At 59.9% G+C, this 104171-nt stretch carries 101 protein-coding genes; 22 read left to right on the forward strand and 79 right to left on the reverse strand.

Going from position 1 to position 104171, the window contains the following annotated elements; genetic code table 11:
- Nucleotides 1-114: 114 nt before the first annotated feature.
- From DV520_RS06205 to DV520_RS06240, 8 genes are all read right to left on the reverse strand, one after another.
- Nucleotides 115-414, reverse strand: coding sequence for a TIGR04076 family protein (locus tag DV520_RS06205; protein ID WP_117142163.1), 300 nt, complete (start codon nt 412-414; stop codon nt 115-117).
- A gap of 119 nt (nt 415-533) precedes the next feature.
- Complete coding sequence (locus tag DV520_RS06210) at nt 534-1148, reverse strand: TatD family nuclease-associated radical SAM protein (RefSeq protein ID WP_021919252.1); 615 nt, start codon at nt 1146-1148, stop codon at nt 534-536.
- A 45-nt stretch (nt 1149-1193) separates the two neighbouring features.
- Nucleotides 1194-1955: a TatD family hydrolase gene (locus DV520_RS06215; protein WP_021919253.1), complete on the reverse strand. Its 762-nt coding sequence runs from the start codon at nt 1953-1955 to the stop codon at nt 1194-1196.
- 3 nt (nt 1956-1958) lie between these two features.
- Nucleotides 1959-2603, reverse strand: a complete 645-nt coding sequence (locus DV520_RS06220) for a DUF1836 domain-containing protein (RefSeq protein WP_117142164.1) — start codon at nt 2601-2603, stop codon at nt 1959-1961.
- 195 nt (nt 2604-2798) lie between these two features.
- Nucleotides 2799-3068, reverse strand: coding sequence for a hypothetical protein (locus DV520_RS06225; RefSeq protein ID WP_117142165.1), 270 nt, complete (start codon nt 3066-3068; stop codon nt 2799-2801).
- 273 nt (nt 3069-3341) lie between these two features.
- Nucleotides 3342-3623: a hypothetical protein gene (locus tag DV520_RS06230; protein WP_117142166.1), complete on the reverse strand. Its 282-nt coding sequence runs from the start codon at nt 3621-3623 to the stop codon at nt 3342-3344.
- Between the two features lie 105 nt (nt 3624-3728).
- Nucleotides 3729-5399 (reverse strand): recombinase family protein, encoded by a 1671-nt coding sequence (locus DV520_RS06235; protein ID WP_117142167.1) that lies wholly within the window; start codon nt 5397-5399, stop codon nt 3729-3731.
- A complete protein-coding gene (locus DV520_RS06240; RefSeq protein ID WP_004612761.1) occupies nt 5400-5597 on the reverse strand; it encodes a hypothetical protein in 198 nt (65 codons plus the stop codon). It abuts the gene before it with no gap.
- Here DV520_RS06240 and DV520_RS12730 point away from each other — a divergent pair.
- Nucleotides 5571-5810, forward strand: coding sequence for a tweety protein (locus DV520_RS12730; protein WP_113993283.1), 240 nt, complete (start codon nt 5571-5573; stop codon nt 5808-5810). The genes DV520_RS06240 and DV520_RS12730 overlap by 27 nt on opposite strands.
- A 28-nt stretch (nt 5811-5838) precedes the next feature.
- Here DV520_RS12730 and DV520_RS06250 read toward each other — a convergent pair whose 3' ends face one another.
- The 6 genes from DV520_RS06250 to DV520_RS06280 all read right to left on the reverse strand — a co-directional run bounded on the left by DV520_RS06250 (nt 5839) and on the right by DV520_RS06280 (nt 10931).
- A complete protein-coding gene (locus DV520_RS06250; RefSeq protein WP_117142168.1) occupies nt 5839-7176 on the reverse strand; it encodes a virulence-associated E family protein in 1338 nt (445 codons plus the stop codon).
- A complete protein-coding gene (locus DV520_RS06255; RefSeq protein WP_117142169.1) occupies nt 7145-7789 on the reverse strand; it encodes a CHC2 zinc finger domain-containing protein in 645 nt (214 codons plus the stop codon). The genes DV520_RS06250 and DV520_RS06255 overlap by 32 nt, the downstream gene beginning before the upstream one ends.
- A 64-nt stretch (nt 7790-7853) precedes the next feature.
- A complete protein-coding gene (mobQ, locus tag DV520_RS06260; RefSeq protein WP_117142170.1) occupies nt 7854-9434 on the reverse strand; it encodes a MobQ family relaxase in 1581 nt (526 codons plus the stop codon).
- Nucleotides 9435-10115: 681 nt separating this feature from the next.
- A complete protein-coding gene (locus DV520_RS06270) occupies nt 10116-10412 on the reverse strand; it encodes a DUF3847 domain-containing protein (RefSeq protein WP_117142171.1) in 297 nt (98 codons plus the stop codon).
- On the reverse strand, nt 10405-10746 hold the full coding sequence (locus DV520_RS06275) for a DeoR family transcriptional regulator (RefSeq protein ID WP_003020305.1): 342 nt from the start codon (nt 10744-10746) through the stop codon (nt 10405-10407). The genes DV520_RS06270 and DV520_RS06275 overlap by 8 nt, the downstream gene beginning before the upstream one ends.
- On the reverse strand, nt 10743-10931 hold the full coding sequence (locus tag DV520_RS06280; protein WP_002596485.1) for a hypothetical protein: 189 nt from the start codon (nt 10929-10931) through the stop codon (nt 10743-10745). Before DV520_RS06280 ends, DV520_RS06275 begins: the two co-directional genes overlap by 4 nt.
- A gap of 484 nt (nt 10932-11415) precedes the next feature.
- On the opposite strand from DV520_RS06280, the gene DV520_RS06285 reads away from it, so the two are divergent.
- Nucleotides 11416-12222, forward strand: coding sequence for a helix-turn-helix domain-containing protein (locus DV520_RS06285; protein ID WP_117142172.1), 807 nt, complete (start codon nt 11416-11418; stop codon nt 12220-12222).
- Between the two features lie 108 nt (nt 12223-12330).
- Here DV520_RS06285 and DV520_RS12545 read toward each other — a convergent pair whose 3' ends face one another.
- The 10 genes from DV520_RS12545 to DV520_RS06335 all read right to left on the reverse strand — a co-directional run bounded on the left by DV520_RS12545 (nt 12331) and on the right by DV520_RS06335 (nt 19728).
- Nucleotides 12331-12948, reverse strand: coding sequence for a hypothetical protein (locus DV520_RS12545; protein ID WP_227116248.1), 618 nt, complete (start codon nt 12946-12948; stop codon nt 12331-12333).
- A gap of 52 nt (nt 12949-13000) precedes the next feature.
- Nucleotides 13001-13378, reverse strand: a complete 378-nt coding sequence (locus DV520_RS06295) for a TnpV protein (RefSeq protein ID WP_024739843.1) — start codon at nt 13376-13378, stop codon at nt 13001-13003.
- Nucleotides 13338-13700, reverse strand: coding sequence for a helix-turn-helix domain-containing protein (locus tag DV520_RS06300; protein ID WP_003533405.1), 363 nt, complete (start codon nt 13698-13700; stop codon nt 13338-13340). The genes DV520_RS06295 and DV520_RS06300 overlap by 41 nt, the downstream gene beginning before the upstream one ends.
- 185 nt (nt 13701-13885) lie before the next feature.
- Nucleotides 13886-15019 carry a PepSY domain-containing protein gene (locus DV520_RS06305; protein ID WP_117142173.1) on the reverse strand — a complete coding sequence of 378 codons (1134 nt, stop codon included), beginning with the start codon at nt 15017-15019 and terminating at the stop codon, nt 13886-13888.
- 73 nt (nt 15020-15092) lie between these two features.
- Nucleotides 15093-15872, reverse strand: coding sequence for a PepSY domain-containing protein (locus DV520_RS06310; RefSeq protein WP_117142174.1), 780 nt, complete (start codon nt 15870-15872; stop codon nt 15093-15095).
- A 92-nt stretch (nt 15873-15964) separates the two neighbouring features.
- A complete protein-coding gene (locus DV520_RS06315; RefSeq protein WP_117142175.1) occupies nt 15965-17308 on the reverse strand; it encodes a sensor histidine kinase in 1344 nt (447 codons plus the stop codon).
- Complete coding sequence (locus DV520_RS06320) at nt 17305-18000, reverse strand: response regulator transcription factor (RefSeq protein WP_117142176.1); 696 nt, start codon at nt 17998-18000, stop codon at nt 17305-17307. Before DV520_RS06320 ends, DV520_RS06315 begins: the two co-directional genes overlap by 4 nt.
- A 125-nt stretch (nt 18001-18125) precedes the next feature.
- Entirely contained in the window at nt 18126-18566 is a 441-nt protein-coding gene (locus DV520_RS06325) for a hypothetical protein (protein WP_021919262.1), read from the reverse strand.
- 40 nt (nt 18567-18606) lie between these two features.
- Nucleotides 18607-18867, reverse strand: a complete 261-nt coding sequence (locus tag DV520_RS06330; RefSeq protein ID WP_117142177.1) for a hypothetical protein — start codon at nt 18865-18867, stop codon at nt 18607-18609.
- 210 nt (nt 18868-19077) lie between these two features.
- Nucleotides 19078-19728, reverse strand: a complete 651-nt coding sequence (locus tag DV520_RS06335; protein ID WP_117142178.1) for a hypothetical protein — start codon at nt 19726-19728, stop codon at nt 19078-19080.
- A gap of 297 nt (nt 19729-20025) precedes the next feature.
- Between DV520_RS06335 and DV520_RS06340 the strand changes: the two genes are divergently transcribed.
- The 5 genes from DV520_RS06340 to DV520_RS06360 all read left to right on the forward strand — a co-directional run bounded on the left by DV520_RS06340 (nt 20026) and on the right by DV520_RS06360 (nt 25846).
- Complete coding sequence (locus DV520_RS06340; protein WP_117142179.1) at nt 20026-20928, forward strand: hypothetical protein; 903 nt, start codon at nt 20026-20028, stop codon at nt 20926-20928.
- A gap of 50 nt (nt 20929-20978) precedes the next feature.
- Nucleotides 20979-22964 carry a methionine--tRNA ligase gene (metG, locus tag DV520_RS06345; protein WP_117142180.1) on the forward strand — a complete coding sequence of 662 codons (1986 nt, stop codon included), beginning with the start codon at nt 20979-20981 and terminating at the stop codon, nt 22962-22964.
- Between the two features lie 414 nt (nt 22965-23378).
- Entirely contained in the window at nt 23379-23894 is a 516-nt protein-coding gene (locus tag DV520_RS06350) for an RNA polymerase sigma factor (protein WP_117142181.1), read from the forward strand.
- Entirely contained in the window at nt 23881-24960 is a 1080-nt protein-coding gene (locus DV520_RS06355; RefSeq protein ID WP_117142182.1) for a DUF4179 domain-containing protein, read from the forward strand. Before DV520_RS06350 ends, DV520_RS06355 begins: the two co-directional genes overlap by 14 nt.
- 130 nt (nt 24961-25090) lie before the next feature.
- Nucleotides 25091-25846 (forward strand): hypothetical protein, encoded by a 756-nt coding sequence (locus tag DV520_RS06360; protein WP_117142183.1) that lies wholly within the window; start codon nt 25091-25093, stop codon nt 25844-25846.
- Nucleotides 25847-25932: 86 nt separating this feature from the next.
- Here the strand turns inward: DV520_RS06360 and DV520_RS06365 are convergent, their stop codons facing one another.
- The 6 genes from DV520_RS06365 to DV520_RS06390 all read right to left on the reverse strand — a co-directional run bounded on the left by DV520_RS06365 (nt 25933) and on the right by DV520_RS06390 (nt 33462).
- Nucleotides 25933-26628: a YjjG family noncanonical pyrimidine nucleotidase gene (locus tag DV520_RS06365; protein ID WP_165850052.1), complete on the reverse strand. Its 696-nt coding sequence runs from the start codon at nt 26626-26628 to the stop codon at nt 25933-25935.
- Between the two features lie 153 nt (nt 26629-26781).
- Entirely contained in the window at nt 26782-27768 is a 987-nt protein-coding gene (spoIID, locus tag DV520_RS06370; RefSeq protein WP_117142185.1) for a stage II sporulation protein D, read from the reverse strand.
- Between the two features lie 37 nt (nt 27769-27805).
- Entirely contained in the window at nt 27806-28552 is a 747-nt protein-coding gene (locus tag DV520_RS06375) for a polysaccharide deacetylase family protein (protein ID WP_117142186.1), read from the reverse strand.
- A gap of 288 nt (nt 28553-28840) precedes the next feature.
- On the reverse strand, nt 28841-30871 hold the full coding sequence (locus DV520_RS06380) for a sensor histidine kinase (RefSeq protein WP_117142187.1): 2031 nt from the start codon (nt 30869-30871) through the stop codon (nt 28841-28843).
- Nucleotides 30868-31563: a response regulator transcription factor gene (locus tag DV520_RS06385; protein ID WP_021919133.1), complete on the reverse strand. Its 696-nt coding sequence runs from the start codon at nt 31561-31563 to the stop codon at nt 30868-30870. The genes DV520_RS06380 and DV520_RS06385 overlap by 4 nt, the downstream gene beginning before the upstream one ends.
- A 699-nt stretch (nt 31564-32262) precedes the next feature.
- Nucleotides 32263-33462, reverse strand: coding sequence for a pyridoxal phosphate-dependent aminotransferase (locus DV520_RS06390; RefSeq protein WP_117142188.1), 1200 nt, complete (start codon nt 33460-33462; stop codon nt 32263-32265).
- A 391-nt stretch (nt 33463-33853) separates the two neighbouring features.
- Between DV520_RS06390 and DV520_RS06395 the strand changes: the two genes are divergently transcribed.
- Complete coding sequence (locus tag DV520_RS06395) at nt 33854-34285, forward strand: Hsp20/alpha crystallin family protein (protein ID WP_333819386.1); 432 nt, start codon at nt 33854-33856, stop codon at nt 34283-34285.
- Nucleotides 34286-34421: 136 nt separating this feature from the next.
- The gene (gene clpB / locus DV520_RS06400) at nt 34422-37016 is read left to right on the forward strand and encodes an ATP-dependent chaperone ClpB (RefSeq protein WP_117142190.1); all 2595 of its coding nucleotides are present in this window, start codon (nt 34422-34424) and stop codon (nt 37014-37016) included.
- Between the two features lie 71 nt (nt 37017-37087).
- On the opposite strand, the gene DV520_RS06405 is transcribed toward clpB, so the two are convergent.
- On the reverse strand, nt 37088-37972 hold the full coding sequence (locus DV520_RS06405) for a LysR family transcriptional regulator (RefSeq protein ID WP_117142191.1): 885 nt from the start codon (nt 37970-37972) through the stop codon (nt 37088-37090).
- Nucleotides 37973-38239: 267 nt separating this feature from the next.
- Here DV520_RS06405 and DV520_RS06410 point away from each other — a divergent pair, with 267 nt between their 5' ends.
- The gene (locus DV520_RS06410; RefSeq protein WP_021918881.1) at nt 38240-38899 is read left to right on the forward strand and encodes a B3/B4 domain-containing protein; all 660 of its coding nucleotides are present in this window, start codon (nt 38240-38242) and stop codon (nt 38897-38899) included.
- Nucleotides 38900-38961: 62 nt separating this feature from the next.
- On the opposite strand, the gene DV520_RS06415 is transcribed toward DV520_RS06410, so the two are convergent.
- The 17 genes from DV520_RS06415 to DV520_RS06495 form a co-directional block, all read right to left on the reverse strand.
- The gene (locus tag DV520_RS06415) at nt 38962-39786 is read right to left on the reverse strand and encodes a Cof-type HAD-IIB family hydrolase (protein WP_117142192.1); all 825 of its coding nucleotides are present in this window, start codon (nt 39784-39786) and stop codon (nt 38962-38964) included.
- Nucleotides 39787-39829: 43 nt separating this feature from the next.
- Nucleotides 39830-40744, reverse strand: coding sequence for an RluA family pseudouridine synthase (locus tag DV520_RS06420; protein ID WP_021918879.1), 915 nt, complete (start codon nt 40742-40744; stop codon nt 39830-39832).
- The gene (gene lspA, locus DV520_RS06425; protein ID WP_021918878.1) at nt 40741-41220 is read right to left on the reverse strand and encodes a signal peptidase II; all 480 of its coding nucleotides are present in this window, start codon (nt 41218-41220) and stop codon (nt 40741-40743) included. Before lspA ends, DV520_RS06420 begins: the two co-directional genes overlap by 4 nt.
- Nucleotides 41221-41335: 115 nt before the next feature.
- A complete protein-coding gene (gene ileS, locus DV520_RS06430; RefSeq protein WP_117142193.1) occupies nt 41336-44092 on the reverse strand; it encodes an isoleucine--tRNA ligase in 2757 nt (918 codons plus the stop codon).
- 218 nt (nt 44093-44310) lie between these two features.
- Complete coding sequence (locus DV520_RS12665) at nt 44311-45042, reverse strand: DivIVA domain-containing protein (RefSeq protein WP_021918876.1); 732 nt, start codon at nt 45040-45042, stop codon at nt 44311-44313.
- A gap of 46 nt (nt 45043-45088) precedes the next feature.
- Entirely contained in the window at nt 45089-45586 is a 498-nt protein-coding gene (locus tag DV520_RS06440; protein ID WP_021918875.1) for a cell division protein SepF, read from the reverse strand.
- A 50-nt stretch (nt 45587-45636) separates the two neighbouring features.
- The gene (locus DV520_RS06445) at nt 45637-46368 is read right to left on the reverse strand and encodes a YggS family pyridoxal phosphate-dependent enzyme (RefSeq protein WP_117142194.1); all 732 of its coding nucleotides are present in this window, start codon (nt 46366-46368) and stop codon (nt 45637-45639) included.
- 3 nt (nt 46369-46371) lie between these two features.
- Nucleotides 46372-47598, reverse strand: coding sequence for a biotin/lipoyl attachment domain-containing protein (locus tag DV520_RS06450; protein WP_021918873.1), 1227 nt, complete (start codon nt 47596-47598; stop codon nt 46372-46374).
- 74 nt (nt 47599-47672) lie between these two features.
- Nucleotides 47673-47930, reverse strand: coding sequence for an RNA chaperone Hfq (gene hfq, locus DV520_RS06455; RefSeq protein ID WP_021918872.1), 258 nt, complete (start codon nt 47928-47930; stop codon nt 47673-47675).
- A gap of 30 nt (nt 47931-47960) precedes the next feature.
- Nucleotides 47961-48905 (reverse strand): tRNA (adenosine(37)-N6)-dimethylallyltransferase MiaA, encoded by a 945-nt coding sequence (gene miaA / locus DV520_RS06460; RefSeq protein WP_117142195.1) that lies wholly within the window; start codon nt 48903-48905, stop codon nt 47961-47963.
- A gap of 86 nt (nt 48906-48991) precedes the next feature.
- Nucleotides 48992-50971, reverse strand: a complete 1980-nt coding sequence (mutL, locus tag DV520_RS06465; protein ID WP_117142196.1) for a DNA mismatch repair endonuclease MutL — start codon at nt 50969-50971, stop codon at nt 48992-48994.
- A gap of 119 nt (nt 50972-51090) precedes the next feature.
- On the reverse strand, nt 51091-53679 hold the full coding sequence (gene mutS, locus DV520_RS06470) for a DNA mismatch repair protein MutS (protein WP_021920322.1): 2589 nt from the start codon (nt 53677-53679) through the stop codon (nt 51091-51093).
- Between the two features lie 666 nt (nt 53680-54345).
- Nucleotides 54346-55755 (reverse strand): tRNA (N6-isopentenyl adenosine(37)-C2)-methylthiotransferase MiaB, encoded by a 1410-nt coding sequence (gene miaB, locus DV520_RS06475; RefSeq protein ID WP_338083303.1) that lies wholly within the window; start codon nt 55753-55755, stop codon nt 54346-54348.
- 229 nt (nt 55756-55984) lie between these two features.
- Entirely contained in the window at nt 55985-57070 is a 1086-nt protein-coding gene (locus tag DV520_RS06480) for a DUF4179 domain-containing protein (RefSeq protein WP_165850053.1), read from the reverse strand.
- Nucleotides 57057-57554 carry an RNA polymerase sigma factor gene (locus tag DV520_RS06485; protein WP_021918794.1) on the reverse strand — a complete coding sequence of 166 codons (498 nt, stop codon included), beginning with the start codon at nt 57552-57554 and terminating at the stop codon, nt 57057-57059. The genes DV520_RS06480 and DV520_RS06485 overlap by 14 nt, the downstream gene beginning before the upstream one ends.
- A gap of 262 nt (nt 57555-57816) precedes the next feature.
- Complete coding sequence (locus DV520_RS06490; protein WP_021918959.1) at nt 57817-58584, reverse strand: hypothetical protein; 768 nt, start codon at nt 58582-58584, stop codon at nt 57817-57819.
- Nucleotides 58581-59045: a GNAT family N-acetyltransferase gene (locus DV520_RS06495; protein WP_117142224.1), complete on the reverse strand. Its 465-nt coding sequence runs from the start codon at nt 59043-59045 to the stop codon at nt 58581-58583. Before DV520_RS06495 ends, DV520_RS06490 begins: the two co-directional genes overlap by 4 nt.
- Nucleotides 59046-59395: 350 nt before the next feature.
- Between DV520_RS06495 and dtd the strand changes: the two genes are divergently transcribed.
- From dtd to DV520_RS06525, 6 genes are all read left to right on the forward strand, one after another.
- Nucleotides 59396-59839 carry a D-aminoacyl-tRNA deacylase gene (dtd, locus tag DV520_RS06500; RefSeq protein ID WP_021918957.1) on the forward strand — a complete coding sequence of 148 codons (444 nt, stop codon included), beginning with the start codon at nt 59396-59398 and terminating at the stop codon, nt 59837-59839.
- 67 nt (nt 59840-59906) lie between these two features.
- Nucleotides 59907-60524, forward strand: coding sequence for an MBL fold metallo-hydrolase (locus tag DV520_RS06505; protein WP_021918956.1), 618 nt, complete (start codon nt 59907-59909; stop codon nt 60522-60524).
- A complete protein-coding gene (gene hemZ / locus DV520_RS06510; protein ID WP_117142199.1) occupies nt 60521-61978 on the forward strand; it encodes a coproporphyrinogen dehydrogenase HemZ in 1458 nt (485 codons plus the stop codon). The genes DV520_RS06505 and hemZ overlap by 4 nt, the downstream gene beginning before the upstream one ends.
- An 84-nt stretch (nt 61979-62062) precedes the next feature.
- Nucleotides 62063-63001, forward strand: a complete 939-nt coding sequence (locus DV520_RS06515) for a uridine kinase family protein (protein WP_117142200.1) — start codon at nt 62063-62065, stop codon at nt 62999-63001.
- A gap of 63 nt (nt 63002-63064) precedes the next feature.
- The gene (locus DV520_RS06520) at nt 63065-63898 is read left to right on the forward strand and encodes an Mrp/NBP35 family ATP-binding protein (RefSeq protein ID WP_117142201.1); all 834 of its coding nucleotides are present in this window, start codon (nt 63065-63067) and stop codon (nt 63896-63898) included.
- A gap of 70 nt (nt 63899-63968) precedes the next feature.
- Nucleotides 63969-64730 (forward strand): exodeoxyribonuclease III, encoded by a 762-nt coding sequence (locus DV520_RS06525; protein ID WP_021919278.1) that lies wholly within the window; start codon nt 63969-63971, stop codon nt 64728-64730.
- Nucleotides 64731-64790: 60 nt separating this feature from the next.
- On the opposite strand, the gene DV520_RS06530 is transcribed toward DV520_RS06525, so the two are convergent.
- The 18 genes from DV520_RS06530 to DV520_RS06615 all read right to left on the reverse strand — a co-directional run bounded on the left by DV520_RS06530 (nt 64791) and on the right by DV520_RS06615 (nt 81438).
- Nucleotides 64791-65141, reverse strand: a complete 351-nt coding sequence (locus DV520_RS06530) for a hypothetical protein (RefSeq protein WP_117142202.1) — start codon at nt 65139-65141, stop codon at nt 64791-64793.
- A 377-nt stretch (nt 65142-65518) separates the two neighbouring features.
- Nucleotides 65519-65884: a hypothetical protein gene (locus tag DV520_RS06535; RefSeq protein ID WP_117142203.1), complete on the reverse strand. Its 366-nt coding sequence runs from the start codon at nt 65882-65884 to the stop codon at nt 65519-65521.
- Nucleotides 65885-66139: 255 nt separating this feature from the next.
- Nucleotides 66140-67003, reverse strand: coding sequence for a CorA family divalent cation transporter (locus DV520_RS06540; protein ID WP_117142204.1), 864 nt, complete (start codon nt 67001-67003; stop codon nt 66140-66142).
- 163 nt (nt 67004-67166) lie between these two features.
- A complete protein-coding gene (aspS, locus tag DV520_RS06545) occupies nt 67167-68969 on the reverse strand; it encodes an aspartate--tRNA ligase (protein ID WP_117142205.1) in 1803 nt (600 codons plus the stop codon).
- 159 nt (nt 68970-69128) lie between these two features.
- Nucleotides 69129-69632 (reverse strand): hypothetical protein, encoded by a 504-nt coding sequence (locus tag DV520_RS06550; protein ID WP_117142206.1) that lies wholly within the window; start codon nt 69630-69632, stop codon nt 69129-69131.
- On the reverse strand, nt 69629-70156 hold the full coding sequence (locus tag DV520_RS06555) for a hypothetical protein (RefSeq protein ID WP_117142207.1): 528 nt from the start codon (nt 70154-70156) through the stop codon (nt 69629-69631). Before DV520_RS06555 ends, DV520_RS06550 begins: the two co-directional genes overlap by 4 nt.
- 50 nt (nt 70157-70206) lie before the next feature.
- Complete coding sequence (locus tag DV520_RS06560) at nt 70207-70695, reverse strand: hypothetical protein (protein WP_117142208.1); 489 nt, start codon at nt 70693-70695, stop codon at nt 70207-70209.
- Between the two features lie 140 nt (nt 70696-70835).
- Nucleotides 70836-72194, reverse strand: coding sequence for a histidine--tRNA ligase (hisS, locus tag DV520_RS06565; RefSeq protein WP_117142209.1), 1359 nt, complete (start codon nt 72192-72194; stop codon nt 70836-70838).
- Between the two features lie 706 nt (nt 72195-72900).
- Complete coding sequence (locus DV520_RS06570) at nt 72901-73317, reverse strand: methylglyoxal synthase (protein WP_021919287.1); 417 nt, start codon at nt 73315-73317, stop codon at nt 72901-72903.
- Between the two features lie 97 nt (nt 73318-73414).
- Complete coding sequence (minD, locus tag DV520_RS06575) at nt 73415-74158, reverse strand: septum site-determining protein MinD (RefSeq protein ID WP_333819559.1); 744 nt, start codon at nt 74156-74158, stop codon at nt 73415-73417.
- A 70-nt stretch (nt 74159-74228) separates the two neighbouring features.
- Nucleotides 74229-74948, reverse strand: coding sequence for a 16S rRNA (guanine(527)-N(7))-methyltransferase RsmG (gene rsmG / locus DV520_RS06580; RefSeq protein WP_021919289.1), 720 nt, complete (start codon nt 74946-74948; stop codon nt 74229-74231).
- Nucleotides 74949-74958: 10 nt separating this feature from the next.
- Nucleotides 74959-75189: a hypothetical protein gene (locus tag DV520_RS06585; protein WP_021919290.1), complete on the reverse strand. Its 231-nt coding sequence runs from the start codon at nt 75187-75189 to the stop codon at nt 74959-74961.
- Nucleotides 75190-75245: 56 nt separating this feature from the next.
- A complete protein-coding gene (gene serS / locus DV520_RS06590) occupies nt 75246-76535 on the reverse strand; it encodes a serine--tRNA ligase (RefSeq protein WP_021919291.1) in 1290 nt (429 codons plus the stop codon).
- A gap of 67 nt (nt 76536-76602) precedes the next feature.
- Nucleotides 76603-77124 (reverse strand): hypothetical protein, encoded by a 522-nt coding sequence (locus DV520_RS06595; protein WP_117142210.1) that lies wholly within the window; start codon nt 77122-77124, stop codon nt 76603-76605.
- Nucleotides 77121-77999 carry a ParB/RepB/Spo0J family partition protein gene (locus DV520_RS06600; RefSeq protein ID WP_021919293.1) on the reverse strand — a complete coding sequence of 293 codons (879 nt, stop codon included), beginning with the start codon at nt 77997-77999 and terminating at the stop codon, nt 77121-77123. Before DV520_RS06600 ends, DV520_RS06595 begins: the two co-directional genes overlap by 4 nt.
- Before the next feature lies 1 nt (nt 78000).
- Nucleotides 78001-78777, reverse strand: coding sequence for a ParA family protein (locus DV520_RS06605; protein ID WP_117142211.1), 777 nt, complete (start codon nt 78775-78777; stop codon nt 78001-78003).
- 254 nt (nt 78778-79031) lie between these two features.
- Complete coding sequence (locus DV520_RS06610) at nt 79032-79859, reverse strand: ParB/RepB/Spo0J family partition protein (RefSeq protein WP_021919295.1); 828 nt, start codon at nt 79857-79859, stop codon at nt 79032-79034.
- A gap of 238 nt (nt 79860-80097) precedes the next feature.
- Nucleotides 80098-81438, reverse strand: coding sequence for a butyryl-CoA:acetate CoA-transferase (locus DV520_RS06615; RefSeq protein WP_021919296.1), 1341 nt, complete (start codon nt 81436-81438; stop codon nt 80098-80100).
- 361 nt (nt 81439-81799) lie between these two features.
- Here DV520_RS06615 and DV520_RS06625 point away from each other — a divergent pair, with 361 nt between their 5' ends.
- Nucleotides 81800-82384: a xanthine phosphoribosyltransferase gene (locus DV520_RS06625; protein WP_021919298.1), complete on the forward strand. Its 585-nt coding sequence runs from the start codon at nt 81800-81802 to the stop codon at nt 82382-82384.
- 391 nt (nt 82385-82775) lie between these two features.
- On the opposite strand, the gene DV520_RS06630 is transcribed toward DV520_RS06625, so the two are convergent.
- Nucleotides 82776-83252 carry a nucleoside deaminase gene (locus DV520_RS06630; protein WP_021919299.1) on the reverse strand — a complete coding sequence of 159 codons (477 nt, stop codon included), beginning with the start codon at nt 83250-83252 and terminating at the stop codon, nt 82776-82778.
- Between the two features lie 1415 nt (nt 83253-84667).
- On the reverse strand, nt 84668-86173 hold the full coding sequence (locus tag DV520_RS06640) for an oligosaccharide flippase family protein (RefSeq protein WP_117142213.1): 1506 nt from the start codon (nt 86171-86173) through the stop codon (nt 84668-84670).
- A gap of 880 nt (nt 86174-87053) precedes the next feature.
- Here DV520_RS06640 and DV520_RS06650 point away from each other — a divergent pair.
- The 3 genes from DV520_RS06650 (at nt 87054) to DV520_RS06660 (ending at nt 89613) form a co-directional block, all read left to right on the forward strand.
- Complete coding sequence (locus DV520_RS06650; RefSeq protein ID WP_117142215.1) at nt 87054-87830, forward strand: enoyl-CoA hydratase-related protein; 777 nt, start codon at nt 87054-87056, stop codon at nt 87828-87830.
- 96 nt (nt 87831-87926) lie between these two features.
- Nucleotides 87927-88769, forward strand: coding sequence for a 3-hydroxybutyryl-CoA dehydrogenase (locus DV520_RS06655; RefSeq protein WP_117142227.1), 843 nt, complete (start codon nt 87927-87929; stop codon nt 88767-88769).
- Between the two features lie 271 nt (nt 88770-89040).
- A complete protein-coding gene (locus DV520_RS06660; RefSeq protein WP_021920305.1) occupies nt 89041-89613 on the forward strand; it encodes a hypothetical protein in 573 nt (190 codons plus the stop codon).
- Nucleotides 89614-89693: 80 nt separating this feature from the next.
- Here DV520_RS06660 and ppk1 read toward each other — a convergent pair whose 3' ends face one another.
- The 11 genes from ppk1 to rpmH form a co-directional block, all read right to left on the reverse strand.
- Nucleotides 89694-91841 carry a polyphosphate kinase 1 gene (gene ppk1, locus DV520_RS06665; protein WP_117142216.1) on the reverse strand — a complete coding sequence of 716 codons (2148 nt, stop codon included), beginning with the start codon at nt 91839-91841 and terminating at the stop codon, nt 89694-89696.
- Nucleotides 91814-92719, reverse strand: coding sequence for a Ppx/GppA phosphatase family protein (locus tag DV520_RS06670; protein ID WP_117142217.1), 906 nt, complete (start codon nt 92717-92719; stop codon nt 91814-91816). Before DV520_RS06670 ends, ppk1 begins: the two co-directional genes overlap by 28 nt.
- 117 nt (nt 92720-92836) lie before the next feature.
- Nucleotides 92837-93715 carry a cation diffusion facilitator family transporter gene (locus DV520_RS06675; protein WP_117142228.1) on the reverse strand — a complete coding sequence of 293 codons (879 nt, stop codon included), beginning with the start codon at nt 93713-93715 and terminating at the stop codon, nt 92837-92839.
- 143 nt (nt 93716-93858) lie between these two features.
- Nucleotides 93859-95220, reverse strand: a complete 1362-nt coding sequence (locus tag DV520_RS12670) for a PSP1 domain-containing protein (protein WP_205727604.1) — start codon at nt 95218-95220, stop codon at nt 93859-93861.
- 15 nt (nt 95221-95235) lie between these two features.
- Nucleotides 95236-95973: a DNA polymerase III, delta' subunit gene (locus DV520_RS06685; RefSeq protein ID WP_021920310.1), complete on the reverse strand. Its 738-nt coding sequence runs from the start codon at nt 95971-95973 to the stop codon at nt 95236-95238.
- 58 nt (nt 95974-96031) lie between these two features.
- Nucleotides 96032-96973: an alpha/beta hydrolase gene (locus DV520_RS06690; RefSeq protein ID WP_021920311.1), complete on the reverse strand. Its 942-nt coding sequence runs from the start codon at nt 96971-96973 to the stop codon at nt 96032-96034.
- Nucleotides 96974-97059: 86 nt separating this feature from the next.
- The gene (jag, locus tag DV520_RS06695) at nt 97060-97857 is read right to left on the reverse strand and encodes an RNA-binding cell elongation regulator Jag/EloR (RefSeq protein WP_117142218.1); all 798 of its coding nucleotides are present in this window, start codon (nt 97855-97857) and stop codon (nt 97060-97062) included.
- Nucleotides 97858-97872: 15 nt separating this feature from the next.
- Nucleotides 97873-99234, reverse strand: a complete 1362-nt coding sequence (locus DV520_RS06700; protein WP_117142219.1) for a membrane protein insertase YidC — start codon at nt 99232-99234, stop codon at nt 97873-97875.
- 66 nt (nt 99235-99300) lie between these two features.
- Nucleotides 99301-99519 carry a membrane protein insertion efficiency factor YidD gene (gene yidD, locus DV520_RS06705; protein ID WP_021920314.1) on the reverse strand — a complete coding sequence of 73 codons (219 nt, stop codon included), beginning with the start codon at nt 99517-99519 and terminating at the stop codon, nt 99301-99303.
- Nucleotides 99516-99884, reverse strand: coding sequence for a ribonuclease P protein component (rnpA, locus tag DV520_RS06710; RefSeq protein WP_021920315.1), 369 nt, complete (start codon nt 99882-99884; stop codon nt 99516-99518). The genes yidD and rnpA overlap by 4 nt, the downstream gene beginning before the upstream one ends.
- A gap of 170 nt (nt 99885-100054) precedes the next feature.
- Nucleotides 100055-100189 carry a 50S ribosomal protein L34 gene (gene rpmH, locus DV520_RS06715; RefSeq protein WP_021920316.1) on the reverse strand — a complete coding sequence of 45 codons (135 nt, stop codon included), beginning with the start codon at nt 100187-100189 and terminating at the stop codon, nt 100055-100057.
- 997 nt (nt 100190-101186) lie between these two features.
- On the opposite strand from rpmH, the gene dnaA reads away from it, so the two are divergent.
- Both dnaA and dnaN read left to right on the forward strand, forming a co-directional pair.
- Complete coding sequence (dnaA, locus tag DV520_RS06725; protein ID WP_021920258.1) at nt 101187-102503, forward strand: chromosomal replication initiator protein DnaA; 1317 nt, start codon at nt 101187-101189, stop codon at nt 102501-102503.
- 274 nt (nt 102504-102777) lie between these two features.
- Nucleotides 102778-103890, forward strand: coding sequence for a DNA polymerase III subunit beta (gene dnaN, locus DV520_RS06730; RefSeq protein WP_117142221.1), 1113 nt, complete (start codon nt 102778-102780; stop codon nt 103888-103890).
- The last annotated feature ends 281 nt before the right edge of the window (nt 103891-104171 follow it).

Here is a 104171-nt window from a genome sequence, read left to right on the forward strand (position 1 = left end):
TGCCTGCCTGCCTGCCTGCCTGCCTGCCTGCCTGCCTGCCTGCCTGCCTGCCTGCCGTGAGTATATTGCTCGCGCTCATAGGCTGTCAACCCCTTTTTTCCAATTCATTTTACCCTATTTTTCTTCCCTTGGCAAGTCCTTCGTTTCGGCCTCTTCCTTCTCCACATCAATCCGAAACACGTTGATCACATCCACATCCGGGCAGCAGAACTGAAAAGACCCGTCAGGCCGGGCGGGCAGGGTGCCGCCGTAGCGCAGGATATCCACATAGGGAAAGGCCACGTGCATGGCCATGGGGCAGAGTCTGCCCCGCTCTGTGTCAAAGTCAAAGGTGTCCCCGATCCGGTGCCCTCTGTGGCACCCCATGGTCCCCTTCTGGTCCACCAAGGTCAGTCGAATTTTGGGCTTTTTCATGGCCCATCGCCTCCCATCCTCCCCTTGCGGGGGTGTTCTCTCCCCATAGTATATTGGAATCCCCGGAAAAGAGATGCTGCCGCTGCAACAAAAGAGGAAAAAAGGCGATCTCCTCCCGGTTACCCTGCAAAGGGCCGCACCCGGAACGTCGCGCCCAGCTCCTCCGCCAGGCGCCGGCAGGCTTCCATCTCCTGGGGGGATTTGTCATAGTCCACGATGGAGACCATCACCTTGGGCACGTACTGGACCGCCTGGCGGACAAAATCCAGCATGGCCTGCCAGCCCTTCTCCCCGGCGCCGGGACGGGTGAGGCGGAGATACTCCTCCCGGTTCGACCCGTTGAGGGAGACGGAAACCGCGTCCAGGCGGCCTTTCAGTTCCGGGGTGATGTCCCGGTGGTTGATGAGGCTGCCGTGGCCGTTGGTGTTCAGGCGGATGGGAGGCAGGTCGGCCCGTCCGGCGGCCCGGAGCTGGTCGCAGAGCCAAAACAGATCGTCCGCCCGGCAGGTGGGCTCCCCATAGCCGCAGAAGACGATCTCGGTATATTGGCCCAGGTCCTGGGCCAGAATCTCGGCCAAGACAGCCTCCTTGGCCGGTTCCTCCTGGAGCCACAGGCCCCCCAGGGCGGAGGCCTCCTGGTCCCGGATGCAGAACACGCAGTGACAGTCACAGCGGTTGGTCATGTTAATATAGAGTCCGCCGAAGTAGTCATAGGTCACAATATCCCCTTGCACGAAAAACACCTCCCCAAAAATCCTCCGGACCGCTCGGTCCGCCTGTTATGGAATGGCAAAGAGCGCCTTGCCATTCTCCGTGGTGGCCTGCTCCACTTCCGCCGGGGTGAGCCCCTTGATCTCCGCAATGGTCTCCGCCATTCGGTAGACATAGCGGGAGTCGCACCGCTTGCCCCGAAAGGGAGTGGGGGCCATGTAGGGGGCGTCGGTCTCCACCATGATCCGCTCCAAAGGCACCGCCGCGATGACCTCCGGGGCCTTCCGGGCGTTTTTGAAGGTGATGGTCCCGGTGAAGGACAGGTGCCAGCCCAGCTTCACCAGGGTTTTGGCGTCCTCGGCGCTGCCGGAGTAGCAGTGAAAGACCCCACGGACCCCGGGGAATTCCCGCACTATGGCCAGGCAGTCGGCGTGGGCCTCCCGGTCGTGGACGATGACGGGCAGGTCCAGGACCTTGGCCAGCTGGAGCTGGGCCCGGAAGACCTCCTTTTGCAGGTCCCGGGGGACCTCCTTCCAATAGTAGTCCAGGCCGATCTCCCCAATGGCCTTCACCTTGGGGTGGCGGGTCATCTCCGCCACCTGGTCCAGCCAGTCCACCGGCAGCCCCAGGGCGTCCTCCGGGTGGACCCCGGCGGCGGCGTAGACATGGGGGTAGGCCTCCGCCAGCTGGATGGACTGGCGGGAGGTGTCCAGGTCGCACCCCGGGCACAGGACCAGCCCCACCCCGGCCGCGGGGAGGGCGGAGAGAACCGCGTCCCGGTCCGGGTCAAAGGCCTCGGCGTAGTAATGGGCATGGGTATCAAAGAGCATGGCTCATTCCTCCTTTTCCGGCAGCTGTCCCAGGGGGTGGCGGCCCCGTCCGTCGCTGATTTTCTCCAATTCCAGCACCCGCTCCGGGTCGGCGTCCTGGAGGTGGAGGAGCTTTTCTGCCATGATCCGGGAGAACCCCGACTGGAGAATGCTCTGGATGATGACGTTCTCCACCACCCCCTCGTCGGTCACCTGGGGGTCCAGGATATCCTGCACCGCCGCCCGGGTCTGGGCCGTGTAAAAGTTGCCCACCTCCTGGAGCCGCTCCACATAGCTGGTATAGAAGTTCTTGATCTCCTCCTCGTCGGCGGTGGAGGGGAGCAGCTGCTGCAGCCCGTTGATGCTGATGCCCTGCTTGAGGGTAAAGATCATAATGAGAAAGGCGATGTGTACCCGGTAATACTTCCGTTTTTCCGGTGCGGGCATCACCTTCAGCCGGACATAGTTGTTGATGGTGGTGGGGGTCACCGGCTTGTCCTTGGAGTCCTCCATGGGGATGAAATCCAGGTACTGGCCCAGCAGGGCGATCACCTGGTCCATGTACAGACCAATGTCCGGCAGCTCCTTCCAGGCGGGGAGCTTGTAGTTGTTCAGATAATGCTCCCACCGGATGAGCTTGTGGGCAATCAGCTCTTTGTCATAAGGCATGGTTTCTCTCTTCTTTCCGGACCAAGGGCAGGTCCTTCCGTTGGTGTATATTAAGAATGTACGCGGTCTTGGCTTCTTTTGTAATATTATAACACAAAATTGCAGGAAGAACAACCGCGGTGGAAAGAAGATTGTTTTTGTTCCTTGCGTTGTATATTATCTAAACGTTTTCTCTGCCAGGCACACTGCACCGGGCTATCGCTTCGCTTCCAAGCCGGTCACCGCTTGGGCCAGGGAAAGATTTTCCCGGGAAACATAGATCACGTATTGCCTGTCCAGGCTGGCGTTCTGGAAGAAAACACCGGTCCGCTCCCGTCCGCCCCACAGGCTGAACCACGGGGAGGAGCGATCCTTCACCTTGACTTTATAGGGGATGCCGTGGGCATCCAGACGCCGCCGGAATTCCTCGCACCGCGCCAGGTCAAGCACCGTGGTCAGTTCCGTCTGATGAAACCAGGAAACCATACTTCGCCCTCCTTTTCCATTCGATCGGCATAGGGGATCAAACCAAGAACCACAGCATTGGTGCGCAGTCCAAGGAACCCGTGGGCCATATCATCCCCTCTGTGTTATTCTCGTCCTTCTTTCTTTAATTTATCAAATCGTTCCGTTAAAATCAACAATTTATATCATAATATACACAAATATTTTGACGTTTTCTATGTGCTTCTCCCGAAAGGCGCCGCCTCTGCACCAAACAAAAGCACCTGCCGCCGCAGGTGCTTTTGTCATGTGATGTCATTCCGTTGGTTCCAGTTTGGCTTCCTCATCTTTGTTCTGGGCATACAGAGCCGCCTTACTTTGCAGAACACAGGCAGCGTATCTGCAGACCGCCACGCCGCTCCAGAGGAAGAAAGCAGCAAGGAGCAAATCATCCATCTCATCCATGAGGAAGATCAGCGCCGTCCCCACGGAGCCCACCATGCTTACCCGCGCAACGGCCATCAGCACAGCCACCGTGCAGGGGATCGCAGCGATCAGAAGCAGGATGGACAATAACCTTGCACCGCCGCCGGCCATAGACTGTTTTATCCCCAATTAGGTGTAAAACTCTGCTCGATGGCGGGCGGCGGCGTACAAAAAATCTATATGGTGTTTTTAAGAGAACCGTCCCGGCAGGACAGGTCAGGCAGTGACCTGTTCCACCTCCGGGATGGGTTTAAGATTAAAATGAATTTCGATAGAAATGTGTCTTGTTTTATCTTCGTCAATGCGCTCATGCACGACGATTTCTTTGATTAAGCGGTTAAGGGTGGCTGCGTCCAGCTCTGTGATGTTGGCGTATTCCTGAATGGCTTCCACCCATTGTTTTGCGTCATTGGCAAGCTGGACTTCATCGGACAGCCGCTTTCTGCCCTCTGACACTCTGGTTTTAAGCTCCGTCTGCTCGGTCTGTGTCTTTTCCAGCATGGTGTTGAAATTCTGCTCACTGATACGCCCTGCAATCATATCCTCATAAAGCCGCATGACCATTTTGTCCAGAACCTCAATCCGTTCCTCGTCCCTTGTAAGGGAGCGTTCCATTGCTTCCCGCTGTTCCCGCTGCTCTGCTTCACAGGTATTGGTCAGGCGGTCGGCAACCGCTTCCCCGTCCATCAGGGCAGCTCTGGCACATTCCCGGATTTTCCGCAGCACATGGCTGTAAAGGGTGTCATAGTCAATCCGATGCTGGGTGCAGTGGTTCTTTCCAAAGGCATTGTAGGTCTTGCAGGAGTAAATCTGCTGAGGATGTTTTGCGTTTGTGTAGCGTATCGTCAGCGACTTCCCACACTCGCCGCATTTTATCAGTCCGGCAAACAGGCTGATTTCATTGGTCTGCCCCGGACGCTGGCGGGATTTCAGCTTATTCTGCACAATATCAAAGCTCATGCGATCAATCAGCGGTTCATGCTGTCCCTCCACTACAATCCAGTCCTCCGGCTTCTTTTCCCCAATCGTGCCGATTTTGAAACGGTAGTCTTTTTTCTGGGAAGCAATCGCCCCGGTGTAGACGGGATTCATCAAAAGGTCTTTGATAACGGAGAAGTCCCACATATACCGCCCGTTTTCCGGGTCTTTCTTTTCCCATTTGGTGCGGGTATTGCGAAGCCCCCGTTCCCGGTTCCACCATGTGGGGCAGGGGATTTTTTCTTCCTCCAGCCGTCTGCGGATATAGTTCGGACCATGACCGTTCAGGGCATATCCGAAAATCAGTCGCACAATCGGGGCGGTTTCCTCGTCAATGAGCAGATGGTTTTTGTCCTCCGGGTCTTTCCGATACCCAAACGGGGCAAGACACCCGGTAAACTGTCCTTTCTGCGCTTTCAGAAGATAAGAGGAATGGACTTTCTTGGAAATATCCTTGCTGTACATCTCGTTCAGGATATTCTTGAACGGGGCAATATCGTTGTTATCCCGCAGGGTGTCGATACCGTCATTCATGGCGATATAGCGGACACCGTTTCTTGGGAAAAAGTCCTCAATCAAATGCCCGGTTTGCAGATAGTTACGCCCCAGTCGGCTGAGGTCTTTCGTGATGACAAGGTTGATTTGCCTGCGCTCAATGGCTCTCAACATTCTCTGTAAATCAGGACGCTCCATATTAAGACCTGTGAAACCATCGTCCTGATAGACTGCCACAACCTCCCATCCCTGCTTTTCGCAGTATTTTTCCAGCATATCACGCTGGTTTGCGATACTGGCACTTTCGCCTTGCAGGTCATCGTCCTTTGACAGCCTGCAATAGACCGCTGCACGATAGCCCCCGGCAAGTGCCTTTCCGATTGTTCTGTATTCCATTTCGTTCATCATAGCCATTTACCCACACAATCCAGACGGTATCTGGCTCTTTTGAACCTCATCTTCATTATACTTCAAATCTTTCTTTTTGGCAAGATATTCTTTCGTATTTGTCTTTCCGTATTTCTGGGAAATCAGGCTGACGAACACATCAGTGGCGTCCAGCTCCCCGTCAAATACAGTGGTCACATGAATCTCTGTTTTGTTTTTTGCCATAGGCAGTTATCCTCCATACATGAAAATAGCCAGACAGAGGGTATCGGCAACGAAGTCCGGCAACGGGCTTCAAAAGACCTTGCAAACAATCTCAATCTGGCGATGGTTACTATTTATACTTTTCTTTTATTTTTCTGTTGTTTTGGTTGTTATAAGGGAGAAAAGCCCGGAAATAAGGGTTTTTCCCCGGCAACCGGCTCGGCAACGGGATAGCAACAGGGGGTGCAACGGGCTGTCATTTTCAGAATGGAAGCTCCATCTGTTCTGTGACCTCCACAAAACCGTCCATCGTTTTTTCAGACGGGTTGCCGGAGTCCGTTGCCGGGTTTTCACGCTCCCAGCCCTTTTGTCTGCCATATTCTGAAAACATTCTTGGGTTTGGGAAGTACCGCCAGCGGTCAATGCACTGGTTCATAATCTCGTTGATTTCCCGGATTTCCCATTGCTTCGGCTCGTCAAAAGCATGGTTCAAGGCTTCCTTATAGAGCTGCTTGGAGCAGACCATGTTCCCGGTGTACTTATCAAGATACGCCTGTATCATCCCGGCTTTGGTGTCCTCTGGCATAAAATCCCGCTGGTGTTCTTTGAGATACCGCTGCATGGCAGGGCTGAAAGCCAGCTTGAACCTGCCACTTCGGTAAATCTCCATCGCTTCTGCCCACATCTGCTCGATATAGGCTCTGGAAGCAGCTTCGTCCTCCAAAATGTGAACCTCGGCTTGCTCCGGGTACACCATGACGGGGATAAAGCGGCGGTTGCCGGAACGGTCAAGGGGCAGGAAGTCAAGGGCATTGGAAGTGCCGCCAAACACGCACTGACGGGGGCGGTCTGCCGGGTGTGTTTCATAAGGTATCTTGTAAACCTCTTTCTGCCGGCTTAAAAACGACTTGATTTCCTCAATGCTCTTGGCGTTGGCGGTTGCCATCATTTCCGACATTTCGATAATCCAGTGACCTTGCAGCTTGCGGTACACATTGTCATCGTCCAGCTTCCGCAAATCATCGGAGAACCACTCGTCCCGGACTGCCAGCAGACGGAAGAAGGTGGACTTGCCAGCCCCCTGACCGCCTACCAGACAGAGCATGATTTCAAACTTACACCCCGGCTGAAAGGCTCGTGAGATTGCACCCAGCAGGAACAGCTTCAACGCTTCATAGGTGTAATCGTCTGCGTCAGCCCCCAGAAAGTGCCGCAGACAGAAACGGATTCGTTCTGTCCCGTCCCACACAAGGGCACTTAGGTAGTCCCGGATGGGATGGTACTTGTTTTCATTCGCCACAATCCCGATGGCGTTATCAATCTTTTTCTCATTGGTAAGCCCGTAGGTTTCTTCCAGATAGAGAAGCAGATACTTCATGTCCGTATCGTTCAGGGCGGTGCTTTCTCTGTGGAAGCCGATGGGCTTTATGATGTCCTTGCGGTCGGTCAGGATGTTGTATGCGATAGCCCCGGAAAGCAGCGGGTCACGCTGGAATACGGTCAGGCAGTTCCGTATGCTCTGACGGACACCGCCTTTCTCGGTGGTTTCCAGCCCCGCCTTGATTTCCTCAATGCTCTGGGGCGGTTGCATGGCGTTCATGGTGTTTTTTAGTTCTTGCTGCGTCTGCGGCTGCAAGCTCTGCCATTCGCTGTTCAAGCTGTATCACATCCTTTCCGTAGTCCGTAATCAAAGCCGCTTTTTCCTCTGTTTCCCCGAACAGCAGCACATCCAGCAGATATTCCACTTGATCTTGCTTCTGTAAGGCTTCTATAAACCGGGGATGAAAGGCTTCCTCCGGGGAGTGCGGGGCATAATCCTTTCTCCATGCCCGGAGCAGGTGGCGATAGTCGGCAAGAATACGGAAGCAGCGGTTTTTTGCTTCCTGAAACTGTTCCTCCGGGGATTTCTGCCGGGGCTTGGGCTTTTTTGCCTTTCCCGGCGGTTTCCAGTCCTCATAGGAAAGCCCGAAGTCCTGTGCCAGCTGTACGGCGGCTTCTTTCTTTCCCAGCCCATACAGGGCGGCGGCAAAATCAATCACATCTCCATCTGCACCGCAGCCGAAGCAGTGGTAACGCCGATCCAGCTTCATGCTTGGGGTTTTATCGTTATGGAACGGGCAGCAAGCCATCCCGTTCCGACCTACATGGATTCCATAATGCTCCGCAGCCTGTCTTGTTGTGACGGACTGCTTCACGGCTTCAAATACATTCAAATCTATCCCTCCTTGAAAACAAAAAAGCACCTGACATTCTCTGATTGAAAATGGCAAGTGCCTGTTAAAGTTCCATATCCTGTTGTTTGTGTTTCGTCTGTGCCGGGACAGTTCTTTGTGCTTTTTTCTCGTCAGCCTTATCCTGCAAGACTTCCTTGATAGGCTGCTTCTTGGGCGGCTCTTTGCTTTCTTCTGTGCCGGGTGTAGCTTTCCGTACCCAGTAGCGGATGTCCCGCAACTTCTTCAAATCAGCCTGTACCTCGGTCAAAGGTTCTTTCAGCTCTGCGATTTCGCTGAGAAGTTTTTCCTGCTCCTCTTGCAGCTCATTTTGGGTACTGTCCTTATCGTCCGGGTGCTTGGCAAGGTAGGCGGCGGCTTTCGCATACCGGGCAACCTCCGGGTGTTCCTGTTTGAATTTCTCCTTTGTTTTCTTAAAAAATATCTTCTGGTACTTCTCATAGACAGGCTTACATTCCTTGCAGTCTGTCCGGGCAGAAAGCAGTCCGTCAATCACTTTGCTGCGGGCTTCCTTTGGCTTCATCTGATTGCGGTAATCTGCGGCTGATTTCCCGGAAGATTCCAGAAATGCTTCTAAGTCCTCCACAGTGGAAAGCCCCTTTTGCCGGAGATAGGACAGGGCTTCGCTGACTGCCTTTAAGTCCTGTGAAGTCCCCCGGTTCTGTCCAGCCCTTGTCCAGTCCTTCCGTTCTTCCTTTCGTATCTCCATATACTTCATCAGCAGATTGGGAAGAAGTGTCGCTTCCTCCGCCGCTTTTTGTGCAAGCAGCTCTTTCCGTTTTTCTCCCAGCTCGGTAATCCAGCCTTTGAGGTTTTGGATAAGCTGCCGGATGGACTTCATCAGACTGTTGGCGGCTCTGATTTCCCGGTTCAGGTTTCCGATATTCGTCTGGATACCACGCTTTTCCATCTGCCGGACAGCAGCCCCCTCATGGACAGTGGGGACAATATCAAGCCCCTGTCTGGCATAGGAACGCAAGTCCACACGCTCCGGACGGTCATTGGCTTCCAGATAGCGGTTCTGGATGACCTCCCATTCATGCCGCCAGATTTCGCAATACTTCTGGTCGTTCCAATCCACCGTATCCTCCTTGTGGCTTTTCCATCTGCCGGACGGAAGTTTTATCCGTTCCCCGTTTTCGTCAAGGACATAAACCTTGCGGCTCTTGGGAAGCCATTTTCCATGTTCGTCCATTGCCCTCATAGTGAGCATGACATGGGCGTGGGGATTGTGTCCCGGCGGATGGGGGTCATGGATTGCAAAATCAGCAATCATGCCTTTGGAAACAAACTGCTGCTCACAAAACTCCCGGACAAGGACAGCATACTGGTCGGGTGGTATCTCTCTTGGAATGGTAAGCACCCACCGCCTTGCAAGCTGGGAGTTCCATTGCTTTTCCACCGCTTCGGCGGCGTTCCATAAGGTATTGCGGTCTGCATACGACCGTGGGGCGTTTGCCGGGAGCAGAATTTCATTGTGGACAATACCACGCTTTTCCGGGTAGTGCTTCACTTGCTGGTCGTATTCACAGAACAGCTTTTCGCCGCTTTGGTAAGCAGCGGCGGCAACCGCAGACTGTCGCTGGCTGCGCTGAACAATCGTGATTTCGTTGTGTGGGCAGGGCATTTCGTGTCCCTCCTTTCGGTAATTGGTGGATGGGGTGGCGTTTTACCACCTCATTTTGGCAGAAAAAAAGCAGGAGACCTTTTTCAGATTTCCTGCTCGGTGTGCCGCTGTGAAGGCGGCGGATATTTAGCTGTAAAAGTTCGGGACAAGTTGACCCGATGTGTGGGTGGCAAACTTGAATTTTACGATTTTTTGTTTTTCAAAAAGTCAATAGTTCTTTTCACGATAAATACGATACATATCAAACCTACAATCCCACAAACAATAGAGTCCTTTAAGTCTGCAAATCCTCCTGTGTACTGCATTGCATAATAATAAACCGTCCATATCAGTATCAATACGAACACACTAATACTTAACCAATAAGACTTTTTCTTCATCTAATTTTCCTCACATTGAACTTCCGATTAGTCGTTGACTTCATTATACTTTATTCGACCGTCAAAGTATAGAGAGCTTTTGTAAAACTTGTCGGCTGGGAACAACTTGCAACGCAAGGTGTCCCCAGATGGCAAGTCCACAAAAGGGTAGCTGGCAGCAGCCAGCGCAGGGGAAGCGTAGCGTCCCCTGTATGATTTGGAGCAGACCATGACTGCGGAAAATCACAGCCCTCCGGCGAGGAGCCTTCGGAGAACGCAATGCACCAACCTTTGGGTGGTGTATAATTGCGCCCTTAGTAAACTAAGGGTTTTCCGGCTTCTCCCGTTCCAGCAGTTTTTTCAATAGTTCCTGCGTGTCCTGCCTGTGAAAAATGAGTTTCAACAACAGCATGACATCATCATTTGTCAGGCGTTCCGGCTCTTGCAGAAAACTTTCCAGCATACCGCCACGGGTACAGAGCCGGTGCGTCCGTTCCTTTCGGGTAAGCTGTTTCAACTGGTGCTGCAATGCCTTTTCATCATTGATAGCTTTCCGCAGTTTCTTTTCGCTTTTCTCCAGCTCCCGGTTGAGCTTTTCCAGCTTTGAGGTATCAGGCAAGGGCAGCGTCCTCCTTTCCCGGTATCAGCACATAAATCCTGTTTGGTTCTCCAACGCCCTGACGCACCCGCATGATAAGTCCGGCGGTTTCCAGTTCATTCAGAGAACGCTTGACCGTCATGGGGCTGCGGGACAGGACTGCGGCAATGGCTGTGACAGGAAAGCAGACAAACAGGATTCCGTTCTCGTCCTCCTGCCCTTTGGATAGCATAGCGTCCAACATCCGGCAGTACATGACCTTTGCGGTGCTGCTGACTGGAAATCCTGTCAACGCTCTGGGAAATGGCATACAGGGTGGCAATGGTGTGTCTATCGTCATAAATTCAAAATTCATTCGGTGTGTTCCTCCTTTTTCTTTGCTCGTTTGGATAAATAACGGGGGCAGTCAACCACAACCGCCCGGAAGCTCTGCCTGCACTCATGCTGGCATTTCCGGCATAATTCGTTGTAAGTGACACGCCCCCGGTCGTTGAGGTAAAAAGAAAGCTCATGCTTCCTCTTTTTGCTCATTCTCGGCATATTGCGCTTCCTCCCGTTTTTAGTGTATGGTTTCGGGGCGATTTTCGGCAAAATTACGGTCATAGAGCCGCTTAAAATCTCCCGAAGTATACAGCGATAGGGTAGACTATCCCCTATCAGATTGTCGTGTTTCGGTATCATTTCGGTGTCAGTTCGCCAGTTCTCCCCGGTGTCGTTCCTCCCCTGAATCTCACAGCGGCGTATCGCTCCCTTTGGTACGCTCGTTTTGGTCAGGATTCCTCCACATCCCTGCCAAAAGTCATGGCACTACATCGCCGGGGAAGCATATCCCACACAGGCTGGTCATTCGATTGGAATAATCCATCGATGAACTACCTGTATCATAGAACATTTTTGTACCCTGTGCCGTATGTCCACAAAGTAGGAATTAAGGGTAAAAATCAGAAATTTCCACGATTGCGGAATTGATATGGTATAATCAATTCAACGGTTATAAATGTTGTCAGAAGGGGGAACTGCTTCAATGAACGGAGCTACTACAATACAGGAACGGCTAAAAGATTTACGATTAAACAAAGGATTAAAACTGGAAGAACTGGCAGAGCAAACAGGTATTTCAAAATCAGCTCTTGGAAGTTATGAAAAAGATGACTATAAGGAAATCAATCATGGCAACCTTATCCTGCTGGCAGATTTTTATGGGGTGTCCCTCGATTATCTCTTTTGCCGGACAGAGAACATGGTGGAGATCAACACGCCATTAAGGGAACTGCATTTGAGTGATGAAATGGTGGCACTTCTGAAAAGCGGAAGGATTAACAACCGTCTGCTGTGCGAACTTGCCACCCATAAGGACTTTATCAAGTTTCTTGCGGATATTGAGATTTATGTGGACGGGATTGCTACCATGCAAATCCAAAACCTCAATGCCCTTGTTGATACCGTCCGGCATGAAATCATTGAACGGTATCGCCCTGGCGAAGACGACCCCCATTTGAAAGTGCTGCAAGCCGCCCATATCAGTGATGATGAATATTTCAGCCACATGGTTCTGGATGACCTCAACCTCATTATCCGGGATATTCGGGAAGCTCACAAAAAAGACAGCGAAAGTGCTCCCCAGACCACCGTTGCCGATGAACTGAAAGAAAATCTGGAAGCGGTCGAAAATTTCAAGGGCAGCCGTTTGGAAAAACTGGCAATGCTTTACTGCAAGCAACTCGGTATCAACTACAAAAATTTATCGGAAGAAGAATTTCGCTGGCTGATTCGGATTCTCCAAAAATCAAAGAAAATGGGAACACCTATCAGCCAGAGGAAAAAACGGTAACAAAAAACCGCTGTTGCATGGTTGTGTTGGCTTCCATGTAGCAGCGGTTTGTGCTGTGGTTATTCAGTTGAAATTTTGAAGTGGTAAGTTGTATATTATAATTTCATATTACCATGGAAAAACAAAGTAAAATACCAAAGCACTAATTACCGAAGCGATTAGAAAAAGCTTCTTACTTTTTGCTTTTTTATAGAACATGAAAAGAAAAATTAGCACTCCTATTACATCCATCAATAACTGAAATAGGAATGTATGATGCCCTAAAAAGTAAATAAAAATTACAATTGCTTCTGCGGCTAAAGCACCTACTGGCAGAGAATATAATATAGAATTAAAAATATGTTCTTTATTCCAGTAATATAAGATAAACGCTGCTATTGCACAAGGGATTGAACAAATAGTAAATATCATAAATAGTGAAGTACGAAAACCACCAGAAAATAAAGGTATGAATGTTCCTAATATTGCTTGTAATCCATAGAAACTCAATGTCATTCCAAACATATATAAAAACGAACTAATCCCTGCACAAATGTTTGAAGTACTTGCTAAAACAATGATGGTATTGGTAATAATCCAAAATCCCAATAGTGTTTGAATTGACGAAAAACTCCATAATGTATCAGCTGGGCAATAATCTGTAAGCCTGCAAATACATCCGACTAAAATACCAACCAAAAAAATTGTTATATAGGATTTCATACTATGGGTTAAGGTTTTGTTCATAAATTTCCTCTCCTTCAGCTTTCAGTTTGTAATTGTCATTCTGACATACCGTTTATGAATAAACCATCTCATGCAAAATAATTTCTTCTGCCCGGTTGTGAATGTTATTGCAACGCTGCACCCATTCCATTTGAGAAGTACGCTTCAATTCCTCAGTCACGCCCTCGGCAGCTTTCATCTGCTCCATGATGGTGTCTAACCGTTCCTGTGCCTGTTCGTTCAGGTCTGCAAGGTATGTCCATAACTTCCCGGTCAGTGTCAATGTGTTCAATCTGGCTGGGTGGACTTCTCTTAAATATTCCCGGTGCATCCGTCCGTACTTTCCGATAGGGCGGTGTTCCTCCGGCAGCTTCAAATCTGGGATATAATAATCCCCAACAAGGATATAATCAATTCCGTTTTCCGTTATTCTTGGTTTCAATTCGCTCATGTTCCTTACCTCCTGTGGAAGCAGGCTCGTCTGGTACTAACTCAATCACATCGGTAATCTCACAATTCAGCGTTTCGCAGATACGGGCTAATGTATCCATGCTGATGTGCTTTCCCTCTTTGCTCATGTTGGCAATCATATTCGTTGTCATACCGGCGGCAAGCCTTAAATCCTCTTTCCTCATATCACGCTCTAACAGTGTGTGCCAGAGTGGTTTATAGCTGATGTGCATATTGTTTTCCTGCCTTTCTATCCATACCACCGGGGCGGCTGCCCCGGCAGGAACTTTTCTCTTATTATAGCACCAATCTTGTGTAATCACAATTTATTCTTGTAGACTGCCGCTGATACCGTCTGGATTGTGCTTTTCCTTTCTTTTTGTTCCCTTTAATTAGCCATGAACAGGTTGGTGGCCGTGGGATTCTCTTCATACGTCTGAAACCAGCCTCGCCCTTTCTTTACAATCTTTATCATCATAGAATAGACCTCTTATCGCAGTGGATGAAATCAGTCATAGATGGAATCCACATCCTGGGACAGGATGGCACCATTTACGGCGTTGATTTCAAACTCATACTCCAACATTCCAACCACGATCTTCACCTCATATTCGGCCCGACCGTCATCCCAGTCCAGTTTCACTCTGCGGACATTATTCTCCGTCGCGCCAGGCACCTGAGCCAGGGCAATGCGCTTGGCCTCTGCCTCGCCGATATAGGAGCCGGAATTTTGGTTGCCGTTGCCAGTGCCGGGTCTGTAATGCTCCGCATCATAGTCAAAGCTGAGCACCTTGCCCGTGTAGGCGTCGATCTCATAGTCATACTCTCTGTAATCCTTGGTGTAGAACTCTACATCATAGACCTGGCGGCCATTTTCCCAGTCCAGATGGGCGCGGACGAAAGAGACCTGACTGCTCTGGAGACCCGCATGGGCCAGCGCTTTTTGCTTGGCCTGTTCGGCGGTGATCATCCCAGTGGGGGTGCTGGGCTGGTTGTTGTTACCGTTATTGCTGCCGTTATTACCGCCGTTGTTGTTCCCGTTGTTGTTCCCGTTGTTGTCCTCAAAGCTATCCGCATCGGTCACCAGAGAGCCTCCGCTCAGTGTAACGGTACGGGTTGCGTTGTTCCAGTTCACCTCTTTGTCCATCAGTTCTCCAATGCTCCGCACCGGCAGATAGACCGAGCCGCTGTAAAGCAGGGGGTATACGGTATCGCCGTTGGCGTCAGCGAAGGTCTGACGGACATTGTCCACCAGAATGGTAATGTCCGGCCGGATGGCAGCCTGAACCGTCTGTGCCTTGGCTGCAGAATCCGGGGTTCCCGTCACTGAGCCATTGGGCCGGTCTCCCGCCAGAGAAACCGTCAGCGTGGACTGGCTCCAGTTCACATTTTTACCCATCAGCTCCCCAATGGCCCGGATGGGCAGGTAGGTGGTGCCCCCATAAAGGATGGGGTGGACTTCCTGGCCAACCGCGTTGTAGAAGGTCCGGTAGGACCCATCCACCACGATGGACAGATCGGGGGAGAGATACGCGGTGACATCCTTCCCCTGGGCAGCGGCTGTGGCGGACAGGAGCCCGGTGGAAAGCACCGCACACAGGGCGATGGCTCCCATTCGTTTTGCAAGCATGTGCTTTTTCATAGTTCAATCCTCCTAATGATTCTTTCGGTTTCTACCATAGATTTCTATTCCGGGGTAGGGGGACTCCCCGGCTTTAACGGTGGCTGTCAACCTCCCAGCTGCGGATGGCGCCGCTGTACCCGTCAATGCTGAACTCATATTCCACGCCGTTGTAATAGATGGTCCCTTCATACTCCAGACGTCCGTCGTCCCGGTCCACCTCAAACTCATAGATGTCTTTCGTCGTGGCGCCGGGGACCTCCGCCAAGGCAATTTCCTTGGCCCGGTCCGCAGAGATGGTCTGGGTCCCGGCATCCGCTGAGGGGGCGTAGCCCTCTGCGTCATAGTCGTAAGAGAGCACCTCTCCCGTGGTGGCGTCAATCTCGTAGTCATACTCTTTGTAGTCGCTGGTGTAGAACTCCACGTCGTAGACCTGGCGGCCGTCCTCCCAGTCCAGGCGGCTCCGGACAAAGGTGACCTGATCCTCGGTCAGGCCGGCGTGGTTCAGGGCAATCTCCTTGGCCTTCCCCTCCCCCACCGCTGCGGTTTCGGTGCCGGACGCATCCGCACCACCGCCGGTTCCGCCGTTCTGGGTGCCGCTGATCACCACACCGGTGACCGCGTCAATGTCGTAGGCATAGTTTTTGCCGTCGGCGGTGAATGTTACCTGATAGTAATCTGTACCATTCCGGTTCTCCAGGTCCGCAGACGCAAAGGTGGCTGCGCCCTCCGCGATGCCGGCGGCGTCCAGGGCAATCGCTTTGGCCGCGTCCGCCCCAATATAACTGGCCTGGGTACGCTGCTGGCCGCAGCCTGTCAGCACCAGGCCAAGCACCGCAGCAACCCAAAGCATCCATACCAATTTTCGTTTCATCTTAAAACCTCCTTCTTCATTCTGGCGTTATCTTACCATGGAAACATGAAAGGAACATGAAATTTTGCCCGACAAACCCTCTTTTTTTCGGCCTATCTCTCCGCTGGAAGGTGGAGGGTAAAAGAACTCCCCTGACCGGGCACGCTCTCCAGGCTCATGTGTCCGCCGTGGGCCTGGGCAATCTTCCAGACCATAGACAGGCCCAGACCGGCGCCGCTCTTCTCTCCCCGAACGGGGTCCACCTGGTAAAACCGCTGCCACACCCGTGCCTGCTGGTCCGGGGCAATGCCAATCCCGTCGTCCCGCACGGTGAGCAGTGCCTCCCCGCCCTGGCGGCGAAGGGTCACCCAGACCCCACCCCCCGGCTTTCCATATTTGAACCCATTGTCAATGAGATTTTGCAGCAGCCGGGCAATCAGCGCCCGGTCTACCTGGGCAAAGACAGGCTCCCCTCCCTCCAAGGTCAGGCGATCCTGGGGCCAGGGGCCCTCGGCACACACCTCCCGGGCCAGGGCGGCCAGATCCACCCGTTCCCGCCGAGCCAGTTCCGTCCCCTGGTCCAGGCGGGTGATCCGGAGGAGCTGGTCGATGAGCTGGGACATCTTGTCCGCTTGCCGGTGGATCATGGCCAGGGTCTCCCGCTGCTCCTCCAGGGTCTCCCCATAGGTTTCCCCATACTCACAGGCGCTCTTGATCACGGATACGGGGGTCCGCAGCTCATGGGAGGCGTCGGCGGTGAACTGGGTCTCGGCCTCGAAGGACTGCTCCAGCCGGGCAAACATCTGGTTGAAGGTGGCAGCCAGCCGGCTGAACTCGTTGCCGCCTGGAGGCACCGCCACCCGGGCGGACAGATCGGAGGCCTGGCTGATGGCGTCGGCGGTGGCGGTGATGTGTTCCAGGGGCCGGAAGGCCCGTCGGGCGATCCAGTACCCCCCCACTGCGGCCAGCAGAAGGAACAGGGGGAGGGACACCGCGGCCACCCACAGCAGGGCGGGCATGCTCTGGGCCCCTGCCGGCACCTCCAGCAGGCCCCGGACCCACAGGCCCTCCTCCCAGCCAGCGGGCACCCAGAAGTCCAGGACATAGTATTGCCCGGTGTCGGTGTCTACCAGTCGGGTCAAGCCGTTGTGAAAGGGCTCCGCCGCGGTAAAGGCCACCGGCACCTGCCCGGCCAGCAGGGTTTTGTCCTGGCTGTACACCAGGGTATAGACTCCATTCTCATAGAACTGGAACCCCTCCCCCATCTGGGGCCGCCCGTCCACAAGGGTCACCTGCCCCAGGTTCTCCCGCACCGTCTGGTCCAGCTGCTCCATGGCGCTTTGGGTGTACACAGAACCGCTGATCAGCCGGAGAAAGACCAGCATCAGGCCGGCCATCAGACCCATCAGCAGCAGATACCAGAGGGTAATCTTGACCTTGACGCTGCGCTTTCTCACCGGGTCCCTCCTTTCGGGGCCGCAGGCTCCCGGATGGCCCAGCCCATCCCCCGCACGGTGTGGATCAGTTTTTCCTCCCGCCCCCCGTCGATCTTTTTCCGCAGGCGGCTGAGGTAGACATCCACGTTGTTGGAGCTGCCAGCGTAGTCATAGTTCCAAATCTGGTCCTCAATCTGCTCCCGGGAGAGGACTTTTTCCTTGTTCCGGACCAGATACTCCAGAATGGAAAACTCCTTGGGCAGCAGGGGAATCTCCTCTCCGCCCCGGACAGCCTGCCGCCGCTCGGTGTCCAGGGTCAGGTCCCCCACGGTAAACCGGTTGGTGCGCTGGCCCACCCGCTTGCGGGTCATGGCCCGGATACGGGCCAGCAGCTCGGCAAAGTCAAAGGGTTTGACCAGATAGTCGTCCCCGCCCAGGTCCAGCCCCTTGACCCGGTCGGCCACACTGTCCCGGGCGGTGAGAAAGAGTACCGGGGTGTCGTTCCCCTGGTCCCGCAGTTCCCGCACCAGGGTGTATCCGTCCTTTTTGGGCAGCATCACATCCAGCAGAATCCCATCGTATGCCGCGCCCAGCAGGTGAGCCTGGGCGTCCTCGCCGTCCAGGCACCCGTCCACGGTGTAGCCCGCCTTGGTGAGCACCTTGCAGAGCAGCAGATTCAGGTCGGCCTCGTCCTCCACCACCAAGATCCGCATGGGCCGTCGCCTCCTTCTTGTTGAAAATCAGGCTTATCATACCATATCTCTCCCCTCCGCGCCACTCCCAGGCTGCCGCCAAACACAAAAAGGAGAGCACAGAGAAGATCTCCGTGCTCTCCTTTTTACGTTTCCGCCGGGGGAAATTTTTTGCAGAACCACCGGGCCCCCACCCAGATCAAGCCCAGGCAGACCACCCACCCCTGAAGCCAGAGGAGGAAAAAAACGAAATTGTCATAGGTGGCATCCTGCAATATAAACAGCAGCTGATAGGGGTTGGGGAGGAGGGCCCCCGGCAGCCCATCCCCAATGCCCCAGAGCAACAGAAAGGTCGCCATTATGGACAGAATCCCTCCTGCCGGACCATAGGTTCGGAACAGGGAGACCGCCAGGGCCAGCGCCACCAGGCCGAGGAACCATCCCAGCACCCCCATGGAGAGCAGCCATTCCACGCCCGAGGCAAACAGGTCCCAGGCAGGGTCCAAGACAAACCAAAGGGTCCACAAGATCCAAAGCACCTGGAGCCACATAGATTGCAAAAGAGGCGTCATCTTTTCTGATTTCATAAAGCACGTCCTCCCTGAAAACGCAGTCCACACCGGTCAATCACGAAACGTCTGTCCCATGCGTTCTCTTTCTTTTCCAACGGGCCAGACTGCGAATGACAAAGCCCAGGCTGATCCCCACCACGCCGGAGAGATACAGAGAGGCCGGCGGAAGGCCAAACAGCCCCAGCAGGCCAAAAAGCCACAGGGCAAGCACCGCACCAAACAGGAGAAAGAGAAGCAGCCGCCGTTCCCTTCGATCCGCATAGACTATTGCGCCAAAGAACGCGATAGAAAGGCCCAACCGGATGATCCAATGCATCCTATCCCCTCCTTTCTTCTCCGCTTGCGTCGATTCTTTCCTTTCATGCTCATCATACCTTCATCGCACTGAAGAATCAACAAAAAAGTCTCTTTCTCTGGGGCGCTTCCCTTCGTGTAGAACGTACCTTTCTATTCTCAAGAACGAAAGGAACCCATACTTTGTGACACCCCATTGAAAAAATTTTTTCTCCTTGTGTCCTGCGGACACTTATGAAATATAATAAGTAATCTCTTCCTTGTGGAGTTCCAGAAGATTGCTCATATATTCCTCCACCGCATCCAGTGCCTCCTGAGGCGTATTAAGCCGGTCATAGGTGAGACCATGGGATTGACAGTATTCCTCCGCAATCGCCTCTTTCAGTTTCCCCTTTGCCAACACTCTGGGCGCTTGATCGCGCAAATTTTCCACATATTCTTCGTAGGTTATCCCCGCGCTGGCACAATAGGCATCGATCCCTTCCTTCCCCTCTGGCATGGCATACGCCGCATAGACGGTCTCTTGAAGGTACTGCTCCACTTCTTCTTCGGTTGGCATCAGCCCCCTCTGTTCCGCCTCTTCCTGTAAGATGACATTCTTTAAGATATCATCCACGATCTCTCGATCACTGCTCCCTGTCCCCTCTGGCTTTCCGGCCAAGGCTTCTTGCGCCTTCCTTTGATATTCTACGACAGATTTCATCACCGTTTTTTCTTTGTAGACAGCCATCACAACATCCGTTTCAGAGTTCTCTTGGTCTACGGCCTTCTCATAATAGCTTCCAAGTTCAGATTCTACCGGTTTTTCTTCTGTACCATACGCAGAGATTCCAGCAATCGCAAGGATGACTATTCCGACGAACAAAACACAAAATTTCTTCATTTTTATTTCTCCTGGATATAACCTAAATTTACGTAAGTACTTTCTCACCACCTCCAATCCCGGGGAAATTTTCCCCTCTACTCCTTCCATGTCGCACCGACAGCAAATTTTTGCGCCAACCGAAAACTTTTTTCAAATTTTTTGTCTCGTCAACCTCTCCGGCCCCTCCCCCTTCAAAAAAATTCCCCGAAACCTCAAAATCCCCGTGCGTTTTCCGGTGGAATGTGGTAAGATGAAAAGAAGCTATGCGCGGGAGTGGGTTCCCTCCCGCCGTTTCACCGAAGGGAGTCCTTTTTCATGCGGAAATCTGTCATCCTGCCCGGCGTGGCCGTGGCCGGCGGCCTGGTCGGTCTGTTGGTTCGGCGGGTTTATCTGGCCCATGGGTTTGAGGCGGGCACCGGCCTGCCCATCTCCGGCGCCCCCAGTCTGTGGGCCATGGTCCTTGTCTCGGCGGCGGTGGCGGCCGCGCTGCTGGTTCTGAGCCGGGGCAAGCACCGCAAGTTCGACCAGTGCTACACCGGCGCTTTCTCGCCGGACACCACCCCTCTGCTCTCCGGCGCCCTGGCCGGGGCGGTTCTCCTGGCCATCGGCGGCTTTTTGGCCCTGGCCGCCTGGGCCGGCAGCCCCCGTACCCTGCTGGGACAGCGGACGATGAGCATTGCCTGGGCCGGGCTGGGGGTTCTCAGCCTGCTGGCCGCCGCCGGCATCTACTTTGTCGCCCAGAAAATGCGCCGGGGCGCCCCCATTCTCACCGCCTGGGCCGTGGTCCCCGGCTTTGCCTGCTGCCTGTGGATCATGGCCAACTACTACCAGAGCTGGGCGGAGGAGCCCGTGCTGGGTCAGTACCTGATCCCCATGCTGGGGGCCCTGCTGTCCATGATCGCCTGTTTCCTGGTGGGTGGCTTCGCCTTCGGCAAGGCCCGGGTGACCCTCACCCTGACGGTGTGCCTGGCCGCCGGCGCCTTTAATATCATGGCCCTGGCCGACGGTTTGCCCCTGGCGGACACCGCCCTCTATCTGGGCATGATGTTCTACCTGCTGTCCATGGCCGCCGCCCTGGCCAGAAACGACGCCAAGCCAGAGGCCCCGCCGGCCTGCGCCCCCAACTGCGCCGGCTGCCCGGGCTGCGCCCCCATGGGGACCCAGGGCGGCCAGCCCCCCGCCGGCACGGACGGCCATACCCCGGATCAGCCCCAGTGACACCAAGGAAAACAACACGCCCTCCCTGGGCGTATGGAGGTTCACCCAATATGGAAAGAGATCAGAAGAAAAAGTTTTATATTACCACCCCCATCTACTATCCCTCGGACAAGCTCCACATCGGCCACACCTACTGCACCGTGGCCACTGACGCCATGGCGCGGTACAAGCGTCTCCAGGGCTACGACGTCATGTTCCTCACAGGCACGGACGAGCATGGCCAGAAGATTGAGGACAAGGCCAGCCAGGCCGGCGTCACCCCCCAGCAGTTTGTGGACAACATCGTCACCGGGGAGAAGGGCGTGCTGGACCTGTGGCGGCTCATGAACATCTCCAATGACCGGTTCATCCGCACCACCGACGACTACCATGTGGCCGCCATCCAGAAAATTTTCAAAAAGATGTATGAAAAAGGGGACATCTACAAGGGCAAGTACGTGGGCAAGTACTGCAAGCCCTGCGAGTCCTTCTGGACCGAGAGCCAGCTGGTGGACGGGAAGTGTCCCGACTGCGGCCGGGAGGTTCAGGACGCAGAGGAGGAGGCCTACTTCTTCCGCCTGTCCAAATATGCCCAGCCCGTCCAGGACCTTCTGGAAAACACCGACTTCCTCCAGCCCCGTTCCCGGGTCCACGAGATGGTAAACAACTTCATCAAGCCCGGCCTGGAGGACCTGTGCGTCTCCCGGACCTCCTTTTCCTGGGGGGTGCCGGTGGATTTTGACCCCGGCCACGTGGTCTATGTGTGGGTGGACGCCCTGTTCAACTACACCACCGCCCTGGGGCTGTACAACGACAAGTACGACGACTACGACCGCTACTGGCCCGCGGACTATCACTTTGTGGGCAAGGAGATCGTCCGATTCCACTCCATCATCTGGCCAGCTATGCTCATGAGCATGGAGATGCCCCTGCCCAAGCACGTCTTTGGCCACGGGTGGCTCCTGCTGGACGGGGGCAAGATGTCCAAGTCCAAGGGCAATGTGGTGGACCCCTATGTGCTGGCGGAGAAGTTCGGGGTGGATTCCCTGCGGTTCTTCCTGATGCGGACCTTCCCCTTCGGTTCCGACGGGAACTTCTCCAATGAACTGCTCATCAACACCATCAACGTGGACCTGGCCAACGACCTGGGCAACCTGGTCAGCCGGACCACCGCCATGGTGCAGAAGTACTTCGGCGGCACTCTGCCCGCCGGCTGCAAAGCCTGGGACGCCCCCGAGGCCTATGACACCGAGCTCATCACCCTGGCCGCCGGCCTGCGGGGCCGCTATGAGGAGGCCATGGAGGCCTGTGCCCCTCACAAAGCCCTGGAGGAGGTCTTTAAGGTCATCCAGCGGGCCAACAAGTACATCGACGAGTCCATGCCCTGGGCCCTGGCCAAGGACATGGCGGCCAACGGCGCCCGCCTGGCCCACGTGCTGTACAACCTCCTGGAGGCCACCCGCATCTGCGGCATCCTCCTGTCCCCCTTCATCCCCGCCTCCTGTGAAAAGCTCTTTGCCCAGATCGGCGCCTGTGACGGCTGCCGCACCTGGGACTCTGCCGCCCAGTGGGGCAGCCGGGCAGAGACCGCAGCGGTGACCAAGGGGGAGAACCTCTTCCCCCGGGTGGACATGGACAAGGCCCTGGCTGAGCTGGAGGCCATCCAGGCCGCTGCCGCCGCCCCCCAGCAGCCCGCCGTGGAGCTGGAGCCCTGGGAGGACCCGGTGGACTTTGACACCTTTGCCCAGTCCGATTTCCGGGTGGTGAAGGTGAAGGCCTGCGAGGCGGTGAAGAAGTCCAAGAAACTGCTGAAGTTCACCCTGGACGACGGTTCCGGCACCGACCGGCAGATCCTCTCCGGCATCGCCATGTACTACAAGCCGGAGGACCTGGTGGGCAAGACCCTGGTGGCCATCGTGAACCTGCCCCCCCGGAAGATGATGGGGCAGGAGAGTCAGGGCATGCTCCTGTCCGCGGTCCACAAGGAAAATGGGGAAGAGGTCCTGCATCTGCTGATGCTGGACGACGGAATCCCCGCCGGCGCGAAGCTGTGCTGATAGTTGTTTCTCCGGCGGTCTGGTTGAGCCAGACCGCCGGTTTTTTGTAAAATCCACCAACTTATCCTCTGTTCTTTTGTAACTTCCTCCAAATCGAAAATTTTTCTGAAAAATTTGTCACAAAACGGCTCTCTGAAACGTTATTTATATAGAAGGCAAAGTGAAGCCTCCTACTTTTTCTCTCTCTAACCCCCAAACACCCCCGCCCCGCCGGCGTATGCCGGTGGGGCGGGGGTGTTTGGACTGTTTGACGTGGCTTTGCCCCATGGAAAAAAGGACGTGTTCCGCTGCGGCACGTCCTTTTTTTCGTTCTCTCTACCATTTTCCTTTTATTTTTTCTTTTTCTGAAAGAAATTCCCTTCCTCACGGGATAGTAACAGTGAACGGGTACCCGAACCCAAAGGAGGTGATCTCTTGCCCAGAGAACATGAGGACTGGGTCCGTCAGCTGTATCTGACCCACGCCCCGGACCTGTACCGGGCGGCAAGGTACCGGCTCCAGGACCCGGAGCTGGCCTACGACCTGACCCAGGAGGTCTTTTTGACCCTGCTGGACAAGCAGGCCCAGGTCAAGCACCACCCCAACCCTGCCGGGTGGCTTTGGAAAACCCTTCAGTACAAGCTGGGGCACGCCTTTTCTCGCCAGGCGGTCCGGGCCAAATACGAGGCCGGGCAGGCCGACCCGGATTGGCTGCCTGCCCCGCTCCCCGCCACCGGCGGCACCCTGGACGAGATTCTTCCCCGACAGCTGCCGGAACGGGACCGCCAACTGCTGAAAATGGCCTACGAGGAGGGCCTGACCTACGAGGAAATCAGCCGGCGTCTGGGCATTCCCCCGGCCACCTGCGGCACCTGGCTCTACCGGGCCCGGCAGCGGTGCAAACATTACTTAACCCTTTCGGAAGGAGGGAACCCTGTTGAAAAAACATGATATTCTTTTCCAAGCCCAGGAGGAGGCATTCATCCAAGCCTTAGAAGAGGAAATGGCCCGGGAGACTCCGGACCCAAACGCCATCCGGGCCATTCTGGACCAGCTGGACCGGCAAACGGGCGGGGCAGCCTTTGACCCCGACGCGGGCTGGCGTGAGCTCCAGACCCGCCGGCCGGCCAAACGGCGCCGGCTGGGCCGTTACCCCGTGGTTTTGGCCGCTGTTCTGGTGTGCCTGGCGGTGGCGGGGACGGCGCTGGCGGTGAATCTGGGGCTCCATGAGAAGCTGGCCGCCTATTTCCATCTTCAGAGCGGGGAAAGCGCCCTTTTGGAAAGCGCCATTGAGAACCCCGTAACCACCGTTTCCGACCAAGGAATCTCCGTCACGATTCGCCAGACCCTGGCAAACAGTTCCGGGCTTTATGTCCTCTATGAGGTGACAACACCGGAGTCAATCGCTTTAGACCCCGAAAAAAATTGGCATATGGAGGGGTTCCTGGACCTGTCTTCTCTCCCCTTGCAAGCGCCACTTGGCAGCAGTATCTTTGGCAACGATATTGTAGAAGTAACGCCTCATAAAATAACCGCCGTGGCTTACGCCTACACGCCGGTTGGCACAATGTCTTCGGGGACAGTCCACCTTCGTCTTACGCGCCTTGGATATTGGGAGTTCTCTTCTTCTCCTCAGTTTATCCCCATCGCTGAGGGCACCTGGCACCTGACTTGGCATCTGACTCATATTGATCCAAGCATTACAGTAACCCCGCCAGCCCTTCCCCTGCCGGATGGGAGCGGCAACATTGAGAGCATTTCCCTATCCCCCTTCTCCTGCGTGGTCATCAGCACCGGTGCGCCGGCCTCTGATTGGCCGGTCTCCCTGGTTCTTCAAAACGGAAGCACGTTGCCCCTGGATGCCTCCAACGGTCAGTACACCACCGGCAGGCTATCCGCCAGCGGCCAGGAGAATCCGCAATACTACTCGTACTTTCAGTTCCACCCTCTGATCTCCCCCTCTGATATTACGGCACTGGTAATTGGTGGAACAAGGGTTTCCCTGGGAGCGAGTTAAGTAAGCAGCTCTATCGCACACGTTTTACGAAGGGGGGTGATGGTTCTATGAAGAAAATTTTGCATGAAAGGAGAGGATTATCCTATTTTCCCCATTTCCCTATCAACAATGTCTAAATTTGGAGGTAATCATGCGTTTTCTGAAAAATTCATTTGCAGCTGTCCTGATAATTTGCACACTCGCCTCTTGCTCTATCGCTTTTGCCGCCACACCATCCTCTGAGAATTCCCTCGGCATGAGTCCCCAAGCCCAAGAAAACTTTAGCAAAGCGCCCTATAAAGTACAGGAAGAAATCCTCTCTTCTCCGGAATTGTCCGCAGCTGCCCCATATGCCTATATGGACCTCTATTCAGCTCCAGAATCCTTACAGCATGATATCTTAGCCGCCAGGGATCTTATCATCCATAGTCAGTCTTGGACCACAGATCCCAATGACTACACTGTCTATCCAGATGGTTCAATCGAACATGATCCTCTCTTCTCTGATCTGTTCCCAGGGTGGGATCTCCCCACGCTTGAGAATTCCATCCTTGAAACCCCCTCTTTCTCCATCTCCCAGCCACTGGCATTGACAAAGGCCATTGCACCGTCCGTTGCAAAAATTCCAAATTACTACATTCCTAAGTATAACGCTTCCCGCCCCACACCGGTAATGATTAAGCTTCGGTCTACCACAGTCGAAACATTCGCTGTGATTGTTGACTCTCTTCCCGGGGCAACATGCAACATAGGAATTGCCAATGCAAATGGTGTCGAGCTAAAGAACAAACTACGGGTCCCTGTCCATGGTGAGTGCCATATTTTCCCTGACAAGGGTCAGTATTATTCTGCCCGCGTTAGTACCTATGACAAGCCCGGGTCTGGTTCTTTCCGAGTTCTCTATTAAAAACTTCTTTCAAAACAACCGGATGCGCTACTCTTGTAGCGCATCCGGTTGTTTTACATGATAACAGAGCCCCCATTCCCTGTTCCTCAGCATTTCCCCGCCACAATCTCCCGCACCTGGTTCAAATTGCGGACCTCATACCGGATCACAGGGCGGTCCGGGCGGGGCAGGCCCTTGGGGTTGTACCAGCAGCAGGGGATACCCGCCCGGCTGCCGCCCTCCATGTCGCTGGTCAGGGAGTCCCCGATGAGGAGCAGTTCCTCCCGGTCATAGGGGCCGATGGCCTCCAGCACCGGGCGGAAAAAGTCCAGGCTGGGCTTCTCCGCCCCCACCACCTCCGAGATAAACACCCCGTCAAAGAGGTCCCCCAGGCCGGAGCGGGCCAGCTTCCGCTCCTGGGCTGTGCGGGTGCCGTTGGTAACCGCGTACTGCTTGACCCGGCCCCGCAGGTCCCGCACCAGGTCATAGCTCTGGTCCAGGAAGACCACCGTGTCCCCCAGGTGACACTGGTAGGCGGCGTTGACCTGGTCGTAGTCGGTGCAGGCAATGCCCTCCCGCTGGAAAAACTCCTGAAACCGGCCGGGAAGCAGCTGGGCTTTGGTAATCTCTCCCCGCTCCAGCCGGCGCCAGTAGCTGGCGTTCAGGGCGGCGTACCGTTCCACCCGATCCTCGGGGCAGGGGCCCAGGCGGAACTGGGCGAAGGTCTCCTGCAGGGCCCGGCGCTCCGCCGCCGGGAAGTCCAGCAGGGTGTTATCCACATCCCACAACAAGACACGAATCATAAGGGGCCTCCTTCTCCACATCTCTCCCGAGACACCGCCCCGGAAGGTTTTAATGGATGCTATCTTACACCCGATTCGACCCAAAGCGCAACCCTTTTCCCACAAAAAAGCCCGGCCGCAGGGAATCCCCGCGGCCGGGCGCCTGGTTTGGCTCTATTGGGGGAGATACTCCGCCGGGCACTCCTCCACCGTCACGCCGGTGTAGTAGTGCTGGAGAATCTCCACATAGCCCTTCCCCTCCTCGGCCATGGCGTCGGCGCCGTACTGGCTCATCCCCACGCCGTGGCCAAAGCCGGTGACGGAAAAGGTAAAGGTATCCCCGGACAGAGACACGTCAAAGGACGCCGAGCGCAGGGAGAAGATCTGCCGGGCCTGGGCCCCGGAGACGGTCACCCCGCCGATGGTGATGGCGTGGACGCTCCCGCTCTGGGTGCGCTCGATGGTCCCCACCCAGCTGGCGGGGTCGCCCTCCAGGCTGGCCGTGGGCTGGGCTTTCAGGAAGGCGTCCTTGAATTCCTGGGTGGTGAGGGTCACTTGGCTCTCATAGTTGGGCACGCCCTCCCCCTCGGGGGAGTCCACACTCTGGAGATAGGGCACGCTGTTGCCCCAGACCTCCACCGCGTCCTGGGTGGCCGCGCTGGAGGAGGAGTGGAAGACCGCGTCGATGAGCTGCCCCTGGTAGAGAATGACCTGGTTGCCCGTCTCCGCCACGGCGGTGGTGATTTTATTGGTGTACTCCGCCGCCTTGTCCCCCCAGTTGCCCTGGGCCTTGTCCCGGGCAATCCAGGCCTGGCAGCAGGCATAGTCGGTGCACAGATCCGCGTCGGGATGGTTGAAGGAAGGGCCCTTGTTCAGGGCATAGGTACGGGCGGCCACCGCCTGGGCCTTCAGGGCCTCCTGGGAGAAGGAGGCGGGCATCTCCGCCGCCACAACCCCCCATAAGTACTGGTTTAAGTCCATCTCCGTCACCTGACCATCGCTCCCCTTCACCCGGAGGGTGTGGCCGCTGTCGGGGAGGGCAGCCTCCTCCTGGGCCGTGGGCTGGGGGTCCTGGCCGGTGTCCTGGGCCTGCCGCACCACAAAGGGCAGGGCGAACAGAACCACCACCAGGATGAGGGCAACCCCAATGATCTTTTTCATCTGCCATCTCCTCCTTCCAGAGCTTACACGGATGGAATCAGGTCTTGGGGGGCAGACTGAGATAGACCCCGCCCTCCTGGGGAACCTCCCCCCGCAGGGCAAACAGTTCCTCCACCGTGACAAAATAGTACCCCTGGGCCATCAGCCGGTCCACACAGGCCAGGGCCGCTGTGACAGAGGTCTCAAAAATATCGTGCATCAGGATGATGTCTCCGTCCTCCGCCTGCTGGGTAACGGTCTGGACAATCCGCTCCACATTCTGGTCCTTCCAGTCCTCGGTGTCCACCGACCAGCAGACAATGGGCGTCTTGGCCCATTGCTTCAGGGTCTCATCCACAAAGCCGTAGGGCGGCCGGAGCATCAGCTCCTCCGGGCCCACCACCGCCTGGATGGTCTGCTGGGTTTTGCCCAGCTGGGCCGCAATCTCCTCCCGGGTCATCCCCTGCAGGGACACATGGTGCCAGGTGTGCAGGCCAATCTGATGGCCCTCATCCGCCATCCGGCGGACGGTGTCCTGGTGGTCGGCCACCTGCTCTCCCACCAGGAAAAAGGTGGCCTTGACCCCCCGCTGGGCCAGGCCGTCCAGCAGGGCCTCCGTGGTCTTGGGCCAGGGGCCGTCGTCAAAGGTCAGGGCCAGATATCCCTTGGGCGGCAGAGCCGCCGCCGTCTGTCCGGCCGGCAGGGCCGGCACGTCCGGCAAAGAGACAAACCACGCGGACACCGCCAGACCAAGGGCCAGAGCCCAGGCGCCCCACAAAATACGCCGCCGTTTTTTCCAATCCACAGAATCCCCCTCTTTCCCACGGTCGCATACCCAAAGGATACCCTGGCGTGGGGGAAACTTTCCCGGAACTTCCTGACAAAAAGGGGCGCCCGGCGGCGGGCCCACGGGAAGTCCTTTCAGTATAGCCTGTGATCCCGGCCCCCGTCAAGGCAAAACATAGGAAAGTTTTCTCCCTTTCCCATGGTTTCTGTCCCCGGGGCCACAGGGCGGCCCCGGGCAAATCAAATCGCCGTGGTTGTTTCCAACCACGGCGATTCTCTCTTGAACAGCTGCTTTTGCCGTACTTGTTCAGGGGATGCGGGGGAAGGTGAGGGCCGCCTTGAACAGGTCCCCGTCGATGGTCAGGGAGAAGGTCCCGTGCTGCAGCTGGGTCAGGCTCCGGGCGATGGACAGGCCCAGGCCGCTGCCCTCGGTGTTCCGGGACGCATCCCCCCGGACAAACCGCTCCATCAGCTCGTCGGCGGAGATATTCAGCGGGGTGGCGGAGATGTTGCGGAAGGTGATGGTCACCTGGTTCTCTCCCGCCTCACAGGTGAGGTAGACCCGGGTCCCCGGCTGGGCGTACTTGTGAATGTTGCTCAGCAGGTTCTCAAACACCCGCCACAGCAGCCGCCCGTCGGCGGAAATGGCCGGGTTCTCCGGGGCGGGGGTGAGGATCAGGTCCATCCCCTTGGCCGCCAATTTTTCCTGGTATTCCCCGGCGCTCTGGGTGAGCAGGACATTGACATCGGTGCGCTGGAAGTCCACCGTCAGGTTCCCCGTGGAGGCTTTGGAGGCCTCCACCAGGTCCTCGGTGAGCTTTTTCAGCCGGGCGGACTGGCGGTCCAGAACCTCCAGGTATTCCCGGGCCTGGTCGTTGGGCATCGCCTGCTTTTTCAGCAGGTCCACATAGCTGACGATGGAGGTCAGGGGGGTTTTGATGTCGTGGGAGACGTTGGTGATGAGCTCGGTCTTCATCCGCTCCGACTTCATCTGCTCCTCCACCGCGTGCTGGATGCCCTGGCGGATGTTGTTCAGGTTTTCCCCGTGCTCCCGGAAGGGCCCCCGCAGGTGCTCTGTGGACACTTTGTAGTCCAGATGGCCGGCGGCCAGCTGGCGGCCCCCCGCCTGGAGGGTCCGCATGGAGAGGACCACGAAGAGCACCAGTCCCCCCTCCAGCACCTTCAGCAGCAGCCAGAGCACCACCCAGCCGCCGCCGTAATAGCAGCCCATCAGGCACAGGCCCTCCAGGAAGCACAGCAGGAGGAAGCCCAGACCGGCGGCCCAGAACAGGGGCAGCTTTCCCAGCAGCTCCCCCGTCCGCCGCCCCAAGGCCTTGCCCCAGCGGCGGACCGGCCGGATCAGGCGGGGGAAGAACAGGTTCTCCCTCCCAATTCCCCCTCGCCGCCGGCGGACCAGGGAGAGGGCCATGGCCAGCACAACCCCCATCAGCACCATGGTCAGTACCGTGGGCCCAAAGGCCACCAGGGAGGTGCCCCAGCCGCTGGAGCAGACCACCGGCAGAAGCCCAAACAGCAGAACTGCCGCCCCCGCCGCGATCAGCAGGTCCGTGGGGATGGCCCGGTCCATCCAGCGGAGGGAAACCTCCTCCGAGCCCTCCTGGCGCAGCCCCGCCGACCAGAGCAGGAATCCCAAGCTGAGCAGGCCCAGCACCAGGCCCAGGATGGCCCCCGCCAAAAATTCATACCGGTAGAAGCCCATATTCTCCGCGTATTGGATGCCCTGATAGACCTGTCCGGTGGGGGAGAGCTCCGACCGGAGAAAGCCCGTCAAAACCACCGTCTCTTTGCCCACCGTGCGGGCAACATCCGCGGTGAGGCGGTATCCTTCCTCATCTTCTACCAAAGACACATTTTGAAGCTCCTCATATGTGCTGCCCAACTGGTCCAAGGCAAGGTCCCGGGCCTCATAGGAGTCGTAATACTGGTCAATATGACTCCATTGGACCGTGCCCCCCACCTGCATGGACCAGGAGGTTTTCTCCCGGTAGTCGCCCAGGGTGTCGCTGGCCAGAAGGGTGTTTCCCTCCAGGTCCTTGATGGTAAAGAAGAAGTTCTCATCCTCCACATATCTCTTGACATCCAGGCTCTGGTCCCCGTCCCGATAGCTCCGGTAGCCATCGGCCAGCTGATTGGTCAGGTTTTCCACCCAGACGGCTTCCTCCTCCTCCACCAGCTGCCGGGTGCCCTCCCACTGATAGCCACCGTGGTATGCCAGCCACCGCACGTTTCCCAAGCAGATCACACTCACAGTCATGGCCAGCACGAACAGCCCGCAGGCAAGCCCCTTGGCCCAGGGTTTCGTACGGTATTTTTTCATAGTTTGCCCCCTTCCATCTTGTACCCCTGTCCCCAGACCACCTTGATGTACCGGGGGTCCGAGGGGTTGATCTCCAGTTTTTCCCGAAGATGACGGATATGGACGGCCACCGCGTTCTCCACCCCGAAGGGCTCCTCCCCCCACACGGTCCGGTAGATCCGCTTGGGGGAGAAGACGGTGCCGGGGTTCTGCATGAGCAGCCGGAGGATCTCATACTCCCGAGGGGTGAGGGAAACCGGCTCCCCATCCAGGGTGACCTCCTTGGTCCGGTCGTCCAGGGCCACCCCGCCCAGACGCAGGGCCGTGGGCCGCACCGTGCCACCCCCCAGCTGGAGATAGCGGCGCAGCTGGGACTTCACCCGGGCCAGAACCTCCACCGGGTTAAAAGGCTTTGTAACATAGTCGTCCGCCCCCACATTCAGGCCCAGAATCTTGTCCGTGTCCTCAGACTTGGCGGTGAGCAGGATCACCGGCACATTGGACTTCTCCCGCAGCCGGGTCATGGTGGCAATGCCGTCCAGCTGGGGCATCATAATGTCCAGCAGGACCAGGTGAATGTCCTCCTTCTCCAGCAGGGCCAGGGCTTCGGTGCCGTCATAGGCGGGGAAGACCTGGTAGCCGCTGGTGGTGAGGTAGATGGTCAGTGCGGACACAATGTCCTTTTCGTCGTCACAGACTAAGATGTTGTACATACCCGTCGCCTCCTGAGAGTATCATAGAGAAAGAAGCCTTAAGAAACAAGGAGGGGAATGTTTAAGATTTTCTTAAGCTGTTCCCATAAAAAAACCTCCCCGGAGGGAGAGTGGGGGGATGCCCGCCGGGCAGGGGGGTGGGGGGCTTTTTCCATTGCCGTTGGAACGGGCGGGGAACTTGGCCCTCCCGGGCGGGGCCCTATTTCTTTGGAGAAATAGGGGAAAGAACACCAAGGGGAAGGAGGTTCCTTCCCCTTGGAACCCCATTCTCTGGTGGGAAAAACGGGGGAAGGTGGTTGGTCAGATTGGAGCCTGGCCTGCGGCCTCCAGGACCAACGCCTCATGGCCCGCCCACCGGCTCGGGCGGGCGGGAGAAGTGGTTTGTTGACGGGAGGAAAAAGTGGGAAATCGAAAGGGTTTTCTCTCCCTTCTCCCAAAGGGCACCTGCCCACGCCCCCAGCCCGCCCAGCCGGTGGACGGGCCGTTACCAGCGTTCCAATGAGAGGGCCGCAGGCCAGGTAACAAGTGAGAAGTACAGCCTCCCCCTCCACAACCCCACCAGAGAAGGGGGTCCCGGGGGAGGAACCTCCTCCCCCGGGGGTTCTTTCCCCCATTTCTTCCCAAGAAATGGGGCCCCGGCTGGGCAAGCCAAAGTTCCTGCCCGTTCCAACGGCGTGGAGAGAAAACCCACAACGCCTCTCAGCCGCCTACCCCATACTCCCGGGCCAGCGCCCGGAACTTCGGCAGCGCCCGCTGAATCTGCTCTGTGGGCACACAGTAGGAAATCCGCACATGCCCCGGGCAGCCAAAGCTGTCCCCGGAGACCAGAATCAGGTCATACTTCCGGGCCCGCTCACAAAAGGCCGCCGCATCGGGCTCCAGGGACCGGGGGAAGAGGTAGAAGGCCCCCTCCGGCTGGGCGCAGGTGTATCCCATGGACCGCAGCGCATCCAGGAAGAGGTCCCGGTTGCGCCGGTACACCGCCATGTCCGCCGTCTGACCGGCACACCGGGCCACCACCAGCTGGAAGAGGCTGGGGGCGCAGACATAGCCCAGGGCCCGTCCCGCCCCGCAGATGGCCGCGTATACCAGGTCCGCCTCCTCCGCCTGGGGGGGGACCAGCACATAGCCGATCCGCTGCCCCGGCAGGGAGAGGGACTTGCTGTAAGAGTAGCACACCAAGGTGTTGTCATAGAAATCCGGCACCCAGGGCAGGGGAGCGGTCTGGTAGACGATCTCCCGATAGGGCTCGTCGGAGATCAGCCAGATGGGATGGCCGTAGGCCCGGGATTTCTCCCCCAACATCTGGGCCAGCCGCCGGATGGTCTCTTGGGAATAGACCACGCCAGTGGGATTGTTGGGGCTGTTGATGATGACCCCCTTCACCTGGGGGGAGAGGGCGGCCTCCAGGGCGGCAAAGTCAATCTGAAAGTCCTCCAGCCGGGCCGGCACCGCCACCAGCTGGGCCCCGGCGCTCTCCACAAAGACCTTATACTCCGGGAAATAGGGCGCAAAGGTGAGGAACTGATCCCCTGGGCAGCCCAGGGCGGACAGGGCGCAGCAGAGGGCCCCCGCCGCCCCGGCGGTGAGATAGAAGTGGTCCGCCGTGTAGCCTGTGCCGTACCGGCGGTTGAGGTCGTCCGCCAGGGCCTGGCGGACAGAGGCCTCTCCCTGGGCCGGGGTGTAGCCGTGGAGCTTTACCGGGTCCACCGTGTCCATGAGCTGATGAACCAGTTCCTTGACGGTATCCGGGGCGGGCACACTGGGATTTCCGATGGAAAAATCATCCACCTGCTCCGGCCCCACCGCCGCGGCCCGGGCCTGGGCAAAGGCAAAGGCCTCCCGGATTTCTGACTTGGCGGTGCCCAGGGCCACCATTCGTTGGGATAAATTGATCATATCGTATGGAACCTCCCGTCTTGGGGTAGAATAATCGATGTGGTTGCAGTATATCACAAATCCCGCCGGGAAACAATGGCGATCCAGCCCCAGAGGGATCGAGAAATGGTTTTTCCGCCCCCCGCCTCCAGCAGAGAGTTTCCCCATGAGGTCCCCTCTCAAAAATTAGCACTCTCAATACAAGAGTGCTAACATTTACAATTTAGACACATTTTCCTCGAAATTTATTCATAAAATCGCAGTAGTATATCCAGCGTAGACGGGAGGTTCCCGGGAACACCTGGGAAAGCAGCAAGCACTCCCGTCAAGAGATTGCAAATTTTATGAAAACCCGTCGGCCCGGTTTCGGCCGGTGTCCGACCCGAATAGATCATCTAAAAAGGAGCGTTTCATGATGTTTGGTATGATTCCCTTTGACCGTCGCGACGACAACTTGTTTGACCTGTTTGACAACTTTGAGAAAAAGTTCTTCGGCAACACCAACGCCAGCCTGCCCGCCTTCCGCACCGACATTCGGGACCAGGGCGACAAATTCCTGCTGGAGGCGGAGTTGCCCGGCTTCCAGAAGGAGGACATCTCCCTGGAGCTGAAGGAAGGCATCCTGACCATCAAAGCCGAGCACAAAGAAAACCAGGACCAGAAGGATGACAAGGGCAACTACATCCGCCGGGAGCGGCGGTATGGTTCCTTCTCCCGGACCTTCGATGTCAGCGGCATTGACGAGAACGCCATTACCGCTGTGTACAACAACGGGATTCTGGAGCTGACCCTGCCCAAGCTGGCACCGGTGGTGCCGCAGAGCCGGCAGATCGCCATTGGTTAAGACACAGACTCTCTCATTTCCTCCTCTCTCTTTCGTAACCTCTGAGGCAGGGCGCCGGTGATGTCGCCGGCGCCCTTTGCCATGAGGAACTTCTTATTCCATTCTCTTCCACCACCCCTGAAAGGAGTGACTTTTTATGAACGCAGAAAAACTAACCCAAAAATCCGCCGAAGCCATCCGCTCGGCCCAGGAAATTGCCCTGGAATACGGCAATCCCCAGATTGAGCAGGTCCACCTGCTCTGGGCCCTGCTGCAGGACAGCGAGGGGCTTATTCCCCAGCTGCTGGCCGGGATGGGGGTGACGGTACCCTCTCTTCAGGCCGCGGTGAAAGACCTGCTGGCGCGTCAGCCCCGGGTCTCCAATTCGGGCCATGAGGCGGGAAAAATCTACATCTCTGGTGACACGGAAAAGGCCCTGAACCGGGCGGAAAAAGTGGCTGGAGAGATGAAAGACGAATATACCTCCGTGGAGCACCTCTTCCTGGGGCTCCTGGACACCGCCGGGCGGGAGCTGGCCCAGCTCTTCTCCCAGTACCAGATCACCCGGGAGCGGGCCCTCCAGGCCCTGTCCGGGGTACGGGGAAACCAACGGGTGACCTCGGATAACCCCGAGGAGACCTACGGCGCCCTGAAAAAGTACGGCTCCGACCTGGTGGAGCGGGCCCGGCAGAACAAGCTGGACCCGGTGATCGGCCGGGACGACGAGATCCGCAACGTCATCCGCATCCTCTCCCGGAAATCCAAAAACAATCCCGTTCTCATCGGGGAGCCCGGCGTGGGTAAAACCGCCATTGCCGAGGGCCTGGCCCAGCGGATCGTCAAGGGAGATGTCCCCGCCTCCCTGAAGGACAAGACCATCTTCGCCCTGGACATGGGCTCATTGGTGGCCGGGGCCAAGTACCGGGGAGAGTTTGAGGAGCGGCTGAAGGCCGTGCTCAATGAGGTGAAAAAATCCGAGGGGGGCATTATCCTCTTCATCGACGAGCTCCACACCATCGTGGGGGCCGGCAAGACCGAAGGGGCCATGGACGCCGGCAACCTGTTAAAGCCCATGCTGGCCCGGGGAGAGCTCCACTGCATCGGCGCCACCACCCTCAACGAGTACCGGCAGTACATTGAAAAGGACGCCGCCCTGGAGCGGCGGTTCCAGCCGGTGATGGTGAGCGAACCCTCTGTGGAGGACACCATTGCCATCCTTCGAGGTTTGAAAGAGCGGTATGAGGTCTTCCACGGGGTGAAAATCCAGGACGGCGCCATCATCGCCGCGGCCACCCTGTCCAACCGGTATATCACCGACCGGTTCCTCCCGGACAAGGCCATCGACCTCATCGACGAGGCCTGCGCCCTCATCCGCACGGAGATTGACTCCATGCCCACCGAGCTGGATGTGATCCAGCGGAAGATCATCCAGCACGAGATCGAAGAGGCCGCCCTGAAAAAGGAGACCGACCGTCTGTCCCAGGAACATCTGGCGGAAATCCAGAAGGAACTGTCGGACATGCGGGAGGAATTCAAGGCCAAGAAAGCCCAGTGGGACAACGAAAAAGAGGCCATCGGCAAGGTCCAGCAGCTGCGGGCCGACCTGGAAAGCGCCAACGCCGAGCTGGAAAAGGCCCAGCGGGAGTACGACCTGAACAAGGCCGCCGAGCTCCAGTACGGCAAGATCCCCGCTTTGAAAAAGGCCCTGGAGGCCGAGGAGCAGATTGCCGCCGACGGCAAGGCCCGCTCCCTGCTCCGGGACAAGGTCACCGAGGAGGAGATCGCCCGGATCATCGAGCGCTGGACCGGCATCCCCGTGGCCAAGCTCATGGAAGGGGAGCGGGAAAAGCTCCTCCACCTGGAGGACATCCTCCACCAGCGGGTGGTGGGCCAGGACGAGGCGGTACGCCTGGTCTCCGAGGCCATCCTCCGCAGCCGGGCGGGCATCGCCGACCCCGACAAGCCCATCGGCTCCTTCCTCTTCCTGGGGCCCACCGGCGTGGGCAAGACCGAGCTGGCCAAAACCCTGGCCGAGGCCCTGTTTGACTCCGAGCGCAACCTGGTGCGGATCGACATGTCGGAGTACATGGAGAAATTCTCCGTCTCCCGGCTCATCGGAGCGCCCCCCGGCTACGTGGGCTATGAGGAGGGGGGACAGCTCACCGAGGCGGTGCGGCGCAAACCCTACTCCGTGGTCCTCTTTGACGAGGTGGAGAAGGCCCACCCCGACGTGTTCAACATCCTCCTCCAGGTCCTGGACGACGGTCGGATCACCGACAGCCAGGGGCGGACGGTGGACTTTAAGAACACCATCCTCATCCTCACCTCCAACCTGGGGTCCCAGTACCTGTTGGAGGGCATCAACGCACAGGGGGAGATCTCCGACGAGGCCAAACTCCAGGTGGACCAGCTGCTGAAGAAATCCTTCCGGCCGGAGTTCCTCAACCGCCTGGATGAGATCGTCTGCTACAAGCCCCTGACCAAGGAGAACATCACCGCCATTGTGGACCTGCTCATCGGCGGCCTGAACAAGCGCCTGGCCGACAAGCAGCTGAAGGTGGTTCTCACCCCCGCCGCCAAGAGCTATGTCATCGACAACGGTTACGATCCCCTCTACGGGGCCCGGCCCCTGCGCCGGTTCCTCCAGCACACAGTGGAGACCCTGGTGGGCCGGAAGATGATCGCCGACGAGGTGGCCCCGGGAAGCACCCTCACCGTGGACTGCGTGGCCGGAGAGCTGGTGGTCCACTGAGACGGCCCCAGCCCCTGTCTGCACACCGCCACGCCGCAGGCAAAGATTTCTGCCCGCGGCGTGGTCTTTTTTTACCCTTCCGCCTGGCCCTGGGTGAGAGCCTGAACCGCAAACTGGAGAAAGGCCTTCACCGCCGGGGCGGCGCGGGGCAGGGAGGGAACAGCCACCCCCAATGTGAGCTGCTGGGGCGGGTCCAGCGGGAGGATGGCCACCTTCCCCGGCCAACTTTTGGTGATGAGTTCATTCATAATGCTCATCCCCAGATCATTCTGAATCATGGCCAGGGCTGAGACTGTGTCCAGGGTGGTAAAGGCAATTTTCGGCTCCAGACCGTGGGTCTCCAGCAGGCCCAGAACATCGTCGTCCCGGCCCAGGGCGGGCATGATGAAGTCCTCCTGGGCACACTGGGCCAGGGGATAGGACCCCCGGTCCGCCAGAGGGTGGCCGGGCGGGAGCACCGCCACCATCCGGTCCTCCGCCAGGGGAATCCAGTCGTAGGGCATGGGGGCCTTGTGGCTGAAAAAGGCCAGGTCGGCGGCCTTGTCCTCCAGCCATTGGATGATCTCCTGGCGGATGCCCTCCATGAGCTTAATTTGGATGTGAGGGTACCGGGCCCGAAACCGGCGGATGACCTGGGGCAGCCAGTGGGTGGCCACGCTGGAATAGGTGGCGATGGTGACGCTGCCCACCAGCAGGCCGCTCATCTCCCCGGCCAGCTGATAGATCCGGTTCTCCTGCTGGAGAAACTCCCGCACCGCCGGCAGCAGGCGGCGGCCGTTCTCCGTGAGGGTGACCCCCTTTCGATTCCGCCCCAGCAGAGGGAGGCCCAGCTCCCGCTCCAGGGAGGTCACCAGCTGGCTCACCCCTGAGGGGGTATAGCCCAGCACCTCGCCCGCCTTGGAAAAACTGCCGGTCTCCGCGGCGGTGACAAAGGCTTTGCAGCGGGCACTCTCCATGGTTCCCATCCCCCTTTCAGTTTCACTTAAAGGAACTTCTACAATTCTTAGTTTTACTTTATAATACCCAGCCGCTATCCTTATGTCAAGGGAAGCAATCCAGCCGCCTTCTCCCATCCCCTTGGGACAGGGGCCTCATTCTCTTCGCTTTGACCCCGGTAGAGCCCCCCTTTGCTCTGCCGGGGCCATTTTTTCTCCGGGATTGACCTTCCCCGCGCCAGCCTGTATACTGACCCAAGGAACCCATTGAGAAAGGAACGAACCCCTATGACCTTCACCATTTCCCCTGCCATCAAACAGTGCTGGCCGGAAACCGCCCTGGGCCTGCTTCTCTATCAGGTTCAGGTGGCCCCCAGCTCCCCCCAGCTGCTGGCCCAGTTCGACCAGACCGTGGCCAGCCTGGCCCAGCAGTATACCTTGGACACCATCGCCAAGCACCCCCACATCGCCGCCACCCGCCAGGCCTACAAGGCCCTGGGGGCCTCCCCCCACGAACACCGGAACGCGGCGGAGGCCATGCTCCGGCGGGTGGTGAAGCAGGCGGGCCTCTACCACATCAACAATGTGGTGGAGGTGAACAACCTGATCTCCATCTCCTCCGGCTACGCCATCGGCTCCTATGACCTGGACCAGCTCCAGGGCCAGGTGGTCCTGGCCTGTCCCCCGGCAGGGGCCCGGTACGAGGGCATTGGCAAGGGGAGTCTCTCCATCGCCCACATGCCCGTGCTCACCGACGACCTGGGCCCCTTCGGCAACCCCAGCAGCGACAGCCGCCGGGCGATGATCCAGCCCGGCCTCCGCCGGGTGGCCTCCGTCCTGTACGCCTTTGACGGTGCCGAGGGGCTGGTCCCCTGGATGCAGGCCTTTGAGGAGGCGCTGCGGACCCACTGCGGCGTCTCCTCCGTGACCCAGCAGCGGATTGAATAGCAAAAAACACCCCCCGGACCCACGGCCAAGCGCCGGGGTTCCGGGGGGTGTCTGCATGTTGTCTATCGGTTGTCGTAGCGGACCTCCAGATGCTCAATGAGCCGGGCCACGCAGCTCTCATCGCAGGAGGGGAGGACCACATCCGCCGCGGCCCGAACCTCCGGATAACTGTTGGCGGGGGCAAAGGAGAGGGCGGAGACCGCCAGCATGGGGATGTCGTTGAGCCCGTTGCCCACGCAGTAGATATCCTCCGGCCGGACCCCCAGGTGGCGGGCCACCCACAGCACGGACAGGCCCTTATTGGCCCCCCGGGCGGTGACCTCCAGCAGATAGGGGTTGGAGAAGGTGACATCGTAGGTCTCAGGCCACTGGGTTTGCAGGTAGGTTCGGGCCTGGTGGAGCACCGCCGTGTCCGGGTGCTGGAGGATGACCTTGATCCAGGGGACCGGCATCTCCTCAATGGCCTTGGGCCGGCCGGTGAGGTGGCACCGGGTCAGGTGGCGCTGGGTGACCTCGTTGGGGCGGAAAATATAGACCTCGTCCTGATGATAGGCCTCAAACCCCACCTGGGGAAAGGCCGCGCAGACCTGGGCCAGGTGGACGGGCGCTTGGGCGGGAAGGTATTTCAGCCACAGGCTCTCCTCCGTGGCAAAGTCATAGATGGAGGCCCCGTTGGACAGGATCACCGGGGTATTCACCGGCAGGCGCTCCCGCTCCATTTGAATGGCAAAGTTGATGTAGGACCGGCCGGTGGAGATGCAGAACAGGCCCCCTTCCGCCACAAAGCGGGCAATGGCCTGGCGGTTTTCCTGGGAAATGGTACAGTCACTGCTGTACAGGGTGTCGTCATAATCCGTGGCCAGCAGAACGCCGGAAAACTTTCCCATGGGGGCTCCTCCCTTCGGTCTTTTTTTGAATAGCCGTTTTATTTTATACTAACCGGCTGCATCTTGTCAAGACAGTCTGAAAGTAGGCCGGCAGGGGAGAGGAGAGGGTCATCCGCTCCCCGGTGCGGGGATGCTGAAAGGAGAGCCGGCGGGCGTGGAGACACTGGCCGGCCAGCTCAGGGAACCCCTTCCGCAGGCCGTTGTACACCGGGTCCCCCAACACCGGATGGCCCTGGGCCGCCATGTGGACCCGGATCTGGTGGGTCCGTCCGGTCTCCAGCCGGCACTGGACATGGGTGTAGCCCGGGTAGCGGGCCAGCACCGTCCAGTGGGTCACCGCGGGGCGGCCGCTGGAATGGTTCACCGCCATCTTTTTCCGGTCCGTGGGGTGGCGGGCAATGGGCAGGCTGATGGTGCCCTGGTCCTCCCGCAGGTTGCCCAAAACCACCGCCTCATATTCCCGGTAGAGGCTGTGGTCCTGGAGCTGCTGGGCCAGGGCCAGGTGGGCCCCGTCATTTTTGGCCGCGATGAGCAGGCCGCTGGTGTCCCGGTCAATCCGGTGGACGATCCCCGGCCGAAGCTGGCCATTGATGCCGGACAGGCTCTGGCCGCAGTGAAAGAGCAGCGCGTTGACCAAGGTGCCGTCGGGGTGGCCGGGGGCGGGGTGGACCACCATGCCCACAGGCTTATTGACCACGATCACGTCCTCATCCTCATAGACCACCTCCAGGGGGATGTCCTGGGGCAGGAGCTCCACTGGGGTGGGGTCGGGAATGCACACGGCGACCTGGTCCCCCGGCTTCAGCCGGTCATTCTTTTTCAGGGGCCGGCCCTGGCAGAGGACATGGCCCTCCTCCAGGAGTTTTTGGGCCGCGGAGCGGGTGAGCCCGTCCAGGCGGGCCGCCAGGAACTGGTCCGCCCGCTGGCCGGCGGTCTCCACAGACAGGGTGACGTTCATGGGGTCTCCTCCTTGTCCGGTTCCTTCTTTCCCTCCCGGCCGAAAAACACAATCAGGTGCAGGCACAGGAGAACCCCGCCCAGAACCACCCCCACGTCCGCCACGTTAAACACCGCGAAGTTCACAAAGGTGGTGGCAAACATGTCGGTGACAAAGCCGAAGAGCAGGCGGTCAATGAAGTTCCCCACGGCCCCGCCCAGCAGAAGGGCCAGGGCCAGCATCCCCGACCAGTGGGGGAGGACTCTTTTCCCCAGGCAGATCACCAGAACCACGGACACCACCCCGGACAGGAGGGTGAGCAGCCAGGTGTGCTGGCTGAACAGGGAAAAGGCCGCGCCGGTGTTCTGCACATAGGTCAGGTCCAGACCGGGGAGGAAGTCCACCGCCGTGTGGAGGGGAATCCCGGCGCGGACCAGATATTTTACCACCTGATCTACGGCCACCAGGGCGGCGGCCAGCAGGAAATAAAGGGGCATGCAAGCGCCCTCCTTTCTTGGTCAGAGGAACCGGTGGCCGGCCCGGAGGCCGGCCACGAGTACAATGCACTTTTTGACGGAAAACGAGCGTTGGCGTGCCATCCTCCCGGGCGGCTCACACCAGGGGGGTCAGCACCTTGGCGCAGCGGGGGCACAGGCCCTCCCCGTTCACCGTGGGCAGTACCTTCCAGCACCGCTGGCACTTGTCCCCGGCGGCGTTTTCCACGGTGGCCTGGATCGCCTGGCCCACCGTCACCTCCACCTGGGAGACGATGAGCAGGTCGGCCAGGTCCGCCTGGTCCATCTCCGCCAGGAAGGCGTCCTCGGCAGGGACGGTGAGGACAATCTTGGCCTCCAGGCTCTTGCCGATCTTCTTCTCCGCCCGGGCGGTCTCCAGGGCGCCGTTGACCACGTCCCGGACCTGGATGATCTTCTCCCACCGGGCCATCTCCTCCTGGGGCAGGGCATATGCCGTGAAGGGCTGGTTCATGTCGTTGAAGACCACGTTCCGGCCGTCCGCCCCTTCGGGATGGGTCATGGACTGCCAAATCTCATCCCCGGTGAAGCACAGCACCGGGGCCATGATCTTGGTCATGGTGTCCAGAATGAAATACAGCGCCGTCTGGGCCGAGCGCCGGGCCAGGCCGTCCTTCTCCTCGCAGTACAGCCGGTCCTTGATGATATCCAGGTAGAAGTTAGACAGCTCCACCACGCAGAAATCGTTCACCGCGTGGGTGACCACGTTAAAGTCAAAGTCGTCATAGCCCTGGAAGCACTTCTCAATGAGGACATTCAGGCGGGTGACAGCCCAGCGGTCCAGGGGCAGCATGTCGGCGGGGGCCACCAGATGGTTGGGGTCAAAGCCGTTCAGGTTGCCCAGGCAGTACCGGGCGGTGTTGCGGAACTTCAGGTAGTTCTGGCTCAGCTGCTTGAAAATCTTCTCCGAGCAGCGCATATCCGCGTGGTAGTCGGCGGAGGCCGCCCACAGGCGGATCAGGTCCGCGCCGTACTTGTTCATAATATCATAGGGGTCCACCCCGTTGCCCAGGGACTTGTGCATGGCCTTGCCTTCCCCGTCCACGGTCCAGCCGTGGGTGATGCAGGTCTTGAAGGGGGCCTGGGCCACCCCGGTGGAGCCCACGGCGGTGAGCAAAGCGGCCTGGAACCAGCCCCGGTACTGGTCCAGCCCCTCCATGTACACGTCGGCGGGCCAGAACCCCTGGTCCTTCTTCATGGAGGCCAGGTGGGTGGAGCCGGAGTCGAACCACCCGTCCAGGGTGTCCTCCTCCTTGGTAAAGCCCGACGCCTTGCCGCAGTGGGGGCAGGTGAAGCCGGCGGGGAGGATCTCCGCGGCGTCCTTGGCAAACCAGGCGTTGGAGCCCTCGGCGGCAAAGAGGTCGGAGATGATCCCGATGGTCTCGTCTGTGGCAATGGGCTTGCCGCAGTCGTTGCAGTAAAAGACCGGGATGGGCAGGCCCCACCGGCGCTGCCGGGAGATGCACCAGTCGGCACGCTCCCGCACCATGGCCTTCATCCGGTCCAGGCCCCAGGCGGGGACCCAGCGGACCTGGTCACAGGCGGCGCAGGCCTCGTCCTTAAAGGTCTCCACCGAGCAGAACCACTGGGGGGTGGCCCGGAAGATGATGGGATTCTTGCACCGCCAGCAGTGGGGGTAGGAGTGGACAATGTCCTCGGCGGCAAACAGCGCCCCGGAGGCCTTCATATCCGCCAGGATGATGGGGTTGGACTCCTCGGTCTTCAGCCCCGCGTACTTGCCGGCGTAATCGGTGTGGCGGCCCTGGTCGTCCACAGGCACCACCATGTCCATCCCGTACCGCTTGCAGGTCTGGTAGTCGTCGGCGCCGAAGCCGGGAGCGGTGTGGACGCAGCCGGTACCGGAGTCCATGGTGACATAGTCCGCCAGCACCAGACGGGAGGTCTTGGGCAGGAAGGGGTGGTCGGCCAGCATATTCTCAAAGAAGGACCCGGGATGGGTGGCCAGAACGGTGTAGCCCTCCACGCCGCCGACCTCCATCACCTTTTTCACCAGGGCCTCGGCCAGGATGTAGATCTCCCCGTTGGGGTTCCGCACCAGGGCATAGCTCTCCTCCGGGTGCAGGGCGATGGCCAGGTTGCCGGGGAGGGTCCAGATGGTGGTGGTCCAGATCACAAAGGAGACCTTGCTCTTGTCATACCCGTCCAGCTTCCCCAGGTCGTCGTGGAGGGGGAACTTCACATACACCGTGGTGCAGGGGTCGTCCTGGTACTCGATCTCGGCCTCCGCCAGAGCGGTCTCGTCGTGGGGGCACCAGTAGACGGGCTTGAGGCCCTTGTAGATATACCCCCGCTTGTACATCTCCCCAAAGACCTTCACCTCTTCCGCCTCAAAGGAGGGGTTCATGGTCAGGTAGGGGTGTTCCCAGTCTCCAATGGCGCCCAGGCGCTGGAAGCCCTCGCTCTGGACCTCCACATAGTGCTGGGCAAATTCGTGGCAGGCCGAGCGGAACTCCGTGACGGGCATCTTTTTGCGGTTGAGCTTGTTCTGCTTGATGATGGCGGACTCAATGGGCATGCCGTGGTTGTCCCAGCCGGGAATATAGGGGGTGTAGTAGCCCCGCATGGCGTGGGAGCGGATGATGATGTCCTTGATGGACTTGTTCAGGGCGTGGCCCATGTGGAGGTTGCCGTTGGAGAAGGGGGGGCCGTCGTGGAGGGAGAACCGGGGCTTGCCGGCGTTCTTCTTCAGCAGCTCCCCATAGACGTCCAGCTTCTTCCAGTTGCGAAGCATCTCGGGCTCCCGCTTGGGCAGACCCGCCCGCATGGGAAAGTCGGTTTTGGGCAGATGGATGGTTGCATTGTAATCCTGAGACATGGTTGACTGTTCACTCCTTCAATCGTGACCCATCGTCCGCCGGGGACGTGGGGGCTCTTTTTTCTCTGAGAAAGAAAACGGAACCTGCCCGGAGATCCGGCCAGGTTCCGTTTGTGGATGGTGTCATCTGATTTTCCAGGCGGCTGCCTCCGCCAGGCCGGGGCCCGGAAACGCCGTCGCCGCGCCTGGCAATCCTGTCCTGGGGGCTCTCCCCGGGATCACTCGATCTCGTAATCCTTCCCGAACTGAATCTGGTCAAAGACCCGGGTGTCCCCCATGTCCCCGCTGGGGGCGGCGGACTCGGCGGGCCCTTCAAAAATCTTGGCCATGGAGGCCTCGATATCCTGGGCCACCTCTTCCTGCTGTTCCGGGGGGACGGTCACCACGGGCTCCTCCGCGGGCTGGGCCGCAGGGGCGGGGGCGGCCTGGGGCTGGGCGGTTTCCGCCGTCAGGCTGGACAGGCTGCCGATGTACTGAATCTGCTTGGTATACAGTTCCTTGAGCTGGGCCACATAGGCGGTGGTGGCGGCGCGGGCGGCCTCCAGCCGGGCCTGCTCGTCGGCCAGGTCCTTCTGGATGCCCTCCAGGCGCGTGCGGACTGCCTGCTCCTCTTGCTCCATCTGGGCGCGGACCTCCTGGCTGCGGGCTTCCACCGCAGACACAGCCTGGTCAATGGCGGCCTGCTTTTTGGCCTCCCCCTCTTTCACCATGGCATCGGCCATTTTCTGGGCGGAGTGGAGGGTCATCCGCATCGCGTCCTCTGTGGCACGGTATTCCTCAACCTTGTCCACCAAGACCTTCATCTTGTTCTTCAGGGAGATATTCTCCTGGTACAAGGTGCGGTAATCCTCGATCAGGCTGTCCAAAAAGTTGTCCACCTGGAGCATATTGTAGCCGCCAAACGAAGCTTTCGGAAAGACATGGGATTCCGCTTCCTGGGGTGTTAACATGATCGGTCACTCCTATCCCTTTTTAATCTACTGGCCGCGGCGGCGCTCAGAAGTACAGACCGTTGTTCTCCAGTTCGTCAATGAGGTCGCCCATGATATCTACATTATAGGGCGTGACGATATAGGTCTGAAGGGCCACCTTTTTGATCTTCCCCTCCTGGGCGTAGGCCACGCCGGACAGGAAGTCCAGCAGACGGCGGGCCACATCCTTCTGGGTCTTCTCCAGGTTGAGCACCACCGTGCGCTTGTCCCGCAGGTGGTCGGCGATCTCGGAGGCGTTCTCATAGCGTTCCGGCTTCACCAGGACCACCTGCAGCTGGGTGGTGGCGTGGATGTTCACCACCTTGCCGCCGGAATTGCGGCGGGGCGGCTCCTGGTATTCCCGTTCACGGCGGCGGGACGGCTCTTCCCGGGGAGGCGGGGTGGGTTCCACGTCCTCCGGCTCCTCCTCGTCCTCGTATACGTCTTCGTCCTCGTCGTAATCGTCCTCCATCTCATCCTCATACGGATGGGTCAGACGCTTGAGTTCATCTAAGAATCCCATGGTTACTGTAACCCCCTAAATTTTGTGAAAAATGGTATGGCGAAGTCGCCTCATCCCTGGGGATGCCAAGGCGGACGGGCGCCGAACAGAGCCGTTCCCACCCGCACCATGGTGGACCCACCTGCGATGGCCAGTGGGTAATCTCCGCTCATGCCCATGGAAAGGCAGTCAATATTAGAGACATTATCCCCTAATTTCTCCTTCATGTCAACAAAAAGCTGATAAGTTTCTTGGAAAAACCCCCGATTTTCTTCCTCGGTGGCGGTGGCGGGGGGGATGCACATGAGCCCCCGCAGGCGCAGGTGGGGGCACTGGGCCGCATGGCGGGCCAAGGTCAGGATCTCCTCCCGTTTGGCCCCTCCTTTGCTCTCCTCCTGGCCAATGTTCACCTCCAGCAGAATGTCCTGGACCACCCCCACCTTGGCCGCCTGCTTCTCCACGGCGTCCATAAGGCGCTGGGAGTCGATGGACTCAATCATATCCACCTTGCCCACCACAAACTTCACCTTGTTGGTCTGCAGGTGCCCGATGAAATGGACCCGGGCCCCTGCGTAGGCGTCGTCCTCCAGGTGGGCCACCAGCTCCTGCACCCGGTTCTCTCCACAGACGGTGATGCCCGCCTGAATGGCGTTGCGGATGGTTTGGGAGGTCTGGACCTTGGTGGCTGCCACCAGGGTGATCTCCTCCGGGTCCCGGCCCGCCTGGAGGGCGGCCTGACGCATGTTCTCCCGGACCGCTGCCACGTTGGCGGCAATGGTCTCATAGCTCTTGGTCTCTGTCATGGTTCAACGTACCACCTTTCCATCGTATAGTTCCTCGGAGGCCAGGACGATCTCATCCCCTGCCCGGAGGATTCTGGTGTCTTCCTCGTCTGTGGGGTCGGCCTTCACCAGATAGCTGTTCTCGTCCTCGGCCAGGATTTTCACCGGCCGGAACCGCGCCTTCTGGGAGACCACCACATAGACCCCCCGCTCTCCGTCCTTGCTCACCCGCAGAGCCTCCTTGGGCACCCGGATGCCTTCACTGCTGTAAAAGATCACCCGGCCGCTCTCCTGACGGAGGTCCTCCGCCTTGTCGTCGTCCTGGGAGGAGCGCAGGACGATGACCACCTGGTCCTCCTGCACCTCTCCCACCTGGAAGACCTCCATGGGGAAGGTCTCAGAGAGAGAATTGAAAAACACATCCACACTATCGCCCACGGCAAAGCGGGTTACACAGTCCCCTGGGACGGTGACCGCGTAATACCAAATGGAATCGGTCACCAGCTTGCCCAGGACATTGGCGTCTGTGGAAGGGGTCAGCTGGGAAAAGGCGGCCAGGTCCTTGGGGCTCAGCCCGTCCAGCTTGTCCGGGGTGAGCAGGGTCTCATAACCGTCCACATAGGAGGAGAACAGGCCGGACTCCTGGGCCTTGATGGAGGTGGCGCCGGACTGGTAGCTCTGCAAGTCATCGTACCGCGCCTGAAGGTCCGCAGCGGCCTGGGTCATGGCGGCAGTGGCCTCGGAGGACAGGAGGTATTCCCGCCGGAGAACCAGCTTGCGGTAGGTCTCCGTCTGTTCCGACAGGCTGCTGTAATTGCCCGAAGAGGCGGCGGTACGGAGGCTGGTCATGGCGGAGAGCATCTGATCCTCCAGGGCGGTGCCCGAAGGGGACTCGCTGTATGTGGCATACTGAAGGGCGCTCAGGTCATTTTTCACCTGGAGCAGCTCCTCCTGGTTCTCCACATAGGTCTCGTCCTGGTAGACCACGGCAATCTCCTTGCCCTTGGCCACCTTCTCTCCCTGGCCCCGCTTGAGCTGGACCACACCCTCCGCGCCGGCCACAGGCTGCTCCGACCGGACCACCCAGCCGGCGGCGTCCACACTGGTTTCCATGGTGTCCGTATAGGCCACGGTGAATTGATACGGGTCACGAATGCCCACCCAGGCCGAGCAGATCAGGTAGACCACAATGGCCACAATGACAATGGGCATGGCGATTTTGGAAAAGATGGTTCCCTGCTGTTGGTTCATAAGGTCAGCCTTTCTCTATCTCCCCGCGCCCTCCCGCCTCGTCCGGCGGCGCCGGGACACGGGGCAAGGCGCGGTCAATCCGGGTCTTCCTCCTCCCAGGACAGCGGCCGCTCGGGGACCACAGTGGAGATGGCATGCTTGTACACCATCTGCTGCTTTCCGTCGCTGTAAATGACCACCACAAAGGAGTCAAAGCCCCGGATCTCCCCCCGGATTTGGAAGCCATTGACCAAAAAGACCGTGGCTCCCATCCGGCTGCGGCGCAGCTTGGACAAGAGGTAATCCTGTAAGTTGCGCTTTCTCTGTTGTACTGCTGTTTGTGTCTGTTGCATGGTGACGCACTCCTTTTATCTTTGGTGCGTCTATGGTAATCCTTTTTCCCGAAGATAATCTGTCGAAATCTGCACGACACTGGAAAAATCTTGCATTTTATCCAGCAAGATCCATTCTGTGTCCTCCTTGCGCCGGAACCAGGTCAGCTGCCGTTTGGCATACTGCCGGGAGCGGCGCTTGATCTCCTCCACCGCCGGGGCCAGGTCCCCGCCGGCGTCCAGGGCCCGGACCAGTTCCTTATAGCCGATGGCCTGCATGGCCGTGCTTGTCCGGGGAATCCCCGCGGCCAATAGGGCGCGGACTTCCTCCGCCAGCCCCCGGGCCATCATCTGGTCCACCCGCTGGTCGATGCGCTGGTAGAGGTCCTGGCGGTCCCGGTAGGTCAGGGCGATGGTCACCCCCTGATACCGGGGCGGCTGGGTCTGGGTCTGGCGGTTGTGCTGGGAGATGGTCTGGCCCGTGTCATACCAGACCTCCAGGGCCCGGATGATCCGCTTGGCATCGTGGGGGTGGAGCCGGGCCGCCGTCTCCGGGTCCACCTGGCGCAGCTGCTCCCACAGGGCATCCAAGCCGCCTTGGGCCGCCTGGGCCTGGAGCCGGGTCCGAACCCCGGTCTCCGGGCGGAAGTCGGAAAAGGACCGCCCCTGACACAGGGCGTCCAGGTACAGGCCGGTGCCGCCCACCACAATGGGCTGTCTGCCCCGGCGGAAAATGTCCTCCACACAGGCGGTGGCCTCCTGCACATACCGGGCCACGCTGTAATTCTCCCGGGGGTCGGCCACCCCCATCATGTGGTGGGGAACCCCCGCCATCTCCTCCTGGGTGGGACGGGCGGTGCCGATGACCAGGTCCCGGTAGACCTGCATGGAGTCGGCGGAGACCACCTCTCCCCCCAGAGCCTTGGCCAGGGCCACCCCCAGGCGGGTTTTTCCCGTGGCGGTGGGGCCGCAGATGAGAATTAGTTGGGAGGGCATGATCACACCACCTTGCAGAAATGAACTGGGGCGGAAGGCGTCGCCTTCCGTTCGGGGTCTATTTTAACACGTTTTCCCCGCCCTGTCTATGAACTCCGTTTAAACTGTCGCTCCAGCTGGCTCCGGGTCATGGTGATGGCCACCGGGCGGCCGTGGGGACAATACTTGACCCGGCCGGCCATCACCTCCCGGACCACCACCAGCAGTTCCTCCCGGGTGTTCCGCTGGCCCCCCTTTACCGCGGCCTTGCAGGCCATGGTGTGGAGCACCGCGTCCCGGGCCGCCTGGGGGTCCGCCCCGCCGCCGGTGAGCAGCTGGCCGGCGATCTCGCTCAGGGCGGGCTCCACCTGGCCGGGCTCTAAGTAGTCAGGGATCTCCCGCACCACCAGGGCGCCGCCGCCGAACGCCTCGCAGGCAAACCCAAACTGCGCCAGCAGGGGCAGGTGGTTCAGCAGGACCTCTCCCTCCTCCGGGGCGGGGGTAAAGACCACCGGCGCCAGCAGGGCCTGGGCCATGGGCTGGTACCCCGCCGCCTTCATCCGGTCAAACTGCATCCGCTCATGGGCGGCGTGCTTGTCGATGAGGTGGACCGCATCCCCCTGCTCCACGATCAGGTAGGTCTGCAAAATCTCTCCCGCCAGCCGCCAGGGGGCCTCCTCTTCCAGGGAGGGGGGCGGAACCGGAGCGCCTTCGGCCCCGCCCAGAGGGGCCGGGGGAACCTTCAGCTTTAGCTGGGGGGCGGGGGCCTGCTGGGGGACGGAGGGTGTACGGTGGGGTGTATCAGGCCGGGGCACCGCCGCCGGCCGGGGTTTTTCAACATTTTCCACCGGTTTATCCACATTTCCGCAAAAATCGGTGGATTTCCCGGCGGATTTTGGGGAAAAACCGGGGACAGATTCCCCCTGCAAGGGGGACGCGGGGGTGTACGCCCGTTCCAACGGCCGCAGCAGAGCCCCGGCGGCGTCCCGAAGGACCGGCTTGCCCTGCGCCGGCTGGAGGGGCGGACGCTGTTCTCCGCCGGAACCGGCCTGCGGAGACGGCTGGGGTGGGGCAAAGGTCACCGTGGGGTGGCGCGTCTCCCCCTGGAGGGCGGAGAGCACCCCATAGTAGACCCCGTCAAAGACCTGGCGCTCGTGGAGGAACTTCACCTCAGTCTTGGCCGGGTGGACGTTCACATCCACCTGGCTGGCCTTCACCTGGAGCTGGAGCACGCAGCCGGGAAACTTGCCCACCATTTTCTGGTTCTCATAGGCCCGCTCCAGGGCGGCCATGAGAAGCTTGGACTTCACCGGCCGGCCATTGACGAAAAAATGCTGGTAGGTCCGGCTGCCCCGGCAGCAGGCGGGCAGGGAGACAAAGCCGGTGACGGTCACATCCTCTCCCTCTCCCCGCACCGGGGTGAAGCCCAGGGCCATGTCCCGGCCCAGCACCGCATACAGGGCGGACGAGAGTTTGCCGTCTCCCGGGGTCATCAGCTCCCGCTTGCCGTCCCGGATAAACTGGAAGGACACCCCAGGGTGGGACAGGGCCAGCTTCTGCACCAGGGCGAACACCGCCGCCCCCTCCGCAGCGTCCCGCTTCATAAATTTCAGCCGGGCGGGGGTGTTGTAAAACAGGTCCCGCACCACCAGGGTGGTGCCCAGCGGGCAGCCGGCAGGCTCCTGGGAGAGCACCTGGCCCCCCTCCAGGGTGAGGGAGGTCCCCAGGTCGCACTGGGCCGTGCGGGTGAAGAGTTCCACCCGGGACACCGCAGCAATGGCCGCCAGTGCCTCTCCCCGAAACCCCAAGGTGCCGATGGCCGCCAGGTCCTGGGCGGTGCGCAGCTTGCTGGTGGCGTGGCGGAGAAAGGCGGTCTGGCACTGGTCGGTGGGAATGCCGCCGCCGTCGTCGGTCACCCGGATCATGGCCATGCCCCCCCGCTGAATCTCCACTGTCAGGGTATGGGCGCCGGCGTCCACGGCGTTTTCCACCAGTTCCTTCACCACCGAAGCCGGCCGCTCCACCACCTCGCCGGCCGCAATGAGGTCGGCCACGTGGGGGTCCAGCACTTGAATTTGGTTGGGCATGAAAACACCACCTTATCAAAAAAGAAATCGTTTCCCCAGGGAAACCCAGGGGAAACTGGACTGTGTCGTGATCATCTTGGGGAAACGCTCCCCGCCCCGCCTTGCCGGCGGGGCCGCGTTCAGAGCTTTTCCTTGAGTTCATGGAGCAGGTTCAGCGCCTGCAGGGGCGTCAGGGTCTCCACCGGGGTATTGCGGAGCGTGGTCAAAACCTCCTCCTCCCCCAGGGCCGTCAGGGAGACTTGGCTGGCCTCCCGGGCTCCCGTCTTCTTGGGGGCGTCCTGCTGGGACTCCAGCTCGGCCAAAATCTCCCGGGCCCGGCGGATGACCTTGGGGGGCAGCCCTGCCAGACCCGCCACCTCAATGCCATAGCTCTGGTCGGCTCCCCCGGGGACGATCTTCCGCAGGAAGAGGATTTCGTCCTTCCTCTTCCGGGCGGCGATGTTGAAATTTTTTACCCCGGGCAGCTGGCCCTCCAACACCGTCAGCTCGTGATAGTGGGTGGCAAAGAGGGTCTTGGCCCCCAGGCGCTTGGGGTTGGCGCACCACTCCAGCACCGCCCGGGCAATGGACATGCCGTCGTAGGTGGAGGTCCCCCGGCCGATCTCATCCAGGATGAGCAGGCTCCGGCTGGTGGCGTGACGGAGCAGCTCCGCCACCTCCGTCATCTCCACCATAAAGGTGGACTGTCCCCCCGCCAGGTCGTCCGAGGCCCCAATGCGGGTGAAAATCCGGTCCACCACCCCGATGTGGGCCGCCCGGGCAGGGACAAAGGACCCCATCTGGGCCATGAGCACCATGAGGGCCACCTGCCGCATATAGGTGGACTTGCCGGCCATGTTGGGGCCAGTGATGATGGCGGCCAGGTTGTCCTTGTTGTCCATGTAGGTGTCGTTGGGGACAAAGAGGGCGTCCCGCCCCATGACCTCCACCACCGGGTGGCGGCCTTCGGTGATCTCCAGCTTGTCGGAGTTGTCCACCCGGGGCATGCAGTAGTTGTTCTCCGCCGCCACAACGGCAAAGGAGGTCAGCACATCCACCCGGGCCACCGCCCCGGCGATCTCCTGGATCTGGGGGGCCTGGGCGGCCACCTGATCCCGGATGTCACAGAACAGCTGGTACTCCAGGGCCACAATCCGGTCCTGGGCGGAGAGGATGGTGTGCTCCATCTCCTTGAGCTCCTGGGTGATGTACCGCTCGCAGTTGGTGAGGGTCTGCTTGCGGATGTACCCCTGGGGTACCTGGTCGTAATAGGATTTGGAGACCTCAATATAATAGCCAAAGACCTTGTTGAAGCCCACCTTCAGGGACTTGATGCCGGTCTTCTCCTTCTCCGCCGCCTCCAGCTTGGCGATGACCCCCTTGGTGTCCGTCAAAATGGCCCGGAGCTGATCCACATCGGGGTGGTAGCCCGGGCGGATGAGGCCGCCCTCCCGAACCGAGAAGGGGGGCTCGTCCACAATGCCCCGGGCGATGAGGCCGGTGAGCTCCGGCAGCCCGTCCAGCTGGGCCCGCAGCCGGGCCAGCAGGGAGGGGGCCTGCTGGGGCAGGTGGTCCTGGAGCAGGGGCAGCCGGTCCAGACCCGCGGCCAGGGCCACCAAGTCCCGGGCCCCGGCGGTGCCGTAGACGATGCGGGAGATCAGACGCTCCAGGTCCGTGATCTCCCGCAGCACCTGGACCAGCTCCTCCCGCTCCACAGCGTTGTCCACCAGCCAGCCCACCGCCTCCAGCCGGCGGGAGATGGCCACCGGGTCCAGCAGAGGGCGCTCCAGCCAGCTGCGGAGGAGCCGGCCGCCCATGGCGGTCTTGGTCTTGTCCAGCACCCAGAGCAGGGAGCCCTTTTTCTCCTTGCCCCGGAGGGTTTCGGTGAGCTCCAGGTTCCGCCGGGCCACCGGGTCCAGCTCCAAAAAGCGGCCGGTGGAGTAGTATCGGAGGGTCCGCAGGTAGGACAGGTCGGTCTTTTGGGTTTCGTACAGATAGGAGAGCAGTCCCCCCGCCGCCTGTATGGCGGCCTCGGCCTCCGGCGGGACCTGGTCCAGCCCCGCGGCGAACTGTCTCTCCACCCGCTGCCGGGCCTCCGCCAGGGCAAACCGCTCCTCCCCGGCCTGCTCCACCCGGCAGGGGAGCTTCCCGGACAGGTGGTCCAGCAGCCCCTTATCCCGGGCCCCGGGGGAGAGGATGACCTCCCGGGGGGCAAACCGGGCCAGTTCATTGACCGCGTGGTCCACCCAGCCCTCCGGGGCAAAGAAGGTGAGGAAGACCTCCCCCGTGGAGATATCCCCAAAGCACAGCCCCGTCCCCTGCACCCCCACATAGAGGGAGGCCAGGAAGTTGTTTCTTCCCTCCTCCAGCATGTTCTCCTCTATGAGGGTGCCGGGGGTGACCACCCGGATGATCTCCCGGTCCACCAGGCCCTTGGCCTGGGCGGGGTCCTCGGTCTGCTCACAGATGGCCACCTTGTAGCCCTTGGCGATGAGGCGGGCAATGTATGCCTCGGCGGAGTGGTAGGGCACCCCGCACATGGGGGTGCGCTCCTCGGGGGGCTTGTTCCGGTCCCGGGTGGTGAGGGTGAGGTTCAGCTCCGCCGCGGCGGTTTTGGCATCCTCGTCAAACATCTCATAGAAATCCCCCAGACGGAAGAAGAGGAGGCAGTCGGGGTGCTGGTCCTTGATGGCCAGGTACTGTCGTTTCATGGGGGTGAGTTCTGCCATAGTATCACACTTTCTTGATCCTTCAGATTCTGTCTGGGGTTTTTCCCGCACTGGCGGGGCGTTTTTTCAGCGCTGTTGGAACGGGCGGGAACTTGGCCCTCCCGGGCGGGGTACCCTTGTGGTTTTGTCCCCACGCCGTTGGAACGGCAGGGAACCTTGGCCTGCCCGGCCGGGGCCCCATTTCTTGGGAAGAAATGGGGGAAAGAACCCCAGAGGGAAGAGGTTCTTCCCTCTGGACTCCCTTCTCTGGTGGGGTTGTGTGGGGGGAGGTTGTACTTCTCACTGGTTACCTGGCCTGCGGCCCTCACATTGAAAGGCCCGTAACGGCCCGCCCACCGGCTGGGCGGGCTGGGGACGTGGCGGGGTACCCTTTGGGAGAAGGCAGAGAGTAACCGTTCGGGTTTCCACTTTTCCTCCCGACAATAAACCACTTCTCCCGCCCGCCCGAGCTGGTGGGCGGGCCATGAGGCGTTGGTCTTTGAGGCCGCAGGCCAGGCCCCTACCAGACCAATCACCTTCCCCCGTTCCTCCCACCAGAGAATGGGGTTCCAAGGGGAAGGAACCTCCTTCCCCTTGGTGTTCTTTCCCCTATTTCTTCAAAGAAATAGGGCCCCGCCCGGGAGGGCACCGTTCCCGCCCGTTCCAACGGCGTGGGGAGACACTCCCTCACCCCTCCACCACGTCTCCAAACAGAGCCCAGGTAGAGGCCTCCGTAATCCGCGCGTTCTGCCAGGTCCCGATACACCCCGGGTCCCCCGCCAGATGGACCAGCCGCCCCCCGTCCGTCCGGGCGGTGAGGCGTCCGTCGGTCCCCTGGCCGTCCACCAGACAGCGGTAAATGCCCCCCACGTACCTCTGATGCTTTTCCCAGGAAATTTCATTCTGCCGCTGGAGCAGCCGCTGGAAATTAGCGCTCTTCTGCTCCTTGGGCATGGGGTCGGGCATCCTCTCCGCCGGGGTGCCCCGGCGGGGGGAAAAGAGGAAGGTGAACAGGGCGTCATACCGGACGGTCTCAATGAGGCTCATGGTCTGCTCAAACTCCTCCTGGGTTTCCCCGGGAAATCCCACAATCACATCGGAGGTGAGGACGATCTCTGGAATTCGGGCCCGGAGCTCGTCCACCAGGGAGAGGTAGTGCTCCCGGGTATACCCCCGGTGCATGGCCTGGAGCACCCGGCTGCTGCCCGACTGGAAGGGGAGGTGGAGCACCGGGGCCACCTTTTCACAGGCGGCCATGGTGTCAAAAAGCCGCGCCCCGGCGTCCTTGGGGTGGCTGGTCATAAACCGGATGAGAAACTCCCCGGGGATGGCGTTCACCTGCTCCAGCAGCCAGGCAAAGTCCACCCCCAGTCCCAGGTCCTTGCCGTAGGAGTTGACATTCTGCCCCAGCAGGGTGATGTCCTGGTACCCCGCCTGGGCCAGCTCACGGACCTCCGCCAGGATGTCCTCCGGCCGGCGGCTGCGCTCCCGGCCCCGGACGTAGGGGACGATGCAGTAGGTACAGAAGTTGTTGCAGCCGTACATGATGGACACCCAGGCCTTCTGCCGGTTCTGCCGGACCACCGGGATGCCCTCGGCCACTGCCCCGGGCACATCCTCGGTGGCAAAGACCCGCTTGCCGCTGGTGAGCCGGTCCAGCAGCAGCTGGGGAAACTGCCACAGCAGCTGGGGGCCAAAGACCAGGTCCACATGGGGAAAGGACTGGCGCAGCCGCTGGGCCACATGGTCCTGCCGGGCCATGCAGCCGCACAGACAGATCACCTGCTCCGGATGCCGGCGCTTGGTGTGGGTCAGGGCCCCCACGTTGCCGAACACCCGCTGCTCGGCGTGCTCCCGGATGGCGCAGGTGTTCAGCAATACCAGGTCCGCCCCCTCCTCCGTGGGGGAGAAGGCGTAGCCCATCCGGGCCAGGTACCCCCGCAGACGCTCGGAGTCCGCTTCATTCTGCTGACATCCATAGGTGTCTACATAGGCCAGTTTCTGGCCGGGGCGCTGGTCCAGCAGGGCACGAATCTGGTCACACAGGGCCAGCTGGCGGGCGATCTCCGCCGGGGCAATGGTCAGGGTCTGTCTCAAGATGGATTCCTCCGGGTAGTTGGATTTGGGGATAGGGGATACTTACTTATAAAAATACAGTGTGTAGTATAGCACAATTCGACGGATTTTTCAAGGAAAACAGCCCCTTCCCCCGGGAGAATCCAAACATCTTCCAGGGGGATGACAAAAACAGCGGGCAGGGGGTACGTCCTGCCCGCTGTTTTCGCGGTTGTCTCTATGGCCCCGGCCCGGGCCGGAGGCCCTTGGTTCAGGGCATCGGGATTTCGACGCCGCCCACCACAAAGGCGGCAATCTCCTCCACAGGGATGGTTTGCGCGAAGGTTCCGCCCCGGGTGCAGACCTCCTTGCCATCCTGGGGCGCCATACTGCCGCCGGTGCTGCCGGTGCCGTCGGAGAGGGAGAGCACCGTACCGTCGGTCCGCTTGAGCCCATGGGGCAGGTCAAACCTGGCCCACTGTTCCTCCTGGGCCTGGGTCATCTGACCGGTGCCGGAGGCCACAGGCTCCGCCTGCTGGTCCACGGTGTACCGCAGATAGTAGCCGATGGGGGAGACCACCAGGGCGTCGATGGTGGCGGTCATTCCGTTCCACTCCAGGGTCTGACCCACCGGCAGCCGCACCGACAGGTCCCCCGCCTTCAGCTGGAACTTCAGGTTCCAGGTCCCCTCCGCCAGGACCTGGGACGCGGTCTCCCGATCGCCCACGGTACGCAGGTCCTGGAGGGTGATCTTCACCGTGCCGCCGGCCTGGGCCTGTTCATGGTAAGACATGGTCTCCACATACTGGATGGCGGCATCGGTGGGGTCGGCGTCATAGAAATAGCTGCTGCCGTGGGCCCCGGTGGTGTTCCGGCCAATGGTGCTGTCCGCGCTGTCCCAGGTCAGGTTCAGCCTGCCCTCCCCTTGGGGAATCTCCTCCACGGAGAAGGCGGTCCCGTCCTCCCGGGCGATGGAATAGGTCATCAGATAGTTGTAGCCATCAAACAGGATGGCCTCCGCGGTGACGGTCACGCCGTTGTCCGTGTCGCTGGCGCCGATGGGATAGCCGATCTGGTCCATCACCTGGGTGTCCGCCGTGGGGCCGAAGACGCCGGCAAAGGCCTGGGCTACGGTTTTCAGCCCCCCTGTGGCCCCGGCCCCCACCGCCAGCACCAGGGCCGCGGCCACTGCCACCGCCGCGATCCGGGGCTTCCAATGGGTCCGGCGGGCCGGGCCGGGCTCCGCCTGCTGCGCCAGGCTTTGGCGCAGGTTTCTGGTCATCCGTGCCTTGGCAACCTGGGAAAAGCAGAGCTCGTCCATCGCCTGGCGGTAGTCCGCTTCTTCACGATATTTCATGTGCATAGTCGTCTCCTTTCAGCAGTGCCCGCAGCTTGCTCCGGCCGCGGCTCAGGTAGGTGTTCACCGACGCCTCACTCTGGCCCAGCAGCCCGCCGATCTCCCGGGCAGAATAGCCTTCATAATAATACAGATAGATCACCTGCCGGTATTTCACCGGCAGGGCCATGACCGCCTCCAGCACGTAGGACGCCGGTGCCTCCGGGGCGGGGGGCTCCGCCACCAGCTCCAGCCCCACGGTCCGCTGCCGGTGGGCGCTGCGCAGCAGGTCCTTGCACGCATTCACTGCGGTGCGGATGATCCACGCCTTCTCATGGTCCCGGCTCTCAAAGACCTGCCCGCTGGTCAGGCATTTGAGAAAGACGGTCTGGCAGATGTCCTCCGCGTCCTGAGCCGAGTGCAAATAGGTGTAAGAAAGCCGCAGGATCAGATCGGAATAGGTGTTTACCAACCGTTCGGCCTGCTCCTCGTCCACTTGTCTCACGGTCCTCATCTCCTTTCCAAACCAGCCCGTCGGCTGTGTCAGCAACGTCGCTTCACCTACAATACGAATGAAGGGCGGGAAACCTGACAGGTTAATTCAAAAAATTTTTTCGAAACATCCGCGGCCGCTCTCCGCCCGGCGGACTGGCAAAAAAGCGCCGCGGCAGAAGCTTTTTCTGCCGCGGCGGGAAGGAAGGATGATTCATTGTTTTCAGGGGATTTTCTGGTTCCGGCTTCTCGTGGTTCAGCCTTTTTCCCTCTTCCTACGAAATCGCCTCCCCGCCCACGGTATAGCCGTCCCAGTGGCCGGATGGGTTCTGGCGGGCGGTGCAGTGGGTGAACCAGTAGGCGCCGGTGCCGCTTCTCCATTTCTGGGCGGTGAAGGTGAGCGCCCCGGAAGGGTTCTCCTCCGCAAGGGAGAGGAAGAGGCCGTCGTCCCACTCCACTCGCTCTCGGTCGATGTATCCCTGGTCCGCCAGGGCCTCCCAGGTGCCGGTCAGAACAGGGCAGTCCCGCTGCCAGCTCAGGGCCACCCCCACCGCTCCCTGTTCGGCGGGGGACAGGCGGGTTTGAGAGAGGTCCAGGCCCAGCTGCGCCACCCCGTCGTTGAGGGCGGGGTCCGTCGCCCACAGGTCCTCCAGCACCTGAAGGTACAAGGCGCACAGGTCGTCAAAGCCCGACGCCTCCACCAGGATACCGGTTACCTCCCCCAGCCGGGCGGGGAAGGTCTCCTCCACAGTGCCGCCATACCCCACCTGAATCCGGTCCCCCGGACGGATGGCGCCTTGGTCCGGGTCCTGGTAGGCCACGGGGCACTGGCCCAGGGAGACCGCATAGACATCACTTTCCCCCGCCCCCTCCTCCAGGCTGGCCACCAGAAGCTGCGCCCCCTCCACCGCTGCCACCCGGCCGGTGAGGCAGGCCTCGGACGCCGGCAGGCGGGGGTTCTCCTTGTCCGGTGCTTCCCCGCAGGCGGCCAGCAGGCCCAAAAGCAGGAACAGGGTCAGCCCCAGCAAACAGGATCGTCTCATGGGAAATTCCTCCTTTCCACGCCGCGTTTCATATACAACAATGGGTAGGGATTTCCTTGTTCATCCCGCTCTGTTCTTTTATAAACTGTAAATCCCATATGTTCATAGAACCCTTTTGCAAGAGGGTTTTGTTCGTTCACCGCCAAATCATGGACGGAATATTGCTCGATTCCATATTGAAGCAGTGCCTTTCCAGCCCCTTTCCCCCTTTCCTCGTCCGCAACGAAAAGCATTTCCAGGTGTTGTTCTGCAATTCCCATAAAGCCAATGGGACATTGATTTTCATGGTTTAGAACGAGTAAATGCGGTACTTCGCTCAGGGCTTGCGGCACATACTTTTTTATGTTTTCTATTTCATTTTCTGATAGAAACAGGTGGGTCGCTCTCACGGAACTCTCCCATACTTCCAGTAATTGTTTGATCAGCAATGGCGTTCTGTCTGCTACCTCAATCACTTTCATCTTAACTCCGTCCTCCGTAAACAACAGTTTGTTTTTAATCGCATGATAGCATGATGCTTCCATCCTGTCATCTCTTTTCTGCTTTTGTGACAAAGCAAATTCCAACACGTTTTAAGGGAAACAAGCGGAAATGAAATACTGTATTGTAGGAAAGAAAACATGGGGTTTGTTCATAAGACGTCGCCGGTGGTCCCTTGGTTCCCCCACCCGGCCAGATTTCAGGGGCAGGCCCTGGGGAAAACAGGCCGGGGCGTGGGAGAGAACGTTGACTATTTCCCTGGCCACGTGCTATACTAAGATATTGTATCCCATGTTTGCCATTCCAAAAACCAAAGAGAAGGAGAACCCTTATGCGCGCAGTGGTAACCAGAGTATCCTCCGCCTCTGTCTCCATTGACGGGGCCACCGTGGGGGCCATCGGCACCGGCTTTCTGGTGCTGCTGGGCATCGGCCCCAACGACACCCAGGCCCAGGCGGAAAAGCTGGCCGATAAAATCTGCGGCCTGCGGGTCTTTGCCGACGAGGCAGGGAAGATGAATTTGAACCTGGCCGCCGTGGGCGGGGCCCTGCTGGTGGTCTCCCAGTTCACCCTGTACGCCGATATCAAGAGCCGCCGGCCCGGGTTCACCAAGGCCGCGCCCCCGGCGGTGGCCATTCCCCTGTATGAGACCTTTCTGGACCTGTGCCGGGCCCGGGGCTTCCAGGTGGAGCACGGGGCGTTCGGCGCGGACATGGCGGTGCAGTCGGTGAACGACGGCCCCGTCACCATCTGGATGGACACCGAGACCCTGTGACGCCGGCCCCATGGGCCCGGCTCTGTTTTTATCAATTCTTCCCCCTTGGGGGACAACGAGGTGACTTATGCTGCAAATCAAACGTATGCCCGTGGGCCAGATCGGCACCAACTGCTACCTGCTGGAGGACACCGACGCCAAGCTCTGCGCCGTCATTGATCCCGGCGACCAGCCGGAGGACATTGACCGGGAGATCCGCAAGGCGGGCCTCACCCTCACCATGATTCTCATCACCCACGGCCACTTTGACCACGTGCTGGGGGTCCCCGGCCTGCTGGAGAAGTGGCCGGGCATTCCCGTCTACGTCCACGAGAAGGAGGTCAACTGGGCCGGGGCAGGGGACCAGTACATGCTCCTGGCCCCGGTGGAGGGCATCCACACCGTGAAGGAGGGGGACACCATCCCCTTCGGCGGCGCCACCATCCAGGTGCTCCACACCCCTGGCCACTCCCCCGGGTCGGTGACTTACCGGGTGGGGGACGTCCTCTTCTGCGGGGACACCCTCTTTGCCGGCTCCTGTGGGCGCACAGACTTTGTGGGGGGGAGCTATCCCCAGATTCTGAAGTCCCTGAAGCGGCTGGTCTCCCTGGAGGGCAACCTCCGGGTGTGCCCCGGCCATGAGGGGACCTCCAGCCTGGACGTGGAGCGGGCCCACAACCCCTTTGTCCGGGAAGCCCTGCGATGAACCTGTTCTTTGCCGGCCACCAGGAGAAATACGCGGTGGAGCAGACCCTGCTCACCCTCTTTCCCCAGGAGCGGCCGGTCTATCCAGATACGCCCCCGGGGGGAGACAACGAACTGGTGCTCTCCTTTTCCCGGGGAAGCCAGTGGTGCACCGCTCGGGCGGTGCTGCGCCGGGGGGGGAAGACCTACGTCCGCCAGTGCCGGGTGGCTGCCGCCGAACTGCCGGCGGAGGACCCAGTGGTATCCACCCGGCTCACCCGCCGGACCCTCCAGCGGGCCTTTTACCTGGCCGCGGTGGACTGCCTGGGGACAGAGCCCCCCTGGGGGATGCTCTCCGGGGTCCGCCCGGTGAAGCTCCCCACCCGGGCCATGGAGGCCGGGGCCTCTCCCCGCCAGGCGGAGGCCATGCTGCGGGACCAATACCGGGTCTCCCCCCTGCGCCGGCAGCTGGCCATGGACTGCGCCCAGGCCAGCCTGGCGGTGAAACGGGACCTGAAGCCCCAGGAGATCTCCCTGTATGTGGGCATTCCCTTTTGTCCCACCCGGTGCGCCTACTGCTCCTTCATCTCCGCCTCGGGGTCAGCCAACCGGCTGATCCCCGACTACTTGGATGCCCTGCTGGCGGAGATTGACGCCGCCGGCGCCGCAGCCCGGCGGGCGGGGAAGACCGTCCGGTCGGTCTATCTGGGCGGGGGGACCCCCACCACCCTGGAGGCCCCTCAGCTGGCCGAGCTGCTGGACCGGCTCCGCCGGGCTTTCCAGCTGGCGCCGGGCACGGAGTGCACCGTGGAGGCCGGCCGGCCGGACACCATCACCCGGGAAAAGCTCATCGCCATCCGGGAGGGCGGCGGCAACCGGATCTCCGTCAACCCCCAGACCATGTCCGACCCTGTCCTGGCAGCCATCGGCCGCAGCCACCGGGCCCAGGATATCCGCCGGGCCTATGCCCTGGCCCGGGAGACCGGTGTGGGAGCGGTCAACATGGACCTGATCGCCGGCCTGCCGGCGGACACCCCGGCGGGATTCCGCCGGACGGTGGAGGAGGTCCTGGCCATGGCCCCGGAAAACATCACCGTGCACACCCTGGCCCTAAAAAAGGGGGCCCGCCTGCGCCAGGAGGAGACCCCCCTGCCCTCTGGGACAGATGTGGCCGCCATGCTGGACTTCGCCTGGGCGGCCCTGCGCCAGGCCGGTTATCTGCCCTACTATTTGTACCGGCAGAAATTCATGTCGGGGTCCTTTGAAAACGTGGGCTGGTGCAAACCTGGCTTCGTCAATGTCTATAACATCTGTATGATGGAGGAACTCCACACCGTGCTCTCCCTGGGCGCGGGAGGCGTCACCAAGCTGGTGGAAGGCGGCGTGGTCCGCCGGCTGGCCAACCCCAAATATCCCCAGGAGTACCTGCGGAACATGGGCGCCATTCAGGCGGAAAAGGCCGCCTTTTCCTGGTAAGACCCCATCAAACCGGCAACTTTTTTTCCTGTTTTCCACGTTTTGTGACTTTGTTCCTTGACGTGCCTGGAAGGAGGCATTAAAATGTCCTATCAGCTGCAAGAGATCAACCGCCGCATCGACCAGGATGTGAAGGGGTTTTTGGAGGAATGCGACGCCCAGTACGCCCAGAAGGTCAGCCAGGCCGCCGACGCCATTTTGACCAACCTCCCCCACAGCCCCATCGTCCTGCTCTCCGGCCCCTCCGGGTCGGGCAAGACCACCACCGCCCTGAAGATTGAGGAGGAGCTGGAAAAGCGGGGGGTGCTCTCCCACACCATCTCCATGGACAACTACTTCAAAACCCTGGACCCCAAAACCGCCCCCCGGACGGCCGACGGGCTGGTGGACTTTGAGTCCCCCAAGTGCATGGATATGGACCTGCTCAATTCCCACTTTGCCAAGCTCTCCAAAGGGGAGACCATTGTGGTGCCCAAGTTTGAGTTTGCCCGCCAGATGCGCAATGACCACCTGGGAACTCCTCTCCGCCTGAAGAAAAATGAAATCGCCATTTTCGAGGGGATTCACGCCCTCAACGACGAGTGCGCCGGACGAAATCCCGCCGCCACCTGCCTGTATATCTCCGCCCGGTCCGACGTGCTGGAGGGGGAGGACCTGCGGTTCAAGGGTACCTGGATGCGCCTGACCCGCCGGGCGGTCCGGGACTATAACTTCCGGGGCACCGGGGTGGGGGAGACCATGGACATGTGGGCCAATGTCCGGCGTGGGGAGAAGCTGTACATCTCTCCCTTCAAGCACCGGGCCAACTACATCTTTGACTCCTCTCTGCCCTATGAGGTGTCAGTGATGAAGCACTACGCCATGCCCCTGCTGGAGGCCGTGCCCCAGGAGAACGTCCGGCGGCGGGAGCTGCTGGACCTGATCCACGGCTTTGAACATTTCCTGCCCATTGACCCCGCCCTGGTGCCCCCGGCTTCTTTACTCCGGGAGTTCATCGGCGGCGGCATCTACGACTATACCTGAGCGCACCCCGGGCGGCCGACGCCCGTTTATATCAACATCCAAAGGAAAGGAAGTCTTTCTATCATGTCTGAAGAATGTACCCATGACTGCAGCACCTGCGGCTCCAGCTGTGAGCACGTGGACGCCAAAGACCTCATTGCACCGCTGAACAAGGACTCTTCCATCAAGCACGTCTACGCCATCATGTCCGGCAAGGGCGGCGTGGGCAAGAGCTCCACCACCGCCTCCCTGGCCACCGCCATGGCCAAGCGGGGTTATAAAGTGGGCATCATGGACGCCGACATCACCGGCCCCTCCATCCCCACCGCCTTCGGCCTGGACACCCGCGCCGTGGGGGACGGGGAGAGCATCTTCCCCGAACTCACCCCCGGGGGCATCAAGATCATCTCCCTGAACCTGCTGCTGGAGAACAAGGGAGACCCGGTGGTCTGGCGGGGCAGCCTGCTGGGCGGCGTGGTCAAACAGTTCTGGACCGACGTGCGCTGGGGCGAGCTGGACTATCTGTTCATTGACATGCCCCCCGGAACGGGCGATGTGCCCCTGACCGTCTTCCAGTCCATCCCCGTGGACGGGATCGTGGTGGTCACCTCTCCCCAGGACCTGGTCTCCCTCATCGTCACCAAGGCGGTCCGCATGGCCGAGATGATGAACAAGCCCATCCTGGGCGTGGTGGAGAATTACAGTTATTTCCAGTGCCCCAACTGCGGGGAGAAGCACTATATCTTCGGCAAGAGCAACTTAGAGCAGGTGGCCGCCGAGCTGCAGGTCAAGGTGCTGGCCCAGATCCCCATGGACCCCGCCATGGCCGCCGCCATGGACCAGGGCGCCATGGAGACCATGGAGCACAACTACCTGGAGCCTGTGGCTGACGCCATTCTGGCCCACGAGCAGGGATAAGCAGACAACCGCGCCGGCGGGGTGAGAAAACTCGCCCCGCCGGCGTTTTCACAGAAAGAGAGGACCGCCTATGAAACTCATTTCCTGGAACGTCAACGGCCTGCGGGCCTGCCTGAAAAAAGACTTTATGGCCTCCTTCACAGCCCTGGACGCGGATATCTTCTGCCTGCAGGAGACCAAGCTCCAGCACCACGCAGGGCAGGTGGAGCTGGAACTGCCGGGGTATCACCAGTTTTGGAACAGCGCCGAGAAAAAGGGCTATTCCGGGGTGGCGGTCTTTACCAGAGCCGAGCCCCTGTCGGTGACCTATGGCCTGGGACTGGAGGAGCACGACCACGAGGGCCGGGTGATCACCGCGGAATACCCCGGGTTTTACCTGGTCTGCTGCTACACCCCCAATGCCCAGAACGAGCTCAAGCGCCTGGACTACCGGATGACCTGGGAGGACGCCTTCCGGGCCTATCTCCAGGCCCTGGACGAGAAAAAGCCTGTGATCCTCTGTGGCGACCTGAACGTGGCCCACCAGGAGATCGACCTGAAAAACCCCAAGACCAACCGGCGCAACGCCGGCTTCACCGACGAGGAGCGGGGGAAGATGACCCAGCTGCTCTCCGCCGGTTTCACCGACACCTTCCGGGCCAAGTATCCCGACGCAGAGGGGGCCTACTCCTGGTGGAGCTACCGCTTCCACGCCCGGGAGAAGAACGCCGGGTGGCGGATCGACTACTTCATCGTCTCAGACCGCCTGATGCCCCAGGTGCGGGAGGCCGCCATCCACAGCGAGATCTACGGCAGTGACCACTGCCCGGTGGAGCTGGTGCTGGATCTATAAATTTTATATGGATAGAAAGCGGGAACCGGCGCATGCCGGTTCCCGTTTTTCGTCACCGTATTAAAACAAAAACCAAGTAATCTCTTGGGACAGGACAGAAAAGGGAGCGATCAGCGTCATCCGAACCACACTCCACTCTTGTCCCCATAGGAGCAGGCAGGTTGCGGCAACCGGCAAACACCCCAAAACCAGATCCCGGACCCGCCAGCGTTTTTTGACCACACAGCGAATCATATACACCAGGCACAAGAGACCAAAGATACCACTTAAAATCCATAGAATCGCAAAAAACAAATTCATGCCATGGTATACATTATCCTGGTAATATCTCCCTTCCATCAAAAACACAGCACTGATGCACACGAGTAAACCGAAACAAGATAGCAGGTAACCTTTTTGTGGCAGGGTCATGGTTTGCACCGCCTTTCACGCTTATTGAAAAAGTAAACATCTATTTTTGTCTTTTTCCCTCTTAATCCTATTAGATTTTTTCCCAAAATGCAACACATTCTCTCGCTTTTTCCCGCTGTATCTCTATGATCTGGACTCCATTCAGACTCCCTTCTATCTTATTTATGTCTTGCCAACGACAATTTTTTGCCGTCCCATCAAAAATTTTTTATTTTTTTCTGCCTGTCGCCCTTTCTCCCATGAATACGAAAATTCTGTCCAATGAAAAAAGCCCCTTTATCGGTGTTGGAGAACCTGGAAGAAGCCATAAAAACACCGGGGCGCACAAAAAACTTGCGCGCCCCGGTGTGTCTCTTCTTATGGTGTTTTGGGTCGTGTCACGTGGTCAAAAACAGCGATACATAGAACATGAGCTGCTCTAACTGCGCCTGGAATAATCGTTCTGCCCCTAAAAGCACCAGAAATACCGGCACTGCTGTGGCTGCTGACAGAGTAAAACGCTTTTTCCTTGGGAATGGGACTTTCTCTTTTCCCCGCGCTTCCAGACGTGCCCCTACAATAAATTGCAGCAGACAAAAGACCAGGCAGGGAATGGCACACAAGATGCCATAGTATTGTACATGGTAATTAAACCACCAAGAACTCAACCGGGGTTCCGGCGGGAACAAAGAGAGGACGAGAAAGAACAGATAGCTGATGGCGATGCCGTTCTTTACAAGGTCCATTATTCGGTAAAGGGTCATACTAACACCTCTTACATCACTTTACTCCACTAAAATCACTTTGTTAACAAATCCTATGAGCCTCAAATTGGAGCTCTGATCTTACGCCTCCCTTCAAATGAAAGAACGAATACCATTGAATCTTGTTACATACGCTCTGTAACCACTTGTGAATGCTGACTCATGATAATTCTGCTAAACTGGACGCAGAAGGGAACCACACTGCGGTTCCCCCCTTTTCATGCCCCTTTCTTGTACCCGGGGAAGCCAAAGCGGTCACAGCCAGTTCTTCTTCTTAAAATGCCGCAGCAGCGCCACCACGATGACCACACTGACCACGATGGCCACCGGATAGCCGTATTTCCAGGTGAGCTCCGGCATGCCCACAAAATTCATGCCATACCAGCCGGTGAGCAGGGTAAGGGGGAGAAAGACCACGGTCACCACGGTAAAGAGCTTCATCAGCTGATTCTGCTGGATGGCCAGTTGGGACTGGTAGGCCTCCCGCATCTGACTGATGATGTCCTGGAGATTGCGCACCGCCCCCAGGTAACGGTCCATTCGGCTGCCCAGAATCACCATGCGTCGGCGGACCGGCCGGGTGAGAAGCTGGTTCTCATTGGCCGCCAGCTCGTCCAAAATGGCGGAGAGCTGCTCATAGTATCGTTTTAGCCGGAGCAGCTCCCGCCGCCAAGCGATGATCCGGTGGAGGACATCCTTTTTCGTGGCCTGGGTCCCGGAGAGGATATGGGCCTCGGCCTCGTTCACTTCCCCCTCGAACCGGTCCAGATAATCCATATCCCCCTTCAGCAGGCGCAGAAAAAACCGGGACAGCGCCTGTTCCGCCGGGAGGTCTCCTCCCTCCTGCTCCAAAATCTCCCCCATAATCCCCTGGACACAGGTCTCCGCCGGCTGGCTTTCACAGAAGAAAAAAAGTGCCTCTTGGGTCACATAGACCAAAATTTTGGCCGTTTCGGTCCGGTCGCTGTGGATGTCATACCAGTCAAAGGCCAGCAGATCAAAATCTTCAAAACTCTCAAAGCTCTCGCTCTGCCCCTCGTGGAGATAGTGCAGCCGCTTTGGGTCCAAATAGGGCGCCGCCTCCTCCATGCGGTGGAAGGGGAGTACCAGATGGGTCATGGGAAATCCCTCTTTTCTTAGATTGTGCCTTCATTATACCCCATCCAGAGACATAAGAAAATATAAAAAAGCCGGGACACACAGCTTCTTGTGTGTCCCGGCTTGGTTTCTTTCCAGCCGTCTGTTCAAAACTCTTGGTATGATGGGCAAGCAGCCTCCGCCGTTATTCCTCTTCGGCAGGTTCTTCCTCCACCCGTGTCACCGCAATGGACAAGTCGTCCAGCTGCTTCTCGTCCACCACGTCCGGGCAGTTCATCATAAGGTCGGAGGCATTCTGGACCTTGGGGAAGGCGATGACATCCCGGATCGAGGAGGCCCCGGTCATGAGCATCACCAGCCGGTCCAGGCCGTAGGCCAGGCCGCCGTGGGGGGGCGCGCCGTACTGGAAGGCGTTCACCAGGTGGCCGAACCGCTCCTGGATGTCCTCGTCAGAGATTCCCAGGGCCTCAAAGGCCTTGGTCTGCATCTCGGGGGTGTTGATCCGGATGGAGCCGCCCCCCAGCTCCGTGCCGTTGAGGACGATGTCATAGGCCCGGGCCCGGCAGTTTGCCTTGTCGGTGAGCATCTTGTCCTCATCCTCCAGCATGGGCGCGGTGAAGGGGTGGTGCATGGCTTGATACCGGCCCTCCTCCTCCGACCACTCGAACATGGGAAACTCCGTGACCCACAGGAAACGGAACTCCTTGGGGTCCAGGATATCCAGCTGCTTGGCGCACTCCAGGCGCAGAGCGCCCAGGGCGGCGAAGACCACCTCATCCTTGGTGTCCCCCACGATGAGGACCAGGTCCCCGTCCTTGGCGCCGGCCCGGGCCAGGATGGCGGCGTTCTCCTCCTCCGTGAGGAACTTCTGGTAGGAGGAGGTCACCTTGCCGTCCAGCAGACGGGCCCAGGCCAGGCCCTTGGCCTGATAGGTTTTGACAAACTCCCCCAGCTTGTCGATCTTCTTCCGGGGGAAGTCCTTGGCGTGGCCATCCACATTGATGAGGCGGACCGAGCCGCCCCCCTTTACTGCGTCGGCAAAGACCCCAAAGCCGCAGTCCTTCACCAGGTCGGAGATGTCCTTGAGCTCAAAGCCAAAGCGCAGGTCGGGCTTGTCCGAGCCGAACCGGTCCATGGCCTCCCGCCAGGGCATCCGCTGGAAGGGGGTCTGCACCTCCACGCCCAGCACTTCCTGGAACACCCGCTGCAGGAAGCCCTCCTGGATGGTCTGGATCTGTTCCTCATCCAGGAAGGACATCTCCAGGTCGATCTGGGTAAACTCCGGCTGACGGTCCGCCCGGAGGTCCTCATCCCGGAAGCACCGGGCAATCTGGAAATACCGGTCAAAGCCCGAGAGCATCAGCAGCTGCTTGTACTGCTGGGGGGACTGGGGCAGGGCGTAAAACTTGCCGGGGTGGACCCGGGAGGGCACCAGATAGTCCCGGGCCCCCTCGGGGGTGGACTTGGTGAGGATGGGGGTCTCAATCTCCAAAAAGCCGTTCTCGTCAAAGTAGTCCCGGCAGATCTTCACAATCTTATGCCGCAGGGCAATGGTCCGCTGCATATCCGGGCGGCGCAGGTCCAGATAGCGATACTTCAGGCGGACCGCGTCCCGTACATCGGAGTGCTCCACAATCTCAAAAGGCGGGGTGGCCGCCTTGGCCAGCAGACGGAGTTCGGTGACCTTCACCTCGATGTCCCCGGTGGGCAGCTCGGGATTCTTGGACTCCCGCTCCCGGACCAGCCCCTTGGCGGCGATGACATACTCCCCCCGGAGGGAAGCGGCCTTTTCAAACAGGTCCCGGGGGGTGCTGTCATCAAAGGCCAGCTGGAGCAGGCCGGTGCGGTCCCGCAGGTCCACAAAGATCAGGCTGCCCAGGTTCCGCTGACGCTGTACCCAGCCGCAGACCGAGATCTCCTGGCCCACGTTGGCGGCGGTAAAGGTGCCGCAGTAGTCGGTGCGGCGGAAATGTTGTAAATTGTCCATGGTTCGTTCACTCCAATGTCGTGTAATTTGTACCTGGGCGCTCCCTGTCCGGCAGAGGACCGAACCCACAGCGGGGCAGCGCCCAGAACGCTCTGCTTGGTATCCTTTTTCCTTTGGGGCACCACAGGCCGCCCCTTTGCCGGCAGGGGAGGCAAGCCCTCACTCCTGCCGGGCATCCTGTTCAGTGTACTCCTGTTCCAGCAGGAAGTCCAGCACCGATTGCTGAAAGGCCTGACTGTCGGTCACCTGGAAGGAGCGGCCCCGGTTCCCTTCCGCCCCGGCGGCCAGGTCAATGGCCTTGTCCCCCGTCAGGGAATAGCGGAATACCGCCTCCGGCTGGGAAATGGTGATCTGGACGGTGTAGTCCAGGGTCACATTCCGGCTGCTCCCCTCCAAGTAGTAGGGGCAGTACCATTTGGAAGAGAGCAGGGAGAGCAGTTCCTCCCAGGCCGGGTCATCAGGCGAAAGGGAGAGGGTTCTGCCCCTCTCGGCCTCCCCGCCGAAGGCGGTCAAGTCCACCTGCACTCCGGTGACTGCGTCGGGGTCAAAGCCGCTGCCCAGGGCACTGCTGAGAGGCCGGGGAAAGAAAAAATACACCGCAACGGCCAAAATGACCACCAGCTCCACCAGGGCGATTTTATGTTTTCGAGATAGTTTTTTCATGACACCGTCATAGGTTCCTCCTGTTCCACAGGGTTTTTCTGGGTATAGGGCTGGGCTAAGAGCAGATCCAACAGTTCCTGCTGAAAGGCCTGCTCCACCCGGTAGCTTCTGCCCTCTCCATCCAGCCGGGACAGCACCGCCTCCCGATTTCCGCTGAAATAGAAGAAGGAGGCGGGATAGCCGTCCCCTTCCTTTTCAAACACAAGGAAACCGGCGATATAGTAGTCCAGCGGAACGCTCTTTCCCGTTATCGCTCCCCAGTGGTAGATGGGACGATACCGCTGGCCGTTCAGGATGGACAGGGCTTCCTCCAGCGCCGGGTCACCGGCGGAGAGGACGACTGCCCGGGACCGGTCCGGGTCCGCCACATCGTTCAGCGTAACCTGCATCTCCCAAATCTGGCTGGGATCATAGCCCTCTCCCACCGTCTGGGCAAAGGTTCTGGGCCAGAATGCCCAGGCCAAAAGCCCGACTGCCAGGGCCACCCCTCCAAGGGCAAGCCACCTTTTCTGTTTCTTCGTCATTGTGTCCTCCTCTTCCGGAAAGCCCGGCGGGGAAGGGCCGGGCCCGGGGATCACGCCGGGGTGTCGGGCTGGGCCAGCAGAAGGTCCAGCACGGCCTGCTGGACAGCGGGGTCCAGGCGGTAGCCCTTGCGGAAGGGGCCACCAGAGCCGATGCTCACCTCCCGGTATCCGTCAAAGTAAAAGGGAACGCTTACGCCGCCGTCCTCCCCCTGAAAGACGAACACACCATAGATGGCATAGTCCAACGCAGTTGGATGGCCGCTGATGGCGCCCCAGGGGTTGTGGTAGACCGGGCGGTACCGCTGTCCCTCCAGCAGAGCCAGCAGATCCCCGGTGGCGGGGTCGTCGGGGGAGAGGGTCAGGTCCCGGGATGGGCTGTTGTTCCTGACATGGCTGAGATGGATCTGAACTTCCTTCAGCTGGGCAAAGTCCTTTCCCAGCACCTGGGGAAGGGTACTGGGCCAATAGGCCGCCATCAAGAAGGCGGTCAGAATGGCCAGAATCCCCACAAGGATCAGGAGGTTTCTTCGTCGAGACATGGGGCACTCCTTTCTCCGGGGATCGGTCCCCGGGGCGGATGCTGCTCTCTTTCAGCATGGTCAGAAGGGGCAAACCCTTGGCTCCGTGCCCCTTCCCCCGCCGGCGGCAGGGAAGAGGACAAGCCGGCGTTTCGTCTTTCTCAGTCCTTCTCCCGAATGGGCTTGCCCTGGGCCCGCTGGGCCAGGGCGGCGGCCACCGTGTCCACCGCCTGGGCGGGGGAGAGGGTGTGCTGTTCCCCGGTGGCCATGTCCTTGATCTTCACCACCCCCTGGGCGATCTCATCCTCCCCCAGGAAGGCCACATAGGGGATGCCCAGCTTATCGGCGTAGCTCATTTTCCCTTTGAACTTCTTCTGTTCCCCATAGACCTGGGCCCGGACGCCCCCTTGGCGGAGCTGCGTGGCAAAGGAGATGGCGGCGGTGAGGTCCTCCGTCATGGGGAGCACCAGCACATCAGCCGGGGAAGTCACCAGGCCGTCGTTGAGGTATCCCTGCTCTCCCAGGACATAGAACAGCCGGGTCAGGCCAATGGAAATGCCCACGCCGGGAAGTTTTTTGTCGGTGTAATACTCCGCCAGGTTGTCATAACGGCCGCCGGAGCAGATGGAGCCGATCTCCGGGTGGTCCAGCATGACGGTCTCATAGACTGTGCCGGTGTAGTAGTCCAGCCCCCGGGCAATGGTGAGGTCCACGGCAAAATGGTCCTCGGGGACCCCGAAGGAGGCGAGATACTTGACCACCAGGCCCAGCTCCTCCAGACCCTGGTCAAAGACCTGGTTCCGGCCCCGATAGGCTTCCAGGGCCGCCAGCACCTGGGCATTGGAGCCAGTGATGGCGATAAAACGCAGAATCTCCTGGGCGGCAGCCTGGGAGATCCCCTGCTCCACCAGCAGGGCCTGGACCTTTTCCGGGCCGATTTTATCCAGCTTATCCACCGTGCGCATGATCTCCCCGGACTGGGCGGACAGGCCCTGCATCTCGTAGAATCCCGTGAGAATCTTCCGGTTGTTCACCCGGATTTTGAACCGTTCCAGCCCCAGGGAGGTGAAGGCCTGGTAGATAATGGCGGGAATTTCCGCCTCGTTGGACACGTCCAGTTTACCGTCTCCGATCACGTCGATGTCGCACTGGTAGAACTCCCGGAACCGGCCCCGCTGGGCCCGCTCCCCCCGGTAGACCTTGCCGATCTGATACCGGCGGAAGGGGAAGGCCAGGTCCCCATAGTGGAGGGCCACATATTTGGCCAGGGGGACGGTGAGATCAAACCGAAGGGCCAGGTCGCTGTCCCCCTTGGTGAAGCGGTAGATCTGTTTCTCCGTCTCGCCGCCGCCTTTGGCCAGGAGGATCTCCGCCGATTCAATGACGGGGGTGTCCAGCGGGGTGAAGCCGTAGAGGGCATAGGTGGTGCGGAGGGTCTCCAGCATCCGCTCAAACTGGGTTTGCCGGGCGGGCAGGAGCTCCATAAAACCGGACAGGGTCCGGGGTTTGATGCGTTCCATAGATTGTTCTCCTTGTTAAACTGGTTTTCCTGTGGGGGGAGGGGGGTGTTTCGATCTGTCTGCCTGGGGGCGGGTTCTTTTCTCCACGCCGTTGGAACGGGCGGGAACGGGGCCCTCCCGGGCGGGGCCCTATTTCTTTGGAGAAATAGTGGAAAGAACACCAAGGGGAAGGAGGTTCCTTCCCCTTGGAACCCCATTCTCTGGTGGAGGAAAGGGGGAAGGTAGTTATTTCGGTATGGGCCTGGCCTGCGGCCTCCAAGACCAACGCCTCATGGCCCGCCCACCGGCTCGGGCGGGCGGGAGAGGTGGTTCGTTGACGGGAGGAAAAGTGGGAAACGGAATGGTTTTTCTCCTCCCTTTCCCAAAGGGTACCTGTTCACGCCCCCAGCCCGCCCAGCCGGTGGGCGGGCCGTTACGGGCCTTCCAATGTGAGGGCCGCAGGCCGGGTATCCCGTAAGAAGTACAGCCTCCCCCCACACAACCCCACCAGAGAAGGGGGTCCCGGGGGAGGAACCTCCTCCCCCGGGGGTTCTTTTCCCCATTTCTTCCCAAGAAATGGGGCCCCGGCTGGGCAAGCCAAGGTTCCCTGCCGTTCCAACGGCGTAGGCAAAACCCACAACACCCCCAACCCCTTAAAAAATGCGCCTTCGTCCCTGGCCAGGCCGGAACGAGGACGCATTGTCAGCTCTTGAACTGTACTAAACTCTCAGACCGTCACAGGCTTGAGAGAGGGGTTGATGATCTCTCTCCAATCCAAATCCCCTCGCTCCAGACCGTGAATGAGAATCTCCGCCGTGGCGGCGTTGGTGGCGAAAGGAATGTTGTACTGGTCGCACATCTGGTTGATATACTTCAGGTCGGGGTCCAGGTCGCTGGACTGGGGGTCTGAGAAAAACAGCACCATGTCAATCTCGTTGTAGGCGATCCGGGCGCCGATCTGCTGGCTGCCGCCGTGGGCATGGGACAGGAACAGACGGACGGGCAAGCCGGTGGCCTCCGCGACAAGACGACCTGTGGTGTTGGTGGCGCACACGGTGTGCTTGGACAGAACACCGCAGTAGGCGATGCAGAACTGCACCATCAGCTCTTTCTTGTGGTCATGACTCATCAAAGCGATATTCATTCTTGGCTCATCCTTTCGCTGTGGGTGGCCGCGCTCCCGGACCAAAGGCGGGGGAGGGGTCACAAAACTGGTGGGAGGGAATGGGGAAGGGGCTGCTTCAGCGAATCCGCATCAGGGGCACCTGCTGCCCGGTGAGACGGCGGGCAATGTTCTCATAGGCCTTCGCGGCCCCCCGCTGGCTCATCTGGGCCAGGGGACGTCCGCTGCTGGCGGCCAGCACCACCTTGGCATCCTCGGGCACCAGCCCCAAGAGAGGCAGGCCCGCGGTGTCCATGGCGTCGTCAATGGTGGCCCCCTGCCGGCGCAGCAGCCGGGGGCGGACCCGGTTGACCACCAGGTGGATGGTCTCCAGATTGGGCAGCTGGCTGACCACCCGCTGGGCATCCCGCAGGGAAGAGGGGTCGCTCACCGCCACCACAATGGCCCGGTCCGCGTCACAGACCGCCAGACGGAACCCCGCGCCCAAACCGGCGGGGGAATCCACAAGGACGTACTCATACGCCTGGCGGGCCTGGGCCAGCAGGTCCCGAAATCCCGCCTCGCCGGGGAAATCCTCCGGCAGCGTCAGGGGCGCGGTGAGGAGATACAGCCCGGAAACAGAGGGATGGGGCGCCACCGCCCGGCCCAGGGGACACCGGCCGGCGATGACATCGCTGAAGTCCATCAGCGCCGCGTCGGTCATGCCCAAGGTAATGTCCAGGTTGCGCAGTCCCACATCGCCATCGATGCACAGGACCTTGTGTCCCTGGAGGGCCAAGGCGGTCCCCAGGCCCCCTGTGAGAGAGGTTTTTCCTGTGCCGCCTTTTCCGGATGTGATGACAATTACGCAGCCCACGGCCATTCCTCCTGAAACTTCTGCTTCATTGTACCATAAACCTACAATGCTTGCAACCATTTTTTGTGCAAAGACACTAAACTTTTGTCTCCTTGATCTTGGTCCATTTCCGGGGATAGCTCCCAGGGGTGGGCCGGGCCTTAAAGACTGTGACCACCCGGTGATAGACCTCTGTCCCGGGGACCAGGTAATCCATGACAAAGGGCTTTTCTCCCCCCAAAGCCTGGATGATCTTTTCAGCTCCCGCGATCTCCTCATCGGTCTTGTTGCTCTTCATGGCCAGAAAGAGGCCGCCGGGCTTGACATAGGGCAGGCACAGCTCCGCCAGCATGGGCATGGCGGCCAGAGCCCGGGAGACCGCCACATCGTACTGCTCCCGATGGGTCTTTCGCCGGGACAGTTCCTCCGCCCGGCCCTTCAGCAGCACCACATCCGGCAGGTCCAGTTCCCGGCAGAGCTCTGTGAGCCACTCCACCCGTTTCCCCAGGCTGTCCAGCAGGGTCAGACGGATGGTGGGGTCCAGAATCCGCAGGACCAGGCCGGGAAACCCCGCCCCGGTTCCCACGTCGATGAGCTTTCTTCCCCCCAGGGCCCGGGTGGGCAGAAGGGCCGCGCTGTCCAGAAAGTGCAGGGTCATCACATCCGCCGGGTCCGTGATGGCGGTGAGGTTCATCACCTGGTTTTTCTCCAGCAGCCGCCGGCAGTAAAGCCCCAGCCGCTCCACCGCCTCCGGCGTGTAGGGCACCCCCAGCCGGGTCAGCCCCCGGCACAGGAGGTCTCTTTGCTCCTCTGTCATTGTTTCCACCTCAAAACGCCATGATTTTTCCCGAGGCAAAGGCATAGGTGTACATAATCACCAGGAACACCATAAAGGCAATCCCGATCCACGCTTTGATCCGGGTGCTTCTGCTGTACGGCCGATAGGGCTCTTTTTCCGGGGGATGCTCGACCTCTCCCTCTGACAGCGGAGGCTGAGAAGGGGACTCCGCCGGGGGAGGAGAGGCCTCCGCCGGTTCCTTTCGCTTTTCTGGTTCCATCGTCGTCTCCTTTTCCGTGGGGGCCTTCCGCGTTTTGCCAATCGGGGCGGGCTCCCTCACTTTTTGCTGATGACCTCCAGACCGCCCAGATACTTCTGGAGGACTTCCGGGACTTTCACGCTACCGTCCTTTAACTGATTCTGCTCCACCATGGCGGGGAAGATGCGGCTGGTGGCCAGACCGGAGCCGTTGAGGGTATGGAGGAATTCCGGCTTCCCGGTGGCCTCCCGGCGGAAACGGATGTTCCCCCGGCGGGCCTGGTAGTCCCGGGCGTTGGAGACCGAGGAGACCTCCTTGTACCCCTGCATGGAGGGGATCTGAATCTCAATGTCATAGGTCCGGGCCATGGAGGCCGAGCAGTCCCCGGCGGCCAGCTTCACCGTGCGGAAGTGGAAGCCCAGGCCCTTTACCAGGTTCTCCGCCTTGGTCACCAGCTCGTCAAAGGCATCGTCAGAGTCCTCCGGGCGGGTGAACTGGAACATCTCCACTTTGTTGAACTGGTGTCCCCGGACCATGCCCCGCTCCTCCGCCCGGGCAGACCCGGCCTCCCGGCGGAAGCAGGGGGTGTAGGCAAAGAACTTCTTGGGCAGGTCGGCCTCGGCCAGAATCTCGTCCCGGTAAATGCTGGCCAGGGCAGCCTCAGCGGTGGGGAGCATGTAGTGGGTGCGGTCGTCGGTGGGGTTCTGGATCTTATAGACCTCATCGGCAAACTTGGGGAACTGACCGGCGGTCTCCCCGCACTGGTACTCCAGCATGTGGGGGGGCAGGATGAACTCATATCCGTCGGCCAGGTGGGTATCAATGAAGTAGTTCAGCAGAGCCCACTCCAGCCGGGCCCCCAGGCCGGTGTACATCCAGAAGCCGGACCCGGCCAGCTTCACCCCCCGGGTGTAGTCGATGAAGCCCAGGTCGGTGCACAGGTCCACGTGATGTTTCGGGGGAAAGTCGAACTTGTGGGGCTCCCCGAAATAGCGCAGGGGCTCGTTGTTCTCCTTGCCGCCGGGCTTCAGGTCCTCGTCGGGGAGGTTAGGCAGGGAGAGCATCAGGGTGCGGTACTCCGCCTCCACGGTGCGGAGGGTCTCATCGTTGGCCGCAATCTGGCTTTTCAGCTCCCCCATGCGCTGGAAGACAGGCGCGGTGTCCTCCCCGGCCTTCTTCAGCTGGGGGATGGTTTTGGAGACCTTGTTCTGCTCGGCCTTCATCTGCTCGGTGGCGAAGATGATGTCCCGGCGTTCCTTGTCCAGGGCTAAGATCCGGTCCACCTCTTGGTCACAGTTGACTTCCTTGGCCCGGAGCCCAGCCTTGACCTTCTCCGGGTCTTCCTTGATGCGCTTGATGTCCAGCATTGCTATCACCTCATAAATTCTTTCCCTCTGTGTTTCACGTGAAACAACAGGGTTGGATTTTTCTCTCTCAAAACAGCATGGCGTAAATGGAACGGTAGGTATCGGCAGGGGAGTCCGCCCCCTCCACCACAGATTCGGTGGGCAGGCTGCTCTCCAGGCCGGTCTCCTCAAAGGCCTCCACCAGCTCCCGGGCCCGGGTGTAGGAGGTCCGGGTGGCTGCTTCAATCTGCCGCAGCCACTCCAGGGCCTCCACCTGCTTTTGCTGGGCCTGGACCTGCTCCTCCAGGGCCTGCTTGTCCTCTAACTCATACTGGAGACGTTGGTTTTCCAGCTGGAGGTCGGCAATCTCCTGGGTGTTGCTGATGGAGTCGTTTAGGTCCTGAAGGGCCAGATGGTTGCGCTGCTGCATCACAAAGGAGATCAGCAGCAGCAGAAGGGCCACACAGAACAAAACGGTCAGATAGACCTTCACCGGCCGGCTCTTGCTCTTGGGCTTGTCCGGGGGCGCCGGTGAATGGGCCGGGGGAGACTCCACGCTCTGAGGCGGGGTCTCCTCCGGCGGGGTCTTGGGTGCTTCTTCCGGGTTCATGGTTTTCTCCGCTCCTTTCCGGTGTCCAGGGCGGAGAGGGCCTGCATGAGCCCTTCCAGGTCCTCCTGGTCATAGTATTCCAGGGCAATTTTTCCCTTTTTCTTCCCCTGGGTGATGGTCACCCGCCGCCCCAGCCCCGCGGTGAGCTGACGTTCCGCCTCCTTATAGTAGAGGCGGAGCGGGGAGGGGGCGGGGCGCGCCTGGGCAGGCTGGTCCTGGGCCTGGAGCCGCTGGCGGATTCGCTCCTCGGTCTCCCGCACAGAGTACCCCTTCTCCATAATCTCCCCGGCAAACTGAATCTGTTCCTCCGGGGCGGGCAGGGACAGCAGCGCCCGGCCGTGGCCGGCGGAGAGGTTGCCCTGCTCAATGAGCCATTGGACCTCCTGGGGCAGGGACAGCAGCCGCATGGCGTTGGCCACCGCGGGGCGGGATTTGCTCACCCGGTGGGCGGCCTCCTCCTGGGTCAGGCCGTAGTCCTGGATGAGGCTCCGGTATCCCGCGGCCTCCTCCATGGGGTTCAGGTCCTCCCGCTGGAGATTTTCAATGAGGCCCAGCTCCATCACCTTTCGGTCGTCGGCTTCGATGATGGTGGCGGGGACCTCCTCCAGCCCCGCCATGCGGGCCGCCCGCCAGCGGCGCTCCCCGGCGATGATCTGATAATAGCCTGAGGCCAGCCGGCGCACGGTCAGGGGCTGGATCATGCCGTGCTGGCGGATGGACTCCGCCAGGTCCGCCAGGGCCTCCTCTTCAAAATGTTTTCTGGGTTGGTTCAGGCCCGGCTCCACCTGGGCGATGGGGAGGCTCACAGAGCCCCCTGTCTGGGCCTGGAGGGAGCTATCCCCCAACAGCGCGTCCAGCCCTCTTCCTAAGGCCATGTTATCCTTCCTTTCCTGGCAGAGGATTGTGTTCCAGCAGCTCCTCTGTCAATCGCTGATAGGCCACCGATCCCCGGGAAGAACCGTCATAGGCGTTCACCGGCTTGCCGTGGCTGGGGGCCTCGGAGAGCCGGACATTCCGGGGGATGACGGTGGCAAAGACCTTCCCCGGGAAATGGCGCTTGACCTCCTCCGCCACCTGGAGGGAGAGGTTGGTGCGGCCGTCGTACATGGTCAGCAGCAGCCCCTCCAGGTCAATCCCGGGGTTCAGCCGCCCCTTGACAATGCGGATGGTGGACAGAAGATCGCTCAACCCCTCCAGGGCGTAGTACTCACACTGCACCGGCACCAGGACGGTGTCCGCCGCGCAGAGACAGTTTAAGGTCAGCAGCTCCAGGGAGGGGGGGCAGTCGATGAGAATAAAGTCATACTGGGATGCCACCTTGGCCAGGGCTTCCTTCAGCAGGTACTCCCGGCGCTCCATGGGGATCATCTCCACCGAGGCCCCGGCCAGGGCCTTGTTGGCCGGCAGCACATCGCTGTACTTGGTGTGGACAATGGCGCTCTCCACCGGGGCGCCGCTGATGAGCACATCATACACCGTGGGGAACACCGCCCCCTTGTCCACGCCAAACCCTGAGGTGGCGTTGCCCTGGGGGTCAAAGTCGCAGACCAGCACCCTGGCCCCCACAGCCTGGAGGCAGGAGCCCAAATTCACGCAGCTGGTGGTTTTCCCCACGCCGCCCTTCTGGTTGACAAAGGCGATGGTTTTGGCCATGGTCTCCCTCCCTTTCCCTGGTTTGCCCGTCACAGCAAAGTCTTACCATATTCCCGGGCTTTATCAACTTACAGCAGGCTTAAATTATACTCCATTCCATAGGTTCTTTGCAAGGGATATTTGGGAGAAAGCCGGGGTTTTTCCAGGGAATTCCACCGCCGGACAGGGGAGTTTCGGGGAATTTCCCGGTGGAAAAAAGGATGGATGTTTCACGTGAAACATCCATCAAAGGTGAAAGGATATGCAAGGAAAACTCAGGCCGGCCCGCTGGGGGCTTTGGCCTTCGGGATCCGTATGGTGAGCAGGATGTCGTCCCCTTCCTCCACCCGCTGGCACTTGGCGTCCACCCCTGCCGAGCGCATGACGGTGAGACTATGGTCCAGGGTATTGAGGAAAAACCGGACATCCCGAATGAACAAAGGCCGGCGGACCTTCTTCTCCTTGGCCTGGTCTCGGAGAACCTCCTCCACGTAACGCTCGGTCCGGGAGACGGTCCAGCCCTCCTTCACCAGCAGTTCCGCCCCCTCCTTTTGGGCCTCGGGGGTGGGCAGGCGAAGGAGAGCCCGGGCGTGGCGCTCGGTAAAGCCGTTTTTCCGCAGGAGGGTGAGTACCTCCTGGGGCAGACGAAGGAGCCGCAGCTTGTTGGCCACCGCCGACTGGGATTTTCCCACTTTGGCGGCCGCCTCCTCCTGGGACAGGCCATAGACGGAGATGAGCCGCTCCAACGCCTTGGCCTCCTCCCAGAAATCCAGGTCACGCCGCTGAAGATTCTCAATCAGGGAGAGCAGACAGGAGCTCTCCCGAGAGACCTCCAGGACCAGACAGGGAACCTGTTCCAGGCCGCAGATCATGGCGGCCCGCAGCCGGCGCTCCCCGGCAATGAGCTCATAGCGCCCACCGCCCTTGCGCCGGACGGAAAGGGGCTGGAGAATTCCATGGACACGAATGCTCTCTGCCAGCTCAGTGAGCCCGTCCGGGTCAAAGTATCGGCGGGGCTGGTCGGGGTTGGGAGAAATATAATCCGGCGATATCATGGTCACCCGGGTGCTTTCCATCAACCCTCGTCTATATAAAACCGGCATTTCTCTGGCCTCCTTTCTAAGAACATCCAGAGTTTACCATTTTTTGGAAGGGAAGTCTTGGGAAGCGTGTCGACGGAATTGGATTTTGTTTGCTTTTGGAATAAGCGGGCAGGGGGGCGGGGGATGCTGGCGGGTTTTCCCGCAATTCCAGGAAGAAGGACGGTGGGAACGAGGAAGAAAAATATCCCTCCGGACAGTTGTCCGGAGGGATTATTGGGATCAAAAAAGGTCCGTTGGATTACCGCTTGTTGGAGCGTCTCCAGATGCCCATCTTCTCGGCGTCCTTGATCAGGTCCTCACGGAACTGGGGATGCGCGATGGAGATGATCTTGTCCGCACGCTCCCAGGTGTTCAGGCCCTTGAGGTTGATCATGCCGTACTCGGTGACCAGGTACTGCACGGTGGAACGGGGGTCGGTGCAGATGGAGCCGGGGGTCAGGGTGGGCACGATGCGGGACTTCAGCTGGCCATCCTTGCCCTTCATGGCGGAGGACAGGCAGATGAAGGATTTACCGCCCTTGGACAGATAGGCGCCCATGACGAAGTCCAGCTGGCCGCCGGTGCCGGAGATCTGCTTGATGCCGGCGGACTCGGCGTTCACCTGACCGAAGAGGTCCAGGTCCACGATGTTGTTGATGGAGATGAAGTTGTCCAGCTGTGCAATGACGCGCACGTCGTTGGTGTAGTCCACGGGAGCGCCCATGACCTCGGGGTTCATGTTCACGTAATCATACATCTTCTTGGTGCCGGCGGCGAAGGCATAGACCTGACGGCCATAGTCCAGGGACTTGTTCTTGCCGTTGATCTTGCCGGCCTTGGCGATGTCCACGAAGGCGTCCACGTACATCTCGGTGTGCACGCCCAGGTCCTTCAGGTCGGACTCGGCGATGAGGGCGCCCACGGTGTTGGGCATGCCGCCGATGCCCAGCTGCAGGCAGGCGCCGTTGGGGATCTCGGGCACGATGAGGTTGGCCACGGTGCGGTCCACGTCGGTGGGGGGCACGGAGCCCAGCTCGGGGATGGAGGGGTTGTTGCCCTCTACCACGTAGGTCACGTCAGCGATGTTCAGCTCTGCCTTGTACAGGCCGTAGACGGGGGGCAGGTTCTTGTTGACCTCCACCACGATATGCTTGGCACGGGCGCACATGTCATACAGGTGGGAGGGAGCCAGGGAGAAGGAGAAGTTGCCGTGCTCGTCCATGGGGGGCACCTGGGTGAAGACCACGTCCACGGGGTCCAGGTTCTCCCGGTAGAAGCGGGGCAGCTCGGAATAGCGCATGGGGGAGAACCAGCCCATGCCCTTGGCGATGATCTTACGGTCAATGCCGGAGCAGTGCCAGGAGTGCCAGGCGAAGTGCTCCCCGGCGTCGTCGGCCTTGGCGATCTCGGGCATCCACATGGTCACGCCGCCGCGGACCTTCACGTCCTCCAGCTCATTCTGACGGGCGGCCAGAGCCTTGTCCAGCTCCACGGGGTGGTTGGTGCACCAGGTGTAGTCCACCCAGTCGCCGGACTTGACCAGCTTGGCAGCCTCAGCGGCGGTGGTCAGCTTGCTTTGATACAGTGCCTGAAAATCCATCGTTCTTGTCTCCTTTTCTAAATAAAAAGAATAAAACTCATACTGCCCCGGGCGCTGGCCTGGGGGAGCATCCTCCTCCCCGGCACAGGGCCGAAAAAGAAGAGGGATAAAATAATCAGGTACAGTTTATCGGGGTTCGAAAAAAAAGTCAAGCAAAACCTTGCATTTTTCACACTTTCTTCTTGCATTTTCAACCCCAAACACCGCCGCTGGTAAAACCGCTGAAAAACCATGGGATTTCCTCTTTTTTTCCGTGGTTTTTTTGGCGGACTTCCCCCCTTGCCAGGGTGTGCGCCATCCAGTAAAATAAAGGTATTATCCTCTATTTTCATCAGAAGCCGTGTGGAAAGGGGCGTTTTTTGTGGAAGCATTGAAGCAGCGGATTCAGCGGGACGGAAAGATCCGGGGAAACAACGAGGTACTCAAGGTGGACAGCTTTCTCAACCACCAGATGGACGTGGCCTTCCTGGAGGAGATCGGACGGGAATTCCGCCGGCGGTTCGCAGGATGTCAGGTGGACCGGATTCTCACCATTGAGGCCTCCGGCATCGGCATCGCCTGCCTGGCCGCGCCGGCCTTTGACCACGTGCCAGTGGTTTTCGCCAAGAAGAACAAGACCAAAAACATCGACGGGAACGTGTATCTCAGCCAGGTGGAGTCCTTCACCCAGGGCAAGCGTCCCTATCCCATTTTCGTCTCCAAGGAGTTTCTGCACCCCGGGGAACGGGTCCTGCTCATCGACGATTTCCTGGCCAACGGCAGCGCCCTGAGCGCCCTGATTGACCTGGTCCATCAGGCCGGCGCCCAGGTGGTGGGGGCGGGCATTGTCATTGAGAAGGCCTTCCAGCCCGGCGGGGCCCTCATCCGGGGCAAGGGCGTGCGGGTGGAATCCCTGGCCCGGATCGAAAGCATGGACGAGGAGGACGGCATCACCTTCTGTGACTGAGGGCAGTCTGACGGAGGGGGACGGTCTTCCGTCATGGCGCCTCCGCGCCCGCCCGCTCCGATCCCGCCGGCGTCATGTCCGTTTGTTTCCAAGCGGCCGCCGGAAAACCCGGAAAATAGATTGGTTCTGTCAAAAAGGCGGTCAGTCTGTCCGACTGACCGCCTTTCGTGCTGTCCGGCCTCAGCCCGCCGCCAGCTGCTGGATAAACCGACGGGTCCGGGCCTTCTCCTTTCCACTGGGGTCTGCAAAACGAAAAAAGGGCAGAAAAAGAGGGCCTGCGTAAACCACTCGCCGGCCCTGTTTTTCCGAAGGTTAAAAAATGAAAAGAAGCTTTCTTGACTCTTGCAAGGATATCTTACCAAGGACTTGTTACAAAAAAAGGCTACAAATGTTACAGAATCTTTAAGTTTTCGGGACTTTTTTTCCGCACCTGGGCAAAGAAGTCCTGGAGGAGCTGGGCGCACTCCTCCTCCAAAATATGCCCCACGATCTTGGGGTGGTGGCGGAAGTCCTCCTCAAAGAGGTTGAGGATAGACCCGCAGGCTCCGAAGCCGGCGTCTTTGGCCCCGTAGTAGAGCTCTGGAATCCGGGCGGAGAGGATACCCCCGGCGCACATGGGGCAGGGCTCCAGGGTGACATAGAGCCGGGCGCCCTTGAGACGCCAGTCCCCATGGGACCGGCAGGCGTCGGTGATGGCGGCCAGCTCGGCATGGGCCAGGGGGCTTTTGTCCTCCTCCCGGCGGTTGCGGCCCCGACCGATGATCTGACCGGCCCGGTCCACAATGACGCAGCCCACGGGGACCTCCCCGGCGGCGGCGGCCTCCCGGGCCAGGGCCAGGGCCTGGCGCATGTAGTCTTCGTGGGTCATGTCTCTGCCTCCTGTCCGTTTCTGGCCCTATTGTAACGGATTGCCCGCCTGGGTGCAAGGGAAATGTGCTTTTCTGCGGGTGTGTCGGCCTGCTTCTGGGCAGGGGATGGGGAGGTTGTGGGGATTGGCCCACGCCGTTGGAACGGCAGGGAACCTTGGCTTGCCCAGCCGGGGCCCCATTTCTTGGGAAGAAATGGGGGAAAGAACCCCCGGGGGAGGAGGTTCCTCCCCCGGGACCCCCTTCTCTGGTGGGGTTATATGAGGAAAGGCTGTACTTCTCACTTGTTACCTGGCCTGCGGCCCTCACAGCGAAAGGCTCGTAACGGCCCGCCCACCGGCTGGGCGGGCTGGGAATGTGGGCAGGTGCCCTTTGGGAGAAGGCAGAGAAAAACCTTTTCGTTTCCCACTTGTTCCTCCCGTCTATGAACCACCTCTCCCGCCCGAGCCGGTGGGCGGGAGAGGTAAGATTGGGGTTCTTGGATAAAGGATAGGAACGGACTCTCATCTGGGATCAGATAATTTTTACCGTTATGAACAACCTTGAAAATCTTCATCTTTTGTTCACAAAACCGCAAAAGGACATCCAACAAAATGTTGGATGCCCTTTCGTCTTCATTCCTAAGTAGAGCATTGTTTCACTAATTATCCAGTAATCTTGGTTCTCATCTTGATCTTCCTAACAAGGAGAAGTAGGTAGATCACAAACATAAAGAGAGCCAAAAAGACACTGAAAGGAAAATCCCTTAAAATTATGGTGTCAATTTCATATGGAATGGACCTCAAAGCAATAACAGGTAGCGCAATAAAACTTTCTGCTAAGCCAACTATCAAGCATATCCACGAAATTTTCTCCGCGTTTTTCAAAAAGCTTTGATGTCCTAAGAGGAGAAGAAGTGCATAAATAAAACACAAAAAACACAATCCAACAAATTTTCCCATTTGGAAAGATTGACGTGGGTCTCCCAATGGATCTGCATAAAAAACGCACCACAAAAAGGGAATTTCTAACCAAGGCAATAGGACTGCTATCATATTTGGAATCAACCATTCATTTTTTCTCATCACTCATTACCTATGATCAGGGAAATTAAACTCGACAGTGACAATGTAATATCCACCCATTCCAAGTACTTGACTTTTCACTTCACTCCATGCCCAAGGAGCCGCTATCGTAACTATATTTTATGTGCAAAATTTACATATAAATAGTATCAAAATTCTTTTTTCTTGTCAAGTAGAGAAGTTACAGTCTCTATTTCCCTATACCTAAACCAAAGAAAAATGGAAAGTATGGAGACGGGCAAGAAGGAGAGATTCCCTGCATGAGATACTTCCCGCTGACTTGCCCAACAATAGAAAACAACAGCCTCTTTTACTCAAAAAAGGCTGTTGTCCTTTTATTGACCCAGTAAAACTTATGGCGGCAGTCCGCCCCCTTTGCTCCCGGCCCCCATGGCCTGCAGGGCCGCCAAATAGAGCAGCAGTCCAAAGCACAGTCCCCCCACCGCGGCGGGAAAGGAGACCAGGCCGGCCCGAAGCAGCACCGTCTCCATCAAATCCCCGCAGGAGGCCGCCAGGCAGGCGGCCAGGGTGGGGGCGGTAAACCAGGAAAACACCGGCAGGGAAAGCCCAATTTCCCGGGAAACCACCCGCCAGCTGAGCACCGCTCCCAGCAGGGCTGACAGGGCAAAGCTGAAGGCATACCCCCCCATGCCCCACCGGCCCACCGTCAGGCAGGTGAGCACCAGCTGCACACTGTCCGCGGCCAGGGCGATTCCCGCCGAAGCCCCCTGGCGGTTGACCCCGCTCAAAACGCAGGCCGAGAGGGTCTGCCAGCAGGAGAAGAGCACCCCCAGGGCCAGCAGCGGGAGATGATCCCCCACCCGGTCATCCCGGTACAGGCTCTGCCCGATGGCCGAGCCCAGCACCGCCAGCAGGGCCAGGGCGGGAATGAGGATCAGATTGGCCGCCCCCACCGACCGCTTCACCTGCCGGCGGATGGCCTCCTTCTGTCCCAGGGCGGAATACTGGGAGAGCTTGGGGGTGAGCACCAGCCCCAGGGCGCTGAGAAAGGCCGTGGGCAGCAAGAGCATGGGCAGCGTCATGCCAAAGGTCACGCCGTAGGCCGACACCGCCTCCCCCTGGTCCATTCCCCCCTGGACCAGCAGCCGGGGGATGAGCACCGCGTTGGCCGAGGAGATGAGATTCCCCAGCAGGGCCGCAAACCCCAGGGGCAGGGCGATCCGCCCAATCTTGCCCCGGAGGGCCTTGGGGGTCAGTTTCTCCCCGGACAGACCCGCCGGAGGCCCCAAGTACACCCGGAAGAGCACCGTCTGGGTGAGGGCGGAGACCACCTCGCACAGGGCCATGCCCAGCACAATGGTCCCCACGGCCTTCTCGGCGGTGTCGGGCGCCAGGCGCCACAGCAGGGCCAGCACCAGCAGGGACCGGAGGACCTGCTCCGCCAGCTCCGTGATGGCGGCGGGGTAGACCCGGCCCGTGCCGTAAAAATAGTGTTTCTGGAGATTTTCCGTCCCCGTCAGCAGCAGACAGGGGACCAGGAGGATGAGCCCCAGCTGGGTTCTTGCGTCCCCCAAAAGATACACCGAGGCCCCGTCCGAAAAGAGCAGCAGCAGGGAACAGGGCATCAGGGCCAGCAGGAAAAACAGCTTCACCGCCTGGCCCCGGACCTGGTAAATGGCCCGCTGGTTCCCCAGGGCCTGGTACCAGGCGGAGAGATTGGACACCGCCGTGGTCAGCCCCACAGAGGTCAGGGACAGCAGCACCGAATACACCGGCAGGATCAGCTGATACAGCCCCAAAATCTCCGCCCCCGCCAGACGGGTCAGCCCAATCCGATACACAAACCCCACCAGCTGGGACAACACCCCCGTGATGGTCAGCACCGCCACACCGCGCACCCGCTCACCTCCTGTTCCTCTCACTGTATGAGAGGCCGGAGGGAAACTATGCCAAAAAACCGCCCTCCCTGTGATGGGAGGGCGGAAGTGTGTACTATGCTTTCCACCTTTGCAGCAGCCAGAGCACCGCAATCAGATTCAGAGAGATAAAAAAGAATACCGTCCCTTCGGACAACGACACAACAAAGTGCGACTGAGCTATCGCCTGCCAGGTCATGTTATCGGACAAAATATGCTCGAAGAGCCGCAGAATTCCATATTCCAAGAGCCCCAAAAGAAAAGAAAACAGGAGGGAGAGGGGATAGGAGAAAAGCATCAGCAAAAAGCAGGGCCATTGTTTTTTCATATCGTTCAGAAATCACCCGCCTATACGACAATTCACATAAAATAACACCTCTGTACTCTTGTACTTTAACATTAGGAAGATTGATTTGTCAACAAAAACACCAGTGTATTCGGTTCAATTTTTGTATGAAACTGAAAATACGATTTCTCTCTCCCTCACGAAAAGCAGAAACTGCAAGGGGAAGCTTCCCTTGCTGCTGCAAGAGAAACAAATCCCTTTCTTCCGGACCCTTTCCCAGATTTCCCGCCTCCGACTCCTCACAGGAAAGCTGGAGACACCAGACCTTGGGAAGAAAGAAAACGCAGGCTCACTTGCAAAATTTTCAACTTTTTACCCATATGAAGGGATCGGTGCAGGAAAGGCCAGGGGAGTCTATCATTTTTACGGAAATTGGTTGTTTTCTCTCCCTTTTTTCGGTAAAACGGCGAAAAGGTTTGCCTTGTCCCTTGGGCGAAAATACAGTATACTATTTCGTGAAGTATTTATATACAGGGGTAGCATGCCCTGTATGACCAATGTTAGGAGGAAATCCCTATGGCATTTGTTGAGGTCACCAAAAAGGACCACATCGCGGTTGTCACCATGAACCGCCCCGAGGCGCTCAACGCCCTGAACAAGGCCGTTTTCACGGACCTGGAGGTCGCCCTGGACGACGTGGAAAGGGACGATGAGGTCTATGTTGTCATCATCACCGGCGCAGGCCGGGCATTCATCGCCGGCGCCGACATCGGCGAGATGGCACCCATGAATGTGGCGGAAGGTCTGGCCTTCAGTGAGCTGGGCAACCGCATTCTCATGCGGGTGGACATGATGGAGAAGCCCACCATCGCTGCGGTCAACGGCTTCGCCCTGGGCGGCGGCTGCGAGATGGCCCTGGCCTGCGACATCCGCATCGCTTCCGAGAAGGCCAAGTTCGGCCAGCCCGAGGTGGGTCTGGGCATCATCCCCGGCTTCGGCGGCACCCAGCGTATGGCCCGGATCATCGGCACCGGCCCCGCCATGGAGCTGATCTACACCGCCGACACCATCGACGCCCAGCGCGCCCTGGAGATCGGCATGGTCAACCACGTGGTCCCCGCTGACCAGCTGATGGACGAGGCCATGAAGCTGGCCCAGAAGATCTGCACCAACGCCCAGAAGGCCATCCGCGCATCCAAGCTGGCCATCCGCCGCGGCATTGACTGCGACATCTCCACCGCTGTAAGCTATGAGGCCCTGGCTTTCGCCACCTGCTTCGGCACCGAGGACCAGAAGGAAGGCATGCAGGCTTTCCTGGAGAAGAGAAAGGAAAAGCACTTCAAGAACAAGTAAGCTTTTCTCTCCCTTTGCTTTTTTCCGTCTCCTCCCGTGGGGAGGGACAACCGATTGTTTTCTAAATTATAAAATTGGAGGAACACCACAATGGCTATCAATAAGATTATGGTGCTGGGCGCCGGCACCATGGGTATGGGGATCGCTCAGGTTTTCGCTGAGGCTGGCAAGACCGTTCTCGTCCGCGACATCGCCGACGCTTTCATTCAGCGGGGTGAGGGCGTGCTGAAGAAGAACCTGGAGAAGAAGGTCGCCAAGGGCAAGATCACCGAGGAGCAGAAGAACGACATGCTCTCCCGGGTCTCCTTCACCCTGGAGCTGGCCGACGCCAAGGACTGCGACCTGGTGGTAGAGGCTGCCATCGAGGTTCTGGACATCAAGAAGGGCATCTTCAAGGAGCTCGACGAGATCTGCAAGCCTGAGACCATCCTGGCTTCCAACACCTCCTCCATCTCCATCACCGCCATCGCCGCCGCCACCAAGCGCCCCGAGAAGGTGCTGGGCATGCACTTCTTCAACCCCGCCCCCGCTATGAAGCTGGTGGAAGTCATCCGCGGCGCCCGCACCAACGACGAGACCTTCCAGGCTGTCTACGGCTGCGCCAAGGAGATCGGCAAGAACCCCGTCGAGGTGGGCGAGGCTCCCGGCTTCGTGGTCAACCGCATCCTGTTCCCCATGATCAACGAGGCCATTATCGTTCTGGAGAACGGCATTGCCTCCAAGGAGGACATTGACACCGCCATGATGTACGGCGCCAACCACAAGATGGGCCCCCTGGCTCTGGCCGACCTGGTTGGTCTGGACATCTGCCTGGCCATCATGGAGACCATCTTCACCGAGACCGGCGACTCCAAGTATCGTCCCGCTCTGACCATGAAGAAGATGGTCCGTGCCGGCCTGCTGGGCCAGAAGACCGGCGAGGGCTTCTACAAGTATTGATCCCTCTCTTTGGTTTGACCTCTATATGGAACCCTCCCTGCGGCAGAGCCGCAGGGAGGGTTTTTTGCTGTAAAAAGGAGACAATCCCCCTTTCAGAAAGGGAAGCTCTGTTGACGAGGAGAGGCAGATATGTTATGTTCAAAGAAAGCGGGGGGCCCATGGGGCGGAACCAGACGACGCAGGCAGTCCCAAGGGGATTCCGCCTCCCGTGAGGATGGGCTTTTCCACCGGCACAGCAACCTTACAGAATAAATGTTTAGGAGGTACCGGCATGAAGCATGGCAAACGATTTCTATGGATTGTCCCCCTTTTCTGCCTTCTGGCGGCCTGCGGCGGGCAGGGAACCCAGGCGGAGAGTGCCCGCTGGGACACCTTTCACCACGAAGGGGACAACGTGCAGCTCTCCCTGGGCATGACCCAGGCGGAGGTGGAGGACAAACTTACTCCGGCAGAGGGTTCCTCTCCCTCGACGGACACGGACACGGTGATATACGGGGACACCCCGGAGGACCGCATTGCCGTCACGTATTACGACGGTGTGGTCAACAACATCTCCCTGGATGAAACCCTCCAGACAGAGAAGACCTCCAACTGGTCTCTGCAGGGAGGGATCACCGTGGGAAGCTCCAAGGAAGACCTTGACAAGGTCTATGGTGCATGCACCATGTCCAACGAACAGGACCAGTATTTTGTGTACTACTATGATTCCAGCCATACCTTATTGACAGAAGACCATATCGACGATGTGGATTACATGGTCTCATTCATCCTGGAAGAGGATGGGCTTCTTGCCTGCGCCATCGGCTCTGCGGAGCCGGCGCTGGAGCCCAGCTCCAGTCCTTAACCTCCGCAGACAAAAGAGGAAACTATGGAAACGGCCCCCGTCCTGATGGGACGGGGGCCGTTTTTCAAACGCTGTTGGGCTTAGGGGGAATCTTTGCCGAACAGACGTCCCAACAGCCGGTGGAGGGCGGAGGGCTTCTCGCTGACTGTGGGAGCCTGCTCCGGCCGGTGGAGGGAGACCCGCATCAGCTCCTCCTGACTGTCCACCCGGACGGTCCGGATCTCTTTCCGCAGATAGGCGCCGCTGGGCTGCAGAAAGGAGGCCTTGGCGTTGTCCTGGAGCTGGAGGTCCAAAATATACCGCAGCTGCTCCTGGATTTCCCTGTCCCAGATGGGGCAAGCGATCTCCACCCGCCGCTGGAGGTTGCGGGTCATCAGGTCTGCGGAGGCAATGAAATATTTGGCCTGGTTTCCCCGGCCAAAGACATAGATCCGGGCGTGCTCCAGGTAGCGGCCCACAATGCTGGTGACCTGGATGTTCTCCGTCTTCAGAAGCACCCCCGGGCGGATGCAGCAGATGCCCCGGATGATCATCTCAATCTGCACCCCCGCCTGGGAGGCCTCCCGGAGCTTGTCGATGATCTCCCGCTCTGTGATGGAATTGGCCTTGATGCAGAGGTAGCCCTGGGGTCCCTTGTCAATCTCCTGCTGGATCATGGCGCACAGCTGGGACTTTAGACCGTTGGGGGCCACCAGCAGGGAGTGGTATCCCCCCTCCAAGTTGTCGGTGAGCATGTTGCGGAAAAAGGCCGCGCCGTCGTCCCCGATGACAGGGGAGGCGGTCATAACGCTCAGGTCGGTGTACAGGGCGCTGGTCTTTTCATTGTAGTTGCCGGTCCCCACCTGGGTGATATAGTGGGTGCCCTTCTTGTCCCGGAGGGTAATCAGGCAGAGCTTGCTGTGACACTTAAAGTTCTCCATGCCGTAGATGACCTTGCACCCGGCTTCCTCCAGCATTTTGGACCAGGCGATGTTGTTGGCCTCGTCAAACCGAGCCCGAAGCTCCATGAGGGCCACCACCTCTTTCCCGTTCTCCGCCGCCCGGCAGAGAATCCGGGCAATCTTGGAGGTGGAGGCCAGGCGGTAAATGGTGATCTTGATGGAGGCCACGTCGGGCCGGTCCGCCGCCTCTTCCAGCAGGCGCAGGAAGGGGTCAATGGAATCAAAGGGAAAGAAGAGCAGCCGGTCCTTCCGGCGGATCTGCTCAATCATGGACTCCTGGCGGTTTAAGTCCTCCGGCCACCGGGGATGGTAGGCCGGGTAGGTGAGCCTGGCCCGCAGGTCGGGGGACAGGGCTTTCTCCAGGTCATAGACATAGCCCATGGACAGGGGAGCGCTGTCGTAATAAATCTGATGGGTCTCCACTTGGATCACCCGCTCCAGCAGGGCGAGCATCTCCTGGGAGGGCCGCTGGCCCAGCTCCAGGCGGACAATGGACTGGTTGGCCCGCCGTTTGAGGAGCTTGGTCATCAGCAGGCGGAAATCGTCCTCACTGTCCTCAAATTTTTCCGTGTCAAAGGTGAGGTCCGCGTTCCGGGTGGCGCTGATGACGCAGGTCTCCTCCACCTTGTATTTTCCAAAGAGGGTAGGGGCCCACTGACGGAGGATGGTCTCCAGGCGGAGAAAGCGGCCCCGGGTGCCGGGCAGGAGAAACAACGGGGGCAGCGAGGTGGGAAGGGGGATAAAGCCCAGGGAGGTCTTGCCGCTTTTGCTCCGCAGCAGGGCGGTGATATACAGCGCCTTGTTGTCCAGATGGGGGGTGGGATGGCGCTGGCCCACGATCTGGGGCGAGAGAATGGGGAGGACCACAGAGTGAAAGTAGTCCTTCACCTGGGCCCGCTCCTCCTGGGTCAGCTGGTCATAGGTCAGGTCCACAATGCCCTCCTGGGCCAACAGACCGCTGACCCGGTTATAGAGCTGGCCCTTGATCTCTATGAGGCCGGGAACGGCCTCATAGACCGCCTTCAGCTGTTCCCGGGGACGCATGCCGCTCTTGCTGTCCACCTCCTCCGGGGAGACCGCCGCCATGTCCACCAGGCTGCCCACCCGGACCATGAAAAACTCATCCAGATTGCTGGCGAAAATGGCGATAAATTTCAGCCGTTCCAGGGCGGGAACGGTCTCGTCCGCCCCCTCTTCCAGGACCCGGCGGTTGAACCGGAGCCAGCTGAGCTCCCGGTTTTGGGTATAGGTATAATCGGTTACGACGCTTTGCGGATCTTTTGGCATAGATAGCCCTCCCGTACCCCATATTTGCTGACGATCATCTCCCCGGCTCCAAAACCCTCCACCATGTGGCGGAGGATCAGCAGGCCGGGGATCATGGTGTGGATGCGCTCCGGCTCCACCTTTAAGATCAAATCCGCCGCCGCCTTATGGGAGGAGCACAGCAGGGCGCTCACCTGCTCCAGCTGGCCCACAGAGACCCGGTTGGTGTCCTCCGGCAGGTGGCACACCCGTTTGGCCAGCTTCAGGGCCGCCCGGGCGGTCCCGCCCACACAGACCAGGGGGAGACCCTGGCGGACGGGCCCCTCCACCACCCCCCGGGTGGCCTGGCGGATGGCCTTTTTCATGCTCTCCACCGCCTGCTGGTTGGGCAGAATCTTTTTCACCCAGTCCCGGTAGAGCTTCAGAGAGCCCACGGGACAGCTGACCGCCGAGACCAGCTGACCATGGGCAAAGCGGACCACCTCCGTGCTGGCCCCGCCGATGTCCACAAACAGTCCCTCTGACAATGCCAGCTCCTCCATGGCCCCGGCGTAGCCCAGGCGGGCCTCCTCCTCCCCGGAGAGAACCTCAATGGCAAAGCCGGTGCCCCGCTGGATCTCCGCCACCGCCTGGGCGGTGTTTCGGATATTTCGCAGGGAGGCCGTGGCAAACACCGCCACCTGGGGGATGTTCAGGGCACGCAAGGTGCCCCGGAAGGACCGCAGACCCAGGATGGCCCGGGTGATCCCCTCGGGGCTGAGCGCCCCTTCCTCCACATAGCCGGCCAGACCGGCCATGATCTTATCCTTAAAGAGAATGGTGAAAGTGCCGGCCTCCGTGGTCTCATAGACCGACAGGCGCATGGAATTGGAGCCGATGTCGATGACTGCTTGTTTCATGGTTTCCTCCCGACCTGCCTGACACACAGACAGGAATTCCTATCTTTTAGCATACTTGGACTCTGTAAAATCAAAAACCAATTTTCTGTTAAATGCCGGCATATCTCACTCCCCGGCTCACGCCGGCGGGGGAGAGGCGGGGTCGGCCTGCTTGGGGTTTACATGGACCATACAGTGCTTCACCAGGGGAAAGGCCTGCTCAATGGCCTCGTGGACCGACTCCGCAATGGCGTGGGCCTGGGACAAAGGGAGATCAGCCTGGGCCGCGATCTCCGCGTCCACGTAGATTTTCGCCCCGAACAGGCGGGTTTGCAGCAGGTCCAGCCCCAGCACCCCGGGCTGGTCCAGAATGACCTGGGTCATCTGCGCCAGGGTTTCCTCATCACAGGACCGGTCCACCATTTTATCCACGGCGTCCCGGAAGATGTCCACGGCGGCCTTGACGATGAAAATGCAGATCACCACACTGGCCACGCTGTCCATCACTGGAAAACCCGCCAGGGAACAGACAATTCCCACCAGGGCCCCGATGGAGGAGAGGCTGTCAGACCGGTGATGCCAGGCGTCCGCCATGAGGGCGTCGGAGTGAATCTTCTTGGCCGCGGCCCGGGTATACCAGTACATCCACTCCTTGACCACAATGGAGACCGCCGCCGCCACAAGGGCCAGCATCCCGGGCACCGCCAGGTCGGCATAGGACCCGGCCAGAATGGTTTTCAGCCCCTTCCAGCCGATGAGCAGCCCGGTCTCCAGCAGGATCAGGGCCAGGGCCACCGAGGCCACGCACTCAAACCGCTCATGTCCATAGCGGTGCTGGGCATCGGCCTGCTTGCTGGAAATCTGAATCCCGATCATAACGATCAGGGTGGAAAACACGTCCGAAGCCGAGTGAACCGCGTCGGAGATCATGGCCCCCGAGTGGGCGAACACCCCCGCCAGAAGTTTTCCCGCGGAGAGGACGAGATTCACCGCCACACTGACCAGGGAGACCCGCATGGCCAGGCCCTTGGCCTGCTGGGGGGAGAGGGGCGATTCTGCTTTGGAAGATTGGGTTTGCAAGGGAATACACCTCCATAGACAGGAAGCCACCCGCGCATAAGGGGCGGATGGCTTTCCAAACTGCACTTGTTGGAAGGAACTCAGCCCTCAGCGGGCGGGGTTCCTCCACCACTCTTTCGGTGGCCTTTTTTATGCCAGTGAGAACGGCCCTTTCTCTCCTCCCCAGGTTTGGTCCGGTTGGGCTTTTCCGGGTGGGGATGGGGATTGGACCTGTTCCGGCTCCGGCTGTTCCGGTGGCGGCGGCGGACGGCCTCCTCCTGATAGAGTGCCTCCTCCGCTTCGGCCGCCAGGCCCTGGAGCTCTGTCTCCAGGGGAAGGGGCTGCTGGCTCTTGCCATTGCGATGGTGGCGGGGCCGGTGGCGGGCTTTTTCCTTCTCCCGCTCCACCTCCGCCTCCAAGGCCCGCTCCGCCCGTTCGGCGTTCCGGCCCCGGTCACCCCGGCGGCGGCGGTTGGGGGCGTGGTCGGGCTGGGCCTGGGTAGGCGTCCCGTGTTCGGCCAGAAACTCATCCAAGGCCGCGGCCAGGGCGGCCTGCTCCCGGCGGTACTGGTCCTCCGGGGACTCGGTGACCTTCCGCAGCTTGGCCAGCTCCTCCTTGGGGGGCTGCACATAGCCCTCCGGGCGCTTGCCCTTGCCGCTGCGGACCACTCGGATCTCACTGTTGTGATAGGTCTTCAGGGTGTCCGGGGCGTCGTCCAGGCGGACCCGCACCTTTTCCCGCAGGGTGTTGACGCTGATGATGGTGCCCGCCCCGTCGGGGGTCTCCACAAAGGAATCCATACGGGGGGCGTCCTTCATCAGGTCCTCATAGGCCTCCTGCTCATACTTCAGGCAGCACATGAGCCGGCCGCAGGTGCCGGAAATCTTGGTGGGGTTCAGGGAGAGGTTTTGGGTCTTGGCCATCTTGATGGAGACCGGCTGGAACTCCCGCAAAAAGGAGTTGCAGCAGAAGGGACGGCCGCAGATTCCCAGGCCCCCCAGCATCTTGGCCTCATCCCGAATGCCGATCTGCCGCAGCTCAATCCGGGTGTGGAAGACCGCGGCCAGGCTCTTCACCAGGCCCCGGAAGTCCACCCGTCCGTCGGAGGTGAAGAAGAAGAGGATTTTGGTCCCCTCAAAGCTGCACTCCACGCTCACCAGCTTCATGTCCAGTTTATGCTCCAGGATCTTCTCTTGACAAACCCGGAAGGCATAGACCTCCTTCTCCCGGTTTTTCTCCACCACGGCAAGGTCTTCCTCCGTGGCCGCCCGGACCACGGGGCGCAGGGGCGCGGCCAGCTCGGCCTCGGCCAAAGTAAAGTTGCCCCGGACGCACTGGGCGTACTCCAGACCTGAGGCGGTCTCCACAATGAGACCATCCCCAGGGCGGCAGACCATGCCCTGGGGGTCAAAATAATATTGTTTGCCCTCGCTGCGAAAGCGAACGCTGATAATCTCTGCCATAGTTTTCTCCTTTGCTTACAGCGCGGCGGCGATCCAGCCGCTCAAATGGCCGGGGCTGACGGGAAACTCACAGGCCGCCCGAATGGGGACCAGGCGGTCCAGCACCGGCAGCAGGTCGGGCCGCCGGGGCAGTTCCGCCGCCAGCCGGGACAGGGCGGCCTCCAGGAGGAGGGGAAATTCCTCCCGGTCCTTCTTCTCCAGGGAGAGGAGGAAGGGCAGGCGGTCCCGGGGAGAGGCCCCGGTGAGGATCAGGTCGGCTAAGGTCTCCCCCGCCTGGTCGGCCTGCCGGGTCTCTTCTCCTGGAGCCCGGAGGGTTTCGCACCGGGACCGGATGGTGGGCAGCAGAAGCCCAGGCTGGGGGGAGAGAAAGAGGAAGCAGGCGTAGGCGGGCCCCTCCTCGATGAGCTTCAACAGAATATTCTGCCCCGTGGGATTGAGCAGCTCACTGTGCTCCAAAAGATAGACCTTTTTGGGGGCCTCATTGGGGCGGATATAGGCATCGGACCGCAGGGCCCGGACCTCCTCGGCCTTCAGGCCCTCCCCCTCTGGGTCGGCCCGGATAATATCTGGATGAATTCCCAGGCCGGCCTTCCGGCAGCCCGGGCAGTGCCCGCAGGGAGGGGTCTCCCCGGTACAGACCCAGGCGGCGGCCAGGGCCTCGGCCAGGGGACGGCGGTTTTCCCCCACCACCAGATAGGCGTGGGATAAGTTGCGCTTTGCCATGCGAATCCGCAGATGGGCTGGGACCTCCATGGGGAGGCTCACCTCCTTTTCTCCACAAAAACAGGGGAACTTGGGGAAAGACGGGGGCTCATCCCTTGGAAAAAGCCCGCCGGAGGGCGGCGTAGGTCAGTTCATAGGCCTGCTTGCTCACCTCCGCCTCGGGGACACTGAGCTCAAAGCAGTGATAGCAGCCGGGAAACACATGGCACTCCACCGGCACCCCGGCGGCCATCAGCCGGGACCAATAGGTGAGGTTCTCGTCCCGGCCCGGGTCCAGCTGCCCGATGAAGGAGAACAGGGGCGGCAGGCCCCCAAGGTCCTTGGCCAGGGCGGGGGACTCATACTGGGTGGGCATGTGCCCGGGGCTGAGCACCTTGTCCCAGGAGATCCGGCAGTTGTCCCGGCACCAGACCTTCCGGTCGGTGATCTCCTGGGAGGAGGGGGTCTCCAGCCGGCAGTCCAGCTCCCCATAAAGGGGAACCTGCAGGCAGAGTCTGGGTCCCTTCCGGTCCCGGGCCAGCAGCGCCACGGCGGCGGCCAGGTTGCCCCCCGCCGACAGACCGGCCACCGCCAGACGGTCCGGGTCCACCCCCAGGGTCTGGTGGTTGGTCCAAACCCACAGCAGGGCGGCGTAGCAGTCCTCCAGGGGGGCGGGCATCTTCCACTGGGGCGCCAGGCGGTACTCCACCGAGACCACCACGCAGCCCACGTGCTTTACATACCGCTGGCACAGGTCCTCCTGCCGGTAGACCGTGCCGAAGAGAAAGCCTCCGCCGTGGTAGAAGAACAGGCAGGGCAGGGGGGCTTTCTCCCGCTGGCTGGGGGCGTACACCCGAATTTTCACCTGGGGCGCACCGTCGGGACCGGGAATCATCTGGTCCCAAGCCTTCACCTGGGGGTCCTCCCGCAGGTTGGCCAGTTCTGCGGCGTTGCACTTGGGGACAAACTCCTCCAGGTGCTCAAAGTCAAAGCCGGCTGAGGCGTCATACCAGTCCCGCAGCTGGGGCTGGATACGGTCACGGAATGTCATGGCAATCCCTCCTTGACAGCGGGGCCAGAGGGCCCCTTTTGAAAGCAAAACGGCGGTGGAGCACAGTCCTCCTCCGCCGTTTCAGGTCAATATGCGTGCTTGCCCCGGGAGAAGGCCACCACCGTGCGGCGGTTGGGCTCGGTTCCCGTGGAATAGGTGATGACGTCGGGATAGTCCTGGAGGGTCTCGTGGATCACATGGCGCTCATAGGCGTTCATGGGCTCCAGGGTGATATTCCGGCGGTATTTGACCACTTTGACGGCAACTTTATTGGCCAGGCGCTTGAGGGATTCCTCCCGCTTGGCCCGGTAGTGCTCCGCGTCAATGTGAATCCGCACCCGGTGGGTCCGGCCCCGGTTGACCGCGTAGTTGGTCAGCTGCTGGATGGCGTCCAGGGTCTCCCCCCGGTGGCCGATGAGGGCGCCCAGCTTCGGGCCCTCCAGGGTCACAAGAATCCCATTGTCCCCTTTGGGGGACACGTGGATGGCGGCCTCCACCCCCATGTGGGCCAGCAGGCCGGAGAGAAAGGCGCGGATTCGCTCCTCCAGGTCCCCCGGCTTGGCTCCGGGCACAGGGGAAGCCGGGGCCTCTGCTTTGGCCGGTCCCTTGGGGGCGGCCTCCGCCGGACGGGCCGGGGTCGCGGCCGGCTTCGGCTGGGGGGCCGGGGCGAAGATCTCCTCCACCGGGGAGACCGGGGCCTCCTCCTGGGAGACTTCATAGGTCACCTTGACCTTGGCCGGAGAGCTGCCAAACCCCAAAAATCCATTCCTCGCCCGCTCCAGGACCTCCACGGAAACACTGTCCCGGTCCAGCCCCAGCTGGGCCAGGGCATTCTGTATGGCAGCCTCTTCCGATCTGCCTGTGGCTTCAATCCATTTCAACATCAGGCTCGTCTCTCCTTATTTCTCGTCGTTGTCCTGTTCCGGCTCTTCCAGGAAGGATTCCTCCACGAAGCCCTCCTCTTCCTCCGGGACGGGCGCCGGCTGGGGCACCGGTTTCTCCGGGGCCGCGGACGTGGGGGCGGCGGAAGGTTTCTCCTCTTGGGCGGCCTGGGCGGGTTTTTCTGTCTTGGTGGGCTGATTGGGCTGGTCCTTCTTGCCCTTCTTCCCCTTGGCCTTGGCGGTCTTCTGTTCCTCCGCCAGGCGCTGCTGCTCCTCCTGGGCCTGCTTGGCCAGATCATTGGGGTCCTGGTAGGGGAAGGTGGGGTAGCGTTCCGGGTCATACAGCCGGCCCCGGGCGTAGGCCCGGATACCCTCCCGGCTGGCGGTGGCGATGCTCTTGTTCAGCTTGCGCTCCATCTGAATCCGGCGCATCTCCTCGGCGGCCTTTTTCTTGGCCTCCGCCTGGGCCTGCTTTTCTCGTTTGACGCGCTCTTTCTCCTCTTCCCGACGCTTGACCTTGGCCTCTTCCTGCTTTTTCAGGAAGGAGCGGAGGAAGGGGATGTTCAGCACTTCCTGCAGCATGGCAAACAGGCTGTTGGCAATCCAGTACACACCCAGGGCGGCGGGCAGGGTGAAGCAGATCCACAGGGAGAACAGGGGCATAATGAACATGGTCATCCGGGTGGACTGGTCCATGGTTCTCCGGGTGCCCAGGACCTTTCCGTTGATGTGGTTGGTGACGATCATGGACACCACGCCCAGGGCGGCGGAGATCACGGGGATCAGCCAGAGGCCGAAGGCGGCGCCGATATCGTCGGCCTTCCAGAACATGAAGTGGGGGGTCTGAGACAGGTTTACCCCCAGGAAGGTAAAGTCAATCTGGGGCATGTTGGCCAGCTCCGGCACCGCCGCGACAATCTTGTCATGGTTCAGGAAGACATCCTGGGCCATTTGGAGCTGCTGGTTTCTGTAATCCAGCACGTTTCCATACAGCAGGTTGGAGACCACGTTGAACTGATCCTGGGTCATGTTCAGCAGATAGGTCAAAGGCTGCCGGACGATGGCGTACAGCACCATCAGAAAAGGCAGGGGAAGGAAGGACCAGAGACAGCCGGAGGAGGGCTTGACCCCTTCCTCCTCATAGAGCCTTTGCAGCTCCTGGCTATATTTCACCCGGTCCCGGGCGTACTTTTGCTGTAATACCTTCTGCTTTTCCGCCAGGCCGCTCATGGAGAGCATGCCCTTGCGCCCCTTGAGGAAGATGGGGAACAGGATCAGACGGATCACCAGACCGAACAGAATCAGGGACACGCCATAGCTGCCGGTCAGGTCGTAGAACAGCAAAAGCAGTTTGGCAAAGGGGGTTAAAATAATACTCATTGCAGCGCCTCCAGGTTGGATGGATGCCGCCGGCGGTCACCGGCAGGCGAAACAGGCTGTCCCGGATCAGGGGACGGGGTCATACTCAATGCTCTTCTGCCGGTGAAAGGGATTGCATCGGAGAATCCGGCGCAGGGCAAGAAAGCCCCCCTTCCAGGCGCCGTATTTTTCAATGGCCTCCAAAGCATAGGCCGAGCAAGTGGGGATGAAACGGCAGCAGGGGGGACGGGCAGGGGAGATGACCTTCCGGTAAAACCGGATCATCCAGAGCAGAACAGCCTTCATGGCTTCTCTCCCTCCGCATCAGAACCTTGGGGGGAGAGAAGCTGGAGCTTTTTTGCCAGGCGGAGAAAATCCCGTTCCAGTTCGGCGTACCGGCTGTAAACCGCCCGAACCCGGGCCACGACGACAATATCGTAGCCGGGGGAGAGCCGGTGCTCCTGCAGGCGGTAGATTTCCCGCAGCCGGCGGCGCACTCGGTTCCGGACCACCGCGTGGCCCAGCTTGGTTCCCGTGGTCAGGCCCAACCGGTTTTCCCGCCGGCCGTTTTTCCGGCAGTACAGAACCATGGTGGGCGAAACCGCGCTCCGGCCCTTGGCGTAGAGCCGGCGGAACACTCTGTTTTCCTTTAAGGAAACGGTATACTTCACGGTGAAATTCTCCTTGCTTTGAGGACAGACAGCGAACGGGGAGGGCCCGCCTCCCGCCATCGGACAAGGCCGGCCGGGAGAAGGCCCGTCCAGCGCCCGATGCTTCGCAGGGGCGGTGGAATCTGATTCCCCGCCCCTTGTATGTACTCTTTATGCGGTTAACCTTGGCATTAGTGGGTCAGCCGGGCACGGCCTCTGGCGCGGCGACGGGCCAGAACCTTGCGCCCATTGGCGGTGGACATACGCTTGCGGAACCCGTGCTCCTTGGAACGCTGACGCTTTTTGGGCTGATAGGTACGAACCATTCTGATACACCTCCTGTATCGATTTCCAGCGGGAATTCCCGCCAACCACAACGGCCGAATTGCCCCGGCCGCGGTTGTCAAACATACACGCACCATGGCAGAAAGCCATGATTACATGAATGATATTATAGCGGAAAAGAATCCTCTGTGTCAACCTTAATTTTCACCTGGCAGGGGGTGGGGTTGGGAGAGGAAAGCAACGCAAGATATTGTGGGGGATGGCTGTTTTTGCGGGGGCTTTCAGATTGCTCTCAGGCTGTGCTTTGGGTGGAGGTTCTTTTTCCGGCGCCGTTGGAACGGGCGGGAACCTTGGCTTCCCAGCCGGGGCCCTATTTCTTTGAAGAAATAGGGGAAAGAACACCAAGGGGAAGGAGGTTCCTTCCCCTTGGAACCCCATTCTCTGGTGGGAGGAATGGGGGAAGGTAGTTGGTCAGGTAGGGGCCTGGCCTGCGGCCTCCAAGACCAACGCCTCATGGCCCGCCCACCGGCTCGGGCGGGCGGGAGAAGTGGTTCGTTGACGGGAGGAAAAAGTGGGAAACGAAATGGTTTTTCTCCTCCTTTTCCCAAAGGGTACCTGTCCACGTCCCCAGCCCGCCCAGCCGGTGGGCGGGTCGCTACGGGCCTTTCGCTGGGAGGGCCGCAGGCCAGGTATCCTGTAAGAGGTACAGCCTCCCCCACACAACTCCACCAGAGAAGGGAGTCCAGAGGGAAGAACCTCTTCCCTCTGGGGTTCTTTCCCCCATTTCTTCCCAAGAAATGGGGCCCCGGCCGGGTAGGCCAAGGTTCCCTGCCGTTCCAACGGCGTGGGTCATGGAACAACCTCCTCCCACAGCAAAAGAAACACCTGCTTGCCAAAAAATAAGGAATCTGATATAATAAACTGATTTTTTATCGATTGTTCTGAAGGAAAGTCAACAGGTCCATGAAACCATGGGCCTATCTCGCCGTGGCAGGAGAACCCCGGCAGACGTTGGAACGAGAAAGAAGGAGGAAGCCCATGAACTCCGCCGCCGACATTTGGGAGCGCGTGCTCTCTCTCATGCAGCAGACCATGACCGAAACCACCATCACCACGTGGTTTTCCGACGCGGAACCCATCGCCCTGGATGAAAACCGGTTTATTTTATACGTGCCCACGGACTTTAAGCGGGAAATCGTGGCCTCCCGGTATATAGGGGATATCAAGAAGGCCCTCTATGATCTCTTCTCCGCGGAGCTGGAGGTGGTGGTTCTCAGCGAGGAGGAGAAGGAGAAGTATGGCAAACGGGAGCCTGTCTCCCGCTTTCTGCCGGGGACGGAGGAGTACACCTTTGAACGGTTCGTGGTGGGCAACTCCAACAAATTGGCCCACGCCGCCGCCCTGGCGGTGGCGGAGCATCCGGCGGAAAATTACAACCCCCTCTTCATCCACGGGGAATCCGGCCTGGGCAAAACCCATCTGCTCTACGCCATCGCCCACACCATCCATAAAAATCATCCAGACTATAAAATTGTCTACATCCGGGGAGAGGACTTTACCAACGAGCTCATCCGGGACATTCGGGCAGGCAAGAACCAGGAGTTCCGGGACAAATACCGGTCGGCGGATGTCTTCCTCATGGACGACGTCCAGTTCATCGCCGGCCGGGACTCCACCCAGGAGGAGATGTTCCATACCTTTAACACCCTTTATGAGGACAAAAAGCAGATCGTCTTTACCGCCGACCGTCCCCCCAAGGAGATGCTCCGGCTGGAGGACCGGTTAAAAACCCGGTTTGAATGGGGCCTGCTGGCGGACATCCAGCCCCCGGACTATGAGACCCGCATGGCCATCATCAAAAACAAGGCCATCCGCATGGGGGTGGAGCTGCCGGAAGAGGTTCTCATCTATGTGGCGGAAAACATCACCTCCAACGTGCGGCAGATTGAGGGAACGGTCAAGAAAATCCTGGCCTTCCGGGACCTTTTGGGCAGCAACGTGGACGCCAGCTCCGTCACCCGGGCGGTGCGGGACATGTTTAAGGAGACCTCGGACATCCTCCCCACCGCGGAGGTCATCATTGAAGAGGTGGGCAAGTTCTACGACATCGACCCCAACGCCATCCGGGGCCAGGGCCGGACCAAGGCCACCAGCTGGGCCCGGCACATCGCCATCTATCTCACCCGGCACATGACCAAACTCTCCCTGAAGGACATCGGCAAGGAGTTCGACAACCGGGATCACACCACCATCCTCCACTCCATCGACCGGGTGGAGAAGCAATGCAAAACCGACCCGGAGACCAACGAGGTCATCAAGGACATCCGCTCCAACATCAACGAACGATATAACTGAAATTCCTCCCCTTTCCCCCAAAATATTCCACCGTATTTTGTGGATAAGTGGAACAAGCTGTGTGGACAAGGGGAAACTTTCCACAAAGGGAAAAAACTTGTCCCATTCTGTCCACGGAGCCATGTTGGGAAACAAGCCCTGTCATTCCTGGATTTTTTCGGGTTTTCCACAAAAAATTTCCCTACTGCTACTACTGCGACCTTTCTTTCCTGTTCTCCCTATTTTGCGGGGAAAATCGGGAAATGACGATTCCAACACGACAGGAGGTCTTTCCATGAAATTCAGCTGCGAAAAAGCACTGCTGCAAAACGCCATCCTCACCGCCTCCCGGGCTGTCTCCCCCAAGAGCACCATTCCCGCCTTAGAGGGACTCCTTCTGGAGGCCGAGGACTCCGGCACCGTCTTCCTCACCGGCTATAACCAGGAGACCGGCATCCGCTCCGCCATCCAGGCCGATGTCACCGAGGCCGGTTCCATGGTCCTCTCCGCCCGTCTCTTCGGTGAGATCGTCCGAAAGATGCCCGACGACACCTTGCTCTTTCAGGAAGAGGCCCTAAAGGTTCACATCGCCTGCGGCATGAGTGAATTCGACCTCATGGGCATCGACCCCGAGGACTTTCCCGAGCTGCCCACCGTGGAGTATCAAAACTCCCTGTCCATCCCGGAACAGACCCTCCGGGCCATGATCGGACAGACCCTGTTCGCTGTCAGCGACGACGAGAGCCGCCCGGTCCACACCGGCAGCCTCTTTGTGGTGGATGAGGAGGGACTCACCATGGTGGCGGTGGATGGATTCCGCCTGGCCCTACGCCGGGAGCCGGTGGCGGAGAAGAACGGGACCTTCGAGTTCGTCGTCCCCGGGGCCTCCCTCAGCGAGGTGGAGAAGATCTGCCGGGAGACCGACGAGCTGGTGGGCATCCACCAGGGCGCCCGGCATATCCTGTTTAAGATCGGCAGCACCATCCTCATCTCCCGGCGGCTGGAAGGGGAGTTCTTGGCTTGGCGGCAGGCCATTCCCCGGAACAACCCCATCAAGGTTACCGCCAACACCAAGCAGCTGCTGGCCTGCATCGACCGGGTGTCCCTCATTGTCAGCGAGAAGCTCAAGAGCCCCCTGCGGTGCGTCATCGGAGAGGGCGAGATTGACATGACCACCAAAACCGCCCTGGGCAACGCCCATGACTGCTGCCCGGTGGAGGGCAACGGAAACGGCCTGGAGATCGGGTTCAACAACAAGTACATGATGGATGCCCTGAAGGCGGCTCCCAAAGATCAAGTGACCCTGGAGCTGTCCAGCCCCATCACCCCCTGCATCATCGTCCCGGCGGAGGGAGAGGAGAATTTCCTGTTCATGGTCCTCCCCGTCCGCCTCAAAGCAGATTTCTAAGCAAAATAACGGCGTCGTACTTCGCATCTCCCTTCCCTCCCTGCTTTCTCCTCCCAAAGGGTACCCGCCCAGCCGGTGGGCGGGCCGTTACCAGCGTTTCAACGAGAGGGCCGCAGGCCAGGTACCAAGTGAGAAGTACATCCTTCCCCCACACCACCCCACCAGAGAAGGGAGTCCAGAGGGAAGAACCTCTTCCCTCTGGGGTTCTTTCCCCCATTTCTTCCCAAGAAATGGGGCCCCGGCTGGGTAAGCCATTGTTCCCTGCCGTTCCAACGGCGGTG

This window comes from Evtepia gabavorous, from assembly GCF_003425665.1.
Classification (GTDB): domain Bacteria; phylum Bacillota; class Clostridia; order Oscillospirales; family Oscillospiraceae; genus Evtepia; species Evtepia gabavorous.

Coding starts and splice junctions, on each gene's coding strand:
- DV520_RS06205 (WP_117142163.1), bottom strand. CDS start 414: ATGAAAAAGCCCAAAATTCGACTGACCTTGGTGGACCAGAAGGGGACC.
- DV520_RS06215 (WP_021919253.1), bottom strand. CDS start 1,955: ATGCTCTTTGATACCCATGCCCATTACTACGCCGAGGCCTTTGACCCG.
- DV520_RS06220 (WP_117142164.1), bottom strand. CDS start 2,603: ATGCCTTATGACAAAGAGCTGATTGCCCACAAGCTCATCCGGTGGGAG.
- DV520_RS06225 (WP_117142165.1), bottom strand. CDS start 3,068: ATGGTTTCCTGGTTTCATCAGACGGAACTGACCACGGTGCTTGACCTG.
- DV520_RS06230 (WP_117142166.1), bottom strand. CDS start 3,623: ATGGCCGGCGGCGGTGCAAGGTTATTGTCCATCCTGCTTCTGATCGCT.
- DV520_RS06235 (WP_117142167.1), bottom strand. CDS start 5,399: ATGGCTATGATGAACGAAATGGAATACAGAACAATCGGAAAGGCACTT.
- DV520_RS12730 (WP_113993283.1), top strand. CDS start 5,571: ATGAATCTCTGTTTTGTTTTTTGCCATAGGCAGTTATCCTCCATACAT.
- DV520_RS06240 (WP_004612761.1), bottom strand. CDS start 5,597: ATGGCAAAAAACAAAACAGAGATTCATGTGACCACTGTATTTGACGGG.
- DV520_RS06250 (WP_117142168.1), bottom strand. CDS start 7,176: ATGAACGCCATGCAACCGCCCCAGAGCATTGAGGAAATCAAGGCGGGG.
- mobQ (WP_117142170.1), bottom strand. CDS start 9,434: ATGCCCTGCCCACACAACGAAATCACGATTGTTCAGCGCAGCCAGCGA.
- DV520_RS06275 (WP_003020305.1), bottom strand. CDS start 10,746: ATGAATTTTGAATTTATGACGATAGACACACCATTGCCACCCTGTATG.
- DV520_RS06280 (WP_002596485.1), bottom strand. CDS start 10,931: ATGCCGAGAATGAGCAAAAAGAGGAAGCATGAGCTTTCTTTTTACCTC.
- DV520_RS06285 (WP_117142172.1), top strand. CDS start 11,416: ATGAACGGAGCTACTACAATACAGGAACGGCTAAAAGATTTACGATTA.
- DV520_RS12545 (WP_227116248.1), bottom strand. CDS start 12,948: ATGAACAAAACCTTAACCCATAGTATGAAATCCTATATAACAATTTTT.
- DV520_RS06295 (WP_024739843.1), bottom strand. CDS start 13,378: ATGAGCGAATTGAAACCAAGAATAACGGAAAACGGAATTGATTATATC.
- DV520_RS06305 (WP_117142173.1), bottom strand. CDS start 15,019: ATGAAAAAGCACATGCTTGCAAAACGAATGGGAGCCATCGCCCTGTGT.
- DV520_RS06310 (WP_117142174.1), bottom strand. CDS start 15,872: ATGAAACGAAAATTGGTATGGATGCTTTGGGTTGCTGCGGTGCTTGGC.
- DV520_RS06320 (WP_117142176.1), bottom strand. CDS start 18,000: ATGCGGATCTTGGTGGTGGAGGACGAGGCCGACCTGAATCTGCTGCTC.
- DV520_RS06325 (WP_021919262.1), bottom strand. CDS start 18,566: ATGAAATCAGAAAAGATGACGCCTCTTTTGCAATCTATGTGGCTCCAG.
- DV520_RS06330 (WP_117142177.1), bottom strand. CDS start 18,867: ATGCATTGGATCATCCGGTTGGGCCTTTCTATCGCGTTCTTTGGCGCA.
- DV520_RS06335 (WP_117142178.1), bottom strand. CDS start 19,728: ATGAAGAAATTTTGTGTTTTGTTCGTCGGAATAGTCATCCTTGCGATT.
- DV520_RS06340 (WP_117142179.1), top strand. CDS start 20,026: ATGCGGAAATCTGTCATCCTGCCCGGCGTGGCCGTGGCCGGCGGCCTG.
- metG (WP_117142180.1), top strand. CDS start 20,979: ATGGAAAGAGATCAGAAGAAAAAGTTTTATATTACCACCCCCATCTAC.
- DV520_RS06360 (WP_117142183.1), top strand. CDS start 25,091: ATGCGTTTTCTGAAAAATTCATTTGCAGCTGTCCTGATAATTTGCACA.
- DV520_RS06365 (WP_165850052.1), bottom strand. CDS start 26,628: ATGATTCGTGTCTTGTTGTGGGATGTGGATAACACCCTGCTGGACTTC.
- spoIID (WP_117142185.1), bottom strand. CDS start 27,768: ATGAAAAAGATCATTGGGGTTGCCCTCATCCTGGTGGTGGTTCTGTTC.
- DV520_RS06380 (WP_117142187.1), bottom strand. CDS start 30,871: ATGAAAAAATACCGTACGAAACCCTGGGCCAAGGGGCTTGCCTGCGGG.
- DV520_RS06385 (WP_021919133.1), bottom strand. CDS start 31,563: ATGTACAACATCTTAGTCTGTGACGACGAAAAGGACATTGTGTCCGCA.
- DV520_RS06390 (WP_117142188.1), bottom strand. CDS start 33,462: ATGATCAATTTATCCCAACGAATGGTGGCCCTGGGCACCGCCAAGTCA.
- DV520_RS06395 (WP_333819386.1), top strand. CDS start 33,854: ATGATGTTTGGTATGATTCCCTTTGACCGTCGCGACGACAACTTGTTT.
- clpB (WP_117142190.1), top strand. CDS start 34,422: ATGAACGCAGAAAAACTAACCCAAAAATCCGCCGAAGCCATCCGCTCG.
- DV520_RS06405 (WP_117142191.1), bottom strand. CDS start 37,972: ATGGAGAGTGCCCGCTGCAAAGCCTTTGTCACCGCCGCGGAGACCGGC.
- DV520_RS06410 (WP_021918881.1), top strand. CDS start 38,240: ATGACCTTCACCATTTCCCCTGCCATCAAACAGTGCTGGCCGGAAACC.
- DV520_RS06415 (WP_117142192.1), bottom strand. CDS start 39,786: ATGGGAAAGTTTTCCGGCGTTCTGCTGGCCACGGATTATGACGACACC.
- DV520_RS06420 (WP_021918879.1), bottom strand. CDS start 40,744: ATGAACGTCACCCTGTCTGTGGAGACCGCCGGCCAGCGGGCGGACCAG.
- lspA (WP_021918878.1), bottom strand. CDS start 41,220: ATGCCCCTTTATTTCCTGCTGGCCGCCGCCCTGGTGGCCGTAGATCAG.
- ileS (WP_117142193.1), bottom strand. CDS start 44,092: ATGTCTCAGGATTACAATGCAACCATCCATCTGCCCAAAACCGACTTT.
- DV520_RS12665 (WP_021918876.1), bottom strand. CDS start 45,042: ATGTTAACACCCCAGGAAGCGGAATCCCATGTCTTTCCGAAAGCTTCG.
- DV520_RS06440 (WP_021918875.1), bottom strand. CDS start 45,586: ATGGGATTCTTAGATGAACTCAAGCGTCTGACCCATCCGTATGAGGAT.
- DV520_RS06445 (WP_117142194.1), bottom strand. CDS start 46,368: ATGACAGAGACCAAGAGCTATGAGACCATTGCCGCCAACGTGGCAGCG.
- DV520_RS06450 (WP_021918873.1), bottom strand. CDS start 47,598: ATGAACCAACAGCAGGGAACCATCTTTTCCAAAATCGCCATGCCCATT.
- hfq (WP_021918872.1), bottom strand. CDS start 47,930: ATGCAACAGACACAAACAGCAGTACAACAGAGAAAGCGCAACTTACAG.
- miaA (WP_117142195.1), bottom strand. CDS start 48,905: ATGCCCTCCCAACTAATTCTCATCTGCGGCCCCACCGCCACGGGAAAA.
- mutL (WP_117142196.1), bottom strand. CDS start 50,971: ATGCCCAACCAAATTCAAGTGCTGGACCCCCACGTGGCCGACCTCATT.
- mutS (WP_021920322.1), bottom strand. CDS start 53,679: ATGGCAGAACTCACCCCCATGAAACGACAGTACCTGGCCATCAAGGAC.
- DV520_RS06480 (WP_165850053.1), bottom strand. CDS start 57,070: ATGAAATATCGTGAAGAAGCGGACTACCGCCAGGCGATGGACGAGCTC.
- DV520_RS06490 (WP_021918959.1), bottom strand. CDS start 58,584: ATGAGACGATCCTGTTTGCTGGGGCTGACCCTGTTCCTGCTTTTGGGC.
- DV520_RS06495 (WP_117142224.1), bottom strand. CDS start 59,045: ATGAAAGTGATTGAGGTAGCAGACAGAACGCCATTGCTGATCAAACAA.
- dtd (WP_021918957.1), top strand. CDS start 59,396: ATGCGCGCAGTGGTAACCAGAGTATCCTCCGCCTCTGTCTCCATTGAC.
- DV520_RS06505 (WP_021918956.1), top strand. CDS start 59,907: ATGCTGCAAATCAAACGTATGCCCGTGGGCCAGATCGGCACCAACTGC.
- hemZ (WP_117142199.1), top strand. CDS start 60,521: ATGAACCTGTTCTTTGCCGGCCACCAGGAGAAATACGCGGTGGAGCAG.
- DV520_RS06515 (WP_117142200.1), top strand. CDS start 62,063: ATGTCCTATCAGCTGCAAGAGATCAACCGCCGCATCGACCAGGATGTG.
- DV520_RS06520 (WP_117142201.1), top strand. CDS start 63,065: ATGTCTGAAGAATGTACCCATGACTGCAGCACCTGCGGCTCCAGCTGT.
- DV520_RS06525 (WP_021919278.1), top strand. CDS start 63,969: ATGAAACTCATTTCCTGGAACGTCAACGGCCTGCGGGCCTGCCTGAAA.
- DV520_RS06530 (WP_117142202.1), bottom strand. CDS start 65,141: ATGACCCTGCCACAAAAAGGTTACCTGCTATCTTGTTTCGGTTTACTC.
- DV520_RS06535 (WP_117142203.1), bottom strand. CDS start 65,884: ATGACCCTTTACCGAATAATGGACCTTGTAAAGAACGGCATCGCCATC.
- DV520_RS06540 (WP_117142204.1), bottom strand. CDS start 67,003: ATGACCCATCTGGTACTCCCCTTCCACCGCATGGAGGAGGCGGCGCCC.
- aspS (WP_117142205.1), bottom strand. CDS start 68,969: ATGGACAATTTACAACATTTCCGCCGCACCGACTACTGCGGCACCTTT.
- DV520_RS06550 (WP_117142206.1), bottom strand. CDS start 69,632: ATGAAAAAACTATCTCGAAAACATAAAATCGCCCTGGTGGAGCTGGTG.
- DV520_RS06555 (WP_117142207.1), bottom strand. CDS start 70,156: ATGACGAAGAAACAGAAAAGGTGGCTTGCCCTTGGAGGGGTGGCCCTG.
- DV520_RS06560 (WP_117142208.1), bottom strand. CDS start 70,695: ATGTCTCGACGAAGAAACCTCCTGATCCTTGTGGGGATTCTGGCCATT.
- hisS (WP_117142209.1), bottom strand. CDS start 72,194: ATGGAACGCATCAAACCCCGGACCCTGTCCGGTTTTATGGAGCTCCTG.
- DV520_RS06570 (WP_021919287.1), bottom strand. CDS start 73,317: ATGAATATCGCTTTGATGAGTCATGACCACAAGAAAGAGCTGATGGTG.
- minD (WP_333819559.1), bottom strand. CDS start 74,158: ATGGCCGTGGGCTGCGTAATTGTCATCACATCCGGAAAAGGCGGCACA.
- rsmG (WP_021919289.1), bottom strand. CDS start 74,948: ATGACAGAGGAGCAAAGAGACCTCCTGTGCCGGGGGCTGACCCGGCTG.
- DV520_RS06585 (WP_021919290.1), bottom strand. CDS start 75,189: ATGGAACCAGAAAAGCGAAAGGAACCGGCGGAGGCCTCTCCTCCCCCG.
- serS (WP_021919291.1), bottom strand. CDS start 76,535: ATGCTGGACATCAAGCGCATCAAGGAAGACCCGGAGAAGGTCAAGGCT.
- DV520_RS06595 (WP_117142210.1), bottom strand. CDS start 77,124: ATGAACCCGGAAGAAGCACCCAAGACCCCGCCGGAGGAGACCCCGCCT.
- DV520_RS06600 (WP_021919293.1), bottom strand. CDS start 77,999: ATGGCCTTAGGAAGAGGGCTGGACGCGCTGTTGGGGGATAGCTCCCTC.
- DV520_RS06605 (WP_117142211.1), bottom strand. CDS start 78,777: ATGGCCAAAACCATCGCCTTTGTCAACCAGAAGGGCGGCGTGGGGAAA.
- DV520_RS06610 (WP_021919295.1), bottom strand. CDS start 79,859: ATGCCGGTTTTATATAGACGAGGGTTGATGGAAAGCACCCGGGTGACC.
- DV520_RS06615 (WP_021919296.1), bottom strand. CDS start 81,438: ATGGATTTTCAGGCACTGTATCAAAGCAAGCTGACCACCGCCGCTGAG.
- DV520_RS06630 (WP_021919299.1), bottom strand. CDS start 83,252: ATGACCCACGAAGACTACATGCGCCAGGCCCTGGCCCTGGCCCGGGAG.
- DV520_RS06650 (WP_117142215.1), top strand. CDS start 87,054: ATGGCATTTGTTGAGGTCACCAAAAAGGACCACATCGCGGTTGTCACC.
- DV520_RS06660 (WP_021920305.1), top strand. CDS start 89,041: ATGAAGCATGGCAAACGATTTCTATGGATTGTCCCCCTTTTCTGCCTT.
- ppk1 (WP_117142216.1), bottom strand. CDS start 91,841: ATGCCAAAAGATCCGCAAAGCGTCGTAACCGATTATACCTATACCCAA.
- DV520_RS06670 (WP_117142217.1), bottom strand. CDS start 92,719: ATGAAACAAGCAGTCATCGACATCGGCTCCAATTCCATGCGCCTGTCG.
- DV520_RS06675 (WP_117142228.1), bottom strand. CDS start 93,715: ATGCGGGTCTCCCTGGTCAGTGTGGCGGTGAATCTCGTCCTCTCCGCG.
- DV520_RS12670 (WP_205727604.1), bottom strand. CDS start 95,220: ATGGCAGAGATTATCAGCGTTCGCTTTCGCAGCGAGGGCAAACAATAT.
- DV520_RS06685 (WP_021920310.1), bottom strand. CDS start 95,973: ATGGAGGTCCCAGCCCATCTGCGGATTCGCATGGCAAAGCGCAACTTA.
- DV520_RS06690 (WP_021920311.1), bottom strand. CDS start 96,973: ATGACATTCCGTGACCGTATCCAGCCCCAGCTGCGGGACTGGTATGAC.
- jag (WP_117142218.1), bottom strand. CDS start 97,857: ATGTTGAAATGGATTGAAGCCACAGGCAGATCGGAAGAGGCTGCCATA.
- DV520_RS06700 (WP_117142219.1), bottom strand. CDS start 99,234: ATGAGTATTATTTTAACCCCCTTTGCCAAACTGCTTTTGCTGTTCTAC.
- yidD (WP_021920314.1), bottom strand. CDS start 99,519: ATGAAGGCTGTTCTGCTCTGGATGATCCGGTTTTACCGGAAGGTCATC.
- rpmH (WP_021920316.1), bottom strand. CDS start 100,189: ATGGTTCGTACCTATCAGCCCAAAAAGCGTCAGCGTTCCAAGGAGCAC.
- dnaA (WP_021920258.1), top strand. CDS start 101,187: ATGAACTCCGCCGCCGACATTTGGGAGCGCGTGCTCTCTCTCATGCAG.
- dnaN (WP_117142221.1), top strand. CDS start 102,778: ATGAAATTCAGCTGCGAAAAAGCACTGCTGCAAAACGCCATCCTCACC.